This window comes from Candidatus Clostridium radicumherbarum (assembly GCF_045310525.1).
Taxonomy (GTDB): domain Bacteria; phylum Bacillota; class Clostridia; order Clostridiales; family Clostridiaceae; genus Clostridium_AT; species Clostridium_AT radicumherbarum.
On record NZ_JBJHZY010000001.1, the window covers coordinates 957,751 to 1,073,093 of the forward strand.

General features: G+C 32.5%; 106 protein-coding genes and 1 pseudogene (1 of these 107 running past the window's edge). 87 read left to right on the forward strand and 20 right to left on the reverse strand.

The window, feature by feature from the left end:
- Window positions 1-45: 45 nt before the first annotated feature.
- From ACJDUH_RS04650 to ACJDUH_RS04695, 10 genes are all read left to right on the forward strand, one after another.
- Complete coding sequence (locus ACJDUH_RS04650) at window positions 46-1,200, forward strand: ABC transporter permease (RefSeq protein WP_406763991.1); 1,155 nt, start codon at window positions 46-48, stop codon at window positions 1,198-1,200.
- Window positions 1,187-2,353, forward strand: a complete 1,167-nt coding sequence (locus tag ACJDUH_RS04655) for an ABC transporter permease (protein WP_406763992.1) — start codon at window positions 1,187-1,189, stop codon at window positions 2,351-2,353. The genes ACJDUH_RS04650 and ACJDUH_RS04655 overlap by 14 nt, the downstream gene beginning before the upstream one ends.
- Window positions 2,354-2,518: 165 nt before the next feature.
- Window positions 2,519-3,796, forward strand: coding sequence for a nickel-dependent lactate racemase family protein (locus ACJDUH_RS04660; protein ID WP_406763993.1), 1,278 nt, complete (start codon window positions 2,519-2,521; stop codon window positions 3,794-3,796).
- A gap of 107 nt (window positions 3,797-3,903) precedes the next feature.
- Window positions 3,904-4,704, forward strand: coding sequence for a transporter substrate-binding domain-containing protein (locus tag ACJDUH_RS04665; protein ID WP_406763994.1), 801 nt, complete (start codon window positions 3,904-3,906; stop codon window positions 4,702-4,704).
- 21 nt (window positions 4,705-4,725) lie between these two features.
- Window positions 4,726-5,880 carry a pyridoxal phosphate-dependent aminotransferase gene (locus tag ACJDUH_RS04670; protein WP_406763995.1) on the forward strand — a complete coding sequence of 385 codons (1,155 nt, stop codon included), beginning with the start codon at window positions 4,726-4,728 and terminating at the stop codon, window positions 5,878-5,880.
- 202 nt (window positions 5,881-6,082) lie between these two features.
- Window positions 6,083-6,775 (forward strand): GNAT family N-acetyltransferase, encoded by a 693-nt coding sequence (locus tag ACJDUH_RS04675; RefSeq protein WP_406763996.1) that lies wholly within the window; start codon window positions 6,083-6,085, stop codon window positions 6,773-6,775.
- Window positions 6,776-6,797: 22 nt separating this feature from the next.
- Complete coding sequence (locus ACJDUH_RS04680; RefSeq protein WP_406763997.1) at window positions 6,798-7,127, forward strand: hypothetical protein; 330 nt, start codon at window positions 6,798-6,800, stop codon at window positions 7,125-7,127.
- Window positions 7,128-7,142: 15 nt separating this feature from the next.
- Complete coding sequence (locus tag ACJDUH_RS04685; protein WP_406763998.1) at window positions 7,143-7,943, forward strand: DUF92 domain-containing protein; 801 nt, start codon at window positions 7,143-7,145, stop codon at window positions 7,941-7,943.
- Window positions 7,944-8,022: 79 nt separating this feature from the next.
- Window positions 8,023-8,217 carry a hypothetical protein gene (locus ACJDUH_RS04690; RefSeq protein ID WP_406763999.1) on the forward strand — a complete coding sequence of 65 codons (195 nt, stop codon included), beginning with the start codon at window positions 8,023-8,025 and terminating at the stop codon, window positions 8,215-8,217.
- A gap of 1 nt (window position 8,218) precedes the next feature.
- Window positions 8,219-9,307, forward strand: a complete 1,089-nt coding sequence (locus ACJDUH_RS04695) for a radical SAM protein (RefSeq protein WP_406764000.1) — start codon at window positions 8,219-8,221, stop codon at window positions 9,305-9,307.
- A gap of 43 nt (window positions 9,308-9,350) precedes the next feature.
- Here ACJDUH_RS04695 and ACJDUH_RS04700 read toward each other — a convergent pair whose 3' ends face one another.
- Window positions 9,351-10,097 carry a MurR/RpiR family transcriptional regulator gene (locus ACJDUH_RS04700; RefSeq protein WP_406764001.1) on the reverse strand — a complete coding sequence of 249 codons (747 nt, stop codon included), beginning with the start codon at window positions 10,095-10,097 and terminating at the stop codon, window positions 9,351-9,353.
- Window positions 10,098-10,383: 286 nt separating this feature from the next.
- Here ACJDUH_RS04700 and ACJDUH_RS04705 point away from each other — a divergent pair, with 286 nt between their 5' ends.
- The 18 genes and pseudogenes from ACJDUH_RS04705 to ACJDUH_RS04790 all read left to right on the forward strand — a co-directional run bounded on the left by ACJDUH_RS04705 (window position 10,384) and on the right by ACJDUH_RS04790 (window position 26,723).
- Window positions 10,384-11,856 carry an FAD-binding oxidoreductase gene (locus ACJDUH_RS04705; protein ID WP_406764002.1) on the forward strand — a complete coding sequence of 491 codons (1,473 nt, stop codon included), beginning with the start codon at window positions 10,384-10,386 and terminating at the stop codon, window positions 11,854-11,856.
- A 181-nt stretch (window positions 11,857-12,037) separates the two neighbouring features.
- Entirely contained in the window at window positions 12,038-13,330 is a 1,293-nt protein-coding gene (locus ACJDUH_RS04710) for an MFS transporter (RefSeq protein ID WP_406764003.1), read from the forward strand.
- Complete coding sequence (locus ACJDUH_RS04715) at window positions 13,308-14,102, forward strand: electron transfer flavoprotein subunit beta/FixA family protein (RefSeq protein WP_406764004.1); 795 nt, start codon at window positions 13,308-13,310, stop codon at window positions 14,100-14,102. The genes ACJDUH_RS04710 and ACJDUH_RS04715 overlap by 23 nt, the downstream gene beginning before the upstream one ends.
- Before the next feature lies 1 nt (window position 14,103).
- A complete protein-coding gene (locus ACJDUH_RS04720) occupies window positions 14,104-15,063 on the forward strand; it encodes an electron transfer flavoprotein subunit alpha/FixB family protein (RefSeq protein ID WP_406764005.1) in 960 nt (319 codons plus the stop codon).
- 75 nt (window positions 15,064-15,138) lie between these two features.
- Window positions 15,139-15,915, forward strand: coding sequence for an SDR family oxidoreductase (locus ACJDUH_RS04725; protein WP_406764006.1), 777 nt, complete (start codon window positions 15,139-15,141; stop codon window positions 15,913-15,915).
- 113 nt (window positions 15,916-16,028) lie between these two features.
- Window positions 16,029-16,169, forward strand: a complete 141-nt coding sequence (locus ACJDUH_RS04730) for a hypothetical protein (protein ID WP_406764007.1) — start codon at window positions 16,029-16,031, stop codon at window positions 16,167-16,169.
- Complete coding sequence (locus tag ACJDUH_RS04735) at window positions 16,166-17,599, forward strand: FGGY-family carbohydrate kinase (RefSeq protein ID WP_406764008.1); 1,434 nt, start codon at window positions 16,166-16,168, stop codon at window positions 17,597-17,599. The genes ACJDUH_RS04730 and ACJDUH_RS04735 overlap by 4 nt, the downstream gene beginning before the upstream one ends.
- A 237-nt stretch (window positions 17,600-17,836) precedes the next feature.
- Window positions 17,837-18,568, forward strand: a pseudogene (locus ACJDUH_RS04740) (ABC transporter ATP-binding protein); the annotation flags it as partial.
- A gap of 71 nt (window positions 18,569-18,639) precedes the next feature.
- Window positions 18,640-20,208: an ABC transporter permease/substrate-binding protein gene (locus ACJDUH_RS04745; RefSeq protein ID WP_406764009.1), complete on the forward strand. Its 1,569-nt coding sequence runs from the start codon at window positions 18,640-18,642 to the stop codon at window positions 20,206-20,208.
- Between the two features lie 89 nt (window positions 20,209-20,297).
- Window positions 20,298-20,657, forward strand: a complete 360-nt coding sequence (locus ACJDUH_RS04750) for a VOC family protein (protein WP_406764010.1) — start codon at window positions 20,298-20,300, stop codon at window positions 20,655-20,657.
- A 210-nt stretch (window positions 20,658-20,867) separates the two neighbouring features.
- Window positions 20,868-21,011 (forward strand): hypothetical protein, encoded by a 144-nt coding sequence (locus ACJDUH_RS04755; protein ID WP_406764011.1) that lies wholly within the window; start codon window positions 20,868-20,870, stop codon window positions 21,009-21,011.
- A gap of 107 nt (window positions 21,012-21,118) precedes the next feature.
- Window positions 21,119-21,535, forward strand: coding sequence for an SMI1/KNR4 family protein (locus tag ACJDUH_RS04760; protein ID WP_406764012.1), 417 nt, complete (start codon window positions 21,119-21,121; stop codon window positions 21,533-21,535).
- A gap of 37 nt (window positions 21,536-21,572) precedes the next feature.
- Window positions 21,573-21,893, forward strand: a complete 321-nt coding sequence (locus ACJDUH_RS04765) for a DUF6572 domain-containing protein (RefSeq protein WP_406764013.1) — start codon at window positions 21,573-21,575, stop codon at window positions 21,891-21,893.
- A 466-nt stretch (window positions 21,894-22,359) separates the two neighbouring features.
- Complete coding sequence (locus ACJDUH_RS04770; RefSeq protein ID WP_406765011.1) at window positions 22,360-22,779, forward strand: hypothetical protein; 420 nt, start codon at window positions 22,360-22,362, stop codon at window positions 22,777-22,779.
- 371 nt (window positions 22,780-23,150) lie between these two features.
- Complete coding sequence (locus ACJDUH_RS04775) at window positions 23,151-23,888, forward strand: suppressor of fused domain protein (RefSeq protein ID WP_406764014.1); 738 nt, start codon at window positions 23,151-23,153, stop codon at window positions 23,886-23,888.
- A 265-nt stretch (window positions 23,889-24,153) separates the two neighbouring features.
- Complete coding sequence (locus tag ACJDUH_RS04780) at window positions 24,154-25,362, forward strand: M1 family aminopeptidase (RefSeq protein WP_406764015.1); 1,209 nt, start codon at window positions 24,154-24,156, stop codon at window positions 25,360-25,362.
- Between the two features lie 299 nt (window positions 25,363-25,661).
- Window positions 25,662-26,159 (forward strand): hypothetical protein, encoded by a 498-nt coding sequence (locus ACJDUH_RS04785; protein ID WP_406764016.1) that lies wholly within the window; start codon window positions 25,662-25,664, stop codon window positions 26,157-26,159.
- A 75-nt stretch (window positions 26,160-26,234) separates the two neighbouring features.
- Entirely contained in the window at window positions 26,235-26,723 is a 489-nt protein-coding gene (locus ACJDUH_RS04790) for a GNAT family N-acetyltransferase (protein WP_406764017.1), read from the forward strand.
- A gap of 147 nt (window positions 26,724-26,870) precedes the next feature.
- Here the strand turns inward: ACJDUH_RS04790 and ACJDUH_RS04795 are convergent, their stop codons facing one another.
- The gene (locus tag ACJDUH_RS04795) at window positions 26,871-27,272 is read right to left on the reverse strand and encodes a hypothetical protein (RefSeq protein ID WP_406764018.1); all 402 of its coding nucleotides are present in this window, start codon (window positions 27,270-27,272) and stop codon (window positions 26,871-26,873) included.
- Between the two features lie 206 nt (window positions 27,273-27,478).
- On the opposite strand from ACJDUH_RS04795, the gene ACJDUH_RS19725 reads away from it, so the two are divergent.
- The 13 genes from ACJDUH_RS19725 (at window position 27,479) to ACJDUH_RS04855 (ending at window position 37,861) form a co-directional block, all read left to right on the forward strand.
- Window positions 27,479-27,772, forward strand: a complete 294-nt coding sequence (locus ACJDUH_RS19725; RefSeq protein ID WP_479723045.1) for a Nif3-like dinuclear metal center hexameric protein — start codon at window positions 27,479-27,481, stop codon at window positions 27,770-27,772.
- A 29-nt stretch (window positions 27,773-27,801) separates the two neighbouring features.
- A complete protein-coding gene (locus ACJDUH_RS19730) occupies window positions 27,802-28,233 on the forward strand; it encodes a Nif3-like dinuclear metal center hexameric protein (RefSeq protein ID WP_479723052.1) in 432 nt (143 codons plus the stop codon).
- A 415-nt stretch (window positions 28,234-28,648) separates the two neighbouring features.
- Window positions 28,649-28,798 (forward strand): hypothetical protein, encoded by a 150-nt coding sequence (locus tag ACJDUH_RS04805; RefSeq protein ID WP_406764019.1) that lies wholly within the window; start codon window positions 28,649-28,651, stop codon window positions 28,796-28,798.
- A gap of 71 nt (window positions 28,799-28,869) precedes the next feature.
- Window positions 28,870-29,340, forward strand: coding sequence for an NUDIX hydrolase (locus ACJDUH_RS04810; RefSeq protein WP_406764020.1), 471 nt, complete (start codon window positions 28,870-28,872; stop codon window positions 29,338-29,340).
- 245 nt (window positions 29,341-29,585) lie between these two features.
- Window positions 29,586-30,344, forward strand: coding sequence for a methyltransferase domain-containing protein (locus ACJDUH_RS04815; RefSeq protein WP_406764021.1), 759 nt, complete (start codon window positions 29,586-29,588; stop codon window positions 30,342-30,344).
- Window positions 30,345-30,502: 158 nt separating this feature from the next.
- Window positions 30,503-30,997, forward strand: a complete 495-nt coding sequence (locus ACJDUH_RS04820; protein ID WP_406764022.1) for a GNAT family N-acetyltransferase — start codon at window positions 30,503-30,505, stop codon at window positions 30,995-30,997.
- Between the two features lie 520 nt (window positions 30,998-31,517).
- Complete coding sequence (locus tag ACJDUH_RS04825; RefSeq protein WP_406764023.1) at window positions 31,518-31,832, forward strand: hypothetical protein; 315 nt, start codon at window positions 31,518-31,520, stop codon at window positions 31,830-31,832.
- 36 nt (window positions 31,833-31,868) lie between these two features.
- Window positions 31,869-32,510, forward strand: a complete 642-nt coding sequence (locus tag ACJDUH_RS04830; RefSeq protein ID WP_406764024.1) for an HAD family hydrolase — start codon at window positions 31,869-31,871, stop codon at window positions 32,508-32,510.
- A 199-nt stretch (window positions 32,511-32,709) separates the two neighbouring features.
- The gene (locus tag ACJDUH_RS04835) at window positions 32,710-33,519 is read left to right on the forward strand and encodes a VanW family protein (RefSeq protein ID WP_406764025.1); all 810 of its coding nucleotides are present in this window, start codon (window positions 32,710-32,712) and stop codon (window positions 33,517-33,519) included.
- Between the two features lie 239 nt (window positions 33,520-33,758).
- On the forward strand, window positions 33,759-34,373 hold the full coding sequence (locus ACJDUH_RS04840) for a class I SAM-dependent methyltransferase (RefSeq protein ID WP_406764026.1): 615 nt from the start codon (window positions 33,759-33,761) through the stop codon (window positions 34,371-34,373).
- Window positions 34,374-34,605: 232 nt separating this feature from the next.
- Complete coding sequence (locus tag ACJDUH_RS04845; protein WP_406764027.1) at window positions 34,606-35,727, forward strand: LuxE/PaaK family acyltransferase; 1,122 nt, start codon at window positions 34,606-34,608, stop codon at window positions 35,725-35,727.
- A gap of 1 nt (window position 35,728) precedes the next feature.
- Window positions 35,729-37,018: an acyl-CoA reductase gene (locus ACJDUH_RS04850; protein WP_406764028.1), complete on the forward strand. Its 1,290-nt coding sequence runs from the start codon at window positions 35,729-35,731 to the stop codon at window positions 37,016-37,018.
- Between the two features lie 69 nt (window positions 37,019-37,087).
- Window positions 37,088-37,861, forward strand: coding sequence for a GNAT family N-acetyltransferase (locus ACJDUH_RS04855; RefSeq protein ID WP_406764029.1), 774 nt, complete (start codon window positions 37,088-37,090; stop codon window positions 37,859-37,861).
- A gap of 107 nt (window positions 37,862-37,968) precedes the next feature.
- Here ACJDUH_RS04855 and ACJDUH_RS04860 read toward each other — a convergent pair whose 3' ends face one another.
- Together ACJDUH_RS04860 and ACJDUH_RS04865 are read right to left on the reverse strand one after the other, a co-directional pair.
- On the reverse strand, window positions 37,969-40,617 hold the full coding sequence (locus ACJDUH_RS04860) for a phosphoenolpyruvate synthase (RefSeq protein WP_406764030.1): 2,649 nt from the start codon (window positions 40,615-40,617) through the stop codon (window positions 37,969-37,971).
- Between the two features lie 22 nt (window positions 40,618-40,639).
- Window positions 40,640-41,233 (reverse strand): TetR/AcrR family transcriptional regulator, encoded by a 594-nt coding sequence (locus ACJDUH_RS04865; RefSeq protein WP_406764031.1) that lies wholly within the window; start codon window positions 41,231-41,233, stop codon window positions 40,640-40,642.
- A gap of 313 nt (window positions 41,234-41,546) precedes the next feature.
- On the opposite strand from ACJDUH_RS04865, the gene ACJDUH_RS04870 reads away from it, so the two are divergent.
- Together ACJDUH_RS04870 and ACJDUH_RS04875 are read left to right on the forward strand one after the other, a co-directional pair.
- Window positions 41,547-42,638, forward strand: a complete 1,092-nt coding sequence (locus tag ACJDUH_RS04870; protein WP_406764032.1) for a radical SAM/SPASM domain-containing protein — start codon at window positions 41,547-41,549, stop codon at window positions 42,636-42,638.
- Window positions 42,639-43,330: 692 nt separating this feature from the next.
- Window positions 43,331-44,866: a hypothetical protein gene (locus ACJDUH_RS04875; protein ID WP_406764033.1), complete on the forward strand. Its 1,536-nt coding sequence runs from the start codon at window positions 43,331-43,333 to the stop codon at window positions 44,864-44,866.
- Window positions 44,867-45,063: 197 nt separating this feature from the next.
- On the opposite strand, the gene ACJDUH_RS04880 is transcribed toward ACJDUH_RS04875, so the two are convergent.
- Both ACJDUH_RS04880 and thpR read right to left on the reverse strand, forming a co-directional pair.
- On the reverse strand, window positions 45,064-45,678 hold the full coding sequence (locus ACJDUH_RS04880; RefSeq protein WP_406765012.1) for a cysteine hydrolase family protein: 615 nt from the start codon (window positions 45,676-45,678) through the stop codon (window positions 45,064-45,066).
- Between the two features lie 177 nt (window positions 45,679-45,855).
- Complete coding sequence (gene thpR, locus ACJDUH_RS04885) at window positions 45,856-46,401, reverse strand: RNA 2',3'-cyclic phosphodiesterase (protein ID WP_406764034.1); 546 nt, start codon at window positions 46,399-46,401, stop codon at window positions 45,856-45,858.
- A gap of 236 nt (window positions 46,402-46,637) precedes the next feature.
- Here thpR and msrA point away from each other — a divergent pair, with 236 nt between their 5' ends.
- Together msrA and glcT are read left to right on the forward strand one after the other, a co-directional pair.
- Entirely contained in the window at window positions 46,638-47,111 is a 474-nt protein-coding gene (msrA, locus tag ACJDUH_RS04890; RefSeq protein WP_406764035.1) for a peptide-methionine (S)-S-oxide reductase MsrA, read from the forward strand.
- A gap of 154 nt (window positions 47,112-47,265) precedes the next feature.
- Window positions 47,266-48,120 (forward strand): glucose PTS transporter transcription antiterminator GlcT, encoded by an 855-nt coding sequence (gene glcT, locus ACJDUH_RS04895; RefSeq protein ID WP_406764036.1) that lies wholly within the window; start codon window positions 47,266-47,268, stop codon window positions 48,118-48,120.
- A gap of 72 nt (window positions 48,121-48,192) precedes the next feature.
- Here glcT and ACJDUH_RS04900 read toward each other — a convergent pair whose 3' ends face one another.
- On the reverse strand, window positions 48,193-48,681 hold the full coding sequence (locus tag ACJDUH_RS04900; protein ID WP_406764037.1) for a PTS sugar transporter subunit IIA: 489 nt from the start codon (window positions 48,679-48,681) through the stop codon (window positions 48,193-48,195).
- 428 nt (window positions 48,682-49,109) lie between these two features.
- On the opposite strand from ACJDUH_RS04900, the gene nagE reads away from it, so the two are divergent.
- The 3 genes from nagE (at window position 49,110) to ACJDUH_RS04915 (ending at window position 53,064) form a co-directional block, all read left to right on the forward strand.
- Window positions 49,110-50,546, forward strand: a complete 1,437-nt coding sequence (gene nagE / locus ACJDUH_RS04905; protein ID WP_406764038.1) for an N-acetylglucosamine-specific PTS transporter subunit IIBC — start codon at window positions 49,110-49,112, stop codon at window positions 50,544-50,546.
- Between the two features lie 229 nt (window positions 50,547-50,775).
- A complete protein-coding gene (gene nagA / locus ACJDUH_RS04910) occupies window positions 50,776-51,942 on the forward strand; it encodes an N-acetylglucosamine-6-phosphate deacetylase (RefSeq protein WP_406764039.1) in 1,167 nt (388 codons plus the stop codon).
- A gap of 417 nt (window positions 51,943-52,359) precedes the next feature.
- A complete protein-coding gene (locus tag ACJDUH_RS04915; RefSeq protein WP_406764040.1) occupies window positions 52,360-53,064 on the forward strand; it encodes a LysE family translocator in 705 nt (234 codons plus the stop codon).
- A gap of 70 nt (window positions 53,065-53,134) precedes the next feature.
- Here ACJDUH_RS04915 and uppS read toward each other — a convergent pair whose 3' ends face one another.
- Entirely contained in the window at window positions 53,135-53,776 is a 642-nt protein-coding gene (uppS, locus tag ACJDUH_RS04920) for a polyprenyl diphosphate synthase (RefSeq protein ID WP_406764041.1), read from the reverse strand.
- A gap of 265 nt (window positions 53,777-54,041) precedes the next feature.
- Here uppS and ACJDUH_RS04925 point away from each other — a divergent pair, with 265 nt between their 5' ends.
- The 10 genes from ACJDUH_RS04925 to ACJDUH_RS04970 all read left to right on the forward strand — a co-directional run bounded on the left by ACJDUH_RS04925 (window position 54,042) and on the right by ACJDUH_RS04970 (window position 67,795).
- Window positions 54,042-54,950 (forward strand): Gfo/Idh/MocA family protein, encoded by a 909-nt coding sequence (locus tag ACJDUH_RS04925; RefSeq protein WP_406764042.1) that lies wholly within the window; start codon window positions 54,042-54,044, stop codon window positions 54,948-54,950.
- Window positions 54,951-54,996: 46 nt separating this feature from the next.
- The gene (locus ACJDUH_RS04930; protein WP_406764043.1) at window positions 54,997-55,860 is read left to right on the forward strand and encodes a YitT family protein; all 864 of its coding nucleotides are present in this window, start codon (window positions 54,997-54,999) and stop codon (window positions 55,858-55,860) included.
- A gap of 229 nt (window positions 55,861-56,089) precedes the next feature.
- On the forward strand, window positions 56,090-57,262 hold the full coding sequence (locus ACJDUH_RS04935; protein ID WP_406764044.1) for an NAD(P)-dependent malic enzyme: 1,173 nt from the start codon (window positions 56,090-56,092) through the stop codon (window positions 57,260-57,262).
- 25 nt (window positions 57,263-57,287) lie between these two features.
- Window positions 57,288-58,256 carry a 2-keto-3-deoxygluconate permease gene (locus ACJDUH_RS04940; RefSeq protein WP_406764045.1) on the forward strand — a complete coding sequence of 323 codons (969 nt, stop codon included), beginning with the start codon at window positions 57,288-57,290 and terminating at the stop codon, window positions 58,254-58,256.
- A gap of 127 nt (window positions 58,257-58,383) precedes the next feature.
- Entirely contained in the window at window positions 58,384-59,988 is a 1,605-nt protein-coding gene (locus tag ACJDUH_RS04945) for an ATP-binding protein (protein ID WP_406764046.1), read from the forward strand.
- Window positions 59,989-60,125: 137 nt separating this feature from the next.
- Window positions 60,126-60,800 (forward strand): response regulator, encoded by a 675-nt coding sequence (locus ACJDUH_RS04950; RefSeq protein WP_406764047.1) that lies wholly within the window; start codon window positions 60,126-60,128, stop codon window positions 60,798-60,800.
- A 141-nt stretch (window positions 60,801-60,941) separates the two neighbouring features.
- Window positions 60,942-65,273 carry a DNA polymerase III subunit alpha gene (gene polC, locus ACJDUH_RS04955; protein ID WP_406764048.1) on the forward strand — a complete coding sequence of 1,444 codons (4,332 nt, stop codon included), beginning with the start codon at window positions 60,942-60,944 and terminating at the stop codon, window positions 65,271-65,273.
- Window positions 65,274-65,359: 86 nt separating this feature from the next.
- The gene (locus ACJDUH_RS04960) at window positions 65,360-65,719 is read left to right on the forward strand and encodes an iron chaperone (protein ID WP_406764049.1); all 360 of its coding nucleotides are present in this window, start codon (window positions 65,360-65,362) and stop codon (window positions 65,717-65,719) included.
- Window positions 65,720-65,810: 91 nt separating this feature from the next.
- Window positions 65,811-67,154 carry an MFS transporter gene (locus ACJDUH_RS04965; protein ID WP_406764050.1) on the forward strand — a complete coding sequence of 448 codons (1,344 nt, stop codon included), beginning with the start codon at window positions 65,811-65,813 and terminating at the stop codon, window positions 67,152-67,154.
- A 68-nt stretch (window positions 67,155-67,222) separates the two neighbouring features.
- Complete coding sequence (locus tag ACJDUH_RS04970; protein WP_406764051.1) at window positions 67,223-67,795, forward strand: nitroreductase family protein; 573 nt, start codon at window positions 67,223-67,225, stop codon at window positions 67,793-67,795.
- A gap of 147 nt (window positions 67,796-67,942) precedes the next feature.
- Here ACJDUH_RS04970 and ACJDUH_RS04975 read toward each other — a convergent pair whose 3' ends face one another.
- On the reverse strand, window positions 67,943-68,128 hold the full coding sequence (locus ACJDUH_RS04975; RefSeq protein ID WP_406764052.1) for a hypothetical protein: 186 nt from the start codon (window positions 68,126-68,128) through the stop codon (window positions 67,943-67,945).
- 243 nt (window positions 68,129-68,371) lie between these two features.
- On the opposite strand from ACJDUH_RS04975, the gene ACJDUH_RS04980 reads away from it, so the two are divergent.
- Window positions 68,372-69,130: a LytR/AlgR family response regulator transcription factor gene (locus ACJDUH_RS04980; protein ID WP_406764053.1), complete on the forward strand. Its 759-nt coding sequence runs from the start codon at window positions 68,372-68,374 to the stop codon at window positions 69,128-69,130.
- A complete protein-coding gene (locus ACJDUH_RS04985) occupies window positions 69,123-70,388 on the forward strand; it encodes a sensor histidine kinase (RefSeq protein WP_406764054.1) in 1,266 nt (421 codons plus the stop codon). Before ACJDUH_RS04980 ends, ACJDUH_RS04985 begins: the two co-directional genes overlap by 8 nt.
- A gap of 9 nt (window positions 70,389-70,397) precedes the next feature.
- Here the strand turns inward: ACJDUH_RS04985 and ACJDUH_RS04990 are convergent, their stop codons facing one another.
- From ACJDUH_RS04990 to ACJDUH_RS05000, 3 genes are all read right to left on the reverse strand, one after another.
- Entirely contained in the window at window positions 70,398-70,541 is a 144-nt protein-coding gene (locus ACJDUH_RS04990; RefSeq protein WP_406764055.1) for a cyclic lactone autoinducer peptide, read from the reverse strand.
- Window positions 70,542-70,607: 66 nt separating this feature from the next.
- Window positions 70,608-71,168 (reverse strand): accessory gene regulator B family protein, encoded by a 561-nt coding sequence (locus ACJDUH_RS04995; protein ID WP_406764056.1) that lies wholly within the window; start codon window positions 71,166-71,168, stop codon window positions 70,608-70,610.
- Window positions 71,169-71,355: 187 nt separating this feature from the next.
- Window positions 71,356-73,119: a peptidoglycan D,D-transpeptidase FtsI family protein gene (locus tag ACJDUH_RS05000; RefSeq protein WP_406764057.1), complete on the reverse strand. Its 1,764-nt coding sequence runs from the start codon at window positions 73,117-73,119 to the stop codon at window positions 71,356-71,358.
- A gap of 171 nt (window positions 73,120-73,290) precedes the next feature.
- Between ACJDUH_RS05000 and ACJDUH_RS05005 the strand changes: the two genes are divergently transcribed.
- Window positions 73,291-74,427, forward strand: a complete 1,137-nt coding sequence (locus tag ACJDUH_RS05005) for an amidohydrolase (RefSeq protein ID WP_406764058.1) — start codon at window positions 73,291-73,293, stop codon at window positions 74,425-74,427.
- Between the two features lie 95 nt (window positions 74,428-74,522).
- Here the strand turns inward: ACJDUH_RS05005 and ACJDUH_RS05010 are convergent, their stop codons facing one another.
- Window positions 74,523-75,188 (reverse strand): carboxylesterase family protein, encoded by a 666-nt coding sequence (locus tag ACJDUH_RS05010; RefSeq protein ID WP_406764059.1) that lies wholly within the window; start codon window positions 75,186-75,188, stop codon window positions 74,523-74,525.
- 78 nt (window positions 75,189-75,266) lie between these two features.
- On the reverse strand, window positions 75,267-75,914 hold the full coding sequence (pgmB, locus tag ACJDUH_RS05015; protein WP_406764060.1) for a beta-phosphoglucomutase: 648 nt from the start codon (window positions 75,912-75,914) through the stop codon (window positions 75,267-75,269).
- A gap of 332 nt (window positions 75,915-76,246) precedes the next feature.
- On the opposite strand from pgmB, the gene ACJDUH_RS05020 reads away from it, so the two are divergent.
- The 11 genes from ACJDUH_RS05020 (at window position 76,247) to ACJDUH_RS05070 (ending at window position 92,977) form a co-directional block, all read left to right on the forward strand.
- A complete protein-coding gene (locus tag ACJDUH_RS05020; RefSeq protein WP_406764061.1) occupies window positions 76,247-78,529 on the forward strand; it encodes a glycoside hydrolase family 65 protein in 2,283 nt (760 codons plus the stop codon).
- Window positions 78,530-78,648: 119 nt separating this feature from the next.
- Window positions 78,649-79,674: a LacI family DNA-binding transcriptional regulator gene (locus ACJDUH_RS05025; protein ID WP_406764062.1), complete on the forward strand. Its 1,026-nt coding sequence runs from the start codon at window positions 78,649-78,651 to the stop codon at window positions 79,672-79,674.
- 102 nt (window positions 79,675-79,776) lie between these two features.
- Window positions 79,777-80,751: an ABC transporter permease gene (locus ACJDUH_RS05030; protein ID WP_406764063.1), complete on the forward strand. Its 975-nt coding sequence runs from the start codon at window positions 79,777-79,779 to the stop codon at window positions 80,749-80,751.
- 34 nt (window positions 80,752-80,785) lie between these two features.
- Window positions 80,786-81,658 carry a carbohydrate ABC transporter permease gene (locus tag ACJDUH_RS05035; protein WP_406764064.1) on the forward strand — a complete coding sequence of 291 codons (873 nt, stop codon included), beginning with the start codon at window positions 80,786-80,788 and terminating at the stop codon, window positions 81,656-81,658.
- 38 nt (window positions 81,659-81,696) lie between these two features.
- Window positions 81,697-83,175 (forward strand): ABC transporter substrate-binding protein, encoded by a 1,479-nt coding sequence (locus ACJDUH_RS05040; RefSeq protein WP_406764065.1) that lies wholly within the window; start codon window positions 81,697-81,699, stop codon window positions 83,173-83,175.
- A 137-nt stretch (window positions 83,176-83,312) separates the two neighbouring features.
- Entirely contained in the window at window positions 83,313-85,505 is a 2,193-nt protein-coding gene (locus tag ACJDUH_RS05045; RefSeq protein WP_406764066.1) for a glucosidase family protein, read from the forward strand.
- Window positions 85,506-85,509: 4 nt separating this feature from the next.
- A complete protein-coding gene (locus ACJDUH_RS05050; RefSeq protein WP_406764067.1) occupies window positions 85,510-87,786 on the forward strand; it encodes a glycoside hydrolase family 65 protein in 2,277 nt (758 codons plus the stop codon).
- A gap of 441 nt (window positions 87,787-88,227) precedes the next feature.
- A complete protein-coding gene (locus tag ACJDUH_RS05055; protein WP_406764068.1) occupies window positions 88,228-89,352 on the forward strand; it encodes a BMP family ABC transporter substrate-binding protein in 1,125 nt (374 codons plus the stop codon).
- A gap of 65 nt (window positions 89,353-89,417) precedes the next feature.
- Window positions 89,418-90,950, forward strand: coding sequence for an ABC transporter ATP-binding protein (locus ACJDUH_RS05060; protein WP_406764069.1), 1,533 nt, complete (start codon window positions 89,418-89,420; stop codon window positions 90,948-90,950).
- A 33-nt stretch (window positions 90,951-90,983) separates the two neighbouring features.
- Complete coding sequence (locus ACJDUH_RS05065) at window positions 90,984-92,042, forward strand: ABC transporter permease (protein WP_406764070.1); 1,059 nt, start codon at window positions 90,984-90,986, stop codon at window positions 92,040-92,042.
- Window positions 92,039-92,977 (forward strand): ABC transporter permease, encoded by a 939-nt coding sequence (locus ACJDUH_RS05070; protein WP_406764071.1) that lies wholly within the window; start codon window positions 92,039-92,041, stop codon window positions 92,975-92,977. The genes ACJDUH_RS05065 and ACJDUH_RS05070 overlap by 4 nt, the downstream gene beginning before the upstream one ends.
- Window positions 92,978-93,111: 134 nt before the next feature.
- On the opposite strand, the gene ACJDUH_RS05075 is transcribed toward ACJDUH_RS05070, so the two are convergent.
- The 4 genes from ACJDUH_RS05075 to ACJDUH_RS05090 all read right to left on the reverse strand — a co-directional run bounded on the left by ACJDUH_RS05075 (window position 93,112) and on the right by ACJDUH_RS05090 (window position 96,767).
- Window positions 93,112-95,196, reverse strand: a complete 2,085-nt coding sequence (locus ACJDUH_RS05075; RefSeq protein ID WP_406764072.1) for a M56 family metallopeptidase — start codon at window positions 95,194-95,196, stop codon at window positions 93,112-93,114.
- A gap of 14 nt (window positions 95,197-95,210) precedes the next feature.
- Entirely contained in the window at window positions 95,211-95,585 is a 375-nt protein-coding gene (locus ACJDUH_RS05080; protein WP_406764073.1) for a BlaI/MecI/CopY family transcriptional regulator, read from the reverse strand.
- A gap of 67 nt (window positions 95,586-95,652) precedes the next feature.
- Complete coding sequence (locus tag ACJDUH_RS05085; RefSeq protein WP_406764074.1) at window positions 95,653-95,949, reverse strand: hypothetical protein; 297 nt, start codon at window positions 95,947-95,949, stop codon at window positions 95,653-95,655.
- 83 nt (window positions 95,950-96,032) lie between these two features.
- The gene (locus tag ACJDUH_RS05090) at window positions 96,033-96,767 is read right to left on the reverse strand and encodes an NAD-dependent protein deacylase (RefSeq protein ID WP_406764075.1); all 735 of its coding nucleotides are present in this window, start codon (window positions 96,765-96,767) and stop codon (window positions 96,033-96,035) included.
- Between the two features lie 210 nt (window positions 96,768-96,977).
- Here ACJDUH_RS05090 and ACJDUH_RS05095 point away from each other — a divergent pair, with 210 nt between their 5' ends.
- Together ACJDUH_RS05095 and abc-f are read left to right on the forward strand one after the other, a co-directional pair.
- Window positions 96,978-97,796: a DUF4352 domain-containing protein gene (locus ACJDUH_RS05095; RefSeq protein ID WP_406764076.1), complete on the forward strand. Its 819-nt coding sequence runs from the start codon at window positions 96,978-96,980 to the stop codon at window positions 97,794-97,796.
- 649 nt (window positions 97,797-98,445) lie between these two features.
- On the forward strand, window positions 98,446-100,089 hold the full coding sequence (gene abc-f / locus ACJDUH_RS05100) for a ribosomal protection-like ABC-F family protein (RefSeq protein WP_406764077.1): 1,644 nt from the start codon (window positions 98,446-98,448) through the stop codon (window positions 100,087-100,089).
- A gap of 110 nt (window positions 100,090-100,199) precedes the next feature.
- Here the strand turns inward: abc-f and ACJDUH_RS05105 are convergent, their stop codons facing one another.
- Window positions 100,200-101,075 carry an AraC family transcriptional regulator gene (locus ACJDUH_RS05105; RefSeq protein ID WP_406764078.1) on the reverse strand — a complete coding sequence of 292 codons (876 nt, stop codon included), beginning with the start codon at window positions 101,073-101,075 and terminating at the stop codon, window positions 100,200-100,202.
- Window positions 101,076-101,239: 164 nt separating this feature from the next.
- Between ACJDUH_RS05105 and ACJDUH_RS05110 the strand changes: the two genes are divergently transcribed.
- The 6 genes from ACJDUH_RS05110 to ACJDUH_RS05135 all read left to right on the forward strand — a co-directional run bounded on the left by ACJDUH_RS05110 (window position 101,240) and on the right by ACJDUH_RS05135 (window position 107,502).
- Window positions 101,240-102,598: a carbohydrate ABC transporter substrate-binding protein gene (locus ACJDUH_RS05110; RefSeq protein ID WP_406764079.1), complete on the forward strand. Its 1,359-nt coding sequence runs from the start codon at window positions 101,240-101,242 to the stop codon at window positions 102,596-102,598.
- Window positions 102,599-102,757: 159 nt separating this feature from the next.
- On the forward strand, window positions 102,758-103,648 hold the full coding sequence (locus ACJDUH_RS05115) for a carbohydrate ABC transporter permease (RefSeq protein ID WP_406765013.1): 891 nt from the start codon (window positions 102,758-102,760) through the stop codon (window positions 103,646-103,648).
- A gap of 12 nt (window positions 103,649-103,660) precedes the next feature.
- Window positions 103,661-104,545, forward strand: a complete 885-nt coding sequence (locus ACJDUH_RS05120) for a carbohydrate ABC transporter permease (protein WP_406764080.1) — start codon at window positions 103,661-103,663, stop codon at window positions 104,543-104,545.
- A 5-nt stretch (window positions 104,546-104,550) separates the two neighbouring features.
- Window positions 104,551-104,715 carry a DUF6903 family protein gene (locus ACJDUH_RS05125; protein ID WP_406764081.1) on the forward strand — a complete coding sequence of 55 codons (165 nt, stop codon included), beginning with the start codon at window positions 104,551-104,553 and terminating at the stop codon, window positions 104,713-104,715.
- Window positions 104,716-104,741: 26 nt separating this feature from the next.
- On the forward strand, window positions 104,742-106,907 hold the full coding sequence (gnpA, locus tag ACJDUH_RS05130) for a 1,3-beta-galactosyl-N-acetylhexosamine phosphorylase (protein WP_406764082.1): 2,166 nt from the start codon (window positions 104,742-104,744) through the stop codon (window positions 106,905-106,907).
- A 277-nt stretch (window positions 106,908-107,184) separates the two neighbouring features.
- Window positions 107,185-107,502: a hypothetical protein gene (locus tag ACJDUH_RS05135; RefSeq protein ID WP_406764083.1), complete on the forward strand. Its 318-nt coding sequence runs from the start codon at window positions 107,185-107,187 to the stop codon at window positions 107,500-107,502.
- 135 nt (window positions 107,503-107,637) lie between these two features.
- Here the strand turns inward: ACJDUH_RS05135 and ACJDUH_RS05140 are convergent, their stop codons facing one another.
- A complete protein-coding gene (locus ACJDUH_RS05140; protein WP_406764084.1) occupies window positions 107,638-108,030 on the reverse strand; it encodes a hypothetical protein in 393 nt (130 codons plus the stop codon).
- A gap of 196 nt (window positions 108,031-108,226) precedes the next feature.
- Between ACJDUH_RS05140 and ACJDUH_RS05145 the strand changes: the two genes are divergently transcribed.
- From ACJDUH_RS05145 to ACJDUH_RS05175, 7 genes are all read left to right on the forward strand, one after another.
- Window positions 108,227-108,457, forward strand: a complete 231-nt coding sequence (locus tag ACJDUH_RS05145) for a DUF3892 domain-containing protein (protein ID WP_406764085.1) — start codon at window positions 108,227-108,229, stop codon at window positions 108,455-108,457.
- A 147-nt stretch (window positions 108,458-108,604) separates the two neighbouring features.
- Entirely contained in the window at window positions 108,605-109,798 is a 1,194-nt protein-coding gene (locus tag ACJDUH_RS05150; protein WP_406764086.1) for a MalY/PatB family protein, read from the forward strand.
- A gap of 171 nt (window positions 109,799-109,969) precedes the next feature.
- A complete protein-coding gene (locus tag ACJDUH_RS05155) occupies window positions 109,970-111,064 on the forward strand; it encodes a PfkB family carbohydrate kinase (protein WP_406764087.1) in 1,095 nt (364 codons plus the stop codon).
- Between the two features lie 108 nt (window positions 111,065-111,172).
- A complete protein-coding gene (locus ACJDUH_RS05160; protein WP_406764088.1) occupies window positions 111,173-112,093 on the forward strand; it encodes a pseudouridine-5'-phosphate glycosidase in 921 nt (306 codons plus the stop codon).
- 135 nt (window positions 112,094-112,228) lie between these two features.
- A complete protein-coding gene (locus ACJDUH_RS05165) occupies window positions 112,229-114,217 on the forward strand; it encodes a Na+/H+ antiporter (protein WP_406764089.1) in 1,989 nt (662 codons plus the stop codon).
- Window positions 114,218-114,337: 120 nt separating this feature from the next.
- Window positions 114,338-114,979 carry a sugar transferase gene (locus ACJDUH_RS05170; protein WP_406765014.1) on the forward strand — a complete coding sequence of 214 codons (642 nt, stop codon included), beginning with the start codon at window positions 114,338-114,340 and terminating at the stop codon, window positions 114,977-114,979.
- A gap of 11 nt (window positions 114,980-114,990) precedes the next feature.
- A protein-coding gene (locus ACJDUH_RS05175) for a nucleotide sugar dehydrogenase (RefSeq protein WP_406764090.1) crosses the window boundary here: on the forward strand, window positions 114,991-115,343 show its start. Its footprint extends 1,018 nt past the window's final position; 353 of the gene's 1,371 nt are visible here — the first part of the coding sequence; its start codon is at window positions 114,991-114,993; its stop codon lies off the right edge, out of view.

The following is a 115,343-nucleotide window of genomic DNA, read 5'->3' on the forward strand; positions in this document are numbered from 1 at the left end:
GTACGTCAGATTGCCCAGTGTTCCGAGTAAAGGAGGAGAATATAAATGTTTTTTCATAGCTATATATATAGGCTTAAATGTATTGTAAGAGATAAGCAAACCATGTTTTGGACTTTCTTATTCCCAATACTTTTAGCTACTTTATTCAATATGGCTTTTTCAAACCTTTCTAATGTAGAAAATTTTTCTAAAATAAAGATTGGAATAGTTAATAATGAGGAATATAAAAAGAGCACAGACTTTATAAAAGCAATAGGTTCTGTTTCAGGTTCTGATAAAAACGCAGGTAAAAGCAATATGTTCGATGTAACTTATACATCAAAGGAAGAAGCAGATAAACTGCTTCAAGACAGTAAAATCGAAGGCTACATTTATTTTGATAATGGAATAAATCTTGTTTTGGAGAAAACAGGGATAAATCAAACTATTATAAAAAGTTTTCTAGATGACTTCAAACAAACCTCATCTACAGTGGTAACAATCCTAAGTAAAAATCCTACTGCAGCTCAAAGTGGGCTTTTAAATACTATTTCAGACAGAAATGATTATCTTAAGGAAGTGACTGCAAGTAGTGCTGCCCCTGATACTACTGTAAATTACTTTTATACCTTAATTGCAATGGCTTGTTTGTATGGAAGCTTTTGTGGAATGAAGGAGATAAACGCCATACAGGCTAATATATCTTCACAGGGAGCAAGACTTAATATGGTTCCCACACATAAGATGAAGGTATTCATGGCTTCAGCCTTTGCTGCAGCAACAGTTCAGCTGGTTAATATATTTATTTTGCTTGGGTATTTGAGTTTGATACTAAAGATTAGCTTCGGAACTCAATTTGGCTATATAGCCCTGACTTGTTTAGTAGGTACAATTACAGGAGTTGCCTTTGGTACTTGCGTTGCATCAATAATCACAAAAAGTGAGGGCCTTAAAGTTGCAATTCTCATAGGAGTCACTATGATTATGTCATTTTTATCAGGTATGATGTACGATAAAATGAAATATATAATTACTACAAATGTGCCTATTCTAGGATATTTAAATCCGGCAAATTTAATTACAGACTGCTTTTATACTCTTTACTACTATAATACCCATACACGGTTTTTCACGGATATAGCTGTGCTTTGTATGTTTAGTGCAGTTTTCAGCATAATTACCTACTTCGCAGTAAGGAGGCAAAAATATGCAAGTTTATAAAGCTTTTTTTAAGATAATATTAAAAAATATAAATCAAATTATGATATATGTTGTGGTATTTGTATCCTTGGCAATAGGTTTAGCAAATACAAATAGCAATCCTGTGAACTCAAGCTTTACAGAAACAAAAGTTAATATAGCATTTATAAATTATGATACGAATTCAAAAATTGTAGAAGGTTTAAGGGATTATCTCAGCAAGAATACCAATATTGTAGATATCCCAGATGACACCCAAAAGCTACAAGATGCCTTATTTTTTAGGCAGGTAGAATACATTGTAAAGGTACCTAAGGGCTTCACAGAAGGGCTTTCAAGGGGAGAAGCAATGAAGCTTGAAAAGACTACTGTTCCAAGCTCATCTAGCGCAATATTTGTTGACAGTATAATTAATAAATATTTAAATACTGCAAAAATCTATATGGGAAGTATGGGCAATTTATCTCAGGAACAGCTTATAAGTTATATAAATAAGGATATGGCACAGAAGACTCAGGTTAAGATGCTTACCTCTGAGGATGAAAATTCTAAAAATGAAAAACGTGCCTACTATTTTAACTACATGGCCTATTCCTTGTTCTCAATATTAATTTTAGGTGTTTGTTCAGTTATGCTTGTCTTTAACAATACTGATTTAAAAAAGAGAAATCTTTGCTCACCAATAAAGCTTAAGAACATGAACTTTCAATTGATACTAGGAAACTTTAGTTATGCGGTGCTTGCCTGGTTTATAATGATTTTCACAGGCATTGTCATGTACGGCAGTTATATGTTCACTGCCAGGGGTCTCTTGCTTCTATTAAACTCCTTTATATTTACTTTGGCAGCACTTAGCATAAGCTTTTTAATAGGAAATGTAATAAAGAGTAAAAGTGCAATGTCAGCAGCAGCAAATGTCTTTTCTTTAGGAACCTGTTTTATAAGTGGAGTGTTTGTGCCTCAGGCTCTTCTAGGTAAAACAGTATTAAGAGCTGCAAGCTTTACACCAAACTATTGGTATGTAAAAACCAATAATAGTATAGCTAACATGGTTAACATGAATATGGAAAATCTTGCACCAATATTTTTGAATATGCTTGTTGTAGTGGGATTTGCCGCGGCAGTACTTGCTGTGACACTTGTGGTTATAAAACAAAAGAGAATGAGCAATTAATAAGAGCAAAATTAAGGAGCGAGAATTATAAAAATACCAAGGGAAATATACCTTGGTATTTTTTATTGTAAAATCCTAAGTAGCAATAAGTATCTTTTAATAGGTTGACATGCATATTTATGCATACTATAATATATTCTAACTAATTATAAAGGGGATAATATTATGAACATATCAATGAAATATGGAAGTAAAGCTTTTAATTTAAATTTTGAATATGAAAATATAAAAATTATAAGCAGCTTACCTACAGAAAATATAAAAAGCGAAGATGTAATATTAAAAGCAGCTATGCAAAATCCTATAGACAGCCCAAGATTAAAGGATATAGTGAAACCTAATGAGGACATATGCATTGTAATACCAGATATTACAAGACTATGGCAAAAACCTTCAGTATACTTACCTTATATTATTAAAGAGCTTCAGAAAGCAGGGGTAGAAGATAAAAATATTCACTTTCTATGCGCGCTTGGAACACATAGAAAGCTAAATGAAGAAGAGCATAAATTAATTGTTGGAGAAGAGCTTTTTAATAGGTTTAAGATTACGGATCATGACTCTAGAGATGAGAGTAAGCTTCTATATGTTGGAACTACATCTTTTGGAACTGAAGTCTATATAAATAAATTAGCACTTCAATGTAAACACATCATACTTGCTGGTGGAATTGTGTTTCATGATTTAGCTGGATTCGGTGGTGGAAGAAAAGGAATCATGCCAGGCATAAGTTCTTATAAAACTGTTATGCAGCATCATTCTATTTCCTTAAACCCCAATGGAGCAGGAAGCAATTCAAAGGTGAGAGCAGCACTTTTGGAAGGAAACCCTTTCAATGATGATATGATGGAAGCTGCTGCTTTTGTAAAACCATCTTTCTTATTTAATGTAATATTAGATTCAGAAGGCAATTTTACAGCAGCGGTGGCTGGAAATTATGTTACGGCTCATAAAAAAGGGTGTGAAATATTAAAATCAATTGATAGCTCTAATATTAAAGAAAAAGCTGATGTTGTTATTGCATCTTGCGGAGGATACCCTAAAGACATTGACCTTTATCAGGGCTCAAAAGCTCTAAGTAATGCGGTACCAGCAGTAAAAGAAGGTGGTACTATTATTTTGCTAGCAGAATGTATTGAAGGCTTAGGACATGAGGACATGAACCACATATTTTATGACTTTAAAAATAATATTGAAAGAGAACAGGAAGTAAGAAGAGATTATACTATTGCAAGGTTTTTTGCCTTTGTAATCTGTGAAATGGCTATTAAATATAATTTGGTACTTGTATCATTCATGGATGTACATGCTTTAGACTGCTGTAATATCAAAATTACAAGAACACTAGAGGAAGCTATAAACTGCTCAGAAAAAGCCATAAAAAATGCAAATCTAATTTACTTAATGCCAACAGCTGGAAATACATTGCCTATTTTGCTTTAATATAATTTTCAGGAAATTTTTTTTAAAAAACCTATTGCATATTTATAATAAATTGCGTATAATCATGCATATATTATTAATAAATCAAACAATAGGGGGCTTTTTAAATGAAAAAATGTATGTTGAAAAAATTTATTGCAGTTTCGGTGGCAGCGTCTATGGTGTTTACATTATCTGCTTGTGGTAAAAAGAGTCAGAATAATCTTTTAACAAAAGGAACTTTAACTATTGGCACAAGTGCAGATTATCCGCCATATGAATTTCACAAGGAAGTAAACGGAAAAGATACAATTGTTGGCTTTGACTTAATGATAGCTGATGAAATTGCTAAAGATTTAGGTGTTAAAGTGGAAGTTAAAGATATGCAGTTTGATGGTTTATTAGCAGCTCTGCAGGGGAAGAAAGTGGATATGGTTATTGCTGGCATGAATCCAACTGCTGAAAGAGCAAAAGCAGTTGACTTTTCTAAAGTTTACTATGTAGCTGTGCAGTCAGTTATAGTTAGAGCTGAAGATAAGGAAAAATTAAAGTCACTTGAAGATTTAAAGGGTAAGAAGGTTGGGGTTCAAAAGGCTACGACTCAGGAAAAGATTGCTGGGGAGCAAATAAAAGGTGCAGAAATAGTATCTTTAGGAAAACTTCCTGATTTGGTTGTTGCACTTAAGAGTAAAAAGGTAGATGCAGTAGTAGTAGAATTACCAGTTGCACAATCTTTTGCAGATAAGAATTCTGAAATCTTTGTTTCTGGCATGAAGTTTAGCACAGAAACAGCACAAAAGGGGGCAGCTATAGCAATTTATAAAGGAAATACAGCGCTATTAAATGATGTAAATAAAACTTTAGATAGACTTATGAAAGAAGATAAAATTAGCAAATTTGTTACAGATGCAAATAGCATGACTGATTAGTGAAAAATGGGGGCATAAATTATGCAGCGTAGATTTTTAGCAAAAAAGTACTTAAATTATGAACCTACCCCGATGTCTTCAAATTCCTCACTCCTAGGAGATAAAGATATTATCAATTTAAGCATTGGAGATCCAGATTTGATTACTAATAAAATAATAATTGAGGAAGCCTTTAAGGATGCAGTTAAGGGGCATACAAAGTATACAAAGCCTTCTGGAAATCCGGAACTTAAAACAGAAATTATAAAGTTTTATAAAGAGGAATATAAGATTACTGTAATGGAATCGGAAATAATGGTTACTGTTGGTGCCTGCCATGCAATGTACCTAGCACTGAAAGCAATAATTGATGAAGGTGATGAAGTAATTGTACCAGAGCCATATTTTACTCCATATAAAGACCAAATTGAACAGGCTCAAGGTAAAATTGTTACGTTGGTAACATCTGAAGATGAAGGCTTTAATATTAACATAAATGAATTAGAGAAGTTAGTTAATGAGAACACAAAGGCAATAATAATTAATTCTCCTAATAATCCTACAGGTGCATGTTATGATAGAGGTACCTTAGAAGCATTGGCAAAGCTTGCAATTGAGAAAGATCTCATTATTATTTCAGATGAAGTATATGATGCCTTTATGTTTAAGGAGAAATTTACACCTATACTTTCTATCGATGGCATGAAAGAACGAAGTATTCTATTAGGAAGCTTTTCAAAAGGATATGCAATGACTGGATGGAGAATTGGTTTTGCAATTGCTCCAGATTATATTATTAATTGCATTGTAGAAATAAATGAAGGCATATGTTTTTCAGCTCCTTCTATTTCCCAAAGAGGGGCAATTTATGCCTTGAAAAATAGAAATATTATTCAACCAGAAATCATCAGTGAATTTTATGAACGTATGGTATATGCAGCAAATCGATTAAATGAAATTAAGGGTATAAGTGTTTTAGAACCCTTAGGTAGTATTTATTTATTCCCCAATATTAAAGGTACAGGAATGGCATCCGCTGAGTTTTCTGAATTTCTGCTTAAAAATGCTAAAGTTGCAGTGCTATCTGGTGATGGGTTTGGAGAAAGCGGCGAAGGCTATGTAAGAATAGCTTGCACTGTTAGCATAGAGCAGCTAAAAGAGGCTTTTGATAGAATCCAAAGATTACTTGAAGGTTAAAGACTCATTAGAAATATTTTATAAAAATTAATAGCTAAAAGAGCCATGGATTATAATTAAGTAGTCCATGGCTTTATTAATTTAAGAATATTAAACTATGAATATCCATAGTATCATATGAAAAAGAATTAGAGCTCTGATATAATATGATAAAGAGTTTATGTTAACCGTTCTGGTTTTTAAAGAAAGGTCTTGATTTTTAATGAAAGAGAAAGCAATTGCATATTTGAGGAAAAATCCATTGTTACATATAGGAATGCTTGAGCCAATACGTAGAGGTACTGCAGACATATTGTATGCTGAAACAGATGGTGTACTTATAAAAGAACAAAAAAGCAAAGCTTATATGATATCTGTAGACAAATTTGAAAAAGGGAAAGAATTAATAAATTGTATAGGAAAATGTAATCTCATACTTGCACATCAAAATTTTATGGTAGATTACATATCAAACAAATTTGGACTAACTAAAAAGCTTGAATGTCTTCAAGCGGTATATATGGATAAAAATAAGCTTAATGTCAAAAAAGAATTAGAAATAAGACAGTTAGAACAAGATCAAAGGGAAGTAATATTAGAACACTATGATAAATTATCCAATAATGAAATTGATGAAATATTAAAAAATGGGAAATTGTTTGGAGGCTTTAGGAATGGAACGCTTATAGGCTTTATCGGAAATCATTTGGAAGGGAGTATGGGACTACTCGAAATATTCCCTAAATATAGGCGCTTAGGCTATGGTACATTGCTTGAAAGCTATTTAGTCAACCAAATGCTTGATAAAGACCTCATCCCATTTGCTCAGATTGAAATAGACAATGATAAGTCAAAAGCACTACATAATAAACTTGGATTTAAAATATCCCAGGATAGCGTGTATTGGGTATTTTAGTAAAGCATAAGGTGGGTTAATAATGAAAGACGAGAAAACAAAGGAATTATCTAAAGTACACCAAAGTCTCATTATGGTCTTAGATATTGTAGGTAAAGGGGACTTTGAAAAGAAGAAAGACACATATGTTATTAAATTTAAGGGTTTAGAAGATTATGCTATACATGTTAACGAAGAGGCTATAGAACTTAGAGTATTGACAACGAAATGGATTAAAGGAAGCTATGAGCCTGTAATGTCTAGTGAAATTTATAGGTCAGTAAATCAGGAGGAACTAACTAATTTATCATATGAAGATAAGATTAAAAAAATTGAAAGTATTATAAAAGAGAATAAATTTAAATCTTACTAATAGAGAGGCGGCATTATGATAAGTATTTTAATAGGATTTATCTTCAGTGGATTTATAAGTTTAGCTGCGCTAATAAAAAAAGCTTTAAGCATTAGTGGTGCATTTGCTGCAACTATTCTTGGAACTGTAATTTTTTACTTTGGAGGAATTTATCTTTCAGCAATAATGGTTGGCTTCTTTGCTTCTTCAAGTATTCTCACCATGTTTAAAAAGCATAGAAAAACCATTACCTATGATATACATGAAAAGTCTGGCGGAAGAGATTACGTTCAGGTCTTAGCAAATGGAGGAGTAGGTTTAATCTTTGCTGCCTTGTGGTTTGCTACTAATAGGCCTGTATATCTCATTGCATTTACTGTTAGCTTTGCAGCAGCTAATGCAGATACTTGGGCTTCAGAAATAGGTATTCTAAGTAATGCCAAGCCTATATCTATATTGAATTTAAAAAAGGTGGAGAAGGGCGTTTCTGGAGCTATATCTATTCTTGGTACTATAAGTTCATTACTTGGTGCAGGCTTCATTGCAGCAATTTTTTTTATTGGTTATGTACTTAAGTTTGGGTTTAAAACTCAAGCAATAGTTTTTTCAATGGTTATAGTTATAGTAGGATTTGCAGGATGTATTATTGATAGCTTACTTGGTGCAACCATTCAAGCGAAATATCGTTGTGAAATTTGCGGAAAAATAACAGAGAGAAAAGTTCATCATGAAAGAAGTACGAAGCTAGTAGCAGGATTGAAATTTATAAATAATGATACAGTAAATTTTATAAGCGTTTTGTCTGCAGCTCTAATAACACTAATTCTATTTTATTAGAATAATGAGGTTTGTATATAATTTACTGCAATATGTATTTATGGTATAATTATACTATAAGGTTAAGGGAGGAATTAAAATGGCAAAGCAGGTTAAAAAATTATATAGACTCTTAGCTTGGTTTTTCTCTATAGCTATTGCAGCAGGTACATTAGTTGGTTGTGTTGGATCTAAATATGGACCGCCAGCTACAAAGTATGGTCCTCCTGCAGCAAAGTATGGACCGCCAGCAGTAAGTGATACTATTGATAAATCAAAAGGAAACGTGAATTAACATGAAGAAGCAGTTTCAAAATTGGGCTTGGAGCCAGGGGATGAAATTTAACTCCAAGGTTCATGACTTGACTTATTTTTTCTGGGAGACAACCTTAAGCTGCAATCTCAAATGCCGCCACTGCGGTTCAGATTGTGATAAGAATAAAAGTTCAGCAGATTTACCTAAGGAAAAGGTGCTTCAGGTTTTTAAAAACATTGCTGAAAACTATGAACCTAAGAATATTATGGTTGCTGTTACAGGGGGTGAGCCTCTTGTGAGAAAGGATTTGTTTGAGATTCTTTCAGAAGTAAGCAGTATGGGCTTTCCATGGGGCATGGTTACTAACGGAATGCTGGTAGACGAAAAAATGGTTGAAAAATGCGCAGAGTCAGGGATGAAAACTGTATCTGTAAGCCTAGATGGTTTAGAAAAGGCACATAACTGGCTTAGAAACAGTGAAGTATCCTTTGATAGAGCTGTAAATGCTTTAAGGCTGTTTTTAAAGTCTGGTAATTTTGATGAAGTTGAAGCAATCACCTGTGTGAATACTCAAAATGTAAATCAGTTGGAAGATATGTACAATATGCTGAAGGGTATAGGTGTACAAGCATGGAGACTTTTTACCATATTTCCTAAAGGAAGAGCTGAAACAAATAGAGAACTAATACTTAATAAGAATTTGGTGATTGAGTTATTTAATTTTATAAAGGATAAGAGAAAAAATAGTCCAGGAATGCATATAAGCTATTCCGAAGAAGGCTATTTAGGCTGCAATTGGGAAAAAGAGGTTAGAGATGATTTCTTTTTCTGTGCTGCAGGAGTTAATGTGGGTAGTTTACTTGCCGATGGCTCTTATAGCGCATGTCCTTCATTATCTAGAGAATGGATACAGGGACATGTTGATGAGATAAGTTTTACTGATGCATGGGAAACAAGATTTAAGAACATGAGAAATAGAAAATGGATGAGAACTGATGGCTGCAAGTCCTGCAGACAGTGGAATAAATGTAATGGCTCTAGCCTTCATTTATGGGACTTTAAAGAAGGAAAAACAAAGGTATGCCACTATAATATGCTAAATGAGTCAATAGAAGAGAATAAAAAGTAAAACCTCAATTTAAGTTTTACTTTTTATTCTCTTTATTTATACCTTATTGCTCAGTATTTATTTCGTTTTGCTCAGAAATCACCTGTCGATTATTAAACATTATATGCTGAATAACCTCCTCAATGAAAATAAAAAAAACAGTTCTTGATTTTTCATAGGGTTTAAAATCATCTGGCTGAGGAAATTTTGACAACCAAAAGACCTTATTATATTCAGATAATAAAGAAGCATTATATTCTTCAACAATAAATAGCACTTCACAAGCTTTCTCTTTGGCAAGGGTGTTAATTCTGTCAAAAGACATGAATTTACCAGTTGCAGAAAAAATAACAAGAAGGCTTTTTTCATCAATTAAGCTCTCTGCAGAAAGCTCATCAGGCACTGCAATAACAATTTTATTAGTATTTATTCTTAATTTGTATTCAAAATATTGGGTACAAATAAAGGAAGGACCATAACCAAAAAGAATAATCTTTTCATAAGCATTTATCAATTCAATAAATTCATCAACCAAGGATATATCAAAATCATCTATAAAATTTTTAATTCTATCTAGCTCTCCAAAAGTTTTCTTTTTAGGAAGCTCCTTACCATATAGAAAATCCATATATTGCTTATAATTGTTAAATCCAAGTTTTTTCACAAACTTAGAAATCTTGGATACTGAGCAATTACATGCTTCAGCTGCCTGGTTAATTGTAATGTCGGAAACATCTTTTGATAAAGCAATAAGATTTTCATTAATCTTTTTTTCTAAAGGATTTAATTTGTTAAAGTCTATATTTATCATAATTACTAACTATTAGATATCTAAATCTACTCCTTATTTTAATGTGTAATTAAAAAATAACTACTTCTTCTGATTGTATCATTAGTAAAAGTGTTAGTAAAGTAATTACCAATTATAATTAAAATTTTAGACGAATGTTTCATAGAAAAAGTGGAAAGTTTTCCATTATGAAATAAAAATATAATAAAATACAAATAATTTTCCATAAAATTATTGACTCGCTACTGGAAATAGAGTATTCTAATATTGTGCACAAGATATAAGCAAAATAAAGGAGGAATTGTGGTTGGATAATGAGACAGTATTAGAAGGTTTAAAAAGTATTCTATTAGAAGAACAAATCAACACAAATTATGATGATTTGTATGATGCAGCCGCAGATAGGTATAAAAAATATGCAAAAGCTAAGAAAGTATTGGATGTCCCAGTGCCTACAGCTATTGTGTACCCAAAGTCCGTTGAGGAAGTAAAAGAGCTTTTACTTTATTGTAATGAAAACAATATCAATGTAATTCCAAGAAGTGGTAAAACTGCAACGGAAGGTGGCTTGGAAAACTGGAAGGATCTTACGCTTGTTATTGATGGAAAGCGCCTTAATAAGATTATCAATATAGATGAATATAATATGGAAGCAACTGTGCAGGCAGGAGTTCCTCTTCAAATGCTTGAAGATGAATTAAGAAAATTAGGATATACTACAGGCCATTCTCCACAATCTAAACCAGTTGCCCAGTATGGCGGTCTTGTATCAACAAGAAGTATTGGCCAATTTTCTACCTTGTATGGTGGAATTGAAGATATGGTAGTAGGACTTGAATGTGTTTTCCCAACTGGCCATATTGCTAGAATAAAGAATGTTCCACGTCGAGCAGGAGGACCGGATATAAGACATATAGTTATTGGTAATGAAGGAACCCTATGTTATATTACAGAGGTTACCGTTAAAATATTTAAATTTTTCCCAGACAACAATAAGTTCTATGGTTACCTAGTAAAAGATGTTGAAACAGGCATTAAGGTTTTACGAGAGGTTATGGTTAATGGCTATCGCCCATCAGTTGCTCGTACATATTCAGAAGAAGATGCAAGACAGCATTTCTACCACTTCTATAAGGGTAATTGTGTATTAATTTTTATGGCTGAAGGCAATAAAAATACTGTACAAGCTACTTGCAAAGGAATTGAAGAAGCTGTAGAAAAATTTAAGGATAATATAATTGAACAGGTAGACAGCAAGCTTATTGAGGATTGGTTTAACCATTTGAACTGGTCACAGCAGGATATTGATGATGAGGTTCAGGGAATGATTGAAAATGATAAGCATGATGGCTTTACAACAGAAATCTCAGCAAACTGGGAGACAATCACCAAAATATATCATAATGTTCTTGATAGAATTAGAAATGAATTTTCACGTGCAGAAGACCTTACTATGTTAGGTGGACACTCATCCCACAGTTATATAAATGGTACAAATATGTACTTTGTATATAATTATGAAATCAACTGTGCTCCAGAAGATGAGATGAGAATCTATCACCACCCAATACAAACAATTATTGTTGAAGAAACCTTAAAGTTAGGTGGATCTATGTGTCATCACCATGGAATAGGAAAGTATCGAAATGAATGGACAAGAGAAGAACATGGTTCAGCTTACTATATGCTGGAAAAATTAAAAGAAACCTTTGATCCAAAAGGAATTATGAACTTTGGAACAATTTTTCCACAGGAAGAAGGCATTAAGTATCAAAAATAAACCGGTTTAAAATAAAATTATATTTGCGCAAATATATAATTTGAAAAAATCAGTTGCTTTTTAATTTAAAAGCAAATCCTTAAAACTTTAGACTCCCTTTAGAAAACGTATACGTGACTGCTTTGGTTAACTAGTATATTAATAATATTAATCAAAACCAATAATTGAAAGGGGAAACCATATGAATAATAAAAATTTCAAAAGGTATTTTCAATTTTTACTGATTGTTTTAGCAGCAGGGGCTATTTATCCAATTATTTATTTAAAGACAAATTATCAAGTAACTCTATTAGAGGTTTTCAACATGTCATTACCTCAATTGAATTCCATTTATTCTGTTCTAGGAATTGTATGGGTAATTGGTTATTTCCCAAGTGGTTTAATTGCTGATAAATTCTCTGCAAAGTGGTTAATAGCTATATCACTTTTTGGAACAGCAGCAGGAGGTTTTTGGTTTGCTCAGATTCCTAGTTCCAGTAATGTAGCTATTATTTATGGTATTTGGGGTATATTCTCCGTATTTACTTTCTGGAGTGCTCATATGAAGCTGGTAAAATTACTAGCTAGTAAAGAAGAAGAAGGTAGATTTTTCGGAATACTTGATGGTGGACGTGGTGTAGTAGAAGCTTTACTTGCAAGTTTTGCACTTTATATTTTCACTAAAGTATTAGGTAGCAGTACAAATTTAGTAGATAAGAGAACAGCAATGGTTTCTATTATATATATGTACTCAATAGTGATATTTGTAATGGCTTTACTTGTTACAATTTTCGTTGAAGATGATAAAAAGGCAGGAGTTCAAAGCAATGCCGAAGCAGCTCCTAAACAAAAGGTTAAGATATCTGATTTTGCAGGTGTATTCAAGAATAAATATGTGTATATAATGGGTGGAATTATATTCTTGTCCTATGCAGTATATTGGACTGTTTATTACCTTGGAGGATTCCTTCAAACTAACGCTGGAGTAGATGCAGCACCAGTAGCAGCTGTTATGGTAGTTGTTCTTTGGATGAGACCAGTAGGTGGAATAATAGGAGGTTTTCTAGCAGACAAATTTGGAAAGGGTAGAACTCTTACGGTTGCACTATTAGGAGCAGCGGTTTGTCTTATCCTAATATCTAGTTTATCTGTTGCCATGATAGGCAAGAGTGGTTTCTATGTATTAATAGTAGTAACTGGAATATTCTTATATGCCATTCGTGGTACCTATTGGTCATTACTTGGCGACACCAAGATTGATATCAGCATAGTTGGAGCAGCTATTGGTTTCATATCATTTGTTGGATATCTTCCAGATATCGTATTACCAAAATTTAATACCTTCCTGTTTAATACATTTGGAGGCAATGGTGGATATAATGCATACTTCATAGCCAGCGCAGTAATGGGTATTATTGGTATAGTATTGGTAAAAGTATTTACTACTCTTAATAAAAAGGAAAAAGTAAACATTGAAAATAATTTGTCTAGTTAAGTTTATTCCAGATGTTGATAACTTTACATATGATTACGAAAAAAATGTGCTGGTGAGAGAAAATGTAAAGTTAATACTTAACCCCGAGGATGCCTGTGCCTTAGCTTTTGCTCTTAGAATAAAAGAAAAAAGACCTAATACTTTTGTTGAAATAGTTAGTATGGCACCAGAAAGTGTTATACCTCTATTAGAAGATTTGCTAAGGCGCAGTGCAGATAAAGCAGTACTTATATCAGATAAATTGTATGTTGGCAGTGATACCTATGTAACAAGTAAGATACTAGCTAAGTATCTAGAAAATGAGGAATTTGATTTCATACTTACTGGGACTCATTCCTTAGATGGGGATACTGCCCACATACCCTCGCAAATTGCTGAATTACTGCAACTAAGTCAGCTATCTAACATTGTAAAGGTTTATGAAGAAAGCTTAGAAAAGGATACGGTAATTGCGTTGGTAGATGGCGAGAAAACTTCCTTAAAATATGAGATAGCACTTCCATGCATTCTAAGTATAGGAAAAGAGAGCAAATATAAATTGCCTTTTGTAAAATACAAGGATTTAGAATTGTATGTAAGAGATAGAATATCTGTAATTACAAATGAGGATTTGGAGTTTTCTGAAAATGAAGTTGGCCTTGAAGGCTCCTTAACTAAAGTAAACAGGACCTATGCTAAGATGCTTCATAAGAAAGAAAAAGTAGTTTTACGCAATGATGAGGTCGGAATTGAAGTGGTATATAAATTTTTAAAAGCTAAAGGATTAGTATGACATGAATAGAAGTTTAATCTACTTTGATGAAGAAGATTTTCAAAATTCCATAGATTTATTAGAGGTAGTAAATCAGATTTATAAAGGCAGTGAATATGAAACCTATGCTGTTTGTTTCAATTGTAAACCTGAAGCTATTTATGGGCAATTTGATTATTTCATTGCTGCTCAGGATGAAAGGTTAAAGAATTACGATATAATAAACATAACAAATTGTATAGAAGAATTGCAGCAAAAGTATGATTTTGACAGCATACTTATTCCTGCAACATATTTAGGAAGGATGCTTGCTCCAAGGCTTGCCATGAGACTTAGAACTGGCCTCGTTGCAGATGTTACTGGCATTGAGCATAATAATGGTTTAGTAGAGATGGTAAGGCCAGCCTTTAGCGGTAAATTACTAGCTGCAATTATAAATAGAAATTGTAAGCCAATTATGATGAGTGTGAGACCAAATGTTTTTGTGAATTCCTTAGTGGCTTTAAAGAAAACACAAACAATTTACTTTCAACCTGCTAATGTAAAACCAAGCAAGATTAGACTTTTGGAAGCTATAGAAAAAGAAAAGCCAAAGGACATAAGAGAAAGTGAAGTTTTGATTTCAGGCGGCGGTGGTGTAATTGAGAATTTTAAGCATCTATATTTATTGGCTGATGAGCTGAACGTAATGGTGTCTGCAAGTAGAAGAGTGGTTGATAGCGGTATAGCCCCAAGAAGTATTCAGGTAGGACAGTCTGGCAAAACTGTAAGTCCAAAGCTATATATAGCTTTGGGGATTTATGGTTCCCTTCAACATATTGAAGGTTTAAAGAATGTTGAGAATATAATTTCCGTAAACATAAATAAGGATGCCCCTATTTGCAGCTTGTCTGATATTGTTGTTGAAGGTGATGCCTTTGAGTTTATTGATAAGTTAGTAGAAAAAATAAGACAAAATAAATTAAAGGATCCTATGGATTAGCCTTATGTTCGTAATAAAAAATACAGGTGCGTAACAATTAATAATTGTTACGACAGACTACAAGGAGGAAAAATTATGAATATCACAGATTTTAACATGAGTTATTTTTCTTTAAAGGGTAAGAATGCTATTGTTACTGGCGGTAACACTGGGTTAGGACAAGCATTTTCCTTGGCATTAGCAAAGGCAGGTGCAAATATATTCATGGCAAGTATTGAGCCAGATGACCCAAAGCATAATAAACTAATTGAAGATGAAGGTGGAAAAGCTGTATACATGTATGCAAATATGACAAAACCAGGAGTTCCAAAGCAGATTGTTGAAAAATGCGTTGAAACATTGGGTTCAGTAGATATTTTAGTAAACTGTGCAGGAATATGTATTTGTAAACCTGTTTTAGAATTTGATAGAGCAGAGTGGGATCCAATGATAGCTATAAATCTTACAGGAGCCTTTGAAATGTCTCATGAAGTTGCAAAATATATGATTCCACAAAGAAGCGGTAAAATTATTAACATTTGCTCATTATTCTCTTTCCTAGGTGGACAATGGTCACCAGCCTATGCAGCTTCAAAGCATGGTATTGCGGGCTTAACAAAAGCATACTGTGATGAATTAGCACAATATAATATCCAGGTTAATGGTATTGCGCCAGGATATTTCCAAACAAAGGCTGCAGCAAATTCAACTAGTGATCCTGAAAGATTTAAATGGATTGCTGACCATACTGCAGAAGGAAGATGGGGAGAGATTCATGATTTAATGGGAACTACAGTATTCCTGGCAAGTAATGCTTCCCAATTTGTAAATGGCCATATTTTGGCAGTTGATGGTGGTTTCTTAGTAAGATAACATAGAAGGTATATAATTTCCTAACAAGCTAAGGTTTTTGTGTGAGCAAAGGCCTTAGCTTGTTAGAATAATTATTTCAGTAGGGTAAATGATTGATAATCATTTACTGCAGAATGAGGAATAAAGGAGGCACAAGGATTAATAATCTTTGTGTGCAGGTAAAAGTCCTAAATGGACTTTTACGGGCAGTTTGCGAATGGAATGAGCAAGTTCAAACTGCCCAGTACAGAGGAATACAGGAGGGTTTCAAGTGAGGGATAAATATATAATTGGAGTAGACAGTGGTTCTCAAAGTACAAAGATATTTATTTTTAACAAGAAGGGTGAAGTGATTTGCAGTGCTAGCGAAGGGCTAAAGCCAATGATGTCAAGATTGCCTGGCTATGTTGAGCATCCAGAGGACGATTTATGGGACAGTCTCAAGATTGTATTTAAGAAGATTATGAAAGAATTTAAGGGCGATGTTAAAGATATTGTGGGTTTAGGGCTTTGTTCTATTCGCTGCTGCAGGGTATTTATGAAAAAAGATGGTACATTGGCAGCACCAGTAATGAGCTGGATGGATGTACGTTCATATACAAAATTTGAAGATGACCCTGAAATTGGCTATACAAGTCCAACTTCAGGATATTTAACACATCGATTAACTGGAGAATTTAAGGATACAGCTGCAAATGCTTATCAATGGCAATTTCCTGTAGATATGGATACTTGGGATTGGTCTAAGGATGAAGAGTATCTTAAGAGTTTTAATATACCTAAAGAAAAATTGCTAGATATACAGATGCCAGGAACAATCCTAGGTTATGTAACTGAGGAAGTGGCAAAGGAAACTGGACTGCCAGCAGGAATTCCAGTTGTAGCTACTGCTAATGATAAGGCAGTTGAAGCTCTTGGCTCAGGGCTTATAGATCCAAATGTGGGACTTGTTTCTTTGGGAACCTACATAGCTTCAATGGTTAGCGGCAGTGAAAATCTAGCTGCTCCAGCTAATTTCTGGACTAATTTATCTTGCGTTCCAAATAGATATTTATATGAAAGTAATGGTATCAGACGTGGAATGTGGCTCATTTCCTGGTATAAAAGCATTATTGGTGAAGAATATGCAGCTAAAGCAAAAAGTGAAGGCTATTCTGTGGAGGATTATTTAGCAAAAGAAGCTTTAAATGTACCAGCGGGATCCGATGGTTTGTTAACTATTCCAGACTGGCTTGCACCTGCGAACCAATTATATAGAAAAGGTGTCATCCTTGGATTTGATGAACGTCATACAAGAGGTCACATCTATCGTTCCTTGCTTGAAGGTATTGCATTTACCTTAAAGAATAATTACGACGCTATGATTAATGAATTAGGAATTAAGCCAGAAAAATTAATCATATGCGGCGGTGGCTCAAACAGCGATCTATATATGCAGATTTTTGCTGATATGTATGGTGTAAAGACTGTAAGAAATGAAATCAATGGCGCAGCAGCTCTAGGCTCAGCAATTTGTGTGGCTGTGGCTACTGGTTTATACAATGGCTTTAGCGAAGCTGTTAATAATATGGTAAAACAAAAGGATGAATTTATTCCAAATGCTGACAATCATAGAATATATAATAAAATAAATTCTAAAGCTTATGTTGATTTACCTAAGCTTATGGAAGAAACATTAAAAACAGTTTATGACGCATGTAATTAAGCATAGTACATAATATCATGTCATTAATAAGGAAACACAAAAAACATTAATATAAGCTGTAAATAACAAGGGCGTATATTTCTCAGGCTTATGTGCAGCTTAAGAAGCGGCATAAAGCCTGGATATATATTTATAGATGCTCCTAAAAAATAATAAGGAATAACTTAAAATATTAAAAAAAATAAATTAACTGCTTCTAAAATTTGCTTAATAATATGTAAATGGGGGTGCTGCTTAATGATAGAATTCGTAGATATACAAAAAAGTTACCAGGATAAAACTATTTTAAAAGGTATAAACCTAAAGCTAGAGGATGGAAAGTTAATGGTACTAATTGGTCCAAGCGGCTGTGGTAAAACTACCACTCTTAAAATGATAAATAAACTGATAGAGCCTACTAAAGGCAGTATATTAATTAATGGTGAAGATATTGCTGAAAAAAATACAATTGAGCTTAGAAGGACTATTGGTTATGTAATACAACAAACAGGTCTTTTCCCTCATATGAATATAGGAGAAAATATCGCTGTAGTTCCTTATTTAAAGAAATGGCCAAAAGATAAGATAAAAAACAGGGTAGAAGAACTTTTAAATCTTGTAGGCTTAAATGCAGGTGAATTTATAAACAGATATCCTCAGCAGCTAAGCGGCGGAGAACAGCAAAGGGTAGGAGTAGCCAGAGCACTTGCTACAAATCCTCAAATTATTTTAATGGATGAACCCTTTAGTGCACTAGATCCAATAACAAGAAGAGAACTTCAAACTGCACTTAACAATTTGCAGAAGCAGCTTAAAAAAACCATAGTATTTGTAACACATGATATGGAAGAAGCAATAAAGCTTGGTGATAAAATTTGCATAATGAATAGTGGCGAAATAGTACAGTACGATACTCCTGAAAATATATTGCAAAGCCCTGCCAATGATTTCGTGGCAAGATTTATTGGTCATTCAGAAACAATAAGAAATACAATTTGAATTTAGTATACTACAGTTTTATCTAATCGCAGTTATACAAAAATTTAATTGAGGTGATATATTTGGAATTATATAATTTTTTTATAGATAGATTTCCTCAAATACTTGGAGCAGCTGAAAAGCATTTTCAGCTTATATTCATATCTGTACTCACTTCCATAGTAATTGGGGTTATTCTAGGCATAGTAATTTCTAAATTTAAAGTATTTGCACCACTTGTAATAGGTATTGCAAACCTTCTTCAAGCAATTCCAAGTCTTGCTTTACTAGGTTTCTTAGTTCCAATTATGGGGATTGGAGAAAAGCCTGCCATACTTATGGTATTTTTATATTCCTTATTACCAATTATAAAGAATACATATACTGGCTTAAAAGAAGTAAGTGACGATATGATAGAGGCTGGACAAGCAATGGGCATGACCTCCTGGCAGCTTCTATACATGGTGGAGCTTCCTATTGCACTTCCAGTAATTATGTCTGGTATTAGAATTTCAGCAGTTACCTCTGTTGGCCTTATGACAATAGCCGCATATGCAGGAGCTGGAGGCCTTGGGGAAATAATCTTTACTGGCATTCAAACTATGAATAACAATATGATTTTATCTGGGGCAATACCAGCATGTTTATTTGCCTTATTATTAGACTTTTTAATAGGAAAAATTGAAAAGAAAATGTCTTTAAAAAAGTCTAAAAACTTTTTTAAAGATTTTAATATAGGTTATTCTTTTAATTTAAAAAAATTAAAAATAGCTGCAGCAGCGATTATAGTAATTATTGCAAGTATTATTGGAGTTAAACTTTCTTCAGCACAAAGCCCAATTGTTATTGGCGCAAAAAATTTCACTGAGAACCAAATTCTCGGAAACATTTATACTCAAATGATAGAGAGAGACACAAAATATAAGGTTAAAACTGAATTGAGCCTTGGAGGTACACAAATAGCCTTTTCCGCACTTCAAAATGATAAAATTGACATGTATGTAGAATATACAGGAACAGGACTTGTTAATATATTAAAAGAGCCTGTAGATAATGATCCGGAAAAAGTATTTAATACAGTTAAAAAGGAATTTGACACTCAATATAAACTCACATGGCTTGATCAAATAGGCTTTAATAACACTTACGCCTTAGCAGTGAGGCAGGACATAGCAGACAAATATTCCTTAAACACAATATCTGATCTGGCTAAAGTAAGTCCAAATTTAATCATTGGTACCACTATGGAATTTTCTGAAAGGGTAGATGGACTGAAGGGATTAAAAGAAAAATATAATCTTACATTTAAAGATGAAAAGAAAATGGATTCCTCAGTTAGATACACTGCTATTGCTGCCAATGAAATACAAGTTGTTGATGCCTTTACAACTGATGGAATGATTAAAGCTTTAAATTTGAAAATATTAAAAGACGATAAAAATTATTTTCCACCCTATTATGCTGCACCGCTTATTAGCGAAAAATTATTAACTAAATATCCTGAGCTAAAGGTGGAGCTAAATAAGTTGAGTGGTAAAATAACAGATGATATTATGATGGAATTAAATTATGAAGTAGATAAATTAGGCAAAGATCCTAAGGATGTAGCTCGTGAATTTTTAGATAAGTATGTTTACAAGTCTGGAAATTAAAATAAAAAATACAGTAGGAATTTTAGTTATATGATGCAGACTACATATGTTATAATTGGTGTAATACATTCAAAGGAAGGTAATAAATTATGAAATTTTGTTGGAGCACATTAATTGTTAAAAATCTAGATGAATCTCTAAAGTTTTACAATGAGATTGTTGGACTTAAAGTAAATAGAAGATTCAGTGCTGGTCCTGAGGTAGAAATTGCATTTTTAGGTGATGGCGAAACAAAGATTGAATTAATTAGCAGTAAACAAGAAGTAAATTACGGGAATAGTATTTCCCTTGGATTTGAAGTAAGTTCAGTAGATGAAATGATGTCTTTTGTAAAAGAAAAAGGAATAAGCATTGAGAGTGGACCATTTCAACCCAACCCACATACTAAATTCTTTTATGTATTAGATCCCAACGGATTAAAAATTCAGTTTGTGCAAAATATTTTATAGTAGAGAGAGCAGCTTATTAAGCTGCTTTACTTTTTACCTAATTTCATAATTATGAATCTAATATAATGGTAAAGATAATTGCACAAAATAAAAAGTAAATAAAGATTATGCTAGCACTAATATAAAAATAATTTATCATTTGACGAATTAGGTATTTTTGTTATATAATTCAGACTATTTATGCTATAATTGGTTTAATACGGAAGATAAATGATTTATTGGGGTGATGAAATGGGTGCAGTATTAATGCTTTATTTGTTCTGCGGAGCTATATTCTTTTTTATACTATATAATGTAATAATGAGTGCTGTTAAAGAGGGAACATTAAATGCATTATATTTATTTAAGGTATAAAACGACATGGTCGTTTATTTGATAGTTATCTGAAAGGATATGTTCATGAAAGATAGGTTCCGATACAAACTAAATCTTTGAGAAAAAATGAAAAGAGAGTGCGATTTATGAAAAATAAGTTTGAAAAGTATGTAAGTGACGTTGAGCTAAGCATGCCAACAAGCATTGAAATAATATCAGAAACTGAAAACAAATTAGGTATTAAATTTCCTAGTGATTATATAGAATTTATGTTGTTCTCTAATGGATGTGAAGGTACTATAGGAGAATCATATATTAGTATATGGCCTATTGAGGAACTTATTGATACTAATGAAAATTTAGAGGTTGAAAAATATACACCTGGACTAGTTTTATTTGGTTCTGATGGTGGCGGGGAAGCATTTGCATTTGATATGCGTGGAGATACTATTAAATATATAATGGTTCCTTATATGTTAGAGTTTGATGCGCTTATAGAACAAGGTAACACAATTTTTAATTTCTTTGATAGATTAAATAATGGATTATTATTTGCTAAATAGATTTTGGTAAAAGAAAAATTGAATTGGGGAGTAGTATATGCCGATAGAAAATGTTAATAACATAGATATTTTAGGAGTAAAGAAGGATGGGAAAGGGGTGGATTTGATAATAGTTACTAGTAAACACTTAGATTCATCTCCCACAACACAAGAACTTCTTTTGGACAAGATAGAAAATTATTTAGGATATATAAATAGTGGAGAATTTGAAAAAGAATTCGGAAGACTTGATCCAGTAAATATAGTTATTAAGATTAAATGCATAGATGAACCTGATCCTCTTATGAAGGAATTATTTAAAAAAATTGATTTGTGGGTAACAGAAAATAATGCAAGAATTGAAATGATAATAAAGTAATAGGGCATTGAAAATATATTCTTTTGTGGGTATGGGATAGTGATATCGATTATAGGTAGTGCGGAACATATCCCATCAGATAACAATATGTTCAAGTCCGCTTTGCATGGGAGAACTTCAAAGCACACCTGCGAAGCCAAGTGCGGTCGCTCTAGGCTTCTCGGTGTCTTGAACACGAGACGTTAACTGAAAAGCTATGTTTACTAAAATGTATCAACGTAATGTAGAAAGTTTCTTGGGTCAGATTGGTAAAATTAAACGTAGCTATTCAAATATATAAAAATAAAAATATATAAATATACTAATATTTAAATATTTACTGATTCTATGCGGGTTCAGCGTGTATTTTATAAATTGATTTAGAACGGAATCTTTTTATATTACGTCCCGATGATAATTTATTATACTAAAAAAGGTGGAGAGGAATTGAAAAAATTATTATCACGCTATAGATTACTTGGATTTAATGAATATAGAACAGATATATCTAGATAAAATTGAAGAACCCAAAGAAAATTATCTCAGGCTCACTTTCACTAGAAGTGAAACAACTTCTGTTCCAGAATTATTAAATATGGGCGATAAAGTTAATAACAACTTATACTCAATTAACTATGATTATACAGTTCCGTTAATACAAATAGATTTTGAATCGTACATTGGATATTTAATTTTAAATGAAAGTTTTGCAGGCTCAGATGGCTATGAGGAATTTGATGGTAAGGCTTTTAGAATCTATAAAAAGTCTAGATATTTAGATTTTATAAAGGTTGGAACTTTTGCTTCAGAAGATTATCCAGGTCCATTTAAGCATTATGGAATTGCTTATCTTAATCATATTATCGATGTTGTTTCAATATCGGAGCCTATCATAAAAGAGATTTAAGAAAGTTTCATTTAAATATATAAATGAATATATAAGCACTAGATATTAAATCATATGCAAAAAAAATCCATATAAAGTAAACTGAGTGGAAAGAAATGTTGAGGGGTAACCTCACGCAAATGGATAGTAAAAGACCTATAACATCAGATAACAAAATTTAGCCGTCCGCCTTGGTAGGTGGATTTTTTTATATAGATATGTGTAAATTTATGGTCTATAATCTATATAAAGGTTAAAAACAGGTAGCTTGCCAATGCACATTCCTTCACTGACGCAAGTAGCCAAGGGGTATTCCTCTGGGGTCCGGTTCAGTAACATCTCTAATGCGAGAACGTTAGGCGAAAGAAACTGAAGAAAGGGTTGAAATTGATATGAACGATAATATTGAATACTCAGAATCTGGACAACCTATTTATAGGTATGAAAGCAAGGAACATAAATGGAAGCCACCAGTTTATGGTGATTTAGATTTAATTCGCAAAATGGAAGAGCATATAGAAAAATATATAGGGAAAATTCAATCTGTTTATCATGAATTAGTATCTGACACTTTGCATTTGGACGTTTATTACATTAAACCAAGTAAAGAAAGAAACAATCATATATTTATTACATCAGGGATGAGTTTTCTGCCAATGAATACACCTGAGGGGTTAGAAGATTACAAATACGCTGAGTTAATGATTTGCTTACCGGAAAGTTGGCCTGTATTTGAAGAAGCGTTTAAAAATGAGGTTAATTATTGGCCTATAAGGTTATTAAAGAACATAGCTCGTTTTCCACACGATTATGAGACATGGTTAGGATTTGCTCACACAATACCCAATGGGAATCCACCAGAACCGATATATGACAATATCAAATTTAATGGTATTATGCTATTGCCTCCAATTATGTTAAACAGAAACTTTCTAACATTGAAGGTAGATGAAAAAAGAACTATTAATTTTTATACTATCATCCCTTTATATGAAGAAGAAATGGATTACAAACTAAAGAATGGTTATGAAGGTTTACTAGATAAGTTTGATGAGTTTGGAATTAACGAAATTATAGATACAAATAGAAAAAATACATGTAAGAAGACCTTTTGGCCATTTAAAAAATAGAATCCATCGCCTAACAAGATGTTAAAGTCCGCTTTGCATAGGAAGACTGCAAAGCGCATCCGCCAGCTAACCGAGCCGGAATTTAGAAAAACTAACATAAGATCTATGTAAGCTTTTTTTAATTCCTGTAACGCTGGCAGAGGTCTTGAACAAAAAACGTTAACTGAAATCCTTTTGAAATAAGTGCAAATTTGGAGTGAACATTAAATCAAAGGTCATAAGCCACATAAATAATTTATAGCGAACTAAATGGAGAAAAAGTAAGATGAATAATAATTATAACTTTTATAATGCTGATTTAAAAATAGAAGTAGAAAATCAGTTTTTATATTCAGCTGTTACAGTAAATTACAAGTGTAATTTATCAAGTACAAAAGTTTTAAATTTTTATATTTATAAGGATATACAGATAGAAAATGTAACATGTGATAAGAAAATGAGGTATGAGGTTGGCAGTGAAAAAATACAATGGAGTCCCTTTGTATTAGAATCAAAATTAATAAAGCTCTTGTTTGATGAACCAATTTACGAGAATGAAATTATAAATATAAATTTTAAATACAAAGGACACATAAATCTCGTTACGCAATATGGAATAAATAGACTAACAAAAGACTGGATTGAGTTGGGAATATATACGCCATGGTTTCCGTTATCGAAAAAACTTGAACAAGCTTTGTTTAATGTAAAGGTTCAAATAAGTGATGGATATAGAATAATTAACTCAAAAGACATTGGAGAATATTCAATTATCAATCAGTTAATACCTAATAGTGACTGCCCTATAATAGCCTCTAAAGAATTCAAATGTGTAAAGTGTAATATTGAAAACATTGATGTTAATGTTTATTTTATAGATAATAAGTATAATGATTTGGCACAAAAAATAAGTGATTATTCTATAATTATTTTAAATTATTATAAGCGATTCGGACCGATAGATAGCCAGGAAATTTCAATTGTAATTGCCCCAAGGAAAGATGGTGGTGGATATTGCAGCCCAGGGCTAATTGTTATAACGCCTGATTATAACAATAAAGATGAAGTTGGATATTTTAAATTTATAGCTCATGAATTAGCACATCTATGGTGGTGTAAAGTTAAAAACCCCGATACTTGGGAGGATTGGCTAAATGAATCATTTGCGGAATTTTCAGCCCTATTAGCATTGAGAGACGCATTTGGAGTTGAAGAATTCAATAATAGAATCAATACTTATAGCCAAGAAGCAAAAAAATTACCTCCTATCAGGGATATAGACAGAAAAAATGATAAAGCTCACCAGGTTCTTTATAAAAAAGGACCTTTAATATTAAATGAATTGAAAAAAAACATAGGTGAATTAAAATTTGAGAAATTATTGAACATAGTTCACACAAGTAATACAGATACAACAGAAAAGTTTTTAGATAAACTGATTGAGATTACCAACCAAGAAAAAGGAGATTATTTTATCAACCTACTTATTCAGTGAAATGTTTATATAGCTAATTCAGGATATACTTTTATACTTCATGAAAGAGTTTTGGGATAGTGTTAATTTCAAGTTTAACAGAGGCGGACTTCAGTTAACAATGCATTCCCTTTCGCTACGCACATCCTCCAACCTAACCGAGACGAAGTAGCTAAAATACTAGGATAAGAGCTATTTAAGAATTATAGCCACCGCTGTAAGGTTGGATGACGTTGGGAATCCGAGACGTTAGTCGAAAAAATTATATTACTATTTGTTTGTGTTGAAGATTAAATTTAAAAAGAAAGAGGTGAACATAAATGAACATAAAAAATATTTGGATTACTTCGGAGGAACATTTAAAAAAGTTTAGTGATATTATATCCAAAACACACCTTGATACAAAAATCATTAAGTTATGTAAAATTCCCAAGGATTTTCCGAAAGTAAGAATATATTACTTTTTAAAATTTCCAATTGTATTTTTCAGTAAGGGTGAAATCACACTTACTGAAAATTTATTTGAATACAAAGCAATAAAGAATAATATTAGATTTTTAAAAAGTTATTCAAATTTAAACAATGAGTTGAACTTTAGGCTTGAATATTTAAAGGTGAAGTCTATAGAGTGGTATCAATGTCCAGATTATTTTATTAAATATTATAATAACAAGTGGATAAAGGTAATCTGTAATGATGAAGTATTAGGGGGCAGCTTCCTTATGTGTGTAGGCGGAATAGGACCATCTATGCAAGGTATAATAAAAAATACAGATGAACTGTTTAAAATGTTAAATGACAATTGTAACAAATACTAATAAGAAGCAATAAATAAAAGAGAACTATAGATTATATAAGTGGTATATATATATCACCGTAACAGGAGGTGGAAAATGCGATTAACAGCAGAGCTAATAAACCAAGGCTTTTCATTGCAAGATGTAATCATTGATGATTTGGGTAATTACATAGACATTAAAAGAGTTTGCTTTAAAAAATACGTTGATGAATATTACGGAGGATGGATAGAGAATATTCAAATTAAAATGAACACTGATGCTTTCAATGATATGATGAAAGAAACGTGTTTTCAGAAGTTATTACTAAATAATGTACCTATAGGTTTTTTTGCCTATAATGAACTAGAAGATAAAATTGAAGGCATTTCTATTCAAATGCTTGAAGTATCTCAACGTAAAGGTATAGGTTCATTTTATTTGCAATATATTACATCACTTTCCAAGAAGGCGAATAAACCTATATACCTAAAAGTATTTAAGTCTAATCCTGCCCAAAATTTATACAAACGATTTGGATTTGACAAGTACAGTGAAACAGAGACGCATTATTTAATGAGGTTTAATCCAATGAAAAGTCAATAATTTCAGATAAACAATGAAGTTTTCAACAAAATATGAAGTTGAGTTGCTTCGCTGTTTTATTATTAAGTGAACTAAATGAACTCTAATGGGTTAACTTAAAAGTAATAAAATACTGATTTCACTTGATAGTTATTTTATTTATTCTCTTTATTTCTTAAGTTTAAAATCTAAAACTTTAGACAACATGTCAATATCGCCATTGAATACGAGGCTTAATAACTTATTTTCATCTTCAAAAATCAGATAACATGGCGGTTCATTTTCGGGAATTAGAATATAGACTTCACTTACAAGTGCATTCAAGGACTTACAGTTTACTTTAACAAGCGGGTCTAAAGCAATTTTAACAACATAACCATCGTCAGTAATGGGGTCATTTTTATATAACCCTTCTATATTAGTAATCCAACTTGTAATCATGCTTTGAATTTGAGGATTTGATTGGACTACTTTCACAACTTTATCTTGTTTTGGGTCAAAAATTTCAATATATTTAAAGTCTTGAGCATTAACGTGTATTGAATTTATGGATATAAAGAAAAAGAACAATATGATTGATAATTTTTTAAACATATTGACCACCTCATTATTAATGTTCCCACAACTAACTACAGTTATTTGTGATTAATATGTTTAATTAGCAATGTTTTATATTGCATCACCATAGTTTATTATTACGAAATACCAATAAAATAAATATTCCCAACATAGCTATAGGGATTACATAATTAAGTGCTATTTAAGGGGGAGATAATATGTTAATCAAAGATTTTGAAAACTTTATTATTGAAACTTTTACAAAAGAAAAATTAGAGATTGTAAAAGGAAAAAATGAATATGGTTTTACCAATATCGGAACAAAAGATGTAGTTAAATTGGGATACTGCACTAATTTAACTATTAAGTCTGCACAAGAAGCAGCAAAAAATAATGTTGATTTGATAATAACACATCACGATACCTGGGAATGGATGTCTGGAATAAAGGAAGAAGTACTTGAAATTTTAAAACAAAATAACATAACTCATTTTTTATTCATGCACCTCTAGATGATGCTGAATTTGGCAACAACAATTCAATATTAAAAAAACTTGGATTTAAGAGTATAGATAAATTCTCAAATGAAGAAGAAATGTATTGTGGAAGGATAGGAGAAATAGATGAACCTATTGAGCTTGAAAAACTTGTGAATAAAATAGAAATCTTGTTAGAAGAACCAGTACGAAAATGGAAAAATAACGAAAGATTAATAAAGAAAATTGGGGTAGTAACAGGCGCAGGTTTTAGTGCTATTGATATAAAAGATGCTGTTAATTTAGGTTGTGATGCATATTTTACTGGTGAAAAGATACTTTATACTGTTCAATATGCGCAATATAGTAAGATAAATCTTATAGTTGGCAGTCATACATTTACCGAGATATTTGGATTGGAAAGCTTAGTTAAAATGTTTAATAAAAAATATCCTATGGTGGAGATTATAAGAATTAAAGAAGAACATATTGAGTAAGCACTGCGTCTAAAACACAAAACAATAAGCTGTTATATTTATTATATTATGAAAGACATAATATGATATTTATGGCGCAAACCTACGCATATAGAACGTAAGAGAGCTCTAAAACATCAGATAACAAAGTTTTGCCATCCGCCTTGGCAGGTGGATTTTTTAATATAGATATGTGTAAATTTATGGTTTATAATCTATATATAGGTTAAAAGTAGGCAACTAACCAAGGTACATTCCTTCACCGGCGCAAGCGCAGCCAAGGGGTATTTCTTTGGAGTTCGATTCAGGAACGTCGGCAACACTAGACGTTAACTGAAATCCTTTTATAGTGAGTGCAAATTTAAAGTGATCGTTAAAATAAAGAGATCTGATTCAATTTGGTATATTAATATAAGTTTAAGGGGGGATATGTACAATGAGTAATACTATGGGCATTTTTGGCGCAATAAGCTCCTTTGCTATTATAGAATCAATGCTCAGAATGTTGACATACATTGCAGTAATTAGCGTTTCGCTTAAGGCAATTCAAGCATTAAACACATATATAAATAAAAATTCGAGATAGATTTTGTAGCTACATGATAGTAGATCAGTATGAACAAAAGACTATTTATACATAATACAGGAGGATTAGTAATGGATTGTGGATTTCAAAATGGAAATGGATGGTTCCGGTATAGGGCTGCAGCAATAATTATTGAAGATGGGTGTGTACTTTTCGCGAAAAATGAATTGGATTCATATTATTATTCTATAGGTGGAGGGGTACATTTAGGAGAAAAGGCAGAAGATGCGGTTAAACGAGAAGTATTTGAAGAAACGGGCGTTTCATATGAAATCGATAGATTAGCATTTATTCATGAGAATTTCTTTGAAGGTTCTGGAACACTAGATGGTTTCAAATGCCATGAAATCGCATTTTATTTTCTGATGAAATCAAGAGGTACGAAAGAGTTGAATAGTAATAGTTATACTCTGGGAGTACGGGAATATATGCACTGGCTACCAATTAATAAATTAAAGGAATATGTTGCGTATCCAAGTTTTTTTGCGGAGAGGTTACTTAATCTAAATGATACAGTTGAACATATTGTTACTTACGAGTAATAAATATGTTTGTAATTTAAAAGTTTATTATTTCACATTTCTCATATATTCTTCATTAAAGAGATTTGGGACAATGGTAAATTTAAGCTTAGCGCTGAAGGACGTCGGCAATTAGGAACGTCATATGACATTTTAAATCTGATAAAGTTTATTTTACGCATTACATTTTCTATTACATAATGAAAAGCCACAATAGAAATTAATTAACAACTAACGATTATTTATATACTGTAAGGAGGATTACAATGGATTTTAGAAAAATCTTTGACACCAGGGTTCTCCCCGAAGAGTTTGACAAATGGAGAACCCGTTATTGTGAAGAGTGTTTCGCCGATGTTATAAAATACGCTAAGCTTGATGCAGACAAAACGGCTCTTGAAATTGGTCCAGGAACAGGACAGGCGACCGAGCCTATATTAAAGACAGGCTGTTCGTATCTGGCTATTGAACTTGGTGAAAATTTTACAGAGGCTATGAAGAACAGATTCAGTACTTATGATAATTTTCAAATTGTTAATGCAGATTTTGAAACATATGATTTTGGGAAAAATCAATTCGATTTGGTTTATTCAGCCGCGACAATCCAGTGGATTCCGGAGGAAATAGGCTTTCCAAAAGTATATAATCTGTTGAAAAACAATGGAACATTTGCAATGATGTTAACCCGAACAGATTACAAGAGCCATAATGAAGCCTTATATTCAAAGATACAGGAGGTATACGCAAAATACTTCCGCCCAGAAACTGAATATACATGTAGCTTAGCCTACGCTAATGTTGAAAACTATGGCTTCGTGGATTTTGAATGCCGTCATTATCATAAAACAAGGGAATATAGCTCTGATGAATTTATTTCATGGACAATAATACAAGCCCCACATCTCACATTACAAGAGCCTAATAAATCACAATTTATCACAGGCATCAAGGATGCTATTTTGAGTTTTGGCGGCAAAATAACGCTTCATGATGACATAGTTTTATATTTGGTAAGAAAGCCATAACCCCGCAGTATGATTATTGATTTAATTGAGAAGTAATCGGTGAATATTATGATGTAATATATCAGAATGTATAAGGATAATTATATAACAGCTTTCATGAGTGCGGTTCAGACTTCTTTAGAGTAAAGATTATTTATTTAATGATAGGGGAAATTGTAATGATTATTAGAAAATCAGGGTTTGATGACTTAAATATAATCGTTAATATATTTAAGAACGCAATTAAAACAATGAATGAAAACAATATATACCAATGGGATGAAATATATCCAAATGATGAAATTCTTAAACAAGATGTACTTAAAAATCAAATGTATGTCGGAATTAGAGATGATATCATTGTTTCTGTTGTTGTTATTAATAATGAATCTGACCAAGAATACGAAAATGGAAATTGGCAATATGATAACACAAAGTTTGCAATAGTACATAGACTATGTGTTAATCCTATTTATCAAAATCAAAGAATAGGGAAAGAAACAATGAGTATGATTGAAAATTTATTGTTAAAAATGGGAGTACAATCAATTAGATTAGATGCTTTTTCTCAAAATCCATATGCATTGAAAATGTATGAAACTCTTGGATATAAAAAGGTTGGAGAAGCAAATTGGAGAAAAGGTCTATTTTATTTACTTGAGAAAAAATTATAGAAGATTAAGGTTAGAAAAATTTCATAATTGATATGCATTCTTATTATTTTACTGATGTAATGAAGGGTGATAAGCCTACGCATATAGTAAGTAAAGACCTGAAACAGCACATTACAAAATTTTGCCGTCCGCCTTGGCAGGTGGATTTTTTTATATAGAACAGTGTAAGAATATGGGTTACAATCTATATATAGGTTAAAAATAGATGGCAGCTAAGGCACATTCCTTCATCGGTGCAAGCACGTGGAGAGGTATTCCTCTGGGGTCCGGTTCAGGAACGTCGCAACATGAGACGTTAGAAGAAAGAATATTTTATTGTAAGTTTATGTTCCGTTACTTTAAAAGTGATAGTGCGCCTCATTATTTTATAGGAAATTAATAAAAAGGGGGAGAGTTTATTGACTAAAGTATTTATGTTATCAATTATTATGATTTTACCAATTGCAGTTATAATTTATTTAATTTATCTTCTAATTAAGGCGTTAAGAATATACATAAAGAAAAATAAGGAGTAATAGTAATGCTAAAAAGTTATAAAAGGAATTTGCTTGTTATTGGTACAGGGGTAATATTAGTATTTACTTGGTTTTGGACTGAGGGTTTTGGAATTTCACCAAGGTATCAATACGGAAACACTATTGAAAAAGCATTGAATTTCTGGTATCAACGTGGAACTTCAAATGTAGGACTATCAAAAGTAATATCTATAGTGGATATTAATGATGGCAAAAAAATAGTGTTCTATGAAACTAACAAGAATATCGTAATGGCTGGTTTAGTAAGAAAAAAATGGAATAATAAGTGGGTAGTTATTGGGCATGTAAGTTGTTGTTAAATTTAGATAATTTATATTTGGGGAAGGTGTATATAAGTGGGGAAATTAAAACTTGTTTGTTTTGACTTGGATGATACTCTGATTAGAGATATACATTCCGTTATGCTGCCATGTATTTTAAATGGGAAAGAAAAAGAGCACTCTTTCATTCAAGAACAAGAAGAAAAAGGTTTGATTAACTATATATCAGCAGATTATCTTAGAGCAGAGTTACTTTTAGGTCTTGAGGAACGTAAAATTGCGCAATCATTTTTAAAGATTGCAAAACCTTTAAAAAATATTAAGAATGTAGTTGAAGCATTACATGGACAAAGTATAAAATGTATTGTTATTACCGTCGGCCCAAAGCAAGTAGCCAAAGTTGTATGTGATATTTGGGGATTTGATAATTATTATGGTAGTGATTACGAAGTAGTTGATGGATTATTTACAGGAAAAATTCTTAATTATATTGGAGCTGAACAAAAAATAGAGTGTTTACAAGATTTTTGTAAGAATAACAGTATAAACGCTAATGAATGTATTGCTGTTGGAGATGGATCAACAGATATTCCAGTTTTCCAATACTGCGGAAAATCAATTGCTATAAACAGTTCGCCAAAAGTTAAACAAAGTGCAATGTATGCAGTTGATACTGAGGATTTATCAGACATCCTCAAATACATATTATGTGCATAATAGAAAACAAATTACTTTACAATTTTCATTCACCAAGCCAAGTCTGGCTAAGTATCTCGGTGTCGGCAATTAGAAACGTTAGAGGAAATGATATATTCATGAAAGTTATAGACCGCTTAAAGTATTTTATTAGAATGACTATTTTGATAGATACTTTGAGTAGATAATTTTCAATTTATTATGGAATAAGAGGATTAAAATGCAAAAGAAATTATTAAGTCAAAGACATCCAATATTTTATTTTCTAGCGGTTTGGTATAGACGTATAATTAGATACAAGCAGTGGTATTTTAGTTCTATCAAGTTTGCAAAGTTGAGTAATTTTAACAAACTGCCATATAGAGTTAAAAAACATCAATCAGTTTTAATCAGAAAATTAGGGGATAGCGATGTGCAACTACAGCTTAATAAGGTTAAGAACTTAAAGATAGCTATAAAGAAGATAGATGGAATTATCATCAGACCAGGAGAAGTTTTTTCATTTTGCAAAACGGTGGGGCTTCCTACAAAATTTAAAGGATATCTTCCAGGAATGGAGCTTTGTTTTGGTGAAGCAAGACCAGGAATTGGAGGTGGATTGTGCCAAATTGCAAATCTTTTAAATTGGCTTGTAATGCATAGCCCACTTACTGTAATAGAGAGGCATCACCACAGCTTTGACCCATTTCCAGATGACGGAAGGGTACTTCCCTTTGGTAGTGGTGCTACAATATTTTATAACTATGGAGATTTTCAGGTGAAAAATAATACAAGCTATACTTTTCAAATAAATCTTTGGATAACTGAAAAATGTTTAGAAGGGGAAATTAGGATAAATGAAAAACTTAACTTTGGATATCATGTGTTTGAGAAGAACCACAAATTTTTAAAAATTGAAGATAATTATTATAGGCAAAATGAAATCTGGCGAAATAAGATAGCTAAGTTTGAAGGTGGTAGGATTTTAGATACTGAGCTTGTCACTAAAAACTTTGCTTTAGTAAAGTATATTCCTAAAGAATTCAAATAGAAATAGTGTTTATATTTATGGAGTTAGTTCAGAACTATTTAATGATGGGGCACAAGCGTAGCTAAGTGGTATTCCTCAGAGATCCGGTTCATAAACGTCGGCGGCACGAGAATTTATATGAAATTTTAGATATAAGGAAGTCCATGTTTACGCATTTAGTGATTTTTGCATATAAACAATATATTGTAATTGTAAATATGGAGAACTAAAGATACTTTATTTATTCGGAGGTTATATAAATGGATTCAAACATAGTGAAATTTAATTTAAAGAAATATTATGATCAAGAAGCTGAACTAAGAAATTTATCTGAAAAAGAAGAATGGAAGAAGAATCAAAGAATTCGATTTTACAATTACATAAAATCAGAAAACAAAAGCTCTTTATTAGAAATAGGGGCTGGTACGGGAAATGATAGTCAATTCTTTATGGATTGTAGCTTAAGTGTTGTAGCGGTTGATTTATCAAGTGAAATGGTTAAATTGTGTAAAGAAAAAAATATAGAATCATATGAACTGGATTTTTATAATATCTCAAATTTAAATAAAAAATTTGATTGTATATGGTCTATGAATAGTCTTTTGCATGTGCCTAAAACTGAGTTACCGCATGTTTTGAATGAAATCAACTTGGTACTTAGCGAAAAAGGATTATTCTATATGGGTGTATATGGTGGTGTGGATACTGAAAGTGATTTTATAAACGAAGTAACCAATACTCCACGCTTTTTTTCATATTACTCTGAAAGTAAGATTAAAGAATTGTTAAGTAATGTTTTCGATATAATTGAGTTTGAACAGATTAATGTTGGAAGGAATACCGATTTCCAAGCCATAATTATGAGGAAGAAATAATTTTTAATACGTAACAGTATAAGAATGATATAAAAGGGCTTACTTCATATTCTTCTTATATTATGAAAGATATAATATGACATATATGTGGCAAATCTACGTATATAGATAGTATAAGTTCTAAAACATCACATAACAATATTTTACCACCTTGAAGGTGGATTTTTTTATATGGATGTGTGTAAATTTATGGTTTATAATCTATATATAGGTTAAAGTAGGGGGGATCACAGTGGCAACAGCAAGAGAAAAATTATTCTCTTATAAAAAAATCTATGATCAAGAAGGCAGCCAAGAGCTCTTTGTGGAGGCCATGAGAGAGTCTATTGAGCACCATAACAACAATTGTGAATTTTATAGGAAGTTTCTAGGTGAACAGGGCTTTAAAGCTTCAGATATAAAAAACTTAGAGGATTGTGCAAAAATCCCACCAATAACCGCTCAGTTTTTTAAATACCATGAAGTGCTTAGTATTAAAAAGGACGATGTTGAAATACATGCCACTTCATCAGGTACTCAGGGTCAGAAAAGTCAGATTTTCCTTGATAAGGACTCCTTAAGACTAGGAACAAAAATGGCTATTAGGGCTATAAGATATCATGGCTTTATTTCTATTATCCCTACTAATTATCTCATTTTAGGATATGAGCCGCAAAAAGGTAATGAAATGGGCAATGTGAAGGTGGCACTTGGGATGACACGCTTTGCCCCAGCAAAGGAAAAAGTATTCGCCTTAAGGTCTCTAGGAGATAAGTATGAAATTGATTATTTCGGAATTATAAATGCTTTTAAGCGCTTTAACAGACAAGGGCTGCCTGTACGCATACTTGGCTTTCCTTCTTATCTATACATGCTTTTAAAGATGATGAAGGATTCAGGAATGAAGCCACTAAAGCTTAATAAAAGATCAGTTGTACTGACAGGTGGCGGTTGGAAGAAATTTGACGATATGGCTATAGACAAGCAGGAGTTGTATGACATGGCTCAGCAGTATCTTGGTATTCCCTCTAAAAACTGCCGTGATTTCTATAGTGCAGTAGAGCACAGTGTCGCATATCCGGAATGTGAGAATCATCATATGCATGTACCAATATGGAGCAGAGTTATAATTCGGGATGTGAAAACACTGAAACCTTTAGGTTTTAATGAACCTGGTTTTTTAAGCTTTATAAGTCCTCTTGTATCTTCCGTGCCAATATCTTCTATAATTATGGGCGATATTGCAGTACTTAGAGATGGGAAAGACTGCGGTTGCGGAATTACAAGTCCTTATTTTGAAGTTCTAGGGAGAGCAGGCACCGCTAAAACAAGAAGCTGCGCTATTGCTGCTTCTGAATTTATGAAGGAGAATTAGCATGGATAATATTTACAGAGGAGAACCGATTTCAAAGACTGATTTTATTAAAAGATTATCCGAGGCCAAGGCAAGAATGGAAGAAGACCTTCTGCTTCCAAAGCTGTCTCCTGAAGTAGTAATTGAAGCAACACATACTTTAGCTGAGGAAATAGATCAAAGGGAGATAGTTAAGCAGCTAGTGTCCCTAGGAATACAGAAATGGGCTGCAGAGGAATATGTAAGCGTCACAGTTAAAAGCATGAGTAAAGGAGAACTGACCAGGAAACTGCATGCGGAGCTTGGCAAGGAACCTTTTGCGTGGAAGGAAGTTGGAAATGGTATAGAAGAGTGCAATTATCCACTTGGAGTAATAATGCATATTGGAGCAGGAAATGCCTTAGGAATTTCGGCTTTCAGTGTAATAGAAGGTCTCATGACTGGGAATATAAACATTTTAAAGCTACCAGATAATGAAGGAGGCATATCCTCCAGAATATTATTAAGATTGGCAGAAATAGAGCCAAGACTTAAGCCATATATTTATGTTTTAGATGTTTCGTCTAAAAATCAAGAAGTTATTAATCAGCTTGTTGAAATGGCAAATGCAGTAGTTGTCTGGGGATCAGATGAGGCTATAACTGCTATCAGACATCTCTCACCGCCATACTTGCAAATAATTGAATGGGGGCACCGACTAAGTTTTGCATACTTTACAAAGCATGCGCATGATGAAAAGGACTTGGAAGGCTTGGCACGGGACATATGTCTAACAGATCAGCTGTACTGCAGCTCTCCTCAATGTGTATTTTATGAAACTGATAAACCTAAGGAAATTGATGAATTTGCAGAGAGATTGTCACAAAACATAAAGTCTGTAGGAACACAATATCCTGCAGCAACCAGGCAAATTGATGTACAGGCGCAGATTACCTGGACTCATGAGCTTATTAAAACAGAAGAGATTCTAAAAGAAAAACGGCTAATAACAAATGAGGGAAAAGACTACGGCGTTATGATAGATTATAAGGCTGAATTGAAAGCCTCACCTCTCTTTCGTAATATATGGGTAATGCCTATAAGAAGGAAAGAACTATTAGCTATGTTAAGATTACACAAGGGGCATCTGCAAACAGTGGGTTTAAGCTGCAACAGTGATGAACTTGATGAATTGTCTAACATCTTTTACGCAGCTGGTGTTACACGTGTGGCAAGTTGTGGGTACATGTCTGTAAACTACAGCGGCGAGCCCCATGATGGAGTTTTAGCTTTACAAAGATACGTTAAGAGGGTTAACAGAAGGATGAAATAAAATAAGGCAATCAATAATCTATAGCTTTTATTGGATTATTTGCATTTTGTGCATGAGGAGGTTATGGAGATGTATCGTTTAAAAAAAGAAGAGATGTATAGAATTACTCCGTTTTTTGATGGTTGGAACGAAACACTCTTATGGTCTTGTTTGCAGGGTTATATGGGAAATGCCTGGGTTGATGATATTGATAATCCCCATTCAGCACAAATTATTACGGGAGATTTCTGCTTTTTTGCAGGTGTTCCGAATGTTGGGCTGGTAAAAAATATTCCCGAATATTTTTCTTCAAAGTGCATTTTAATGATACCACAAAATGATGAGTGGGAAGATCTGATTGAGCATGAATACAAAATAAACTGCCACAGGTTTATGCGTTATGCTATTAAAAAGGAACAAGATATATTTGATAAAGAAAAACTGCACTCATATATTGAAAAGCTTCCATCCCAATATAGCATAATGAAGATAGATGAGATAATATATAACAAAGTTAAGACAGAAGAGTGGTCAAAGGATTTATGTTCTCAATTTCCGACCTACAATGATTATGAAAAATATGGGCTTGGTTTTGTTATACTTCATATGGATAGGATTGTTTGTGGTGCGTCCTCCTATACTGTATATAGCAAGGGGATAGAAATTGAAATAGATACAAAAGAGGAATATCGCAGAAAAGGACTTGCACTTGTCTGTGCTTCAAAATTAATACTTGAATGCTTGAACAGGGAGCTTTATCCGAGCTGGGATGCAGCAAACAAAGGATCTGTAGCCTTGGCGAAAAAAATAGGTTATCATTTTGAAAAAGAGTATGCTACATATTCAATTACTAATTTCAGGTAAGATTAAACTGAAACCTTTGCAAGTGTTTGGAAATTTAAAGAGAATATTTTCAAGGGAATTCATTTTATGAGTTCCCTTGAATGATATTTTAAAATACATTTAAGAGTTTAAACTATTATGACAAATCCTGAATTGCCGTCAACTCTTATCTTTTGGCCTGTCTTGATTTTCTTTGTGGCGTCGGTAATTCCTACTACAGCTGGTATTCCATATTCCCTAGCAACTACAGTACCATGAGTAAGCAAACCTCCAACTTCCATTACAAGGCCAGATGCATTTATAAATAGGGGTGTCCAGCCTGGATCTGTATAAGGTGCAACCAGAATTTCACCTTTATTTAATGTAGCCTTTGAGGGGTCGGTGATTACCCTTGCTATACCTTCAATTACCCCTGAAGAAACTGCCATACCTGGTAACGCACCTTCAGGTAGGTTATCTCTCTTATAGCCAGCTTTGATTTCTTCACCATAGCTTGTAAGCACTCGAGGAGGGGTTAGTTTATTAAAATACTCATATTCTTCTTTTCTGTTCTTCACAAGTTTAACAAGACTCTCATTATTTTCAACTGCATTATAAAGCTCCCAAAAGCTTACATAGAATATATCCTTTACCTCTAAAAGTTGACCTTTTTGAACCAATACTTTTGCTTCCTCTAAAAAGGCTTGCTTATAGGTCAGAATAAACTTCATTATCAAATATTTAGGATGCTCTCTAATTGGCATATAGTTTCGTAACAACCTTATCATACGTCTTGCTATTTTGCCTTTTACTTTTCCGTGTTTTTCTTCCACTTCTCTTATGAATTCAGAGGAAGCCTGTTTAGCTCTCTCAATAGTCTCCTTATACTCTTTTCTGTGAATTCCCTCCTCAGAGGTATTAACTATAGCCATAATTGCTTTTGCCAGAGGCTGTGGGTTCTCTATCCACCTATCCTTAGCAATGTCTATTTCACCGGCGGCTCGCATATCGTAAATATCCATGAAGGCATTAAATTTCTTCTTAAATTCTTCATTGCCGGTTAATTTGTTTATTCTGGCGTATAATGTTATATAATCTTCACTGGTAAATTCTCTTATTAAATCAGGTGAGTTTCTAACAATGTCAGCTAGGTCACCAACCAAAAGTCCCATTTCTGTGGTTATGTTTCCCTCCAGACCTTTAACTATGATATCTGTATATTTACGTGTTCCTATCAGCTTTTGTTCAAGAGTTTCAAGAGCCTTAAAGCTTAACATCGCTGGAGCCATTATTGGTAGCAATACCTGAAAGTCATTATAAAAGCTAGCAGTCTTAAATATTGTTTCAAGTTTTTCTATTCCTTGCTTTGCTTTATTAATTGTTTCAGTTGTTTGTTTTACACGTTTGTCTATATAGAGTTCTATAAATTCCACAGTGCCCTCGGGTTTTTTATAGATAATATTTTTCATAGCTTTAAAAACTATGGGTATAAAATATTTTCTTAATGCTTTTCCTGAGTTGTTGTCCTTTTTAATTCTTGTTTCAAAATCAGGCTGGCTTATCAACTCTACTAAAGCTTTAGACATCAAGGCATCAGCATTACTTAGAAATGAAGATATAACCTCTTTAGGCTTTTTATATTGAAGAATATCGCTTAGATCAAGATATATCCTGCCTGCAGCAGACTTTACGATTTTATATTCTTCTCCGCTTCTTACCTCTCTATCAAAAGGCAATATCATTCTAAGCATGTCTATTCCAAGTGGTGAAATTGGAGCTGTCATAACCTGAAAATGGTTAAATGATATATAAACATGCAAAGCATCATCTTCTGGCAAAGGCTGCGGTAGAGGGAACAAGGAAGTAATAGCACGACTTTGAACTATATAAAGCTTTCCGTTTTCAAGACACCACTCTATATCCTGAGGGCTGCCGTAGTGCTTCTCTATTGCCATGCCTAACTCAGCCAGGCTTTTTATCTGTGAGTCCTGCAGAACTTGACTTATGGCTTTTTCAGCTGTTAATTCTACCTTTTTGGTACCGCCACCTTCAACAGGTATTATAGCTATTCTTTTCTCGGCAATTGTTTTATTTTCAATTTGAGAACTGCTTTTATTGTATTTATATATATCCGGTGATACCAATCCTGAAACAAGAGCTTCACCCAGACCGAAGCTTGCATCTATGGATATAATCTTTCTGCTGCCTGATATAGGATCGGCTGTAAACATGATTCCAGATACATCAGGCAGTACCATTTTTTGAACAACAACCGACATATGAACCTTTTCATGCTCAATCTTATTTTGTATTCTGTATATTATAGCTCGATTAGTAAATAGTGATGCCCAGCAGTTTTCTACGGAGTCTAGAAGTTCTTTTTCTCCCTTAATATTGAGATATGTGTCCTGCTGACCTGCAAAGGAGGCAAAAGCTAAGTCCTCAGCTGTGGCGCTTGACCTGACCGCATAATAATTGTCTGCTCCTGTTTTATTAATTGACTTTATTATTTCCTTCTCTATATGCTTAGGTATTACTGACTGTTTTATTTTCTCTCTAATTTTTTCACCAATTTGGTTTATATTCTCTAGACTTGCATCTTTAATAACTAAAGCTATAAATTCTAACAGATTGTTATATTCTATAAATTCTTTATAGCTTTCTGTTGTTACGCAAAATCCATAGGGTACCGGGAAGCCTGCGCAAGTCATTTCACCTAAGTTTGCACCTTTCCCTCCTACCAGAAGCAAATCTTTTTTATCTGTTTCATCAAAGAATAGAGTATACTTTTTTTCCATGATTATTCCATCCCCCTGATAATTATAGCTTTGTACCGTTTAAAAATAGCTCGATCAACTGAGACTTTAATACATCCATTTCTATTGGCTCTTTTACGTTTATGTTTGAAAGAAAATAGTTAACTGTTAAAAGCTGAAAAGTTCTTGTAATTATTATTGCTGGTATATCTGATCTAATTTCTCTTTTGTCCTGTGCTTCACTAATTATCTCCAGCATTATATTTTCAAATCCGCTTCGATTTGGGTTATCTAAGGGATCGCTGCTAAAAAGCGTTTGCATCCTGTATCTTAGGTAGACGGTTGATAATTCCTTATCCTTTTCCATAATAATTTTATTAAAGTCCAGCAGGCTATAAAGTTTTGTTTTTAAGTCTTCGCAATCAGCAATAGCTTCTTTAATCCCTATGCCGTAATTTACAATAGTAGACTGAAAATATCCAACCAGAATGGATTCTTTATCTGGAAAGTAATTGTACAAGGTACCTTTTGACACATCGGATTTTTCGGCGATTTCCTCCATGGAGGTTTGGTTAAAACCCTTTTCTTTGAAAAGGGGCACAGCGGTATCTATTATGCTGCTTCTGGTTTCTTCCTTTTTACGCTCCCTTCTATTCATAGCTTTAATACTCCTAATTTAAATTTAACTATACTTAGTATAAAATTATACGGTGTATAATCTTATAATATGTTTGGTTTTATAAAAAGTCAAAAATTTTCACTTCATTTCGAATATCTTGCTTTTGAATCTATTATAAAAAAATTATCAGACACAATAATAATCTCAATTTTAAATAATATAATAAAGTGGTTACAAAATATTTTATAAACTTCTTAAATTGCCTTTTGAAACTCAATTTTTACTAAAACCGTCACATTAGCACTTATTTCTTATACAATAGGAGTATGGAATATTTTTAGGAGATGATTCAATGGCTGTAAAATTTGACTTATCTGAATACATGAATAAAGAAATTGAAAATATTGTAAAGGACATAATTAAGGCAACTCTTACAAATCCAAAAGAAACAGCATTTATTTTAAAATACGCCTTAGCAAGCAAGGAAGCTATAAAGAGGAGGGACAACCTCAAAAGTAGAGGAGAAAATGTTCCTGCATTTTTGATTTCAAGTATAACAAGTAATTGTAACTTATTTTGCAAAGGCTGTTATGCTAGGGCAAACAATTTTTGCGGTGAAGGATTGAAAAAGGAGCATTTGTCTAGCGAAAGGTGGAAAAGCATATTTGAAGAAGCTAGAGATTTAGGCATTACCTTTATACTACTTACGGGTGGAGAACCTTTAATGAGAAGAGATGTTATAGAAAAAGCAGCTGCAATAAAAGAAATAATGTTCCCAATATTCACTAATGGAACTATGCTTCAGAAAGAATATATAGAGTTATTTGATAAAAATAGAAATATTGTTCCAATACTTAGTATAGAAGGCGAAAAGGTACAGACTGATGAAAGGCGAGGAGAAGGTACCTATGAAGTTTTAATGAATGTAATGGACACACTAAATAAAAAAGGTATTTTATATGGTGCCTCCGTTACAGTAACAACTGAGAATGTTATAATTGCAACTAGTAAAGCTTTTTTTGAAAAACTATATAACAAGGGCTGCAGAGCGTTTATTTTTGTAGAATACGTTCCAGTTACTGAAGCAACAAAACATCTTGCTCCAACTGATTTAGAACGGAAAGTGCTGGAAGAAGAACAGCAAAAACTTAGAAGGCAATATGAAGATGCTATTTTTTTATCCTTTCCTGGTGATGAAAAATACTCAGGTGGATGTCTTGCAGCAGGGAGAGGTTTTTTTCATATTAATGTAGACGGATCAGCAGAACCTTGCCCATTCTCACCCTATTCTGACACTAACTTAAATGACTGCACCTTAAGAGACGCCTTAAAGTCTCCATTGTTTATAAAACTTGATGAATCAGGAATGCTCATTGGAGATCATGATGGTGGATGTATTCTTTTTCAAAAAGAAGAGGCAGTTAAAAAATTAGTAAATGACTGAGTACTTATATTGATTAGCGAAAGGCTTTTTTAAAATTTCTTATTAAAATAAATTTTATTAATTTAGCAGTTTTTAAGCTGCTTTATTTTTTACATAATTTCTGCAAGTTTTATTATAAATAAATTTAAATAATGGCTTAGATACTACTACAAAAAAAGAAAAAAAGTAAATAAAGATTATGCTAGCACTAATATAAATAATTTATCATATGTATATAATCTTTCGACCATATACACACAAATCACTACTTATAATAATGGTTTGCTCCACCATATAAAATATTTACACGACATGTTATAACCTCACGGCTACAATACATCATTACAACACCTTATATGATGTTATCTCAACTCTATACAATAAGTTGGAATATTATTATGATAAAAGCTTTAGCATCGACCATAATAATACTTTTCCTAACTATATAGAATTTAAACAATTGCAGCTACATTCAGCTTTAATTGCTCCCATATATAGCTGCAGTAAAAGCATCTATATACTTTGTTATAATCTTTATTTACTTCTGATATTATCTTAACCAATATAAAGCTAATAATACTAGTAATTTTAACCAATATAAATTTAAAAACTTACTATTCTCAATTCCTTAGGCAATATGTTACAATATTCCTATAAACTTGAGTAAAAACTACAAATTTATATATATAAATGCTAATACTTGGAGGTAAGAAATGATTTGTGACAGCTGCAAAAGTGAATTCGATAATATAAATGGCTTAAAATTCTGTCCTTATTGCGGAACTATGCTTGAAGAAGCTGCTGATTTAAAAACTCAAAAACTTACTGAAAAAGCTAACGAAGAAACTGCTGCAAAAGGTATACATGATACAGCCAAAATGCCGATTATAACTAAGGAACAAATTAATAAGTATAAAAGAGAAAAGGCAATTGAAGTAGTAAAAAAACCTTTTAAGAATTTAAAAGTGGTTATACCTATAATTACCGTAATACTTTTTATGGCAGCAATTGGTGTTGGATATACATATTTTTCAGGCAGAGTTGTAGATGATTCAAAAATACAATCTGATCTTATAGGTAAAATAATAACCCTTCCAAAGGGGACAAGTTTTGAAATAAAAAAAGGTTATATAAAAAGTTTTAGTATTGCTCTGAGAAATACAAATAAGACCGAGAAAAAAGATGATATTAAAGCAGCTGTTACCTTAAACAATGGTATTATTGAGGTAAAGACTTTTTTGTCAATGCAATATATATTAGACGAGAATAAAAATTGGATTATAAATAATAAACCAAGCCTTGCAGGAGATACTTCTGTGAAACCTGTCATTGGAATGGATGAAAATCAAATAATTGAGGGAGTTAAGAAATTAAGTATAAGCATCGGTGATACTACAAAAGTACTAAATGAAGCAGATGTGAAAACACTTAAAATAGCGTCAAGAACACCGGATTTTGATAATTTAAAAGAAACGGTACTTATTGATGCAGGTATTGACAGCGGACTTATAGCAGCATCAGGAAAAATAAAGTGCTCTCTTAATTTTGAAAATGAAGCTTGGTCAATAACTGGCATTGAAAGAAACAGCAGTGATGATTTTGTCTTACAATTATCACCGACTTTTTCTCAGGATAAATTACTTGAGCAAATTAAAAAGGAACCTTTAGATCAAACTGTAAGCAATCCAAATGTTTTTGGAGGAAAGAGCTTTTATATAAATGACAGTTTTACTAAAAGCATGGATATAACAGATAAAAGCTTTGATGCACAAAGCAGAGCTTTAAATGTAACAGTTAAAAGACAAAATACAGCAGGGGCGGTAATATTGGTTTTATCAACAGATTATTCCTATGAATTATCCTTTGATAAAATAAAACTGTTAAAAAAATCAAAAACAACAGCTGACAATGTTACAATCTCAGACATATCTAAAGATTATATTATATCAAGTATTGTAAATGCAAAAATTGAAGGCGCAAATGTATTTTTATGGTTTTCTGATAATCATGTAATAACTGCAGACGAAGCCCAAACCTTTAAAACAAGTAAAGTAGCCTCACCAAAAGGAATTGAAAATGCAAAATATGCCTATGGTACAATAACTTATAAAGACGGTAGTAATACAAAAACTACTAATGTTGTGACTGTGTATTTCCTTGTGTATGACAGCTCTAAGGGCTATTCCTGGAAACTGGATAGAGTAGTTGGTGAAGATTCACCAAATTATAATTCCTACATCATTAAATAGCAGTAACTATAAATAATTACAATAAACTAGCAGCTTAACGGTAGATTTAGGAGCAGCTGTCATAAAGAAGCAGTGATAAGAGCAGGGTTTGGTTGACCACCAATTAGTTATAAAATCTAATTGGTGGTTTAAATTTTTTATAATTTATAATTCAATTTAATTTTATCAGTTTTCTCTATATTCATCATAAAGTATAACTAAAGTAAAAAATTAATTAAATTAACTTTACTTAACACTGCCTTATCTCTAGTTCCTGGACTATTAAGCATATGCCAAGCAGTATATTGCTCAGAGTATAGAATATTTGCAGTAGACATGCAGTCAACTGGAACAATAACATTGAAACCACGGAAGGCGGCACTAGTGGCTGTGTGCAGTACTGCACCATTAGCTGCAAAGCCTGTAGCTATAACAGTTCTTATGCCTTTCTTGTGAAGTATTTCTTCTAAATTTGTTTCATAAAACTTATCTACATTTGATTTCACAATAGGATCACCAGGCATAGGAGCTAATTGCTTTGTAATATCCTGTGGATTTCCTATATGAGTAAGACTATAGACAACCAACATATTATTTTTACGTGCTTGTATAAGTAATTTATTGATATTAGATATTGATGCGGTGCAGCGAGGATTTTTACATATAGTGGTCTCCATATCTAATATTAGTAGTGCACTAGCTTTAGGATCAACTGAAACTGATTTAAGCTCTGGAGCAGGTGGAGCTGAGACTGTATTCCATAGATCGATAATTGTTTTATCAGTTTCATTAGCTCTATAGTGCAATGAATCATAATACCAATTATAATTGATATTGTAATTACCTAAGCCTTCAAATAATTCACCATTATAAGGACAAAAATATAGCACAATAATCCCCCTTAATTAAGTTTATATTATTATATGTAATGTAATATACAAATGAATATCATTATTGTATATTTTGTGGAAATATATCAAAAATATTTTAAAATAATAATTGTACTCTTATTACTTTAGGCTTACCACTTTTAGTGGGACATAAGTTAACTTCCCATTTATCCTTTTACTTTCCATCAATGTGATACTATTTACTGGAATCTCCATTTGGTGATCTAAATTAAGTGAGGTTGCTATTTCAACTATTTCTTTATTTAATATAACTTGCCTACCAATAGTTATATGGGGCTTAAGTGGCTTTTCATCATAGGTTATACCTTGATTTTTAAGGTTAAAGCATAATTTTTTATGAAGACTTCCCAGCTTTTCACTATATTTTGTTCCAACCCATAATATATTAGAATTACCTTTATTAAAGTTTCCTAGTTTATCAATTGTAAGGACGAAGGGAGTAAATTTTGAAGCCAAATTTTCCATGGCGTTAATTACCCTAGGAACATTTAATTCTCCTAGTTCTCCAAGAAAAGCTAATGTTATATGAAAGTTATCTATATTTGTAAATGACCCTTTAATGCAATAGTTCTTCAATTCAATTTCTATATTTTCAAGGTAAGCTTTTATATTTTTCTCAAAGTCGATGGCTATAAATAATCGCATTTTATCACACTCCTATAACATTATTATAGTCATATTTCTCCTAAGGATTTAACTTAAATAAATTTAAAATAAGAAAAATAGTAATATCATGAAGAAAGTTATGGTAGTATCTAATTATTAAATATTGTTTGCTTATATTTCAAAATAATAAATATTAAATTTGGATTCCTAAGTCAATAATAATAGTACCCTTTGATAGCTTAATAGAAAAATTAAATAAAGGAGTGTGATAGCTAATGAAGGAGATAGTTTTGGCAGGAGGCTGTTTTTGGGGAATTGAAGAATTCCTTTCTAGAATAGAAGGAGTTTTAGAAACAGAAGTGGGATATGCAAATGGAAGAACTCCAAATCCAAGCTACGAGGATGTATGCTATAAGAATACAGGTTATGCTGAGGCATGCTATATTAGGTATGATGAAAAAGAGCTGAAATTAGAAAAGCTTTTAGAAAAATTCTGGAGTGTAATTGATCCAACTACTTTAAATAGACAGGGACCAGACCTTGGAAGTCAATATAGAACAGGAATTTACTATATAGATGAATTAGATAAGGAATCTACAATAAAAAGTAAGGAAAAAGAACAGTTAAAGTATGATAAAAAAATTGTAACTGAGATTAAGCCCTTAGAAAATTTTTATAAAGCAGAGGAGTATCATCAAAAGTACTTGAAAAAGAACCCCGGGGGATACTGCCATATAATATTGGATTAAATACAGAAATGATTCTCTTATTTCACTTCACATGTAAAAGTGATCTTTATGTATATATTTGGAATTGCACCTTTACAATAGTGCTGCTACTAAGGTATTATTTATATAATAAGGGGCATTATTTTTAAAATCATAAAATAAAAAGGGTGAGAATATGAGAATCACTACTGATTCAGCTGACATTGTAAAATCTTTTAATAATAATATAGTTTCAATACAAATGAATGGTGTAGAAAAAATACTTTTTGGGAAAGGTATTGGCTTTGGAAAAAAGCCTGGAGATAAACTTCCCAAAGGTACTGAATACGAAAAAGTATTTGTTATTGAAGATGAAGATAACTTAAGGAATTTTGAGCAGGTAATAGAAACTGTTGATGAAGAGTTTTTAATGTTATGTGAGAAAATGATAACTTTTATTGCAAATGAGTTAAATGAAGATTTGGATGAGAGAATCCATATTGCCTTGGTTGATCATTTAGATTTTGCAATAAAAAGACTGGCAAATGATGAGATCATAGAAAATCCATTTATTATGGAGATAAAAGCCCTCTATTCAAGAGAATATGCCTTGGCTGAAAAAGTTTCAGAGATAATGCAAAAGGAAATTAAGGTTAATATTCCTGAGGGTGAAATTGGATTTATAGCTCTACATATTCATTCTGCAAGAAATAGCGGAAAGCTGTCTAATACAATAAAGAGCACTTATTTAATAAATTCTATTGTTGAACAAATAGAGAAAGAAATCAAGGTAAATATAGACAAAACTACTTTAGATTATGCCAGATTTTTAACTCATTTAAGGTTTGCAATTAAAAGAATATTAATAAATATAGCTATAAAAAATGATTTTATTAAAGAAATAAGATCAAAGTATAAGCTAGCTTATAAAATAGCGAAGAATATTTCAAAAATCTTAACTGAACAATTAGAGAAAGAGGTTTCAGAAGATGAAATAGCTTATCTAGCTATGCATATTGAAAGACTAAGATTGGCAACACTTGAAAAATAATGAATAATATAAAAACAGCTAGCAAATTTTGGGGTGAATTTGCTAGCTGTTTTTTATTGAAGTTTAATATTTTTATAGGCTGAAACTTATAATTTCATCTTTTCCAGCGGTGACATCCTTATCAAGATTTGTATTTAAATCTTTTATTAAATCCATATTAGTAATTAATACTGGAGTGATTAATGAATAGCCTTTACCTAAAATAACGTCTCTATTTAATTTTATAATAGGTGTTCCTGCTTTAACCTTTGTACCAGCCTCAGCTAATTGCTGGAAGCCTTCCCCATTTAGAGATACGGTATCAATTCCTATATGAACTAATAGCTCAACTCCATTTTCAAGTGTTAATCCAAAAGCATGCAGAGTTTTAAACACTAAGGTTAATTCTCCATCACAAGGGGCAACTATTATATCCCCAGTTGGTTCTATAGCAATTCCATCACCAGCTAATCTTTCAGAAAATACAGGATCTGGTACTTTAGATAAATCTATTGTTTTACCGCTTACTGGCGCAACTAAATTTACTTCTTTGGTTGAATTCTTTTTTAAAAAATTAAACATAACATATTCCTGTTAATAAGGAATATTCACATCCTTTCGTCACTTTATTTTATTGAATAATTATAACAAATAAAAAAAGACATAAGTTTTCTATAACAGTAAACTCATGCCTGATTTAACAGTAACATATTTACATTTTTTATTATATTCTTTTAAATTATTAGTGTCAATAATTTAAGAAAATTTAAAAGTTTATTAAAAATTTTTTAAAAAGGTATTGATTAAAAGCAAAATATAGGTTAGTATAAGAGTATAAAAAATAGAAAATGTTTTCAAGCGTGTAACCGATTAAATTTGGGCATTAGCTGAAAAGGATAACGAATTATTTGTCCTTTTCAGCTTTTTTTATTTCTATTAATAAAATAAAACTGTATTTAAGGATGTAATAATCCTTAAAATAAATAATTATATGGAGGGGGAACCTTATTATGATGAAATTTCTACAAAGACTAGGAAAATCATTAATGCTTCCAGTAGCTGTATTACCTGTTGCTAGTATATTAATGGGTATTGGTTATTGGATAGACCCTACTGGATGGGGAGCAAACAGTGTAGTATCTGCTTTCTTATTAAAAGCAGGTGGCTCACTAATTGACAACATGGGAATCTTATTTGCAATTGGTGTAGCTGTGGGCATGTCAGATGACAATGACGGTACAGCTGGACTCGCTGGTCTTGTATCCTGGCTTATGATCACAACATTACTATCTCCAGCTGTAGTTGCAATGTTTAAACACGTTGATGTTAAATTAGTTGATCCAGCATTTGCTAAAACTCAAACTCAATTCATCGGTATTACAGCAGGCTTGATTGGTGCTTATTGCTACAACAAGTTTAAACGCACTAAATTACCAGATGCATTAGGTTTCTTTAGCGGTAAAAGATCTGTTGCTATAGTAACAGCAGGAATGTCAATTTTAGCAGCCCTTATATTATTCTTTATATGGCCTGTAGTTTACGAAGGACTTGTAACTTTCGGTAAATCAATAGTATCAACTGGTGCTATTGGAGCAGGTATCTATGCATTCCTGAATAGATTACTAATACCAACTGGTCTTCATCACGCACTTAACTCAGTATTCTGGTTTGATGTTGCTGGAGTTAATGACCTAGGTAATTTCTGGTCAGGTAAAGGAACTCTAGGAGTAACTGGTATGTATATGACTGGATTCTTCCCTGTAATGATGTTTGGTCTTCCAGCAGCTGCATTAGCTATGTATCATACTGCAAAAGACAAGAAGAAGAAAGTAGTATATGGCTTATTAATGGCTGGTGCATTATCATCATTCTTTACTGGTGTTACAGAACCATTAGAATTTGCATTTATGTTCTTAGCTCCACCTTTATATTTAATACATGCAATTTTAACTGGTATTTCTGCAGCTGTATGTACACTATTACCAATAAGAGCTGGCTTTAACTTTAGTGCAGGTTTCGTTGATTGGTTCCTAAGCTTTAAGGCTCCAATGGCTCAAAATCCATTAATGTTAATACTAGTAGGTTTAGTATTTGGAGTAATTTACTATGTAGTATTCCGTTTTGCAATTACAAAATGGAATTTAAAGACACCTGGTAGAGAAGATGATACAGATGATGAAGAAAATGTAGTGCTTGCAAACAATGACTTTACTCAAGTAGCATCTATTATATTACAAGGTGTTGGAGGAAAAGAAAACGTAACATCAATAGACAACTGTGTAACTAGATTACGTTTAACAATTAAAGACCAGGCAGCTGTAAATGAAAAAGTTATAAAGTCTGCTGGCATTGCTGGTGTAATCAGACCTGGTAAAAACAGTATTCAGGTTATAGTAGGAACACAAGTACAATTTGTAGCAGACGAGTTTAAGAAATTATGTAAATAAAAATAAACTGATGTTATAAAATTAAAATAACCTCGACAAGTAAAATTACTTGCGAGGTTATTTTTACAATTATCATAATACTCATTAGCCCACTAACTAAATATGAAAATTATCTTTGAAGGTTTAGAGTAAAATTAAATTACTTAAAGCTTTTTTAAGTATGATATAATAAAAATGTAGAAGAACTACGGTTATACCATAAAATAAACAATAAAGGTGGTAATTACTTATGGATGAAAATTTAATTTGTATAAAAAATGGTAAAATTATTTTAGAAGACCAAGTTTTAGAGAATAAGGTCCTAATTTTCAATGATAAAATAGTAGACATATTAGATGAAGAATGTTTCAACAAACAAGAACTATCTAATAAAGTTTCAAAAATTATAGATGCTGAAGGGAAGTATGTTTCTCCTGGATTTATAGACGTTCATATTCACGGCTCTGGAGGAAAGGACACTATGGACGGTGAGATTTCAGCACTGAAAACAATTAGTGAAACCATAGCGCAAAATGGAGTTACTGGATTCCTGCCTACTACCATGACTATGTCAAAGGAAAAAATATACGAGGCATTAGATACAATAAAGCTTGCCAAGAAGGAAACCATAAATGGTGCAAAAATTCTTGGTGCACACATGGAAGGCCCTTTTATATGTGAAAAATATAAGGGTGCTCAGCAGAAAGACTATATAATTAAGCCGGATTTTGAATTTATAAAGGACTATGTGGATTTAATAAAAATAATTACTATGGCGCCAGAAGAGGATCATGAGTTTAAATTTATTAAAGAAGTAAAAAAAGATACAGATATTGTTTTGTCCATGGGACACACAAATTCAGATTTTGAAACTGCAATGGAAGCAGTAAGATATGGTATAAGCCATGCAACCCATACCTTCAACGCTATGACACCTTTTGGACATAGAAAGCTGGGAGTTGTAGGTGCAGTGCTTAGAAGCAATGTAACCTTTGAAATAATTGCGGATACTATACATCTTCATCCAGAAATTTTTCAAATTATGCTAAATGCTAAGGGTAAGGACAAAATGATTCTTATTACTGATTCCATGAGAGCCGGCTGTATGAAGGATGGAGATTGGGAGCTTGGAGGCCAGAAGGTAATAGTTAAAAACAATTCTGCAAGACTTGAAGATGGAACTTTAGCAGGAAGTATTTTAACCTTAAATAAAGCAGTTTTAAATATTCTTAAGTATACTAATCTTAAAATTTATGAAGCTGTTGCTTTAGCAAGCTTAAACCCAGCAAAACTAATTGATGCAGATAAAACAAAAGGAAGTATTAAAATAGGTAAAGATGCTGACTTAGTAATATTTGACGAAGACATGGATGTAAGCTTAACTATTAGTGAAGGTAAAATTATCTATAGTAAGTAAAATCATTTTGCCGTTTATCATGACTATTCTGATTTTAAATTGATGAGCTTATTATACATTAGATATCATTAAAAAAATTAAGAAGGATATTAGTGCAAACACGCTGTACTAATATCCTTTTTTTAAGTTTACTAAATTAATAGGGACTTTAAATCTATTTTATCTTTTCCATAATCATAAGTTAAAATTACTTGTATGGACAGGCTTGCAACCTCCATTATTTTCATTTAAACTATATCTATTATACCATTTGAACATAATAATTCCATTAATAAGTACCTTAATTAAATCTATGAGATAGATAATCGAGAATTTACTGAATAGAATTATACATTATGAATAATCGTTTTAGAATTTAGGAATTTTATAATTATAATGTACTCAAATATACTGAACACAAAAACTGGAGGAAAGCTAATGTTAAAGCTCTTTTTCAAAGGAATAATTATAGGTTTAATAACTGGTATGCCACTTGGACCAATTGGAGCACTGTGCCTTAGGACCACACTTGCTAATGGTGCAGCCTTCGGGATTGCCGCAGGCTTAGGTTCCTGCATGGCAGATTCTATATATGCAACCATTGCTGCCATGGGTATTACTGTAATTGCTAAGTTCATCGCAAGATATCAGCATTATTTTCGCATATTTGGTGGCTTAATTTTAGTACTTTTTGGCCTTCATGGTATTTTATCAAAAAAAGAAGAGATAAATGAGATACCAACTAGCAAGACATTAGCTAAGAATTTTATGTCAACTTTTTTGCTTGCATTTGCAAATCCATCTACAGTATTTTCTTTTCTTTTTGTATTTACGGGGTATGGTTCAAAAAATATTGGTCATGGTGTGTATCAAAGAATTATTTTAATATTAGGTGTATTTTGTGGAAGTCTTATATGGTGGATTATTCTTGTACTCTTAGCAGGAAGGTTTCATGAACATTTAAGCTTTAAAAAAATGTCCATTATTAACAAGATTCTTGGCGGTGCAATAGTTCTATCAGGTTTGGCTTTAATTATAAGTATTACTAATTATAAAAGGTATACAGCTCCAATCTATGTACATTTAAAACTATTCGAAAAGATTTTTCATATAAAATTTCCTGCGCATTTTAAATTGAAATAACTATTTTTATACTATTTCTACATGTCTCATATTTTAAGGCATGTAGTTATTTTTGCTTCCATTAATGCATTTAACCACCGAGGGTTATGTCCTGTTTATTATACCACTCTAATGCTTGATAGAAGTGACTTGGCTCAAAGTCTGGCCAATACTCGTCTATCACATAAAAATCAGCGTAAATTGATTGCACTGGTAAAAACCCGCTTAATCTCCTTCGGCCTCCCCAGCGAATAATTAAATCAATTCTTGATATATCTGAGGATTTTATGTTATTAATTACATTCATCTTATTATTGCCAGCCGTCTTCAGATTGCATAAGTCCCATTCCCATCCATAATTAACTAGAAAATTCACCTTCATTTTGCCAGTGCCAAAGGTTTGCCTTTTGGTGTAACTAGTCAATTCCTTTGGAAACATGGGAGATTCGCTGTTTCCTATTACCAGTAATGAAGCGTTTTCCTTAGCAAGCATTTTAACAGCATTAACACAGGCACTGGTAAAAGATTTTCTTTGAATTAATGGCCTCTTGTTATTATCTATTGTAAAACCATAATAAGTTATTTCCTTAACACCTATTTGTTCACATAGCTTAAAAAGAGCTAATCCTGGGTCTAATCCAGAGGCATACCCCTGTTCTTTATTCATTCCATTTGAAGCTGCCCATCTTCTATTTCCATCTGGGATAATACCAATATGCTTAGGTATTCGCATAAAAATCACCTCATGTTATCAATCATAAGATTTAATAGTAATTTCATTATTGGTATTATAAACATTAATCACATAATCTATCCATATGTTTGTAAAAATGGATGAAAAGGAAAAGGAAAAACCTTAAATTATTTCACGCATGTATAAAAATTGGTGACCTTTATATGTAGTGCATGATATAATTTTATGTATAAAAGAGAAAAATATTGCTTTAGCTGATACTAAAAGGGAAAGAATAATATTAAATATAATAAGAGGGATTGAAATGAAAATTGGAATTATTGGCTTAGGTGACATTGCTAATAAAGCTTATTTACCCGTACTTTCTGAAAAGGAAGGTATAGACCTGGTACTGTGCACAAGGAATACAGATACTTTAAATAGAATATCAAAAAAGTATAGAATTCCAGAGACAGCTAGAACTATAGATGAACTCATAGCTATAGGAATAGATGCTGCATTTGTAAGTACTGCTACAGATGCTCATTTTGAAGTAGCTGAAAAGCTGCTTATAAATGGTATAAATACTTATATAGATAAGCCTCTATCTATGAATTTTGATGAAACACTAAGAATTGTGAAGCTTGCAAAGAAAAGCGGTAAAATTGCAATGGTGGGCTTTAACAGAAGATTTATACCAAGGGTGAAAGAGCTAAGAGAACATGGTAAAGCAAATATAATAATTATGCAGAAAAATAGATATTCTCTACCAGATCATACAAGAAGGTTTATTGTAGAAGACTTTATACATGTGGTAGATACTCTTAGGTTTTTAATGGATACAGAGGTTAAGGATGTAAAAGTTGAGTGTCTTAGGAATGGTGAAATGCTTGAGAGCCTAGTAATACAGCTTGCGGGGGAAGGCTGCATCGCTATTGGCATCATGAACAGAAATGGCGGCGTTACAGAAGAAATAATTGAATACATGACTGGCCAAGATAAATATATAGTAAATAGTCTTGTTGAAACAACACATTATCACAATAAAGAGATAAACATAACAAAGTTTGGTGATTGGGAACCAACGCTTTATAAACGTGGTTTCTATCAAATAGTAGATCATTTTATAGATTGTGTAAAAAATAATAAGACCCCAGCTCCATCTATTGATGATTCACTAATCACTCATGAGATATGTGAAAAAATAGTTAGTTACATTGATGCAAGTGCTTAAGTTCATATAAATTAAAAAGAAATTATTTAATTTTAAGGGTACTATTATGCTGAAAAGTGAAATATTTAATAGACAAAATATAAAATATGCAGCCTTAGTTATTGCAGGATGTTTCATTGCCTCAATTGGCGTAAATATGTTTTTAATAAATGCAAAATTATTTAGTGCTGGACTGTCAGGTATAGCAATTTTGGTACAGTATGCCCTAAAAATTCCTGCTGGATACACTGTGCTCATAGGCAATATTCCATTACTTCTGCTAAGTTACAAGATGTTAAGTAAAAGGTTTACTTTTTACAGCACTCTTGGAACTCTTTCCTTGTCATTATTTCTAGTGCTTACACAAAACTTAACAAGTATAATATCAGGCCATGACACGCTCTTGCTTTGCGTTTATGGAGGAATATTAACAGGTACTGGCCACGGCTTAGCCTATGCAAATCATGGGTCTGAAGGCGGCATGGATATTGTAGTAATGCTAGTTAAAAAGAAATATGACAGCTTCGATGTTGGGCAGCTAGGGTTTATTGTAAATTGTGTAGTAGTATTTCTAGGAATGTTGTTAAATGGAATACCAGTAGCTTTATATACACTAATGAGTATGTATATATCTGGTTTTGTTACAGACAAAATCATACATGGATTGTCGAGGAAAAAGGTATTGCTTATAATTACTGATAAGGAGCAAGAAGTATGCAATTTTATTGAAGACTACAAGTTTCATGGAGCTGCTATATTAGAGGGTAAGTCACTTGCAGGCAATGAAAGAAAAGTAATATATTGTATAGTTCATGTATCAAAACTGCCAGCATTTAAATTTGGAGTGTTAAAAATAGATAATAATGCTATTATTTCAATACTTGATGCTTCCGAGGTAGATGGTCGAGGCTTTAATACAAATATACTATAAGATTTAAAAAATAAATGTATTTAATAATGAGGGTTAACTCTTAGAAGTTAATCCTTATTTTTTTATGCAAAAATATCTGAAAGGTTGTCAATAACATAACAAAGTATTCTTTATGACCACAATATATTTTTAAAGTTTAAAATATTCAAATAATAAAAAGTGGATGCTATTATTTATTCAAGCAAACGGTTACAAAATATTATATAAAAATTAAAAGGGGGGTTTAAAAATGAATTATTTTGAAGAAAGTTTAAAATTACATGAAAAGAATGTTGGAAAGTTAGAAGTAGTATCAAAAGTGAAAGTGGAAACAAGAGATGATTTGAGCTTAGCATATACTCCAGGGGTTGCAGAACCTTGTAGAAAAATTCATGAGGATAAAGAAAACGTTTATAAATATACAAGTAAAGGCAATACTGTTGCTGTAATTTCAGATGGAAGTGCTGTTCTTGGTCTTGGAAATATAGGAGCAACTGCTGGAATTCCTGTTATGGAAGGAAAGAGTGTTCTTTTTAAGGAATTTGGAGAAATAGATGCATTTCCAATTTGTATTGAAACTCAAAACGTTGATGAAATTGTAACCATAGTAAAAAATATAGCTCCGGTTTTTGGCGGAGTAAACCTAGAGGATTTTGGAGCACCAAGATGTTTTGAAATCGAAGAAAGACTTAAAAAAATTATGGACATCCCTGTTTTCCACGATGACCAGCATGGAACAGCAATAGTAGTTTTATCTGGACTTATTAATGCTCTTAAAGTTGTAGGAAAGAAAATCGGAGATGTAAAGGTTGTTGTAAATGGAGCTGGCGCAGCAGGAACAGCAATATCCAAATTGCTTCTTGCATCAGGTGTTAAAAATCTTTTAGCAGTTGATAAAGTAGGTATCCTTTACAGAGGAATAGAAAATGTAGATGATGCTAAGAAGGCACTTGCTGAAATAACCAATCCTAACAATGTAAAAGGAAATCTTAGTGATGCTATAGCTGGATCAGACGTGTTCATAGGCGTTTCAGCACCTGGAATAGTTACTCAAGAAATGGTTAGAACCATGGCTAAAGATTCTATAATATTTGCTATGGCAAATCCAACACCAGAAATAATGCCAAACCTTGCAAAAGAAGCAGGCGTTAGAGTTATGGGAACAGGACGTTCAGACTTTCCAAATCAAGTAAACAATGTACTTGCATTCCCTGGAGTTTTTAGAGGGGCACTTGATGTAAGAGCAAGGCAAATAAATGAAGAGATGAAAGTTGCAGCTGCATATGCTATAGCTGGTTATATCAAAGATGAAGATTTAAATGATGAAAACATCATCCCAAGCATACTTGATAAAAACGTAACCACAGTTGTTGCTAAGGCAGTTGCAGACGCTGCAAGAAGAACAGGCGTAGCTAGATTATAAATTAAAAATAAATGGAGGGGTAAAAATGCAAATTCCAATTAAGAAAACAATTGATAAAATTCCTGGCGGCATGATGGTTGTTCCACTTTTTTTAGGGGTATTAGTTAATACATTCTTTCCTAAGTTTCTAAAAATAGGTGGTTTTACAAGTGGATTATTTGGACCAGCTGCATCAACACCAATTTTGGCTTGTTTTATGTTTTTAATTGGTTCACAAATTCATTTCAAATTAGCACCAAAGGCATTAAAAAAAGGTGCACTATTAATATCAGGTAAATTTATAGTAGGTGCCGGTATTGGCATAATTGTAGGAAAAGTCTTCGGGCCTGCTGGAGTATTAGGTTTATCACCACTAGCGGTGCTTGCAGCATTAACAAATTGTAATGGTGGATTATATGCATCTCTAGCTTCACAGTATGGTGATGAAACTGATGTAGGAGCGTATGCACTACTATCTATAAAAGATGGTCCATTTTTTACATTAGTTGCCTTAGGTGCATCAGGACTTGCTCAAATTCCTTTTATGGCACTTGTAGCTGTATTAGTTCCAATTATAATAGGAATGATTTTAGGAAATCTAGATTCTGATATGAGAGCTTTCCTTGGTAGCAGTAAATTATTATTAATCCCATTCTTTTCATTCCCATTAGGAGCAGGAATGAATCTTACAACAATTGTAAAGGCTGGAGGTCCTGGTATACTACTTGGAATAATAGCTGCCTTTACTGGTATAGGAGCCTTTATACTTCTTAAATTATTTAAAGAAGAGCCTATAATTGGCCTTGCAACAGGGTCAACAGCAGGGAATGCTGTAGCAACACCAGCTGCGGTTGCAGCAGCAGACCCATCCTTAGCTGCAATAGCAACAATAGCTACTGCGCAAGTTGCAGCGTCATGTGTAGTATCTGCTATAATTTGTCCATTTATAGTTTCTTATGTATTCAAAGTACTTAAAAATAAAAAAACTAAAAAATTAAATAACGCTGTTGCATAAATATAAAAATTATTATTTATAATTTTTAGACAATAAGTTAAAATAAACACGGAAGAATATATTCCGTGTTTTTAACCTTTTTATTTACAAAACTTTAATTTGCATGTACAAGGCTTAGGTGATGAATATGAAAAAAGCAATGAAGCTTCAAACAAAGCTAACCTTATTGGTTACCGCAGTAGTGTTTGTTTCTATATCTATAATAATTCCATTTGTAGCCTCATGGATGACTGGAAATATTGAAAGCAAGGCTGAAACTAATATTATGAATGTAGCTGAGATGATAGCACATTCCAGTAAGATAGTTGATGCTCTGGAGGCTAAGGATCCTAAGGGAGTTATTGAACCTTATGTCAATATGCAGCTTAAGAATTTAAAACAGATTGAGTATATAACTGTAGCGGATAAGGAGGGAATTAGATATTCTCATCCAAATCCAGATATGCTGGGGAAAAAGTTTGTGGGAGGAGATGAACTTAGAGTAGTTCAAAAGGGAGAAACCTATATTTCTGAGGCTACTGGGACCCTGGGAAAATCCTTGAGAGCTTTTACCCCTATATATGATGAAAATAAGAATGAGATAGGTTTTGTCTCAGTTGGTACACTTTACAGCAGCATAGAAAAAGCTAAGCATACAGCTATTTTATATATAATTTTTATTAGCCTTGGCGGGCTTATGGTAGGGATAATAGGTGCTTTTCTATTAGCCAGTAACATAAAGAACACCTTGCTGGGACTAGAACCTGAGGAGATAACAAAATTATATAATGAAAAGATGGGAATTCTCGATGCCATTTATGAAGGATTAATAGCTGTTGATCATAGAGGAAAAATTACTCTTATTAATGATTCAGCCTTAAGCATATTGCACTTTGAAAATAGTATTAATAGGGATAAAATTATAGGAGAGGACATAGAAAAGGTTATTCCTAACACCCATCTAATTAATGTCATAGAAACAGGAAAATCTGAATTTGAAAATGAGCAGAGGATAAATGATACCATAATAATGACTAATAGAATCCCTATAATGAATAAAGGGAAGGTTATAGGAGCTATTGCAAGTTTTAGAGATAAAACAGAAATTACCAAAATGGCTGAGGAGCTCACAGGTGTTAAAAAATTGGCTTGGTCCTTAAGAGCTCAGAATCATGAATTTATGAATAAGCTTCATACCATTTCAGGACTTATACAGCTGGAAGAGTACCAGGAAGCTATAGAGTTTATATCAGATGTAGCAAAAGTAAGAAGTAATATAAGCAACATTTTAACAGAGAATATAAAAGATTCTTCTTTATCAGCTCTACTCTTAGCAAAGTATAATAAAGCTGAGGAAGCAAGAGTTAAGTTATTAATAGACGAAAAATCAAAGCTTACAAGGCTACCTTTGCATATGACTTCTGAAAATATTGTATCAGTTGTAGGAAATTTAATAGAGAATTCTCTAGATGAAGTTAAAAATGACGGCACTGGGTTTATATATATAAAAATAGTGCAAAATGAAGATTTCTTAAGCTTAATAGTAAGAGATAATGGGGGTGGAATTCCACCTCAGTATAGGGAGAAAATCTATGAGCAAGGGTTCTCTACTAAGGATGGTCAGCGCGGCCATGGTATGTACATTGTAAAAAAAATAATAGATGAGGCTAAAGGTACAATAAGTTTTGATGTTAATGAAGGGGTTAATTGGAATATAACCATACCAATGACTGGAGACCAAAGGTCTAAATGACCTTTGACGAGTAGGTTAAACTACTCAGAATGACCACTGAAAGGAGGTAAAAGCCCTAAATGGGCTTTTACGGGTAACTTGTGAACGGAAGTGAACATCTTAAGTTACCCAGTGTGACCACTGAAAGGAGGAAAAGAATGATTGAAGTAATGATTATAGAAGATGATCCTATGGTTAGGGAAATAAATACTAAGTTTTTAAAAAGAGTAGAAAGCTTTATTTTGTATAAAGCAGTATCTAATCTTGAGGATGCAAAAAAATATATATCCATTAAAAAGCCAGATTTAATATTACTAGATGTTTATCTTCCTAAAGAAAACGGCATTGACTTCTTGAAATGGATAAGGGGACAAGAATTAGATATAGATATTATTTTAATTACGGCAGATAAATCAATTGAAAGAATACAGGAAGCTTTAAGATATGGAGTTATAGACTATCTAATAAAGCCCTTTAGTTTTGAGAGATTTAAAGAATCACTTATTCAATTTAAGAGCAGGTTCTATGAATTTAAAAAAAATGATTCTTTTGAACAAAAGGTCTTAGATAAGTTAAAATCTAATCACAGCATATCTCAAAATGAAGATGAATTTGCAAAGGGACTTAATAAATATACCTATAGAGCCATATGGGATGAAATTGAAAAAAATGTTAATAATGATTTTACTGCAGAGAACCTGGCAGAAAAATTAGGCATAGCAAGGGTAACAGTTAGAAGGTATCTAGAATATATGGAAAAAGAAAATAAGGTAGATAAATTAGTTGAATACGGTAAGATTGGCAGGCCGCAATATAAATATCGTAAAATTTAATTGTTAAATAAATAAAAAGGATGTATGGGGTACTCTTTCATAAAATGTGACTCAATACATCCTTTTTGCTACATGACAAAAAATGTGCCTTCTTATATAATAATATCATACTAAAAATTTTGGGGAGAAGGTTAAGATATTATGAAAAGAATAAATGAAATTTTTAGTGATTATAAAGCAGGGAATAGTATAAATACTGCTGTTGTAGAATCTGTAGTCTTTAGTAAGAAAACTAAAGCATTGGAAATGAAGCTAAGCTCTGATAAATATATTGAGATAAAAGAATTTGAACCCTTTAATAGATTTATAAGAGAAAGGTTTAGCATAGAAGAGTCTATAATCACTGTAAATTATGCTGATGGAACAGATAAAAAGCCAATAGGCATGGAACTGAAAAATATTATTATTTCTCTATCTGGTAAATATCCCGCCTTAAAATCAGTGCAGAATAATTGCGAATATGAAGTTATTAAGAATACTATAAATTTTAATTTTAAAATAGCTGTTTCAGATTTTCTAAAAGCCATGGATTATGATAAAAAGATATATAATGCCATAAAAAGTTTATATGGCACAGAATATAAAATAAATTTTATTGATAATGTAAGCAGTGAAGAATTATTAAGGATGGAAGAGAAGACCCGTGCTAGTGAAATTATGCTGGTTCATAAGGAAATAGTGGATACTCCAAAGCTGCCAAAGGAAGTTACTGAAAAGAAAGTAGAAACAAAGACAGAACCAGAAGGTAAAAAAGGTGACTCATTACTCATATTAGGCAGAAATTCTAAAATTAAGGAAGCTGTAATTAAAATTACTGACATAACACCGGATGAGGGAAGAATTGCACTTGAAGGCGAAATCTCTAATATGGAGGCAAAGGAATTAAAAAGCGGAAAAACCTTAGTTTCCTTTGACCTCTATGACGGTTCAAGTTCCATGACCTGTAAGTCCTTTTTAAAGCCTGGCGAAGAGGAAGAGGTAATACCAAGACTTAAAAAGGCTAAAGGTGTTAAGGTATGTGGAAATGCAAGCTACAGCAAGTTTTCCGGAGAGGTTGAAATGATAGCAAATACTATTATAGAAACTGAAGGGATAAAGAAATTTAAGAGACAGGATAAGGCAGAGGTTAAGAGGGTAGAGCTTCACATGCACACCCAGATGAGCCAAATGGATGCAATGACCAGTGCTGCTGATTTAATTAAAAGGGCAATGAGCTGGGGCATGAAATCTGTCGCAATAACTGATCATGGAGTAGTTCAAGCCTTTCCTGAGGCACACAAGCTTTTAGGAAGAGACAATCCTGATATGAAGATTTTGTATGGAGTAGAAGCATATTTAGCCCCAGACAAAAGGTCTTCTGTAACAAACCTAAAGGGACAAAGTATTGATACTACCTACTGCGTACTGGATTTGGAAACAACAGGATTTTCACCTATAACTGAAAAAATTACTGAAATAGGGATTATGAAATATAAAGATGGAAAGGTAATAGATGAGTTTAGTACCTTTGTAAATCCTGAAAAGCCTATACCATTAAGAGTTGTTGAGGTTACTAATATAACTGATGATATGGTAAGAGAGGCTGAAACCATAGACAAGATATTTCCAAAAATGCTGGATTTTATTAAGGACAGTGTTTTAGTTGCTCACAATGCTGCCTTTGATGTAGGTTTTTTAAAGCATAATGCTAAGGTATTAGGCTATGATTTTGATTTTACCTATTTGGATACCTTAACTTTAGCACAGGAAATCTTTCCTGATTTTAAAACTTATAAACTAGGAAGAATTGCTAAAAACCTTGGCATTAAGGTGGAAGTTGCCCATAGAGCCTTAGATGATGTGGATACAACAGTTAAGGTGTTTAAAGTAATGCTTGAGAAGCTGAAGGAAAGAGGGGCAGTAAATCTTCAAGATATAGATATATACGGCTCTGATGAAGCGGCTAAAAAAGAGGAATTTAAAAAGCTTAAAACCTATCATGCAATAATACTTGCTAAGGATTATATTGGCTTAAAGAATTTATATAAACTAGTTTCCTATTCTAATTTAGATTACTTTTATAAGAAGCCACGTATATTAAAGAGTATGTATAAAAAGTATTCAGAGGGCTTAATTATTGGAAGTGCCTGCAGTGAAGGAGAGCTTTATCAGGCAATCTTACTTGGAAAATCTGATGAGGAAATTGAGGCTATTGCAGAGGGATACGATTATTTGGAAATTCAGCCTCTAGGAAATAATGATTATTTGGTAAGGACAGAGCAGGTACCTGATAAGGAATTTCTAAAGGAAATTAACAGAAAGATTGTAGCTCTTGGAGAAAAATTAAATAAACCTGTTGTTGCAACAGGAGATGTTCACTTTATGGACCCTGAGGATGAGATATACAGGCGTATATTAGAGGCAGGACAGGGCTTTAAGGATGCAGATAATCAAGCTCCCTTGTATTTAAAAACAACAGAGGAAATGCTTCAGGAATTTTCCTATTTAGGAAGGGAAAAAGCCTATGAGGTGGTAGTTACAAATACCAATATGATATCAGATATGTGTCAGCAGATTAGTCCTATTTCACCGGAAAAGTGTCCGCCTCACATAGATGGCTGCGAGCAGACCATTAAAGATATTGCCTTTGGAAAGGCTCATGAACTATATGGAGACCCACTTCCGGAAATTGTTCAGCAAAGACTAGATAAGGAGCTAGATTCCATAATAAAAAATGGTTTTTCAGTTATGTATATCATTGCACAAAAGCTTGTTTGGAAATCAAATGAAGATGGCTATTTAGTTGGCTCTAGAGGCTCTGTGGGTTCCTCAGTTGTAGCCTATATGACAGGAATTACAGAAGTAAATGCTCTGCCGCCTCACTACAGATGCAAAAGCTGCAAGTATTCAGACTTTACGGATTATGGACTTAAAAATGGATTTGACCTTCCAGATATGAATTGTCCGGTTTGCGGAGAAAAGCTGTCAAAGGATGGCATAGACATTCCCTTTGAAACCTTCTTAGGCTTTAATGGAGACAAGGAACCAGATATAGATTTAAACTTCTCAGGTGAATATCAGGCAAAAGCTCACAAATACACAGAGGTTATATTTGGAAAGGGAACTACCTTTAAGGCAGGTACTATAGGTACTATTGCTGAAAAAACAGCATTTGGTTATGTAAAAAAGTATTATGAGGAAAAAAATCGTACAGTAAGCAAGGCAGAAATCACTAGAATTTCAAAGGGCTGTACGGGTATAAAAAGAACTACAGGACAGCATCCAGGTGGAATTATAGTTGTTCCTAAGGGGAGAGAAATCTTTGAATTCTGCCCAGTGCAGCATCCAGCTGATGACCCAGATTCAGATATTATAACTACACATTTTGATTACCATTCTATTGATCAAAATTTATTGAAGCTTGATATATTAGGTCACGATGATCCTACAGTTATAAGAATGCTGCAGGATATTACAGGAGTGGATCCACAAAAGATACCCATGGATGATAAGGAGACTATGTCTATATTCTCATCCACAGAGGCATTAGGAGTAACGCCACAACAGATAAATTCTAAGGTTGGAACCTTTGGTATTCCTGAGTTTGGTACTAAGTTTGTAAGAGGAATGCTTTTAGATACTATGCCAAAGGCCTTTACTGATTTAATATGTATCTCAGGACTTTCTCATGGTACAGATGTATGGCTTGGTAACGCTAAGGACTTAATAGATGCAGGAATAGTTACCTTAAGTGAAGCAGTTTGTACAAGAGACGATATCATGATTTATCTTATTAAGAAGGGTCTTCCTCCCAATACAGCCTTTAAGATTATGGAACTGGTTCGTAAAGGAAAGGCTCTAAAGGATCCCGTTAAGTGGGCTGAATACGAGGCATTAATGAGGGAACATGACGTTCCAGAATGGTATATTGATTCATGTAGAAAAATAAAATACATGTTTCCAAAGGCCCATGCAGCAGCTTATGTTATGATGGCCTTTAGAATTGCTTGGTTTAAGGTACACATACCTATGGCCTACTACGCTGCATATTTCACCATAAGAGCAAAAGCTTTTGACTCAGAATTTATGATTTTCGGAAAAGAAAAAGTTAAGGAAAAGATGAAGGAAATAGAAATGATGGGTAATGGAGCCCCTCCTAAAGATAAGGATATGTATGATGATTTGGAAATTGTCCTTGAAATGTATGAAAGAGGAATTAGATTCTTGCCAATTGATTTATATAAATCTAATGCTACTAAATTTATAGTTGAGGAAGAGGGCTTAAGACCACCTTTTAACAGCATTGCAGGTATGGGAAATGTTGCAGCAGAAGGTATTTATAGTGCTGCTCATGAAGAAAAGCCACTAAGCTCTGTAGAGGATGTAAAAAAGCGTGGTAAGATCGGTAATGCTGGTATAGACTTACTTAAAAAGTTTGGCTGCCTAAAAGGCCTACCAGAAAGTGATCAATTAAGCTTCTTTGATTTTATCTAAATGGTAGATTATTTAAGAATTCTATAATGTAAACTTAAGAGGCAAAAGTAAATTAAAGTTTAAATTAGAATAGTGGAGGCGAAGTCATGGAGCAAGTAACCTGTAAAACTATAGATGAATATATTTTGCAATTTCCACCTGAAATTCAGGAGATACTTAATAATATAAGAAAAGTTATTAAAGAGGCAGCACCTAATGCTGAAGAAGTAATAAGTTATCAAATGCCTGCCTTTAAATTACAGGGAATCTTAGTATATTTTGCTGCTTTTAAAAAACATATAGGCTTTTATCCAACCTCTAGTGGAGTTGCTGCATTTAAAGATGAGTTGTCTAAATATAAAGGTGGTAAAGGTTCTGTTCAATTTCCTTTAGATAAATCAATACCTTATGAATTAATAAGCAAGATTGTAAAATTTAGAGTTAAAGAAAATATGAAAACTCACTAAAATCTAACTGAATTCATTAGCGCATAAAAAATTACCTAGCGGATAAAATTTAAAAGAGTAATAGATTAAGATAGAAGGTAGGGTAAAATAAATGAGCAATATTTCAGCAAGAATTGAAAGATTACCTGTTACACCAATACTTTGGAAAGTTCTGTTCCTAACAGGTATAGGCTGGTTGTTTGATGCTATGGACCAAGGGATGGTTGCTGGCGTCATGGCTGCTATTGGCAGGGATTGGAAACTTACTCCCGCAGATTTAGGGCTGCTTGGCAGCGCGTCAGCAGTTGGAATGGCTATTGGTGCCGCTGCTGCTGGCATGGTTGCAGATAAATGGGGGAGGAGAAGTGTTATTACATATACCCTTTTGTTATATGGTATAGCCAGTGCACTTTCAGGTTTCGCTCCTAATTTTACGCTACTAATTCTATTTCGATTTTTAACGGGTTTAGGTCTAGGTGGTGAACTTCCAGCTGCATCTACTTTGGTAAGTGAATTTTCACCTGCCAAAGCCAGGGGTCGAATGGTTGTTTTGCTTGAGAGCTTCTGGGCTTGGGGATGGATTGTCGCAGCTTTAATTGCTTATCTTTTGATTCCCCTTTATGGCTGGCGCATAGGATTTATTTTGGGAGGAGTTCCTGCACTTTATGCTGCCTTTTTGAGAAAAGGAATACCTGAGTCTCCTAGGTATTTGGAGCAAAGAGGAAACTTTCGAGAAGCTGATAAAATTGTAATGCTTATGGAGCAGCAGGCTGGAATAAGCAATAATGAAAGAACTGAAGAAAGAGAAATTGTAAAAGAGAATTCTAGCATCTCATTTTTGGATCTGTTGTCGAAAGAGTATGTTAGACGTACCATTGTTCTGTGGATTCTGTGGCTAGGTATTAATTTTGGCTATTATGGGTTTGTTCTATGGACTCCTACACTTCTTGTGGGAAAAGGGTTTAGTCTAGTAAAGGGTTTTGAATTTACATTAATTATGTGTATTGCCCAATTACCTGGATATTATAGTGCAGCCTATTTAATAGAGAAGATTGGCCGCAAAGCAGTTTTAGTAGTTTACTTAACAGGTACTGCTTTATCTGCATACCTTTATGGTCAATCTGCATCAGTAGCAGCTGTCCTTGTTTTTGGCTGTTTATTATATTTTTTTAGTCTTGGAGCTTGGGGAGCGGTGTATGCTTACACTCCGGAAGTCTATCCAACAAAGGCTAGAGGAAGTGGCACTGGTTGGGCAGCCGCTGTTGGCCGTATTGGTGCCATAGCTGCTCCTTATATAGTTGGATTAGTGTATGAGTCTAATGGCAAAGAGGCTGGCTTTACCTATGTTTTTATTATGCTAACAATAGTTTTTGCTTTGGTAGCATTGGTCATGGCAATAGCAGGTATTGAAACTAAAGGATTAACTCTTGATGAAATCAATGTTAAATCTAAATAAGGAATAAGTAATTAATGAAGTCCGAAGTAATATTACAAATATAACGTACTTAACAGGGGGGAAAGAAAATGGATGTTTTAGAAGCAATTAAAACTAGAAGATCTATAGGCAAAGTTAAAGATAAAGAAGTAGCTAAGGAGCTTATAGAAAAAATAATTGAAGCTGGAACCTATGCTCCCAATAGGTATCTTACAGAGCCTTGGAGATTTTTTGTTATAAGGGGTGAAGGAAGAAACAGTCTTTCAAGGGTAATGGTAGATATAGTAATGGAGTCAGGTATTGATATAGTAAGTGAAGAGGGAAAAAAGAAGTTAGAGAAAGAGAGTAATAAGCCTTTTAGAGCTCCTGTTATAATTGCAGTTGCTGCAGAAGTAACTGAAAATGGAAAAGCCTTGAGGCTTGAAGAAATAGGAGCTGTAGATGCTGCTATCCAAAATATGCTGCTGGCAGCTCATGGACTTGGCTTGGCTGGGTATTGGAAAACGGGAAAAGCATGTTATGCACCTAAAATGAAGGAGTTCTTTGGTCTTAAAGAAAAGGATGAAGTTTTAGCATTCATATATTTAGGCTATGCCGACATGGAAAAGAAACCACCTCATAAAAAGTCTCCTAGTGAGTTAACAAAATGGATAGACAAATAATTAAAATAATGATGTGTATATGTAATTATACATTGATTATTTACCATAATTTGTGATATAATAATTAGGTGAGCGGATTGCGGGACTATGCAAATTTGCTTATGAAATTAGATAATTGTGCTTAGTGCAATAGGAAGCTTGGCAGAGCTACTTATTGCCTTCTTTTTTGTCCAGATTTAATGTGATTTCAGAGGAAAACTCGTCATTTTTAACAGTAGTTTTTGATTGGAACAAAGCTTTCATTATCTCCTGCCTATAACAGAAACAAAACAGCATAGCAACAACACCTAACATTGTGACACATAATATGGCAGTAATAAAATTTAGATTCACAAAACCACACTCCTTTTATAAATTTTTGTTCAGGTGCAATCCGCTCACTTTTTTAATAGGGTAAGAAATGATATGTTCTGCAATTTAATAGTAGCACATATTTCATTAGAATAATTAAATAATTCACAAAAGCTCCAATTTCTGTCATTAATTTCAACTTAATTTAACAACGCGCAGGAAGGTATTCCCAAAATTATATAGAATACTTATATAAGGACAAATCAATAGGGGGATGATAACTAAATGTACAATATATTAATTCTAGAAGATGATTGTATTCAGTTGAAAACCCTGTCTAATATTATTAAACAATCAGGCGATATGTATAAGGTTTATGAAGCCAAAAGTATTTATGAAGCTTTTAAAATTGCAGACCAGGTAATGATTGATCTTTTCTATATAGATATTAATTTAAAAACTGAATCCGGCCTTAGATTTGCTAAAGAAATAAGGAAAAAAGAAGACTATAAATTAACTTGGATAATATTTGTAACGATTTATAAGGAGTATATGCTTTCAGCCTTTAAGAAAATCCATTGCTATGATTATATTATAAAGCCTTACAATGAAAAGGACATTCAAAGAATAACAAAGACTCTGCTATTTGAAAGTAAGTCACAGATTGCTGTTACAGATATAAGAGAAAAATTTATAATAGTCAATGTAAAAAACATTCAGGTAAAAATATTTGTTGATGAAATAATTTTTGTTGAAGTATTTATTAGAACATCAATAATTCATACCATTAACGGATCCTTCATAATAGATTATTTATCTCTTAAAAGATTACATTCAATGATCGATCATAAAAATATTCTTCAAAGCCATAGATCTTATTTGGTAAATTTAAAATATATAAATAAGATTGAGAAAACTAATGATAAAACCTCTTTTAAAATCCACTTTTATAATACTGAGGAAACTGCATTATTAGGAAATAACTATAAGAAGTATATAATGGATAGGTTCAATAATGCTGAGGGTGGGGATAAAAATGAGTGATTATAAGATATTTATACTTATAATTCTTGAAGTAGGAAGCTTTATGCTGCTTTGGAACATGATTAATAGAAAATATGAAAAGAGGTTCTTAAAAAGTGCTATAATCGTGATTATTACATCATTAGTAGTGATACTAACAAATTATATTTATCCGCCCCTACAGTTTTTTATAAACTATCTGTTTTTATTTATAGCTATTAAGCTAGTATTCAAAAAGGATATTAAATATTTATTATTAGAGTTTGGCTTGATGCTTGCCATTTTCGGTATAATGCAGCTTGCTTTAATTATTCTCTTAAGATTAGCAGCTCCAACTTTTTTTGCTAATGATGATTTCATGCCTTATTTTATTGCAAACCTAGCATGTATGCTTATTAGTTTTTTTATTTATAAATATGTATCTTATAAAAAATTATTAATTTTTTTTAAGCAGGAAAGTTCTAAAATATATTTCTTTTCAGTAAATCTTCTCATATATATAGTTATTGCAAAGTGGGTTTGGAATTTTAAAAAATATGAATTTTTAGATGAGATTGCTTTGTATCTTGTTATTCCAATAATATTTATTTTAGCAAATTTATTTTTCCTTGAAATTCATATGAAAAATAATGAAATTAAGAAGTCATTGGAGGAATATAAAAAATACTCTCCTGTAATTTCAAAATTATTAGAGGATGTTAGAGGAAGACAGCATGATTTTAAAAATCATTTAAATACACTATATAGCCTTGTTCTAACAGCTGACGAAAAAACTTTGAAGAATACTATATCCCAATATATGAATTCACTTAATATTTCTTTAGAGAATATGGAAAAGGTTCTTCAAACAAACAATGCTGTGGTTACTGCAATTATCTACAATAAAATAAATGAGGCAACAAGATATAATATTGAGTTTAAGTACATTATTCAAGGAGATTCTGAATTTCCTTTTAAGGATTTTGAGCTTTCAGAGATTTTAAATAATCTTCTAGATAATGCCTTCGAAGCTGTTCTGAATTCAGAAAGTAAGTTGAAGAAAGTATTTTTGAATATAGGACATTTCGAAGAAGACTGTATTATTGAAATAGGGAATACTGGAGAACGAGTAGAATTTAATGATATCGGAAAGATATTTAATGCTGGTTATAGTACTAAAGGGGGAGAAAATCGCGGCTATGGACTTTATAACGTAAAAAAGATAGTTGACTCTTATGGAGCAAGAATTCAACTATCCTTTGAAAACAACTATACAATTTTCAGCATTAAACTAACATAACATATGTAATTATTCTTCTTTTAAAATTTCTGGAATTTCAGGTTCTCCTAAAAATAAAAAGGAACCGTACCATGGATATACAAATGAAGTTACAGTGAGACAAAGTGCACATAACATAGATTTTCCCTTGAAACTCTTAACTAATTTTTTCATAAATTTTCCTCCTTAAAATATTAAACATTTAGTGGCTTAACATAGAAGACAAGCTACTAGTTAAAGCTATATCTTCTTTTTAGCTAGTACAAGCTGTATATTTTGCATGAATATAGTGCTGAAGCCGCAGTTAATATATGGTGTACTTTCTAAAAAGAATAAAATGATTGTCCATAAAGTTACAAATAGTGCAGCTGTAAGCTTATACTGCAGCTTTATTTTAGAATCTTTTATTGGTCTTCTTACGCTGCAGATAGGAGCCCTTACTAAAGCTATCACTAAACTAAATATTCCTATAAGCAAATAGCATATTGTTGGAAGTCTGGGCATTAAAGGAGCCAGTACACAGGTGCACATAAAAAGCAGGATTGTCAGAAGTAAACAATTTAAAGCTCCTGTTACATGCACTCCGCCAGCAAAAATTCTTATAGACATCAGTATTAATAGAGAGAAATAGAAGTACTTCTCATTATGTATAAAATTAAAGAGTAGTATTAGAGAAACAATTTTAAAACCTTCACTTAAAAATATACTTAAGCCATACTGTATTCTTGCTCTATCTTTAGCGTTGTCGTAGGCATCGGTACAAATGAAGGAAGTAAGCTGCAATGCAAGCTTGTCTATCATTTTAATGCACCACCTGTATAGCAAAACAATAAATTTAAAATATATTCTTTTAAAGAAGCTTCTTTATATAATGATATGAATTGTGTTATGAATTTAGTACAAATTATCTTTAATTTGTTACTATTAAATCACGGAAAACAGTTAAAAAATTAAAGGCTGTGGAAAATTGGTTACCACAGCCTTTTAACTATTTAATTGTAATATAATTAGAAATTCCAGTGAATAATTCTTTAGCTACTGGTACAGCAGTTTGTGCTGCAAAGTAGTTTGAGGAGTTTGGTTCATCAATAGTAACGATTAAGGAAACAACAGGATCTGAGGCAGGAGCCATGCCTACAAAGGATGAAACATATTTTCCTTCTTGATAGCCTCTCTTATTTGAATCTACACGTTCAGCAGTACCTGTTTTCCCAGCAATATGAAAGCCATCAATGTAGGTAGCAACAGCAGTACCTTTAGTAACAACTCCTTCTAAATAATTTCGCAGTTTTGCTGAATTTCCTTCAGTCATAACTGTTTTTTTACCCAAATCCGTAAACTCATCATCTACGACTCTGTTATCCCCATCTTTATGTTCGATATCCTTCATTATATGAGGTCTTATCCAGGTACCTCCATTTGCAACTGCATTGAAGGCAGCCATAAACTGTACTTGTGTTAACGCTACTCCATGACCGAAGGACATAGTTGCAAGATCAACTGGACCTATGTTATTTAAGTCTTTTATTATACCAGAACTTTCTTTTGGTAAATCTATGCCAGTTTTATCACCGATACCAACTTCCTTTGAGTAATTATATAGGTTGTCTTTTCCTAATTTTTGAGCTAATTCAATGAAACCAACATTACTTGAATTATTAAGTATGTCAGAAAAAGTTTGAATTCCATGATTCTTTTTATCGTCGTCATAAATAGTTGTATTTGCTACCTTAATGCTGCCTGTATCATTAAAGGTGTCACCATCTTTTAGAGCATTATTTTCCATAGCAGCAGCTGAGGTTATAACTTTAAAAATAGAACCTGGTTCAAAAATATTTTCTACAGATCTATTTACCCATTGCTCTTGTGGATTTTTATTTGCTGAAGTTACATTATTAGGGTTATTAGGATCAAAATCAGGCTTGCTGGCCATTGCCAATATTTCACCGTTTTTCGGATTCATAACCATTATACTTACTGAAGTTGCATTATTAGCTTCAAGAGCATTACTAGCTGCTTTTTCAGCAAGTTCCTGAATACGTTCATCTATTGTAAGTGCAACATCTTTCCCATTTACAGGCTGTACTGAGGTTTCAGTATCTGGAAGAACATTACCTTTAGCATCAAGCTGCAATTTTTGAGATCCTTCGATTCCAGTCAAAGCTTTATCATAACTTTGTTCTACGCCGGAAATGCCCTTTCCTTCAATATTTGTTAGACCTAACACCTGTGCAATAAAGTTTTTGTTCGGATAGTAGCGTTTAATATCTGAAGACACAATAATTCCATTTAATTTTAGTGCTTTAATACTGTCAGCAGAAGGCTTTTCAACCTGTCTTTTTAAGGAAACAAATTTCAATAAATCCCCTGAATTATCTTTACTATTAAGCTTTTTTAGAATATCATTTGTGTTCATATTTAAATAATTTGCTAAATTTTTTGAAATTTCATCAAGATTTAAGTTTTTATTTTTTATAGTTGCCTGTAGTAAACTGGGGTCAGCGTCAATCCTATATACATCTGCACTTGTAGCTAAGACTTGTCCATTTCTATCAAGTATATTACCCCTTTTAGGATCAAGTGGTATCTCGTGAGTTCTTTGACTCACAGCCATGGCTTTGTAAGTACTTCCTTTTTCTACCATGATATATAATAATCTGCCCATTAAAAGAAGGTAAAAAATAGTTAGTGCTGAAAATATAAAGAAAAGCCTGCCTCTTTTACCCATTTTTTTATGTACTTTTTTCTTCATCAATGCATCACCATTATCATTAGTTTTTGAATTAATTTATATTATTTAGTATATCATGAATGGGCTGCTAATCAATAGAGTATGTATAGTAATTTCTGTGTTATACTGTTAAAATTAATATGAAATTAATATTTTGACATTATTATCAACTTATATAAGGGGGCTAAAGAAATGATCTTAATTAAAAATGGTAAAATTCTAACTATGGCAGGGGAGCCAATAGAAAGTGGCCAGATCTTAGTGAATAATGGTAAGATTATTGCAGTTGGCAATAGCGCAGCAGCACCTGATGGCTGTGAAATTATCGATGCAGATGACGGATTTGTTATGCCCGGCATTATTGATGCTCACTGTCACATAGGTATGTGGGAAGACGGTGTTGGCATTGAAGGAGATGACGGAAATGAAATCACTGATCCAGCTACTCCACAGCTTAGAGCTATAGATGCAGTAAATCCGCTGGACAGATCCTTTGTTGAAGCTTATGAAAATGGAATAACCTGCGTTTGTACAGGCCCTGGCAGTGCCAATGTCATAGGAGGGCAATTTACTACTATTAAGACCAAAGGTACAAGAATAGATAATATGGTTCTCCAACAAACTGCAGCAATGAAGGTTGCCTTTGGAGAGAATCCTAAGAGATGTTATAATGCAAAAAAACAGGCACCATCCACTAGAATGGCTACCGCTGCTATTCTAAGAGAATATCTTCTTAAAACAAAAAATTATATGGAAAATAAAGAAAAGAGTTCAACCTTTGACATGAAGCTTGAAAGCCTTATTCCAGTTGTTAAAGGGGAACTAAGCGTAAAAGCACATGCTCATAGAACAGACGATATTTTCACAGCTATACGTATTGCAAAAGAGTTTGGATTAAAAATGACAATAGAACATTGTACTGAGGGACATTTGATTGCAGAGGAACTTGCAAAAGAGGGACTTCCCGCTATAGTAGGACCAACTTTTGGCACTAGGGGCAAAGTTGAGCTTAAAGAAAAATCCTTTGAAACTCCAGCGGTGCTTCATAAGGCAGGGGTAAAAATCGCTTTAATGACAGATCATCCTGTAATACCTGTACATTATCTTCCACTTTGTGCTTCATTAGCTGTTAAAGCTGGGTTGGATGAAGAAACTGCACTTAAGGCAATAACTATATACCCTGCAGAAATACTTGGAATTTCAGATAGAGTAGGTTCTCTTGAAGTAAATAAAGATGCAGATATAGTTGTTTTTGACAAACATCCATTTGATGTACAAGCTAAAACCACTTGTGTATTAATAGATGGTGAAATAGTTTTTAAAAGGTAATTTATGTATCCTGACCTCTTTATTAAAGAATGGTCAGGATACAATTTATTTGAAATTGTGTAACTATATTTCTAAAAATTAGATAAAAATATTTATTATTTTATTTTTTTTTGATTTAAAAGCCAGCTATAGACTTCTGGATTTTCGTAGGTTAAAGACCAAGAATCATGGCCAAGATCTGGGTATACAGTGAATTTTGCATTATTGCCAATTGCCCTTAAGTTATCTATTATAGCTTTAGTTCCCTCTATTGGTACTACCTCGTCTTTTGCACCATGAAAGGCCCACACGGCAATATCTTTAAGATTAGATATCTCTTCGTCATAACATGCATTCCAAGGTCCGCCACAAATAGGTAAAATAGCAGCAAATTTTTCAGGATGCTTACAAGCTAGTTTCCAAGCTGCAAATCCACCCATACTAATGCCAGTAAGATAAATTTTTTCAGGATCCACAGAATAATTTGAGATTATATCTTCAATTAGCAAATTTAGATCTTCCGTAAGCTCAGTTAAGCAAACACTAGAGGGACATTGAGGGGAAATAGCTATAAAAGGAAAATCCTTACCCTGTGAAATTAGTTTTGGAATGCCGTGAAGTTTTAACAGTTCTAAATTATCCCCTCTTTCACCAGAACCATGTAAAAACATAACTAATGGGAATTTAACATCCTCATTGTAATCTTTTGGAGTATAAAGTAAGTAATTTAAATTTATTTTTTTGATGATAGTTTTACTAAAGTTATATGTGTTTTCTAACATTATATATTCTCCTCACATTAATGTATTAGCCACTTAAAATTAGTATAGTACAAGTGAAATACCTTTGCTAACTAAAGTTTAAAATCTCAAAATATCCAAATTTATATTTTCAAAACCAGAGATTACCTTATTAGCTTCTTTTAAAGTCTTAGGTGAACCTACACCTACAGCGTACATATGGGCTCTATGGGCAGCTTCAATTCCTGCAATAGCATCTTCAAAAACAACACAGTTTTCTGCGGTAACGCCTAGTATTTCTGTACCTTTTACGAAAACTTCCGGATCTGGTTTTGCATTAGTAACCATATTACCATCTATTATTCCATCAAAATATTCAATAAGATTAATTCTTTTTAAAATGGTCATAGCATTTTTGCTGACAGAACCAAGACAGGTCTTAATTCCAGCTTTTCTTACTGCTATTAAAAATTCTTTAACTCCTGGCAGTATTTCAGATTCATCCATTTTTGAAATATACTCTACATACCAGTTATTTTTCTTTTCTGCTAAAGCAATCTTTGTATTATCATCTAAATTTTCTCCTCCAATCTCGAGCAGAATTTCAAGGGATTTCATTCTGCTTACTCCCTTTAATCTCTCGTTATTTTCTTCCGTAAATTGAAAACCTAATTCATTAGCTAATTTCTTCCAAGCCAAATAATGATATTTAGCGGTGTCAACTAATACACCGTCCAAATCAAAGAGACATGCCTCAATTTTTTTCATTTTGTAATCCTCCTAGATTTAATGATTAATAAGTAAATAAATTATAACAAAAATGTTTCCGAAACAAAAGCAATGAATTTTCGCGAAAATAATAGTAAACAACCGAAAAATAATTATTGTTTGCCTAAAATCAGCTAATTTTAGCTTTGTAATTGTTTTCGGTCTTATATTACAATAAACCTGTAGAAAACAATCACGAAAATTTAGTAATTTAAAACAGTAAATAAATATATGAAATACAACCCAAATTGGACTTTAAGGGTGAGCTTAAGGGTAACAGTAAGTGATCTCAAGTTTACCAGAATCACGTATTAAAGATGGAGGATGAGGCAATGGATTTATTATGGAATATAGTACAAGAAGGATATAATTCAAAAGAAAATCGAAAATATGAGACATTATTTACCTTAGCCAATGGCTATAAAGGTTTAAGAGGAGCTTTTGAATTTTCAAAACTAGGTGATAGAGGAAATTTAATAGCAGGAGTTTTTGATAAAAATACTGCTCAGGTAACTGAGATAGTAAATTGCCAAGATCCATTACCCTTAAATATATATGTCGAAAATGAGTTAATAGATTTAGATATTTGTGAGGTCTTAAGCTATAGGAGAAATCTCAATATGAAAGAGGGAATCCTAGAAGCTTCCTTTAAGGTTAAAACGAGAAAAGGAAGAATAGTAAGTATAAGTTCAGAAAGGTTTTTAAGCAGAAATAATGTACATAGATGGGCTGCAAAATACACTATTTTACCGGTAAATTTTTGCGGGAAAGTATTTGTAGAAAACATGATAGATGGAACTATGACAAACAGCACCTTAGATCCTGTAAATATAACTAAGCACTTTGAAGTAAAAAAAATAGTAGATTTACAACCTGGTATAGCATTAGAAAGTAGCACTATAGATAAAGGAATAAAAATTATAGAAGGTAGCTACGTTACAGGCATAGGAGAAAGTGGTAATCTCCTAAAAGAAAGAAAGTATAATCAATTTGGTGAAAGAGTAAGAGAGTTATACCAAGTATTTGCTGAAGAAGGCAAAGAATTTACTATATATAAATTTGGTGCTACCTATACTTCAAGAGATACTAAAGGCTGCTTAAATACTTTATTAAAGGAAGAAATAAACGCATTCATATATGATGGATATGAAAAGGAAAAGATAGCCCACATTAAAAAATGGAATACAATATGGCAGGATATAGATATTAAAATTGAAGGTGATGATGAAGCACAGACTGGATTAAGATTCAATTTATTCCACTTAGTAGCATCTGCTTATGAGGGTGATGAAAAGGTTAGCATAGCTGCTAAAGCGCTTCACGGAGAAGGCTATAAGGGTCATGTGTTCTGGGATACAGAAACCTTTATGCTGCCTTTCTTCATCTATACAAGACCGGAAGTTGCAAGAGCACTTCTTATGTATAGATATAATACCATAAACGGAGCAAGAAAAAACGCATCATTAAATGGTTTTAAAGGGGCTCAATTTCCTTGGGAATCAGCAGATGAAGGAATAGAGGTTACTCCTAAATGGGGAGAAGACTATTATGGAAATCCTGTTAGAATATGGACTGGGGATATAGAATATCATATAAACTCAGATATAACATTTGGTATTTGGGAGTATTACAGAACTACTGAAGATAAGGATTTCTTAGTAAATTATGGACTTGAAATGTTCCTTGATACAGCTAAGTTCTGGCAAAGCAGAGTTGAGTATAACAAAGAAAAAGACAGATATGAAATAAGCAGAGTAATAGGACCTGATGAGTTCCATGAACATGTAGATAACAATGTATATACTAATTATCTTGCAAAGTGGAGTGTTAAAAAATCCTTGGAGCTTGTTCAGTGGATTAAGGAAGAAGATGAAGTAATATTTAATAAGCTTTGTATTAAGCTAGGCTTAAACAACAAGGACTTGGAAGCCTGGGAGAATATACAAAACAAAATGTATATTCCTAGAAGTAAAGACGGAATGCTTATAGAACAATTTGAAGGATATTTTAATTTGAAGCACTACCCAATAACTGAGCATGATGAAAATGGAATGCCAATATGGCCTGATGATGTTAGACTTGATAGACTGGGGGAAACTCAGCTTATAAAGCAGGCAGATGTAATAATGCTTATGCTGATGCTTAGGGAAGAATTTGATGAGGATACCAGGAGAGAGAATTATAGGTACTATGAAAAAAGAACAATGCATAAATCTTCATTAAGTCCGTCTATGTATTCAATAATGGGACTTTCAGTAGGAGATACACAAAATGCGTATAGATATTTCATGAAAGCTATAATGACTGATTTAGATGATAATCAAGGAAATTCAGAGTTAGGATTGCATGCGGCTAATACTGGAGGAGCATGGCAGAGTGCTGTATTTGGCTTTGGCGGCTTAAGCGTAGATAAGGATCAGAAGCTTAATCTTAACCCATGGCTGCCTAAGGAGTGGAAAGGAATAAGCTTTAACATAAATTGGAGGGGAAGCATACTAACCATTTCCGTAAGAGAAAAAGAGATTGAATTAAGCTCTACAGGAGATATTGAACTTAAGGTTTATGGCAGAGACTATAACCTAGCTCAAGACACTAGTACTATAGTTAAAAGATAACTGCGTTTTTAACTAAACTGTACTAATAGATATAATAGAATTTAAAGTATTTATTACAATTTTGAAGACATAATTAAAAGTAATTATTGTGTTCATAAATAAAATCTAGGAGGATTACTATGGAAAGTAAATCTGTGACAATAAGAGATGTAGCAAAAAAGGCAGGTGTATCTGTAGGTACAGTTTCAAGAGCTTTTAATAATTATAGCGATATAAGTGAAAAAACTAGAAATACAATTTTAGAGGTTGCTGAAGAAATGGGATATAAGCCTAATGTGAATTCTAAGGGATTAAATGCAAATAGGAGCTATAGGCTGGGCATGCTCATTGAGGATTATGACAATGGAGGAATGTTAAATCCAATAGTTTTTGAAACACTTATGTCATTTAAGAATGCAGCCACAAGGCAGGGTTATGAGATTATAATATTATCTACTACCACAGATATGCAAAAGTCACAGGATTTATCAAAGCTATTTGCAGAAAAGAACTTAGACGGCGCTTTTATTATGGGACTTAAAATGAGCGATGAGTACTATAGACAGCTTTCAAATATTGAATATCCTTGTGTACTTTTTGATGTGTGTGTCAATAACCCTAAAACAAGCTGCGTTGGTGTAGACAATACTAAAGGAGCTTATGCTGCAGTAGAACATTTAATTAACTTAGGACATAAAAAAATAGCTTTTATAAATGGACATAAAGATGCTTTTGTAAGCTATGAAAGATTAGATGGATATTATTTGGCTTTAAACAGATATGGAATAGCTATTGATGAGAGCATGATTATACATTCGGACTTCAGCGGAAAAGGCGGTGGCTTGGCAGCTGAAAACCTTATTAATTTAGGGAAAGAATTTACAGCACTGTTTTGTGCCAGCGATCTTATGGCAATGGGAGCTATGGAGGCCTTAGAAAGCTTAGGTTATTCAGTACCTGATGATGTTTCTGTAATAGGCTTTGATGATATAAATATTGCTCAATATATGAATCCAAAATTAACAACTATCAGGCAGGATAGAGAAAAGATAGGGGAAAGTGCAGCAAATGTACTTGTAAATCTCATAAACGGGCAATGCTTTGATAGGGTTTTGGTATCACCAGAACTAATTATAAGGGAGTCTACAAAAAATAACATAAAATAGATATTTCTACCCTATTTAATTTAAATGAAAGTTATAGGGGAACAATTATAGAGGCTATCTGCTTTGTGTTACTGCAATTAATATATATAAGGGGGTTGACAAATGAAATCAGATGTTCAATTGGAAGCAAGAACTTACTTAAAGAACAAGAAAAGTAAAGTACCATCGTTTTTGGAAGAAATGCGTAAAAATTATGCTTTATATATTATGATGCTGCCAGCAATGATTGTAATTTTCCTGCTGTGTTATCTGCCTTTACCTGGAATAATAATAGCATTTAAAAATTACAATGTTGTTGATAATATTTTTGGAAGCCCTTGGTGCGGCCTTGACAATTTTAAGTTTTTCTTCACAAGTCAGTATGCACTAAGAACTACTTTAAATACCTTATGGATCAATTTTTGGTCTCTGTTAATGGTTACCATAGTCAGTGTTACCTTTGCAATTATGCTTAATGAATTACGTAGTAAAAGACTAGCGAAATTTTATCAAAATGCAATGTTTTTACCCTATTTTTTCTCTACTGTAATTGTTGGACAGATTATAAACATGGTTGTTTTCCCAGATGGAAACGGTATAGCTAATCAGATTGTAAGTTTCCTTGGAATGGAACATATTAAGTGGAGTTCTACACCAGGAGCATGGGTTAAAATTATAGTGGGCAGCTCCCTTTGGTCTACTGTAGGATATAATGTAATAATTTATCTAGCTTCTATTGTAGGTATTGATGATCAGCTTTATGAAGCTGCACAGTTAGATGGAGCTTCACGATGGAAACAGATTATCCATATAACAATACCAATGTTAGTGCCTGCAATAATTATGCTCTTACTTCTTAACATCGGTAAAATGATGTTTGGAGATTTTTCTAGAATATATTCAATTATCGGTGATAATGGTCAGCTTTTTGCAAAAACGGATATAATCGAAACATATATTTTCAGAGGCATTCGTCAATCTGCTGATTTTAGTATATCTACTGCTGTAGGCTTATATCAATCCATTGTTGGTTTCATATTGGTGTATGGATCTAATGCTCTGGTAAAGCGATATGATAAGGATTATGCATTGTTCTAAAATGCAAATTTAATGTAGTTAGGAGGTTAATATAATGGCAATTAAGCGCTCCAAGGGTGAACGATTTTCTGATGTAATCATACATCTTATTATGATTGCATATTCCATTTGCTGTCTGTATCCAATATTGCTTACATTTATGACATCCATATCCTCTGAAAAAAGCGTAGCAAACAATGGATTTCAATTAATTCCTCAAGCATATTCACTTCAATCCTACAAAATTATTATGAAAGATAAGTCTATTTTTCAAGCTTACGGAGTTACTATTTTTGTTACGGTTGTTGGTACTATATTGGCGCTGTTTTTATGCGGCATGGCTGGATATGCAATGTCTGTCCAGAAGGTAAAATACCGCAATAAGGTTGCAATGTTTTTCTATATTCCTATGGTCTTCAGTGCAGGTATTGCACCCTGGTATTTAGTATGTACTCAGGTCTTGCATTTTCATAACAATATTTGGGCTTTAATCATGCCAGGTCTTGTTTCACCATTTAATATATTTTTGATGCGTAACTATTTTAAGACAATACCAGCTTCATTAATTGAATCAGCAGAAATTGATGGCTGTTCAAATATAAGAATATTTATAAAGATTATATTACCGCTCTCTAAGCCGATTATAGCAACTGTTTGTCTCTTTGTAGCCATGGGATATTGGAATGACTGGACAAATGCACTTTGGTTTATTGATAATCGTAACCTGTATCCACTGCAGTATTACTTATTCCGTATTAAAGATATGATGGATATGATTAGAAGAACCGGAAGCGGCGGCATGCAGCTTCCAACGCAGACCTTTCAGCTTGCAACCTTGTTTGTTACTATAGGTCCAATAGTATTCCTTTATCCCTTTGTACAGAAATATTTTATAAAAGGGATAATGATTGGCTCAGTAAAAGGTTAATATATAATAAAAAAATATAAAAAAGGGGAGTATTTATTATGAAAAGTAAAATAAGTAAGATATTGGCTTTAGTTTTATCTACAGCAACAGTTGCCTCATTAGCAGCAGGATGCTCAAGTAAAACTGCTAGTACATCAAGTGGACAACCTGTAACACTAACATTTATGATGCCAGGTGATCCACCTAAAGATGAAAATAATGTACTTGCTGCAGTAAATAAACAGCTGAAGGCAGATGGACTTAACTTTAATATTAAGACAAGCTATGTGGCTGATTATTGGAATAAGCTTGCTATGACAGTTGCCGGGGGAACTGAAGTAGATATAGCTTGGGCTCATTCAAGTACCTTATCTGGTCTTGCAGCTAGTAAGGTTTACCAGCCCATTGATAGTGTATTTGCTTCAAGTGCTCCGGATGTTAAGGCCAACACACCAGACTATGTTCTAAAGGGTGGAACTGTAAATGGAAAGCTTTATGCTCTTCCACGTGTAATACCAATGGCAAATTTCGATACCATTTACAATATCCGTGGTGATTTACGTGAAAAATACGGCTTAGCTCCAATTAAGACAATAAGTGATTTGGAAAAATACTTTGATGCTGTTAAGAAAAACAACCCGGACATGTATCCTGTAGGTGTTGATAACAATATGCAGCCACTTTTTGCTCAATTAGCTAACTATTTCTTCCCTATTGGTGATGGCGGGCAGAATCCAGTATATGTTGATCCAGCAGATCCAACCCACACAGTAAAAACCTTCTTTGATTCACCTGCATTTGAACAAGTTTGTGCAGTAAAGAAATCCTGGGTAGCAAAAGGATATATTCCAGCAGACTCTTCTAAGGTTACAGATGCAAATGAAGGATTCGTTAATGGAAAAGTTGCTTGTATTCCATCAAATACAATGAGTGCCAGTGAAAGAATAGATTCATTAACTGCAAGTATACCTAATGGTAAAATTGAAACCGTTTTGCTAACTGATAAGCCATATATTTTTATAGGCGGCGACAATATGTTAGCAGTACCAAGCACCTCCAAGCATGTTAAGGAAGCAGTTGAATTTATAAATTGGATTAAGAAAAATCAGGCTAACTATGATCTTTGGTCATTTGGTGTTAAAGGTACTAACTACAATTTAAGTGGTGATTCAGTTTCTCTTGATGGCATACCAGCAGACAAACAGTATGTTACAAATAGCTGGATGTGGAATGATATACGTATTGCACGTTTCTCATCTAAAATGTCAGCAGAAGATATTACTACACTTAAAAACTGGGATAAAAATGCAGAAAAAACTCCATTTATCGGATTTACCCTTGATCAGACTAAGATTAAATCCCAGGTTTCTCAGGTTAGTGCTGTTTGGGCTGAGTACTATGATAATCTAGCAGCAGGTTCAGTAGATTACAATAAAGTAAAAGCAGAAGTTCAAGCAAAACTTAAAGCAGCTGGAATAGATGACATCGTAAAAGAAACGCAAGCTCAGCTTAATACATACTTAGCAGCTAATAAATAAAAATTTCTTTAATTGTTGACATATTAATTTGCGACCAGAGAGTTTATATATAAATTCTCTGGTCGCGGTGTTTTAAATTGCTATTGAAAAAAGTTATCTTAGAAGAAATTTTAGAAATATAGAGAGAAGGTGAAGCTATGCTTGAGAGCTATAAGATAAGTAAGAGGTATAGATTGGATGATCCATGTATTTGTACTGGAGATAGGACCTATCTCATTGGAACACAGGATGGCATGTTTCCAGATATGGGCGAGCACGTAAGGAAGGAAATGGGTGGCCTTTGGAATCACCCCATTAAATTAGCAGATGGTTTTTGGGCAGTAATCAAGGATAAAAAGCAATCATTATTATTAAATAAATCTTTAATTTATAATACTTATCCTGCTTATCAGGAATTTATATATGATTTAAAAAGTACAGGCTTAAGAGTTAATAGAAAAGACTTCTGTCCTGATGGGATAGAAGGTATAGTGGTTAAATATACATTAGAAAATATGGAAGATGAGGATAAGAAATTTGATTTTCACTTTCTATTAAGGACAGATTTAAGACCAGTATGGTTTTCTGAAAAACTTAATATTGAAGACGGAAATGACTCTGTATATTATAATGAAAGACTTCAGGCTTTCTGTGGAAAAGATGAAAGGAATCCGTGGTATATAGTTTGGGGAAGCAGTTTAAATGCTGATTCATGGGAGGTGTCTGAGACCTTTGAAGAAATACCTAATACACACGGAAAAGGAGCTAATGGAAGATTAAGATTTAATAGCATAAAAGTAAAAGCTAAAGACAAGGTCTCATTATATTTCTTTATTGCGGGTTCATATGCGTCCGAACACAAAGCATTTGAAAATTATTTATACTTAAAGGATAATTATGAAAAACTTCTTAAAGAAAAGCTGCAGCGGTATGAAACAATAATATCTCAAGGTAATATTAGAGTGCCGGAATTAAGAATAAACGAAGCTATAGATTGGCTAAAATTCAACTATGATTGGCTTGTTAGATATGTACCTAAAGTAGGAAGAGGGCTTGGAGCAGGTTTTCCAGAATATCCATGGTGGTTTGGCTGCGATAACGAGTATGCACTCCTAGGACTTTTGCCTACTGGAAGATTTGATATTATAGAAGACACCTTAAGACTTCTAAAAAATACTTCGGAAAAGATAAATGGTAATGGAAGAATTGTACATGAAATTTCTACTAATGGTGCCGTGGCATATGAAGGTAATACACAGGAAACAGCTCAATTTGTAAAAGTAATTTGGCAGGTTTTTAAATGGACCGGAAATGAAGCATTTTTAAGAGAAATGTTTCCCTACATGGAAAAATCAATTCACTGGTTACTAAATGACATGGATAGAGATAAAGACCTTTTACCATCAGGCTATGGAATAATAGAAATTGAGGGCTTGAATTGTGAAAACATTGATACTGCTGTATTTACTCATAAAGCACTAGAAGCTTATGCTGAAATGATTGAGTACTTAAAGTTAGGTGATGGAGGCTATTGGAGGAAATCAGCTGAAAGGTTAAAGACTAAAATTAATAAGGAATTCTGGAGGGAAGAAGAAGGAGTATATGGAGATTTCATAGCAACTCCAGAAGAGGTTTTAGAAAGATATGAGATATTTAAAAAGCTTGGTATTTCAAGCAAAGATAAGGAATTAGCAGATAAAATAGAAGAACTTAAAGAAGAGGCTTTAAACAGTGAAAGTAGTAAAGACAAGACTTTTAATATGAAAAACTGGACTATTAATACGCCTCTTGGTGAAGGTATTGCTGATTTTGAAAAGGCTAACAAGGCACTTGATAGTATGGAATCTAGCGAATATAGGGGTAGATTCGGCTTAAAGCTTGGAGCCACAAAACATAGCGGTATGATGACAATATCAACAGCAGCTCAGGCAGAAGCAGAAGGACAATATGGAAGAATAGAGAAAATGCTTGGTTATATTGATCAAATAATATCCACATTTTCTATTAGAATGCCAGGTTCCTTTTCCGAAATGTCACCAGACTATGGATGTTTTGTACAAGCGTGGACAGGCTATGGTGTAATTTGGCCTATTGTTACTTATCTTTTTGGAATACAGCCTTGTGCCTATAGAAAAGAAATTTATTTTAATCCTCTAGTACCTATTGAATGGAATTATTTTCAATATAAGAATGTAAAAATAGGTACTGCAATATTTAATTTTTATTGCAAAAGAAATGAAAACAAAGATATGAGTTTTACCATAGAATGCAATGAAGATGGATGGGTAATTAATTCTTGTGATGAGGTATTAAAAAGAATTAATTTAATTAAGATTGTGAAAGAGAGTTGACTTTATGAAAAACCAATGGATAATAAGTGACAATAATTTAGAAATAAAAGAGCTAATAAAAAATGAAAGTATCTTTAATGTTTCAAATGGATATATAGGAATTAGAGGTAACTTTGAAGAAGGGTATCCTAAAAGTTACCCAACAATAAGAGGAACTTATATAAACGCCTTCTATGAAGATGTGCCTATCAATTATGGAGAAAAAGCCTATGCATTTCCAGAAACAATGCAGAAAATTGTAAATGTTACAGATTCGCAGGATATTAACATAATAATAAATGGAGAACAATTTTCTATATTTGAAGGAACAGTTAAAAGTTTTGACAGATATCTTGATATGGAAACTGGTTGCTATGTACGAGAAATATGGTGGCTGTCACCCTTAGGAAAAGAACTTAAGATAAAGATTACAAGATTAGCCTCATTTAAATACTTAGAACTATTTGCTATTAACTATGAAATTGAAAAAATAAATTTTGATGAAGAAGTTATTATAGAATCAGCTATTAATGGGGATGTATCAAATTATTCAGATTCTAATGATCCACGAGTAGCTTCAGGTAATTCCAATATATTAATTGTAAATTCTATCACAGCAGATGAAAATACTTTGCAATTAGTATCTGAAACTCAAAATTCTAAAAAACGAATTGCAGTTACAACAAAGCACAGTTGTAACGTTTCTTATAAAGTTTCTATTAAAAAAGATGAGAAATCTGTAAAGGCGATTTTCAATACTAAAAAAGGAAATAAAAATATCTGCTTTACTAAATATAATATATATACTGATTCAAGACGTTATCCAAATATAGAGAAGGATGGTATGAGAATAGCAGAGAAGGTCAGTTGCCATTCTTTCATAGAGCATTTGAAGACTCAAGAAGATTACCTTAAAGAATTTTGGAGTCTGGCGGATATAACTATTGGTAGTGATAAAAAACTTCAACAAGGTGTAAGATACAATTTATATGAACTGCTCCAGGCTGTAGGTAAGGACTCCATAAGCAATATAACAGCAAAGGGCTTAAGTGGTGAAGGCTATGAAGGACATTATTTTTGGGATACAGAAATATACATACTGCCTTTTTTCACTCTTTGCAATCCTGCTTTGGCTAAGGGACTCTTAAAGTATCGTTATACTATTTTAGACAGTGCAAGGCAGAGAGCAAGAGAAATGGGTCACAAAAAAGGAGCAGCTTATCCCTGGAGAACAATAGCAGGAGGAGAATGTTCCTCATTCTTTCCCGCTGGAACAGCACAATACCACATTAATGCAGATATTGCATATTCTTATGTACAGTACTATTTAGCAACTGGAGATATGGAATTCATAAAAGATTTTGGAGCTGAGGTAATTTTTGAAACCGCAAGAATATGGATTGAGATAGGACATTTCCACAAAGGATTATTTAAAATAGATGCAGTAACAGGTCCTGATGAATACACAGCAGTAGTAAATAATAATTTTTACACCAATGTGATGGCAAAATATAATCTAAAATGGGCATCAAAGCTATATAATGAGCTTCTGGAAAAGGAACCGGAAATACTAAACAAGCTATGCCGTAAAATAAATCTTACAAAAGAAGAGATTAATACGTTTGAAAAGGCAAATAAAAGTATGTATTTACCCTATGATAAAGACCTTAAAATAAATGCCCAGGATGACAGTTTCTTAAATAAAGCAATATGGGATTTTGAGAATACTCCTAAGGAAAATTATCCTTTACTGCTAAATTATCATCCTCTGACAATTTATAGATATCAAGTTTTAAAACAAGCAGATATAGTTCTTGCTCATTTTCTTTTAGAAGATGAAGCAAATATTGAAACTATTAAAAATTCCTATGATTATTATGAAAAGATTACAACCCATGATTCCTCACTATCCTGTGCCGTATACAGCATTATGGCTTCCAAGCTAGGATACCTTGATAAAGCCTATGAATATTTTATGGACACCGCAAGATTAGATTTGGATAATACTCATGGAAATACAAAGGATGGAATTCATACCGCTAATATGGGTGGAACCTGGATGTCAATAGTGTATGGTTTTGCAGGGCTTAGAATAAAGGAAGGTCACATTTCTTTAAGTCCAAAACTTCCTAATATTTGGAATGAAATTAAATTTAGCTTCTTATATAAAGGCTGCAAAATAGTTATATGGATACTGAAGGATAAAACAGAAATAAGTACAAAAGATAATTGCCATGTCAATTTAAAGATTAATGGGGAAAGTTATTTACTTACTAATAATGAAAAAATAGTTCTTCAGTAAGCTGTTTAAATAAAAATAGAATTTCATTTCTCATTATAGATAAAAAGTGCTAATCTTTTTGATTTGGTACTTTTTTACTACAATTATATTGACATTATATTACATATAAGTTATTATATTCTTGTATTAGGAATTAAGTGTAAATTCTAAACTATCATAATAATTCTACTTAATAATTTAATTAGATGTTCATACTGAGCTGACGTAAATGGCCGGACTATGAGGGTTTGTATATAAGATTTAATGTTATAGAACTACTCATTAGAGACCTTCTATGGCTTATAGAACTTTTGTATAGACTTTCTATTTTGAAATTTCAATTTGGAAGGTCTATATTTTTTTGAATTTTAATAATAATTTGCAAGGTTTTTTAATTAAATATATTAAAGACCTTGGTCTTTATATAGAATAGTAATTTATAAAAATGAGGGGGAATTTGAAATGAAAAAAATCATTGGTTTAATGCTTTCGCTATTACTAATAATGGGCGCAGCATTAACAGGCTGTACAAGCAAGGATAACAAAGACTCGACACCTGCATCGACAACCGCTAAAAAAATAAAGGTAGGGTTTATTTATGTAGGACCTATTGGTGATGGTGGTTATACTTATGCTCATGATCAAGGAAGATTATATCTCCAAAAGGAACTTGGGGACAAGGTAGAGACAATATACAAGGAAAATGTAAAAGAAGATACAGCCGAGGTTGATAAAACCTGTGAAGAAATGATTAATAATGGAGTTACAGTAATTATTGGAACAAGCTTTGGATTTATGGAAGGTATGGATAAGTCAGCAAAGAAGCATCCGGAAATAAAATACTTACACTGCTCTGGTTATATGCAGGAAACTAATATGTCCAATTACTTTGGAAGAGACTATCAGGTTAGATATCTTTCAGGTATTGTTGCAGGTATGAAAACTAAGACAAATAAGATAGGTTATGTAGCTGCTATGAACATTCCTGAGTGTGTAAGAGGAATAAATGCATTTACACTGGGAGTTTTGTCAGTTAATAAAGATGCAGTTGTAAAAGCTATATGGACAAATACCTGGTATGATCCTGCAAAGGAAAAAGAAGCTGCAAAGGCACTTTTAGACCAAGGTGTTGATGTTATTGCTCAGCATCAGGATACAACTGGACCACAAATTGCTGCACAGGAAAAGGGAGTTTGGTCAATAGGCTATAACTCAGATATGAGCAAGGCTGCACCTGATGCTTATATGACAGCTCCAATTTGGAATTGGGGTCCCTACTACGTAGATCAACTAAATAAAATTATAGCTGGAACCTGGAAATCAGAAAGCTACTGGGGTCCAATGGAAGCAGACAATAGCAAAAGTATAATATACCTAGCTCCTTTAACTAAAGTTGCTCCTCAAGGTGCTCAAGAAGCAGTAGACAAAGTAAAAGCTGATATTATTTCTGGAAAAAATAAAGTATTTGTAGGACCAATTTATGATAATACAGGTACTTTAAGAGTTAAAGAAGGGGAAGTTATGTCAGATAAGGATATGCTAAGCTTTGATTGGTTTGTAAAAGGGGTAGAAGGAAAGGTTAAGTAGCAAAACTTGAGGTTTACAGGTGACACAAGGGTTAATAATCCTTAGGCCGCCAGAGGAGGATTATAATGAGTACTGTTCCGCAGATATCTATGAAGGGAATAACTAAAATTTTTGGTAAGGTAGTTGCCAATAATAACATTAATTTAGATATATATAGCGGCGAAATCCATGCACTTCTCGGAGAAAATGGAGCAGGAAAAAGTACACTAATGAACATTCTGTCAGGAATTTATATTCCTGACAGAGGTTCTATTTTTATTAGTGGAAAAGAAGTAAGGTTTTTCGCACCTAAGGATGCTATAAATGCTAAGATTGGAATGATCCATCAGCACTTTAAGCTAGTTGAAGTAATGACAAGCTTAGAAAACATAATGCTTGGCCAAAAGACTAGTTTTTTTATTAGTAAGAAAAAAATAATTAAAGAAATAACAGATTTAGCCAATAGATATGGTCTTGAGGTTGACTTAAATAAAAGAGTTTATGATATGACAGTTGGTGAAAAACAAATTCTAGAAATACTAAAGGTGGTTTATAGAGGAGCAAAAATTCTTGTTTTGGATGAACCTACTACAGTATTTACTCCACAGGAAACAAAGAAGTTATTTAAAATTATAAATAAAATGAAGGAACAGGGCTGTGCCATAATTTTTATCAGCCATAAAATGGACGAGGTTATGGAAATATCAGATAAAATAACTGTCCTTAGAAAGGGTGAAACTGTAGCTACACTTAACAAAGTTGATGCAAGTCCAAATAAGCTGGCAGAACTAATGGTGGGACATCCAGTAGACTTATCTATTAAAAGAGTAAAGTGTGAAAGCAAGGAAAATATTTTAGAGGTAAAAAACATAAAGATATATGATGAGGAGGGAATAGAGAAATTAAAAGGCTTAAGCTTCAATGTTAAGAAAGGCGAAATACTTGGCATTGCTGGTATTGTAAACAGCGGTCAGAAGGAGCTTTGTGAGGCTCTTGTGGGAATGCAGATAGCCCAGGGCGGGGAAATAAATTTTGAAGGTGAAAATCTTATAGGGAAAAGTACTAGCGAAATAATTAAAAAAGGCATTAGTATGAGCTTTATTCCTGAGGACAGACTTGGTATGGGATTAGTTGGTTCCATGGATATGATAGATAACTTAATGCTGAAGGAATACCACTCACAAAAGGGGATTTTCATTGATAAAAAGCCTGCTGTTAATAGGGCACATGATATAATTAAAAAACTTGAAATAAAAACCCCTGGTATTCATTATCCCATTAAGAATTTATCTGGAGGAAACATCCAAAAGATACTGCTTGGGAGAGAACTTGAAGCAAAGCCTAAGCTACTTATAATGGCATATCCAGTAAGAGGTCTTGATATTAATACTTGTTATACCATATATGATTTGGTAAATAAGCAAAAGGCTAATGGGGTAGGAGTTATTTTTATTACAGAGGACTTAGATGTTTTAATTCAGCTTTGTGATAGAATAATGGTTATTTGCGGCGGTGAAGTAACTGGAATCATGCAGGGTGATGAAACTACAAAAGAAGAAATTGGATTACTTATGACCGGACATAAAGGAATGCGAGGCTCAATGATTAATAATCATTGAGTGCTGTAGAAGGAATACAGGAGGGAATATCTAATGCTAAGGTTTGTAAAAAGAGATGAAATATGTAAAGGAAAGAGTACAACCATTAGATTAATTTCAGTAGTACTAGCTCTTATCCTATTTAGCATAGTTTTTTTAATTATGAATAAGAATCCTTTAGATGTTTATGCATCCATGCTAAAGGGGGCTTTTGGATCTCCATATGCTATTAGAGAAACAATTAAACTAGCAATTCCGCTTTGCATAGCTGCTTTAGGAATTGCAGTAGCTTTTAAGATGCATTTTTGGAATATTGGTGCTGAAGGTCAAATACTAATGGGTGCTTTTGCTGCATCTATATTTGCACTTAAGCTGCCTGATATTCCAAGGCCTGCGCTGCTCCTATTAATGATGGCAGCTGGTATAATCGGAGGAAGCTTTTGGGCTTTAATTCCTGCGATATTTAAGGCGAAGTGGGGTACCAATGAAACTATAGTTACATTAATGATGAATTATATTGCTATTAAGTGGATTGTATATCTGCAGCATGGACCATTAAAGGATCCCAATGCAAAAGGCTTTGCAAAAATAGCAAACTTCACAAATAATGCTATACTGCCAGAGATTTTCAAAATACATATTGGATGGATATTTGCAATTGTTTTAGTTATATTTATATACATATTTATGAATTATACTAAAAGAGGCTATGAAATATCAGTTCTAGGTGAAAGTGAAAAAACCGCACTTTATTCTGGGGTTAATATAAAGAAGACAATAATTGTATCCATTCTATTAAGCGGCGGATTATGCGGGCTTGTGGGTATGATACAAGCATCAGGTATTAGCAACACTCTTTCTGAAAGTGTTTCTGGAGGGGTTGGATATACAGCAATTATTGTGTCTTGGCTTGGATACTTAAGCGCTCCAATTATTCTGGTAGTTTCAATATTATTTGCGGCATTAGAGCAGGGAGGTTCTTTTATTCAAACTTCCTTTGGTATACCTAGCGCTGCAGCACTTACTCTGCAAGCTTTAATTTTGTTCTTTGTGCTTGGCAGTGAGTTTTTTATAAGATTTAAAATTATTTTAAAAGTAGGTGATGCAAAATGAACGGAATAGAGACATTTTTAGCTGCAGCAATTGTTGCAGGCACCCCTCTTCTTTTTGCAACAATAGGTGAGATATTAATTGAAAGAGTTGGCAACCTTAACCTTGGAGTAGAAGGCATGATGCTTATGGGAGCTGTAATGGGTTTTTTAGTAGGATTAAAAACAAGCAGTGTTTTTCTAGCAATATTAGGAGCTATAGCTGCTGGAGCCTTTGGAGGCTTAATATTTGCTTTTTTAACAATAACCTTAAGAGCAAACCAGGTAGTAACAGGTCTTGCTTTAGCCAGCTTTGGCAGTGGCTTTTCCACTTTAGTTGGAAAACAACTAGTTGGGCAAACTGCACCTGCTGCAGTTAAAAACTTTTTTCAGCCCTATGCAATTCCTGCTTTAAGTAAGCTACCTTTTGTTGGATCAATACTCTTTAAGCAGGATCCCTTTGTTTATCTAGGTTATATTGTAGCAATCATCATAGGTATATTTCTCTATAATACAAGTAAAGGCTTAAATCTTAGAGCAATAGGAGAAAACCCAGGTTCTGCAGATGCAGCAAGTATAAATATTACCTTGTATAAATATATTTATATATTAATTGGAGGTGCCCTATGTGGTCTTGGAGGAGCCTACCTTTCACTTGTTTATATTCCTAACTGGCAGGAAAATGTAGTAGCGGGAAGAGGCTGGATTGCCATAGCACTAGTTATTTTCTCTGCATGGAATCCCTATAAAGCAGTTCTTGGAGCTGTTTTATTCGGAGGCTTGGATATAATTGGCTTAAGACTTCAGAGTGCTGGAATTCATGTAGTGTCACAATATATGGTTGATATGCTTCCGTATATAGTTACTATAACTGTACTTGTAATTGTATCCATGAGAAAATCTAAACGTAATTCTCCTCCTATGAATTTAGGAGTACCTTATTTTAGAGAAGAAAGATAATTTTGGCTCAAAACTCCCTAAAATTAAGAAGCCGCTGTAGAGATTTTAATATAATTCCTACAGCGACTTCTGTTACTTTTTGCTTTTTTAGTGTGAAGTTTTAGAAAAGAAATGATCTAATATTATCTTCATTACTACCACTGTCTGCCTGGATCATTACTCATGGAATTTACTGTGCCTGCTGGATAGAGTACATTATAGTGATCCATTACTGGATCAGGATTATTCTTACTAGGCGCTGGAAATACCATTTCAATTTTAAAATCCGGACTTGCCACGTAACCAATAATTTCTTCGCTATTGCTTTTTGCATCATAAGCTGGAGTTCCTAGTACTGCCTTTGTTTTTGAAAGAGTTATACTCCTAAGTATATTGTCGTAGGTACGGATTTCAAAGATTTGATTTCCTTTGTTTAAACCAAACACAATATTATAGCTTTTATAGGTGGCATATGAGCCTTTAGCAGCTGCCACCCAATCTGTTTTATCGGCTTTTCCCCATTCTTTTTCTACATCTTCAATATTATTTATTTTTACTAAAAAATCACTGTTAATTACTTTCCCTTGTTTACCTAATAACATTATATTAGATAAAATTAATGTTATAGAATCAGGTACCTCATTATCGATATTAGTAGTCTTTAAAGGCTTGCCTTTTAAAATTGTTTCAACTTCTTCATAACCTGGCAGAAAGGCAAAGTTATAGCGTGCTGGAAGTGCAAACACATATTTATTATTACGGCCTAATTCACTAGGATTTACAGGTGCTGCTCCAATATGGAATTCATCCTTTTGAAGGGAGTTCCATTGATTAATGGTAAATATCATAATTGGAATATCCTGCATTGGTGCTTTTGAGGTCCATTTTGGGTTTCTAAGAGAAATCATTGGTCCGGTTTGAGTTATCTTACTAGTATCTCCAGTAAGAGATGAACCCTCCCACATGCTGTTCACTATTGAAAAGCCTTTCCATTCTGCAGGTAAGGAAAAGCTGAAGCCATATATTTTATCGCTATAGGAAACTGTTCCTATGCCTTGTGAAGCTGCATTTGAAATAGTGGCTGAGCCTTGTGAGGTTGCATTTGAACCTGAATTGGAATTATTATTAGTCTGACCATTATTTGAAGCCTCATTTTGATTTGGGGCGGATATAGTGGATTTAACAGGATTATTTAAACTTGAACAACCTGCTAGAAGTGTTAAGGCTATTGCCGCTGCAGTCCATTTTATTGTTGCTTTCTTATAGCTTGAAATCATAACAATTCTCCTTTTATTAAATCTACTTATAAAACCAAGGGTACCTGGAGTCCAATTCGGCTCCGAAAGTAGTTGTAATAATTTGATAATGGTCATCCCATAATTTTTATGGTCTTCTGTCTTTAATGTTGTTATAACATTGGCATCACAAGCTATTTCACAGTCCTGCTTCATTTGATGCAATGCATACCAAATTAAAGGGTTAAACCAATATATAGATTGTAGTGAAAGTACTAAAGCATTAACGAATAAATCTTCTCGCTTTAAATGACTAAGCTCATGTAGCAGAATATAACGAAGTTCCTCAGGTGCTAACTTACTTATTATCTTCTTAGAAATACTTATTTTTGGGGGAAATAACCCAAAAATTGCAGGTGATTTAATTGCATCATCATATACGAGGCTAACTCTTGGATTGAACTTTAAAATAGATTTGCATTCTTCAAGTATTTGCAAGATATCTTTACTTTGACAAACTTCAAGTTTTTTAGATCTAAATAAAAGTATTCCATTGACCAAGAGAATGTATGAAAAAGTAACAATGACACCAACTAGCCATATTAATGATAAAGTTTTAAAAGTAATCAAATTTTTTAACGTAGAAACTTGCCATGAATTATCCTTGCTGCTTAAAGCTGGTGTACTTGATTTAGTGGTTAAATTATCTTTATTAGTGGCAGAATAAAACGGCGAAGTTTTTTCAGTAGTACCTGAAGTTGAAGGCTGTTGAAGCTCAATAACAGTATTATGATTATAGGTTGGAATAAAATTAATAATATTGAAATCTGCTGAGGGTAAATATGGAATAATAAGCCTTATAATAAGAAGAAACCAAATATAGTAATGGAAATTAGCGCTAAGCTTATCTTTAAATAAACCCTTAACAATTATAAGTCCTATGGTAAGTATGCTGCCCATAATAGACAATGAAAAAATGTAGTAAAAGAGTTTAGCTAAATTCATTTTTTTCCCCTCCACTATTTCATTTTTTCATCTAGTAATTTCTTAAGTTCTTCTATTTCCTTTTTTGATAAATTTTCATTCTTAACAAAGTTTGATAGTAGAAGTTGAAGTGAACCCCCATAGACCCTTTGCAAGAAGGAATTAGTTTCTTCCCTCATACAGTCTTCCTGCAGAACTAAGGGATAATATTGATTTAAACTAGATTCTTTGTTTACTCCAAGAGCACCTTTTTTTACTAATCTGGCGATTAAGGTCTGTATGGTTTTAGGGCTCCAACTAGTATTAGGTTTTAAATTTTCAATAATTAATGAAGCTGTACATGGTGATTCTTGCCAAAGTACCTTCATTACTTGCCATTCTGAATCAGAAATACGGCAGTTTGAATTCATGTAATAACATCTCCCTACAAGTGTAATCTAATTATATATTACACTTGTAGTCAGCTCGTGTCAATTATTATTTTTTACTATTTGTTTCGTTATTTAACTTGGAATGATCAAAATTATTGTTTGACCAAGAAATATCATCAATATCATTTGCTTGAATAATATTAAAGGCACTTGTTTCCTTAATTCTTCCTTTGATTATCTTATTATCTTTTTTTGTATTATTTAGAGCATAATCAGGAGTGGAGTATACACCTTGATCTGTAGTCATATAGCCGTTTTTATTAGTTTTAGTAGACTTTTCATCTAAACTAAAACCGTCAACTACACCTCTAAGTTTATCTTCAGATAAATTTTTCTTATTCAAAATCATAACCTCCCTGTTAAAGTATAATAAAAAAGCTATTTATATATAGTTTGTTTTTAATTTTTAGAAATATGTTATAAAAACTAAAAGAGAGAACTTACAGCTTCACTTAATACTTTTCCAATGAAGTCATTAATTACTAATGTAGCCTTAGAATCCGCAGAAGTAGAACTTTTATTTATTAAAATAAGGTTTTTACCTTTAAAATAATCTATAAGTCCAGCGGCGGGATAAACTACAAGTGAAGTTCCACCAATAATTAGAGTGTCTGCTTGAGAAATTGCATCTATTGCACCTCTAATTATATTGTTATCTAAACTTTCCTCATAAAGAACCACATCTGGCTTAACTGGGCCACCACACTTATTACAGAAAGGAACTCCTTCAGATTCTAAAATAAATTTTGTATCATAAAAGGCATGACATTTAATACAATGATTTCTGTGAACAGATCCATGTAGCTCAAAAACATTTTTACTTCCTGCCATTTGATGAAGCCCATCTATGTTTTGAGTTATTATAGCTTTTAATTTGCCCATCTGTTCAAGCTTAGCTAATGCATTATGTCCATTATTTGGTTTAGCATCTGGGTATATAAGCTTTGACTTGTAAAATTTAAAAAACTCTTCTGGATATTTAATATAAAAAGAATGCGAAACCAATTGTTCAGGAGTAAATGTAATGTTTAAATTTTCATTAAATAACCCATTTGAGCTTCTAAAGTCTGGAATTTTAGACTCAGTACTAACGCCTGCACCTCCGAAAAAAACAATATTTGTACTTTCTCTTAAAATACTTATTAACTTATCAATACTCACAAAAAACACCTTCTTATATATTTAATTTTTATTGTTTAATAATGATATAAAATTGGTTGTAAATTAATAATTTTCATAGTAGCTATTTGAAACCACTTATTATTTTGAACATTCTTCGAAGAAAATGAATAAGCCTATATATCGGTGTAAAAAGGAATTTTAAGAAGTTTGTAGAAATATATAGACAAAATAATAATAAGGTGGGATTTTATGTTTAAAAAAACTAAATTTTTAGTTATTATTTTTATTATAACTATACTAGCTTTAACTGGATGTGATGTAAATAGCTCAACTTCAAATAATTCTAATTCTGCAAATACAACACCGCTTTCAGATTCCGAATTTGCTCAATTGTATTCAAATCCTAGTAAGTTTGAAGGAAGAAGGGTTAATTTTTTTGCGAGAATATTTACTGAACCTGTAAAGGATGATAAAGGAGCTTATTTTGAAGCTTATGCTAATGATGATCATAGCAAAGTAATAAAGATAGGAATTAGTGACACTCAACTTGTTGTGAAAAATGGGGATATTATTGAAGTGTATGGAGTTGTAGGAAAATTTGGAGGTGAAAAATATTTTAGTAAATCAGATACTGCACCTTCAATCGCAGCAAGTGAAATTGAAAAGTTTGCCTATACACCAGCATTTGCACCAGCTATAAAGACTATCCAAGTAAATAAGGAAATAAGTCAAAATGGGTATATATTAAACCTTAATAAAATTGAAGTGGCAAAGAAAGAAACAAGACTATTCATAAACATTAATAATACCACTAAAGACAAAATTAGGTTTAACAGCTTAAATGCAAAAGTAATGCAAGGTGATAAAGAATTAAAAAAATTAAGTAACGTGGATGAAGAAATTCCAGAGATAGATAGCGATATTTTACCGGGAGTTAATCAAAAGGGTGTTTTAATATATGAGCCAATACAAGCAGATGGAGAAAATTTAAAGATAATATTTGAAGGTGAATCGGACAATCACAATTTACACTTCATCCCATTTACATTTGATGTTGCACTAAAATAATAGGCTATCTTTTAGAATAGTGTTGAAAATATAAAACTAATTAAGGGAAGCCTTGATTTCCTTTAATTAGTTTAAGAATATTATTCATAAGCTATCTTACTTCAGTTCCATCCCATTCAATAACTGTGAATCCTTTTCTTTCAAATGGCTTTAGTTCCTGTTCTTCTATCTTTATAGGTTTATCCAATGGTTTATAAAGCATCATAACTCTTAATATAGAGTCCGGTTTGGGGTTATAATAAGCTTTGTAATTCTAATTATATCATTGATTTCAAAATTATGTATATATTTATACAATATTACAAGCAATTATTGACAATACATATTTTACATAATATAATGAAGTAAAAAATAAGAAAGGAAAAGGTATTTGCAGCAAATGAGAATTTAATTCACTTTCAAGGATTATTAAATTATACAAAAAATATCTTCAATTAGAGGATTTTTTGCAATACATTTATATCTAACCGGTGAGTGGATTATTAATTTACTGTAAATGCATACCTTAAATTTATAGCAAAGGCAATAAGCATGGTCTATAAGTAGAAATAAAGCTTTCTCTTTAGGTGTTTTTTGCTTGAGCTTTATATGTAAATTTTTCTTATAGTAATTATTATCCTCTCTAGGCTTAGGCTTAAGGAGGTTTTTTATGCAATTAATTGAATGTAGAAATATAAAAAAATATTATGGAGATAAAACTATACTGGATATAGAAAGCTTAAAAATATATGACAAAGATAGAATAGGTATAGTGGGTTTAAACGGAGCTGGAAAAACTACGTTAATTCATATTCTTAGCGGCATAGACAATGAATATGATGGATGGGTAAATAGGAAGGGAAGCTATAGCTATATATCACAGCTTGATCATGAAAGCTATGACAAAATTAGCTTAGAAATTGCTAATAAATTTGGCTCAAGTGAAGTTTGGAAGGAGCATCTAAGTGGCGGTGAAAAAACTAGATATAAAATAGCAAAGTGTTTCACAAAAGAAAGTAATATAATATTTGCAGATGAACCAACTAGCAACCTTGACGTAGAAGGCATAGAGTTACTTGAAAATAAACTAAAGGGGTTTAGGGGTGCCCTTGTAATTATATCTCATGATAGAGATTTTCTTGATACCCTATGTAATAAAATAATAGAGCTAGAGAATGGAAAGTTAAAAATTTACAATGGCAATTATGCAAGCTATAAACAGCAAAAGGATATGGAAAAGGAAAGAGAGCTTTTTGAGTATGAGCAATATGAAAGGGAAAAAAGAAGACTTTATGCTGCTATTGAAGAATCAAAAGATAAGATAAAAGCTATAAGAAAAGCTCCAGCTAGAATGGGCAATTCTGAAGCAAGGCTTCACAAGATGGGAAATCAAAAGGCAAAAGCAAATTTAGATAGGGCAGTAGGAAACATTGAGGCTAGAATAGAACATCTTGAGGAAAAGAAAAAGCCAAAGGAGCTTCAGAGGATTAAGCTAGAAATAGAAAACAGCAGTAAGCTTTATGGAAAAATAATTATTTCAGGCAGAGATGTTAATAAATTTTTTGAAAACAAGATTATCTTTAATGCTGCAGAGTTTGATATAAACAACGGATCAAAAACAGCACTTATTGGACCTAATGGAAGCGGTAAAACAACTCTCATTAAAATGATAATGAGTAAGGATGCAGTTATTACATTATCACAAGGAGTAAAGATAGGTTACTTCAGTCAAGATATGGATAATTTAAATGAGGAATTAAGCATACTTGAAAATGTTATGAAAAACAGTATATATGATGAAACCTTTGCTAGAATACTGCTTGCAAGACTTTTATTTAAGAGAGAGGAAGTTTACAAGAAAGTAAGTGTACTAAGCGGTGGAGAAAAAGTAAAGGCTTCCTTGGCAATGTTATTGTTAAGTGATGTAAATCTATTAATATTGGATGAACCAACTAATTATCTTGATATAAATTCTATGGAAGCTTTAGAAAAAGCCCTGAAAGATTATGATAAAACACTTTTGTTTGTTTCTCACGACAGAAGCTTTGTTAGAAATATTGCAAATTATATAATAGAAATCAAAGAAGGCGGCTTAACTACTTTCAGAGGAACTTATGAAGAATATATGGATAAAAAGAGTAATAAGGATGCGAGTAAGGATGAAATAGAAAAGCAAATTCTTGTGCTTGAAAATAGGCTTTCGGAGCTTATAAGTAAACTTTCCATGCCAGGTAGAAATGATATAATTGAAGAACTTGATGCGGAGTATTATAAGGTTCTAGGGCAATTGAAGAAATTAAAGGAAAATTTGTAAAAAATCATGGATATATAAAAATATTCGAAAAGATTAAGAATTATATTAGGATTAAATATTTATAGTAGCAGTTGATGTAAAGCTTCACCTTTTTTGGAGGTGTAGTTGCATTAGCTGCTGTTTTTATTTTTTTTAGTATTATATAAATTTCTGTACTTTGTTGGGCTCATTCCAACTCTTTTCTTAAAGGTTTGGTTGAAATATGATTGGCTTGTAAAACCAACTATTTCAGAGATTTGCTCCATGGAATATTCAGTAGTTTCTAATAAAAATTTTGATACAGTGGTTCTTTTTTCAATAAGATAGTCAATAGGTGAAGTCAACATAAATTTTCTAAAAACATGTATTAAATAATATTTATTCATGTGAGTAATTGAAGCTAAATTATCTAAGTTTAAGTCTGAGGAATAGTGAACATCTATGTAGTTTTTTATAAAGGCACATTCTTTATTAATATCCTTAGTAGGTGAGAGTACCAAATTTGATTTTGTTCTTCTTTTTACATTAAAAATTAGAACTTCTAATAGATTTTGACAAATTGCTTCGTAGTATTGATCCTTTTGTTGAACTTCATATAAAAGGTTATTCATATAAGATAAAACTTCATGTTTGTATCTACTATAATTGTATATGCTATAAGAATTTATCTCCCTAGACTCATCTTCAGTACTGTCAATCATAAGGGACAATCCATCCAAGCCAATAACAATATATTCTAGGGGATTGGAATCTTTGGAGGATTCAGTGTGAGCTACGTGTGGATTTACAATTACTAAATCATTTTCTTTTACAGTAAACTCATTAGTTTCTATTTTAAAGCTTCCGCTGCCATTAACTACATAAAATAGCTCTGTAAAAGAGTGAGTATGCATGGTACTGTGCCAGTCCTCTTCATACTTTGCTTTTGCAATATAAAGAAATTTAACATGTATTTTATCTATTTCATTTATCTCATTTAATTTAAACTCAAATAAGGTATTTGACATAATTATATCCCCCATTAATTGTATGACAATAATTTAATTATATTGCTTTATTATATGCAAATCAATGCAATATATCTAAAAAAGCAAGCAATATAATGATAGAAAAGGATTGCAACATATTTTATACTTAAGGTGTAGTCGATTTATAAATAGGGGGAATAAAAATGAAAATAAAAAGGTTATTAGCGCTATCTACTTCGCTTTGTCTACTTGTATCACTATCTGCTTGTTCAACTAAAACTTCATCAACAGACACTAAACCAACAGAAGGAAAAGTGCTAAAAATAGCTGGTTTAAATGGTGGCTATGGGGTAGAGCACTGGAAGGAATTAGCCTCTAAATTCGAGGCTGCAAACCCAGGAGTTAAGGTAGAGTTAACTCTAGAAAAGAACATTGCAGATGTTTTAAGACCTCAAATTCAAGCAAAAAATGTTCCAGATATAATTTACTTATCTGTTGGAGCAGAAGGTAAATTAACAGACACTTTAATAAAAGAAAAATCCATACAAGACATATCAGATGTTTTCAACATGCAAGTGCCTGGAGAAAATGTTAAGGTTAAAGATAAGATTATACCAGGATTTTTAAACACCTTGATAACAAATCCTTATGGAGATGGAAAGACTTATTTGGCACCATTATTCTATTCTCCTTGTGGCCTTTTCTATAATAAAGCGCTAGTTGGAGATGGCAAAAAGTATCCGCTTCCAAAAACATGGGATGAACTATTAGCACTTGGTGAAACAGCTAAGAAGGATGGTATAGCATTATTTACTTATCCTACAACAGGATATTTTGATGCATTCTACTATGCACTATTAAATGAAGTAGGAGGATCTGACTTATTTAATAAAGCAATGAATTATGATCCATCGGCTTGGTCAAGCCCTGAAGCTACAAAAGCCTTTGAACTAGTAGGAAAGCTTGCTAAGTATGTTCAAAAAGACACAGTTGCAAATGCAAACAAAGAAGGGTTTACAAAGAATCAGCAATTAATACTTGACAATAAAGCTTTATTTGTACCTAATGGAACTTGGCTGCCAGGAGAAATGAAGAACGCTCCAAGAGCCAACGGATTTGAGTGGGGATTCACAGCTCTTCCAAAAGTAACTGCAAGTGGAGACTCCTATTCTTATACTTTCTTTGAACAGATGTATATACCAAATGGTGCAAAAAATGTTGATTTAGCTAAGAAATTTATGGCCTATATGTATTCTGATGAAGCAGCAAAAATTATATATGAAAAGGGAAATGCAGTTCAACCTATAAATGGAATTTCAAAGATTATGAAAGCTGATGATCCAAATAAGTTATATTACTCAGTATATGATAATGGTACTAAAGCAGCTATGGGTGGTTTTGCAGCAGCTACTCCAGTAGAGGGAGTAGACCTTACAAGTGCAGACGGAATTCTCTTTGGAACTGTTAACTCAGTTGTTTCAGGCAATAAGACCGTAGATCAATGGCAAAAAGCTGTTGTTGATGCAGCAGGTAAGATTAAAAAGGCTATGGAAACTAAATAAGTTGTTAAAACACTAAGAAGAAATGGTGGGTAACATATCCACCATTTCTGTCTAATAGATTGATTATTAGTTAGAAAATAACACTAAAGATGTTTATATAGAAACTTAAAAAACATACTAAATTAAATGAAAAACTTATATAAAAAGGAGGAAATTTTGTTGAATAATAGAGGCTTGAAAACATTTATATTTATCTGTTTAACTCCAGCAATTATTTTATTCTCAGTTTTCATGATATATCCAACTTTAAGTGTATTTGGTATGTCACTTTATAAGTGGGGAGGACTATCTTCAGAAAAAAGATTTGTAGGCCTTAATAATTTTAAAATGCTTATGAATGATGATAACTTTATTAGAGCCTTTCAAAACACAATTTTTATTATTGTTATAGTTACAATAATAACTATGGCACTTGCAATATTATTTGCGTCAATTCTAGTTAGAGAAGAAATGAAGGGTCAGAATTTTTTCAGAGTAATATTTTATATTCCAAATATTTTATCTGTTGCTGTAATATCAGCTATATTTTCAGCAATATACGATCCAAGTCAAGGGCTTTTAAATAGTTTTCTTAGAATATTTAGTTCGAAAAACTGGGAAAACATACAATATCTTGGGAACCAAAGAATTGTAGTCTATTCCATAGTAGGTGCAATGATTTGGCAGGCTATTGGTTATTATATGGTTATTTATATGGCAAGTATGAGCTCCATACCTGTTCATCTGTATGAAGCAGCAGATTTGGATGGAGCAAGTAAGGTTAGGCAGTTTTTTGAAATCACATTGCCTTTACTTTGGGATACTATTAGGACTTCATTAACCTTTTTTGTAATAAGCTCTATTAATCTAAGCTTTTTATTTATAAAGGTAATGACAAGCGGAGGGCCGGATGGTGCTTCAGAAGTATTTTTAAGCTATATGTACAAACAAGCCTATGATAATGCAAGCTATGGCTATGGAATGGCAATAGGAGTTGTAGTTTTCTTATTCTCATTCTTATTATCGGCAATTATAAGCAAAGCCACAGAACGTGAAGTACTGCAGTTTTAAAGGATGGTGTTTATGAATAAAAGAGATAAAATGCTGAAAGTAGACAAAGTTTATAAATTTTTTATATATGTAGCCCTCATTGCTTTAGCTATTAGTATATTAGTTCCAGTATTATGGGTTTTACTTGCATCCATAAAACAAAATTCCGAGTTTTATGGTAATCCTTGGAGTCTTCCAAAAGGATTCTATTTTCAAAATTTTATAGATGCAATTGAAAAAGCTAATATGGGACAGTATTTTCTTAATTCTGTTGTAGTCACTGCAGTAGCTTTGATAATTTTATTGATTGTTGCTATTCCTGCAGCCTACGTTTTAGCAAGATTTAAATTTAAAGGAAGAAAATTTATAAATACACTTTTTATGGCGGGGTTATTTATAAATGTAAATTATATTGTAGTTCCAATATTTTTAATGCTTTTAGGCTTTGACCAAAAGCTTATGCAAGTATTTGGGAAAGGCATATTTTTAGATAATATTTTTGTGTTGGCTCTAGTTTATGCTTCTACAGCAATACCTTTTACTGTTTATCTAATATCTAACTTTTTCAGAAGTATTTCAAAAACCTATGAAGAAGCAGCTTTTATAGATGGTGATGGATATTTTAGAACAATGTTAAGTATTATGATTCCTATGGCTAAGCCTAGCATAATAACAGTTATTCTATTTAATTTTCTATCCTTTTGGAATGAATATATAATTGCTTTAACATTAATGCCAGGGATTTCGAAAACACTGCCAGTAGGTTTAATAAATTTGATGCAGTCTCAAAGGGCTGCAGCAAATTATGGACAAATGTATGCAGGTTTAGTATTAGTTATGCTCCCAACTTTAATTTTATATATATTAGTACAAAAGAAGCTAACTCAAGGAATGACTCTTGGTGGAGTAAAGGAGTAATAGGAATGAATAAGTTTAAAATACTAATTATGTTTTTAATCTTTATCTTTTCAGTTTTTTTAATAATTGAAGGACAGACAATAAAAGGCTATTTTGGATTATTAATCATGTTAGTTGGTCTTGCCATGATTATAGTGGAGCTGTATTTATATAATAAAAAATATGTTTAAGCAATTAGTAACAGGAGGAGAGAAAAATGGAGATATCAAAAGATGGAAGGGTTACACTGCCCGTTGAGGTTGGTATAGATAAAGAAGTACATGAGATGATCAATAAATGGGGAGCAGATGCTATAAGAAACAGTGATGGTACAGAGCTTTCTAAAGAATTGATGGAAATGGCAGTTAAAGTATATACAACTTATTTAACTGCTAGAAATGACCAGAAGTGGGCAAGAAACCATATGGATCAATTACAAATGCAATACCTTATGTCAAAACATAATATTGCAGTTTCAGAAGTTTTAGAAATTGATTTATTAGATGGATTTTTTCGCAGACAATTTGATATAGATAAAAAGCATGATTGTAATAGGTATTGGGAAGTTATTGATAGAACCACTGGTAAGGTAGTTGACAATGATGTTTGGAAATTTAATAAAGAGAAGGGAACAGTTGTTATAAAGGACGCTCATAAATGGCACAGATATACAGTGAGCTTTTTAGCATATCAAATATGGGATACAACACATATGTATAATCACTTAACCAATAATTGGACTACACCCCCACATATGGGCTATGACGTATTTCATAAGGAAACTCGAGACCATATATTAAGCTATTTGGGAAATTGGCTTAAGGAAAATCCAAGTGTAGATGTAGTTAGGTTTACAACCTTCTTTTATCATTTTACAATAGCCTATAATGACAAGGCTAAGGAAAAATACGTTGATTGGTTTGGGTACAGCGCTAGTGTAAGCCCAGAGGCTATTGATGAGTTTGAAAGAGTGTATGGTTATAAGCTTAGAGCAGAGGATTTTATAGATGAGGGTTACTATAATTCTCCATTTAGAGTTCCTTCTAAAAGCTTTTTAGATTGGATGGATTTTGCTCAGAAGTTTGTAACAGAAAATGCTAAAAAGTGTGTAGATTTATGTCATGAATATGGAAAGGAAGCTATGATGTTCTTGGGTGATAACTGGATTGGTACTGAACCTTATGGTAATTACTTTAAAAACATAGGTTTAGATTCAGTAGTAGGTTCCGTAGGAAGTGGAGCTACACTTAGAATGATTTCTGATATTCCTCATGTTAAGTATACAGAAGGTAGATTTTTACCATACTTTTTCCCAGATACCTTTCATGAGGGAGGAAATCCAACTAAGGAAGCAGTAGAAAATTGGGTTCAAGCAAGAAGAGCAATACTTAGAAACCCTGTTGACAGAATGGGGTATGGAGGATATTTAAGTTTAGCATTAAAATTCCCGGATTTTGTGGACAAAGTAGCAGAAATAACAGAGGAATTTAGAGAAATTTATAATAAAATAAAAGGAACAAAGCCATATACACCAAAATTTAAGGTTGCTATATTAAATGCCTGGGGTAAGCTTAGAAGTTGGCAGACTAACATGGTAGCCCATGCACTTTGGTATAAGAAAATCTATTCTTATGTTGGGGTAATAGAATGCTTAAGCGGTATGCCTGTAGATGTGGAATTTCTAAGCTTTGAAGATATTAAATGTAAAGGTATTGCAAGTGATATTGGTGTAATAATAAATGCTGGAGATGCTGGTACAGCTTGGTCTGGAGGAACCTACTGGATTGATGACGAGATTACAGGAAAAATTAGAGAGTGGGTTTATAATGGAGGCGGCTTCATAGGAATAGGAGAACCTACGGCTTATTTACATCAAGGAAGACATTTTCAACTTTCAGATGTCTTAGGAGTTGATAGAGAAATTGGTTTCACTTTAAGCTATACAAGACATGACAAAGCACTTGAAGATAAACATTTCATATTAGAAGATAATGAAAAGCATATTAATTTTGGTGAAGGCATGAGCGATGTTTATAGTGTGGGAGACAACACTACAATTCTTTCTATGGACAGGGGAGATATAAACCTATCAGTTAATGAATTTGGAAGCGGAAGAGCTGTATATATTTCTGGGCTTCCTTATACACCAGAAAATGTGAGAATTCTATTTAGAGCAATATACTGGTCTGCTTCTAAAGAAAAGGATATTTATAATTGGTATACTTCAAATAGCAATACAGAATGTGCAGCATACCTTGATATGGGCAACATAGCAGTAATAAACAACTCAGATGCAGAACAGAAAACAACACTCTATATAAATACAAACAATTATATGGATATAAATTTAAAACCTTATGAAATAAGGTGGTTAACTGTATAGAAAAATAAAGGGATTTGAAGTTGAGCTCATTTGGGAAATTTAAGATGACATTAATCAACTTAGTAAAGAAGAACTTATATGGTGAAAATACGTTAATACTTGCTGGCGATACTGTTAAAAATTTATTATCAAAAATTATAAAGGGGTAATTGAAGAAATTAGAGGATAAATAAAATCAGTTTAAGATGAGTGGTTAATATTATGCATTTTATAGCACACTTTACTTCCATTTGCATATTATGATATTAAGACTAAGTAAATAGGAGTAAAAAGTAGTATGGCAATTAAGAAGACAATAAGCCTTCAGGATTATGTTCTTGACGCAGCACTGCAAAGATCTATGGAGCTGTTTGGAGGAAGTATATCAAACTATCTAAGCTATTTAATATGTAATGATAATAAGGATAGAATCGAGAAATGTCTTCAAAAAATTGAAAATATGAAGCCAATAAGAGTTTCTGAAGCTAAAACTGCCCAGTTTGAAAGTGATTGCCCTTATTGCGGCAAAAAAATAAAAACAGGAGAAACAATTTACAATGTTCTGCTCAATAATGGATTTGAAAGATGTGTGCATAAACACTGCAGCAGAGAATAAAGGATAGGCCACGATAAAAAAGTATGCAAAACTAATTGCATACTTTTCTTACGTTCAACGATTAACTATGTTAGAGCTCTATGGACATAATAAGTTGTCTCATGGGCTCAACTGATTAATAAAAAATTATAGTCACTAAGACTTTCCTTTAAATTCTGTTCCGCATTTTTTACATGTAATTACGATTTTGCCCTTTTTTCTTGGAACTCTAAGCTTTTGAGAACAATTAGGGCACTTAAATACCTTGAATTTTCTATTGTCCATAATAGAAGCTTTAGTTCTATAAAACCATTGCTTTAATATAGAAAGATAATTTTCAAATACTGCTAGTTCCTGATATCTTTTATATTTATTTTTTGAAATACTTCTCCAAAGGCTGTAAATAACTATAACATAACCAAAAATTGCAGTATACTTTCCAGTTGTTAGAATAACACCTATAATAATAAGATATTTTGAGAGTTTATCAAAGCCATAGGAATCCTTGAATTGATATGCAAGCTTGTTTAAAATATTTTTAAAGTTCAATTTAAAATGCCCCCTAAATTACAATGACTATAATTTATAATTGTTTTATTAGAATATTATACCTATGTTAACACAGTGGATATGCAGCTACAACAAGAATTGTGTTAATTTTTTATAAATTTAACAGGAATAAAAATAAGTAAAAAACCAATAATACTATAAATAGGCAAATATTAAATTACAAGGAGGCTATGCAATGGATAATAAATCAAAGGTACAAAAGGTAAAGAAAAATCCTGATGGTGATATTACAGATGTGATGCTAGATAATGGAAATGTGTATTCAATAGATGAAGCTATTATGATGACAAGAGATGGACTCATTGAGGGAGTTAATGTTGGTAAAGCTAAAAATGGCAGGGAATATTTACGAAGTAACCCTAATGGTGAAGAAGGAGATAACTTAGAAAATAAACCTACCTTTTAATATTATGAATTTTAAATTACAGCCCTACGGATAAATAACAATATCCATAGGGATTTTTTTTGAATAAGAAATAGTAAGAGATGATGAAATATCATTGCAGTTGCTATAAAATATTTATTATAGATAATTTTTATAGGGGGAATACTTATGAAAGAGAAGAATATTAAATATGATTTTGAAACAGTCATAAATAGGACTAATACTGGTTCAGCAAAGTGGGAGCTTATGAAAACTTGGAACCCAAAGGTATCAGAGGGGACAGTACCTTTTTCCGTTGCAGATATGGAGTTTAAAAATGCACCTGAAATTAATGAAGGGCTAAAGACATATCTTGATAATGCTATTTTAGGCTATACGGAGCCAACAGAAAACTACTTTAGGTCTGTATGCAGCTGGATGAAGAGAAGGCATGATTGGGATATAAAGCCTGAATGGATAGTGGAATCCCCTGGGGTAGTACCTGCATTTTTTTCAGCAATTAAGGCTCTAAGTGAGCCTGGGGATGGAATAATAATAATGACCCCAGTTTATTATCCATTTTATATGGCTATGGAAAGAAATAATAGAACAATTATTAAAAATCAGCTTATAAAAAAGGAAGGTACCTATAACATAGATTTTGAGGATCTAGAAAAAAGGGCAAAGAATCCCAAAGCAAAAATACTACTCTTTTGTAGTCCACATAACCCAATAGGAAGAGTTTGGACTAAAGCTGAACTTGAAAGGGTAGGAGAAATATGTTTAAGAAATAATATCCTAATTATATCAGATGAGATACATTTTGATATTATTATGCCTGGTTATAAACATAGGGTATTTGCCACAATTTCAGAAGAATTATCAAATAATATGATTATTTGTACAGCACCTAGTAAGACCTTTAATTTAGCTGGACTGCAGGTGTCTAATATAATAATTCCAAACAAACAAATAAGGGAGGCCTATCTTAAAGAAGCCCAGTCAAATGCCTTTGTATCATTAAATATATTAGGCTATATTGCCTGTGAAATTGCTTATAATGAGGGTGAAAGCTGGCTTAAAGAACTTATAAAAGTAATCAATGAAAATCACCTGATGCTCAAAAAATATATTGAAGAGAACATTCCATCAATTAAGGTATTTGATCTACAGGGAACCTACCTTCAATGGATGGATTTTAATGGGCTCGGATTTAATAAAGATAAGCTAGAAACACTATTACATGAGGCGGAACTATTCTTTGATGAAGGTTATGTCTTTGGGGAGGAGGGAATTGGCTTCGAAAGAATGAATTTAGCATGTCCTACAAGTGTATTATTTAATGCTTTAGAAAAGCTTAGAAAATTAATACATAGTATATAATTTCTTAAGCTGGTATTAATAATTTTATTATGACTATTTATAAACTGCTTAAAAATAATACAAATAATAACACTAATATTTTATAAAGCTATTGCAAAAATAAAATATTAGTGTTATTATTTTTACATAAACAATTGCTTAGATGATAAGCATATGTTGGGAGGTGAATTTGTGACAAATAGAGAAGAAGAAATTTTAGATGTGCTTAGAAAGAATCCTATGATATCACAAAATGAATTAGCAGATATTTTAGGAATAGCAAGATCCTCTGCAGCAGTTCATATTACTAACCTCATAAAAAAAGGCTGCATACTAGGGAAAGGTTATATTTTAAGGGATGAAGCCTATGTTACTGTTATCGGAGGAACCAATATGGATATTGTTGGATTTCCTGATAAGAAGCTTATAGCAAAGGATTCAAACCCCGGTAAAGTAAAGATTTCCATGGGGGGAGTAGGAAGAAATATTGCAGAAAATTTAGTTAAGCTCGGACTTCATACTAAGCTTATAAGTGCAGTTGGTGATGATGTTTACGGCAATAAAATTATGGATGAAGCTAGAATTATAGGCCTTGATATGCTAGATTCTCTTGTACTTAAGGGACAACAGACCTCAACTTATTTAGCAGTTTTAGATGAAGCAGGAGATATGTCTGTAGGAATAGCACATATGGATATTTTTGACGGTCTAAGCATTGATTTTATTAAGAATAAAAATTATATTATTGATAATTCAAAACTTTGCGTTATAGATACAAACATACCAAGAGATGTTATTGAATATGCCTTGACTACAAATAAGAAAACAGATTTCTTTTTAGATACAGTATCGACTACAAAGGCTATGAAGGTGAAAGATTTAATTGGTTATTTTCATACTATAAAGCCCAATAAAATTGAAGCTGAAATGCTTTCAGGTATCTCAATTGATTCAGAGGATGATTTAAAAAAAGCATCATTTTATTTCTTAAATAAAGGTGTTAAACAAGTATTTATAAGCTTAGGAGAACAAGGTATATTTTATAATGACGGAACAAATTGCAAACTTGTGAAATCTCCTAAAATTGAAGTAGTTAACGCAACAGGTGCAGGTGATGCCTTTATAGCGGCTTTAGCTTATAGTCACTATAATCAATTTGATATTGATTTTAGTGCTAGATTTGCAATGAGTGCTTCTATAGTTACATTATCTCATGAAAACACCATAAATCCTAACATGTCAGCTAATAATGTTAATTCTAAAATGCAAGAGTTAAATTTAATCTAACCCAGGCAGTATTTTAATAATTTATAATCATCAAGTATAAATAAAAAATAAAAGGAGCACAGGAAAAGATAATACTTGTGCAGTGTAAGGAAGATAAGGAGGAGAATTATGTTAGAAAAATATTTAGACATTAATCCAGAGGTTGAAAAGGCATTAAAGGAAGGCAAGCCAGTGGTTGCATTAGAGTCTACTATAATATCTCATGGCATGCCATATCCTAAAAATGTTGAAACTGCATTAGAAACTGAGAGAATAGTTAGAGAAAACGGGTCAATACCAGCTACAATAGCTATCTTAAAAGGCAGATTAAAGGTAGGTCTTACTAGAGAAGAAATAGAATATTTAGGTAAAGGTAAAGAAGTTATAAAGACCAGTAGAAGAGATATACCTTTTATAATTGCAAAAGGTGCAGATGGGGCTACAACAGTTGCATCAACCATGATAATAGCTGCCCTAGCAGGAGTAAAGGTATTTGTAACTGGAGGAATAGGCGGAGTTCATAGAGGAGCACAGGAAACCTTCGATATCTCTGCAGATTTACAGGAGCTTGCTCACACAAATGTAGCTGTTGTATGTGCAGGAGCAAAATCAATATTAGATATAGGACTCACTTTAGAATATCTTGAAACTAATGGAGTTCCTGTAGTAGGCTTTGGTACAGAGGAAATGCCAGCCTTTTATACTAGAAAAAGCGGCTTCGGTGTAGATTACAAAGTTGATAGCCCTGAAGAAGTGGCTGCGGCTATAAAAACAAAGTGGGATTTAGGCTTAAATGGTGGAATGATTATTGCGAATCCAATACCGGAAAAGGACCAAATGGATTATGATACAATAAATAATGCTATTGAAAGTGCATTAAAGGAAGCTAAGGAAAAAGGAATAAAAGGAAAAGAAACTACCCCCTTCTTACTTGCAAAGGTTAAAGAAATTACAGGTGGAGACAGCCTTGAGTCAAATATTCAGTTAGTTTATAACAATGCAAGAGTTGGATCTAAAATAGCAGTTGAGCTTGCTAGACTAGGTAAATAATATAAATGGCAGCCACATAAATTATTACTTATATGTTCATAAATAAGTAATAATTTTTGTGGCTGCCATTATGTTATAATATACATATACTTGTAAAGAAGGCGAGGTAATAGATTATTGGAAATATTTATCATAGTGTTAATTCTTTTAATTTGTATTGGGATTTCTAATGTTCTAAATAGGTTTATACCAATGGTACCTATTCCATTAATACAAATTGCGTTAGGAATGCTTTTGGCTGTGTTACCTTTAGGTATTCATATGCCTTTAAATCCAGAACTATTTTTGGTTCTTTTTATTGCCCCTCTTTTATTTAATGATGGAAAAAGAGTTTCTAGAAACGAACTTTGGAATCAGAGAATACCTATATTGCTCATGTCACTTGGGTTAGTTTTTGTAACCGTATTCGTTTTAGGCTATGTTATTCACTTAATGATACCTTCTATTTCTTTATCAGCTTCCTTTGCACTAGCTGCCATTCTTTCACCAACAGATGCAGTTGCTGTTCAATCTTTATCAAAAAGAATTAATTTACCGGGAAATATTATGCATCTCTTAGAAGGAGAAGCCCTAACTAATGATGCATCAGGCTTAGTAGCCTTTAAATTTGCAGTTGCTGCTACAGTAAGCGGAATTTTTTCTTTAACTCAAGCAACCTTTAGTTTTTTCCTCATCGCAATAGGCGGAGTGCTAGCAGGTGTAATTTTGTCCTTTTTAGTTATTAAGCTTCGAAGGTTCATAAGAAGATTAGGTATGGAAGATGTTACAGTTCAAATGCTGATTCAAATCATAACTCCTTTTTTCCTTTATTTGGCCGCTGAAGAGTTAGGGGGTTCTGGTATTTTAGCAGTGGTAGCAGGCGGCATCGTACATGCATACGAACATGAACGTACTGAATCTTTCATGTCAAAATTACAGGTTGTTTCAGTAAGCACCTGGTCAGTAATTATATTTATATTAAATGGACTTGTATTCTTAATTTTAGGATTGCAAATTCCTGCAGTAATTAAAGTGATTTTTTATGACGAGAAATATGATAACCTTACGGTTTTTGGCTATATATTAGCTATTTCAGTTATTCTAATAATTATAAGATTTATTTGGGTATACATTTTTTATGAAGGCAAATTTACCTTTAGTAGAAAGGAAATGTTTAGCAAAACAAGACTGAAATTTTCAGTATTAACCTCCATTTCTGGTGTTAGAGGATCTGTAACGTTAGCAGCAGCCTTTTCAATTCCCTATGTTATTCTAGGAGGTAATGCATTTCCACAGCGTGATTTAATCATCTTTATATCAGCAGGAGTTATACTATTTACCTTAATTGAAGCAAGTGTTTTACTTCCTTTACTTTCTAAAAAAGAAAAGCATATAAATAAAGAAAATACTGATAAGTTAGAACACTTAGCCCTTATAAAAGTAATTGAAGCCTCGGTTAAGGTACTAAGGGATGAAATGAATGATGAAAATAGAAAAGCTACTATGTATGTGATTTCTAACTTTAATAAACTTATTAGAAATGGATATAGAAACACTAATAAGTTTAAATTAACCATGGAATTAAGTGAAATAAAAAAAGATGTCTTTACAGAAGCGCTTGAGGCAGAAAAAAAAGAAATAGAACATTTGTTTGAAACAGATCAAGTCTCAAGGCAGGTATATTTTGAACTTGTTGAGCTTTATAGTCACACCGAAACAATTCTAAAGGACGGATTTAAACATAGATTCAAATTAGCTGTTTCAACGGCTAAGAGGCTTGTTTCAAAATTATTATCCTTAAGAAAAAAATCAAACCTTTCATTAATTAAAGAAGTAGAACTTGCGCAGATAACTGTGTATAAAGGTGTTATCATAGCTATTAGAGATAAAATAAATGAAGAAAATAAAGCAGCTTCCATTGAGTTAATTTCACATTATAATGAACTTATCGCAAGGCTACATAGAGGAGACCTACCAAATAATCTTGATCAATTTAATGAGATCAAAAGAAAGCTTCAATTTAAAGCTATAGAAGTTCAAAGAAAGGAAGTTCAGCTTCTATTTGAAAATGGTGAAATAAATCGTGATATTGCAAATAAGCTTCGTAAATTTATCAATTATTGGGAAGCTTCTATATTAGATTAAGTAGAATGGCATCCATATGACTTATTTATAAATAAGTCATATGGATGCCATTTTATTCATATTATATTACATAATATGTGAGGGGTGAGAGAAATTAAGATCATAAATGATTACGAAGCCATCGCACCTAACGATAATCTAAGAATTAATGATAAATCCTTATACTATCATATTTTAAAGAGAATTATTGACTTATGTGGTTCTGTAATTGGAATGATAATATTTGCCCCACTCATGTTAATAACAATGCTTGCAATAAAAATAGATTCTAAAGGACCAGTTATTTTTTCACAAGAAAGGGTTGGTAGATCACATAAATCTTTTAAAATGTATAAGTTCCGTTCAATGAAATTCAATGCTGAAGAAGAAAAACATTTACTTATTCATAGAAATGAAATGAGTGGACCTATGTTTAAAATTAAAGAAGATCCTAGAGTAACTAAAATAGGAAAATTTATTAGGGGTACTAGTATAGATGAACTACCACAGCTTTTTAATGTAATAAAAGGAGAAATGAGCTTAGTTGGTCCAAGGCCAAGTTTACCAAGTGAGGTCTGCAAATTTGAAAAGTGGATGCTAAAAAGATTAGAAGTAAAACCTGGCCTTACTTGTTACTGGCAAGTTAGAGGAAGAAATGATATAGGATTTATTGATTGGATGGAACTTGACTGTAAATATGTTGATGAAAGAAATACTTTAGTTGATATATCACTTATTCTTAAAACTTTTAAGAAACTTTTAGGGGATAGTCACGCAAGATAGGGGGAAAAGCAATGGAAAATATAAATATAGTAGACTTCCATTTTATGAATTCATTAATAGATAGTAGTAACAAGAAGGTTAGAGATGAAAGGGTATGTGTTATTGGACAAGGGTTTGTTGGACTCCCTCTTGCCTTAAGCTTTGCACTCAGAGGCTGTGGAACAATTGGCGTAGATGTGGAGGAAACCTTAATTTCACAAATAAATGCAGGTATAACTTCCCATACTGAAAAATTTCATGAAATGTCCATAGAAAAAGTACTAAAGTTACAGTTAGAAGCTAACAGGTATATAGCTACAACTAATGCTGACATGGCTATCCAAAATAGTAATGTCATTATTGTAACTGTAGGCATTCCAATAGA

Bases quoted from the DNA above. Each gene is read 5' to 3' on its own strand.
- ACJDUH_RS04650 (WP_406763991.1), top strand. From the start codon at position 46: ATGTTTTTTCATAGCTATATATATAGGCTTAAATGTATTGTAAGAGAT.
- ACJDUH_RS04655 (WP_406763992.1), top strand. From the start codon at position 1,187: ATGCAAGTTTATAAAGCTTTTTTTAAGATAATATTAAAAAATATAAAT.
- ACJDUH_RS04660 (WP_406763993.1), top strand. From the start codon at position 2,519: ATGAACATATCAATGAAATATGGAAGTAAAGCTTTTAATTTAAATTTT.
- ACJDUH_RS04665 (WP_406763994.1), top strand. From the start codon at position 3,904: ATGAAAAAATGTATGTTGAAAAAATTTATTGCAGTTTCGGTGGCAGCG.
- ACJDUH_RS04670 (WP_406763995.1), top strand. From the start codon at position 4,726: ATGCAGCGTAGATTTTTAGCAAAAAAGTACTTAAATTATGAACCTACC.
- ACJDUH_RS04675 (WP_406763996.1), top strand. From the start codon at position 6,083: ATGAAAGAGAAAGCAATTGCATATTTGAGGAAAAATCCATTGTTACAT.
- ACJDUH_RS04680 (WP_406763997.1), top strand. From the start codon at position 6,798: ATGAAAGACGAGAAAACAAAGGAATTATCTAAAGTACACCAAAGTCTC.
- ACJDUH_RS04685 (WP_406763998.1), top strand. From the start codon at position 7,143: ATGATAAGTATTTTAATAGGATTTATCTTCAGTGGATTTATAAGTTTA.
- ACJDUH_RS04690 (WP_406763999.1), top strand. From the start codon at position 8,023: ATGGCAAAGCAGGTTAAAAAATTATATAGACTCTTAGCTTGGTTTTTC.
- ACJDUH_RS04695 (WP_406764000.1), top strand. From the start codon at position 8,219: ATGAAGAAGCAGTTTCAAAATTGGGCTTGGAGCCAGGGGATGAAATTT.
- ACJDUH_RS04700 (WP_406764001.1), bottom strand. From the start codon at position 10,097: ATGATAAATATAGACTTTAACAAATTAAATCCTTTAGAAAAAAAGATT.
- ACJDUH_RS04710 (WP_406764003.1), top strand. From the start codon at position 12,038: ATGAATAATAAAAATTTCAAAAGGTATTTTCAATTTTTACTGATTGTT.
- ACJDUH_RS04720 (WP_406764005.1), top strand. From the start codon at position 14,104: ATGAATAGAAGTTTAATCTACTTTGATGAAGAAGATTTTCAAAATTCC.
- ACJDUH_RS04725 (WP_406764006.1), top strand. From the start codon at position 15,139: ATGAATATCACAGATTTTAACATGAGTTATTTTTCTTTAAAGGGTAAG.
- ACJDUH_RS04730 (WP_406764007.1), top strand. From the start codon at position 16,029: ATGAGGAATAAAGGAGGCACAAGGATTAATAATCTTTGTGTGCAGGTA.
- ACJDUH_RS04750 (WP_406764010.1), top strand. From the start codon at position 20,298: ATGAAATTTTGTTGGAGCACATTAATTGTTAAAAATCTAGATGAATCT.
- ACJDUH_RS04755 (WP_406764011.1), top strand. From the start codon at position 20,868: ATGATTTATTGGGGTGATGAAATGGGTGCAGTATTAATGCTTTATTTG.
- ACJDUH_RS04760 (WP_406764012.1), top strand. From the start codon at position 21,119: ATGAAAAATAAGTTTGAAAAGTATGTAAGTGACGTTGAGCTAAGCATG.
- ACJDUH_RS04765 (WP_406764013.1), top strand. From the start codon at position 21,573: ATGCCGATAGAAAATGTTAATAACATAGATATTTTAGGAGTAAAGAAG.
- ACJDUH_RS04770 (WP_406765011.1), top strand. From the start codon at position 22,360: ATGAATATAGAACAGATATATCTAGATAAAATTGAAGAACCCAAAGAA.
- ACJDUH_RS04775 (WP_406764014.1), top strand. From the start codon at position 23,151: ATGAACGATAATATTGAATACTCAGAATCTGGACAACCTATTTATAGG.
- ACJDUH_RS04780 (WP_406764015.1), top strand. From the start codon at position 24,154: ATGAATAATAATTATAACTTTTATAATGCTGATTTAAAAATAGAAGTA.
- ACJDUH_RS04785 (WP_406764016.1), top strand. From the start codon at position 25,662: ATGAACATAAAAAATATTTGGATTACTTCGGAGGAACATTTAAAAAAG.
- ACJDUH_RS04790 (WP_406764017.1), top strand. From the start codon at position 26,235: ATGCGATTAACAGCAGAGCTAATAAACCAAGGCTTTTCATTGCAAGAT.
- ACJDUH_RS19725 (WP_479723045.1), top strand. From the start codon at position 27,479: ATGTTAATCAAAGATTTTGAAAACTTTATTATTGAAACTTTTACAAAA.
- ACJDUH_RS04805 (WP_406764019.1), top strand. From the start codon at position 28,649: ATGAGTAATACTATGGGCATTTTTGGCGCAATAAGCTCCTTTGCTATT.
- ACJDUH_RS04810 (WP_406764020.1), top strand. From the start codon at position 28,870: ATGGATTGTGGATTTCAAAATGGAAATGGATGGTTCCGGTATAGGGCT.
- ACJDUH_RS04815 (WP_406764021.1), top strand. From the start codon at position 29,586: ATGGATTTTAGAAAAATCTTTGACACCAGGGTTCTCCCCGAAGAGTTT.
- ACJDUH_RS04820 (WP_406764022.1), top strand. From the start codon at position 30,503: ATGATTATTAGAAAATCAGGGTTTGATGACTTAAATATAATCGTTAAT.
- ACJDUH_RS04825 (WP_406764023.1), top strand. From the start codon at position 31,518: ATGCTAAAAAGTTATAAAAGGAATTTGCTTGTTATTGGTACAGGGGTA.
- ACJDUH_RS04835 (WP_406764025.1), top strand. From the start codon at position 32,710: ATGCAAAAGAAATTATTAAGTCAAAGACATCCAATATTTTATTTTCTA.
- ACJDUH_RS04840 (WP_406764026.1), top strand. From the start codon at position 33,759: ATGGATTCAAACATAGTGAAATTTAATTTAAAGAAATATTATGATCAA.
- ACJDUH_RS04850 (WP_406764028.1), top strand. From the start codon at position 35,729: ATGGATAATATTTACAGAGGAGAACCGATTTCAAAGACTGATTTTATT.
- ACJDUH_RS04855 (WP_406764029.1), top strand. From the start codon at position 37,088: ATGTATCGTTTAAAAAAAGAAGAGATGTATAGAATTACTCCGTTTTTT.
- ACJDUH_RS04860 (WP_406764030.1), bottom strand. From the start codon at position 40,617: ATGGAAAAAAAGTATACTCTATTCTTTGATGAAACAGATAAAAAAGAT.
- ACJDUH_RS04865 (WP_406764031.1), bottom strand. From the start codon at position 41,233: ATGAATAGAAGGGAGCGTAAAAAGGAAGAAACCAGAAGCAGCATAATA.
- ACJDUH_RS04870 (WP_406764032.1), top strand. From the start codon at position 41,547: ATGGCTGTAAAATTTGACTTATCTGAATACATGAATAAAGAAATTGAA.
- ACJDUH_RS04875 (WP_406764033.1), top strand. From the start codon at position 43,331: ATGATTTGTGACAGCTGCAAAAGTGAATTCGATAATATAAATGGCTTA.
- thpR (WP_406764034.1), bottom strand. From the start codon at position 46,401: ATGCGATTATTTATAGCCATCGACTTTGAGAAAAATATAAAAGCTTAC.
- msrA (WP_406764035.1), top strand. From the start codon at position 46,638: ATGAAGGAGATAGTTTTGGCAGGAGGCTGTTTTTGGGGAATTGAAGAA.
- glcT (WP_406764036.1), top strand. From the start codon at position 47,266: ATGAGAATCACTACTGATTCAGCTGACATTGTAAAATCTTTTAATAAT.
- ACJDUH_RS04900 (WP_406764037.1), bottom strand. From the start codon at position 48,681: ATGTTTAATTTTTTAAAAAAGAATTCAACCAAAGAAGTAAATTTAGTT.
- nagE (WP_406764038.1), top strand. From the start codon at position 49,110: ATGATGAAATTTCTACAAAGACTAGGAAAATCATTAATGCTTCCAGTA.
- nagA (WP_406764039.1), top strand. From the start codon at position 50,776: ATGGATGAAAATTTAATTTGTATAAAAAATGGTAAAATTATTTTAGAA.
- ACJDUH_RS04915 (WP_406764040.1), top strand. From the start codon at position 52,360: ATGTTAAAGCTCTTTTTCAAAGGAATAATTATAGGTTTAATAACTGGT.
- uppS (WP_406764041.1), bottom strand. From the start codon at position 53,776: ATGCGAATACCTAAGCATATTGGTATTATCCCAGATGGAAATAGAAGA.
- ACJDUH_RS04925 (WP_406764042.1), top strand. From the start codon at position 54,042: ATGAAAATTGGAATTATTGGCTTAGGTGACATTGCTAATAAAGCTTAT.
- ACJDUH_RS04930 (WP_406764043.1), top strand. From the start codon at position 54,997: ATGCTGAAAAGTGAAATATTTAATAGACAAAATATAAAATATGCAGCC.
- ACJDUH_RS04935 (WP_406764044.1), top strand. From the start codon at position 56,090: ATGAATTATTTTGAAGAAAGTTTAAAATTACATGAAAAGAATGTTGGA.
- ACJDUH_RS04940 (WP_406764045.1), top strand. From the start codon at position 57,288: ATGCAAATTCCAATTAAGAAAACAATTGATAAAATTCCTGGCGGCATG.
- ACJDUH_RS04945 (WP_406764046.1), top strand. From the start codon at position 58,384: ATGAAAAAAGCAATGAAGCTTCAAACAAAGCTAACCTTATTGGTTACC.
- ACJDUH_RS04950 (WP_406764047.1), top strand. From the start codon at position 60,126: ATGATTGAAGTAATGATTATAGAAGATGATCCTATGGTTAGGGAAATA.
- polC (WP_406764048.1), top strand. From the start codon at position 60,942: ATGAAAAGAATAAATGAAATTTTTAGTGATTATAAAGCAGGGAATAGT.
- ACJDUH_RS04960 (WP_406764049.1), top strand. From the start codon at position 65,360: ATGGAGCAAGTAACCTGTAAAACTATAGATGAATATATTTTGCAATTT.
- ACJDUH_RS04965 (WP_406764050.1), top strand. From the start codon at position 65,811: ATGAGCAATATTTCAGCAAGAATTGAAAGATTACCTGTTACACCAATA.
- ACJDUH_RS04970 (WP_406764051.1), top strand. From the start codon at position 67,223: ATGGATGTTTTAGAAGCAATTAAAACTAGAAGATCTATAGGCAAAGTT.
- ACJDUH_RS04980 (WP_406764053.1), top strand. From the start codon at position 68,372: ATGTACAATATATTAATTCTAGAAGATGATTGTATTCAGTTGAAAACC.
- ACJDUH_RS04985 (WP_406764054.1), top strand. From the start codon at position 69,123: ATGAGTGATTATAAGATATTTATACTTATAATTCTTGAAGTAGGAAGC.
- ACJDUH_RS04990 (WP_406764055.1), bottom strand. From the start codon at position 70,541: ATGAAAAAATTAGTTAAGAGTTTCAAGGGAAAATCTATGTTATGTGCA.
- ACJDUH_RS04995 (WP_406764056.1), bottom strand. From the start codon at position 71,168: ATGATAGACAAGCTTGCATTGCAGCTTACTTCCTTCATTTGTACCGAT.
- ACJDUH_RS05000 (WP_406764057.1), bottom strand. From the start codon at position 73,119: ATGAAGAAAAAAGTACATAAAAAAATGGGTAAAAGAGGCAGGCTTTTC.
- ACJDUH_RS05005 (WP_406764058.1), top strand. From the start codon at position 73,291: ATGATCTTAATTAAAAATGGTAAAATTCTAACTATGGCAGGGGAGCCA.
- ACJDUH_RS05010 (WP_406764059.1), bottom strand. From the start codon at position 75,188: ATGTTAGAAAACACATATAACTTTAGTAAAACTATCATCAAAAAAATA.
- pgmB (WP_406764060.1), bottom strand. From the start codon at position 75,914: ATGAAAAAAATTGAGGCATGTCTCTTTGATTTGGACGGTGTATTAGTT.
- ACJDUH_RS05020 (WP_406764061.1), top strand. From the start codon at position 76,247: ATGGATTTATTATGGAATATAGTACAAGAAGGATATAATTCAAAAGAA.
- ACJDUH_RS05025 (WP_406764062.1), top strand. From the start codon at position 78,649: ATGGAAAGTAAATCTGTGACAATAAGAGATGTAGCAAAAAAGGCAGGT.
- ACJDUH_RS05030 (WP_406764063.1), top strand. From the start codon at position 79,777: ATGAAATCAGATGTTCAATTGGAAGCAAGAACTTACTTAAAGAACAAG.
- ACJDUH_RS05035 (WP_406764064.1), top strand. From the start codon at position 80,786: ATGGCAATTAAGCGCTCCAAGGGTGAACGATTTTCTGATGTAATCATA.
- ACJDUH_RS05040 (WP_406764065.1), top strand. From the start codon at position 81,697: ATGAAAAGTAAAATAAGTAAGATATTGGCTTTAGTTTTATCTACAGCA.
- ACJDUH_RS05045 (WP_406764066.1), top strand. From the start codon at position 83,313: ATGCTTGAGAGCTATAAGATAAGTAAGAGGTATAGATTGGATGATCCA.
- ACJDUH_RS05050 (WP_406764067.1), top strand. From the start codon at position 85,510: ATGAAAAACCAATGGATAATAAGTGACAATAATTTAGAAATAAAAGAG.
- ACJDUH_RS05055 (WP_406764068.1), top strand. From the start codon at position 88,228: ATGAAAAAAATCATTGGTTTAATGCTTTCGCTATTACTAATAATGGGC.
- ACJDUH_RS05060 (WP_406764069.1), top strand. From the start codon at position 89,418: ATGAGTACTGTTCCGCAGATATCTATGAAGGGAATAACTAAAATTTTT.
- ACJDUH_RS05065 (WP_406764070.1), top strand. From the start codon at position 90,984: ATGCTAAGGTTTGTAAAAAGAGATGAAATATGTAAAGGAAAGAGTACA.
- ACJDUH_RS05070 (WP_406764071.1), top strand. From the start codon at position 92,039: ATGAACGGAATAGAGACATTTTTAGCTGCAGCAATTGTTGCAGGCACC.
- ACJDUH_RS05075 (WP_406764072.1), bottom strand. From the start codon at position 95,196: ATGAATTTAGCTAAACTCTTTTACTACATTTTTTCATTGTCTATTATG.
- ACJDUH_RS05080 (WP_406764073.1), bottom strand. From the start codon at position 95,585: ATGAATTCAAACTGCCGTATTTCTGATTCAGAATGGCAAGTAATGAAG.
- ACJDUH_RS05095 (WP_406764076.1), top strand. From the start codon at position 96,978: ATGTTTAAAAAAACTAAATTTTTAGTTATTATTTTTATTATAACTATA.
- abc-f (WP_406764077.1), top strand. From the start codon at position 98,446: ATGCAATTAATTGAATGTAGAAATATAAAAAAATATTATGGAGATAAA.
- ACJDUH_RS05105 (WP_406764078.1), bottom strand. From the start codon at position 101,075: ATGTCAAATACCTTATTTGAGTTTAAATTAAATGAGATAAATGAAATA.
- ACJDUH_RS05110 (WP_406764079.1), top strand. From the start codon at position 101,240: ATGAAAATAAAAAGGTTATTAGCGCTATCTACTTCGCTTTGTCTACTT.
- ACJDUH_RS05120 (WP_406764080.1), top strand. From the start codon at position 103,661: ATGAATAAAAGAGATAAAATGCTGAAAGTAGACAAAGTTTATAAATTT.
- ACJDUH_RS05125 (WP_406764081.1), top strand. From the start codon at position 104,551: ATGAATAAGTTTAAAATACTAATTATGTTTTTAATCTTTATCTTTTCA.
- gnpA (WP_406764082.1), top strand. From the start codon at position 104,742: ATGGAGATATCAAAAGATGGAAGGGTTACACTGCCCGTTGAGGTTGGT.
- ACJDUH_RS05135 (WP_406764083.1), top strand. From the start codon at position 107,185: ATGGCAATTAAGAAGACAATAAGCCTTCAGGATTATGTTCTTGACGCA.
- ACJDUH_RS05145 (WP_406764085.1), top strand. From the start codon at position 108,227: ATGGATAATAAATCAAAGGTACAAAAGGTAAAGAAAAATCCTGATGGT.
- ACJDUH_RS05150 (WP_406764086.1), top strand. From the start codon at position 108,605: ATGAAAGAGAAGAATATTAAATATGATTTTGAAACAGTCATAAATAGG.
- ACJDUH_RS05160 (WP_406764088.1), top strand. From the start codon at position 111,173: ATGTTAGAAAAATATTTAGACATTAATCCAGAGGTTGAAAAGGCATTA.